At 34.3% G+C, this 115,343-nt stretch carries 121 protein-coding genes and 1 pseudogene (2 of these 122 running past the window's edge); 37 read left to right on the top strand and 85 right to left on the bottom strand.

All coding sequences use genetic code 11. The features are described 5' to 3' along the window. The 11 genes from CLU97_RS00495 to CLU97_RS00545 form a co-directional block, all read right to left on the bottom strand. Nucleotides 1–166, bottom strand: partial view of a type IV secretory system conjugative DNA transfer family protein gene (locus CLU97_RS00495; RefSeq protein ID WP_183084487.1) — the 5' end (the start) only. 1,487 nt of this gene lie to the left of the window's left edge; 166 of the gene's 1,653 nt are visible here — the first part of the coding sequence; its start codon is at nucleotides 164–166; the stop codon falls past the left edge of the window. 369 nt (nucleotides 167–535) lie between these two features. Then, nucleotides 536–1,219 (bottom strand): hypothetical protein, encoded by a 684-nt coding sequence (locus tag CLU97_RS00500; protein WP_121486237.1) that lies wholly within the window; start codon nucleotides 1,217–1,219, stop codon nucleotides 536–538. Nucleotides 1,220–1,706: 487 nt separating this feature from the next. Beyond that, on the bottom strand, nucleotides 1,707–1,994 hold the full coding sequence (locus CLU97_RS00505) for a hypothetical protein (protein WP_147436393.1): 288 nt from the start codon (nucleotides 1,992–1,994) through the stop codon (nucleotides 1,707–1,709). A 259-nt stretch (nucleotides 1,995–2,253) separates the two neighbouring features. Beyond that, nucleotides 2,254–3,825 (bottom strand): hypothetical protein, encoded by a 1,572-nt coding sequence (locus CLU97_RS00510; protein WP_121486239.1) that lies wholly within the window; start codon nucleotides 3,823–3,825, stop codon nucleotides 2,254–2,256. A 457-nt stretch (nucleotides 3,826–4,282) separates the two neighbouring features. Continuing rightward, a complete protein-coding gene (locus CLU97_RS00515) occupies nucleotides 4,283–5,050 on the bottom strand; it encodes an IS5 family transposase (RefSeq protein ID WP_121486240.1) in 768 nt (255 codons plus the stop codon). A 219-nt stretch (nucleotides 5,051–5,269) separates the two neighbouring features. Beyond that, on the bottom strand, nucleotides 5,270–5,437 hold the full coding sequence (locus CLU97_RS24315) for a hypothetical protein (protein WP_121486241.1): 168 nt from the start codon (nucleotides 5,435–5,437) through the stop codon (nucleotides 5,270–5,272). A gap of 594 nt (nucleotides 5,438–6,031) precedes the next feature. Then, on the bottom strand, nucleotides 6,032–6,178 hold the full coding sequence (locus CLU97_RS00525) for a hypothetical protein (RefSeq protein WP_147436395.1): 147 nt from the start codon (nucleotides 6,176–6,178) through the stop codon (nucleotides 6,032–6,034). A gap of 590 nt (nucleotides 6,179–6,768) precedes the next feature. Next, nucleotides 6,769–7,536 carry an IS5 family transposase gene (locus tag CLU97_RS00530; RefSeq protein WP_121486240.1) on the bottom strand — a complete coding sequence of 256 codons (768 nt, stop codon included), beginning with the start codon at nucleotides 7,534–7,536 and terminating at the stop codon, nucleotides 6,769–6,771. A gap of 98 nt (nucleotides 7,537–7,634) precedes the next feature. Further along, nucleotides 7,635–7,988 carry a helix-turn-helix domain-containing protein gene (locus tag CLU97_RS00535; protein ID WP_121486243.1) on the bottom strand — a complete coding sequence of 118 codons (354 nt, stop codon included), beginning with the start codon at nucleotides 7,986–7,988 and terminating at the stop codon, nucleotides 7,635–7,637. A 4-nt stretch (nucleotides 7,989–7,992) separates the two neighbouring features. Further along, entirely contained in the window at nucleotides 7,993–8,421 is a 429-nt protein-coding gene (locus tag CLU97_RS00540) for a transposase (protein WP_121486244.1), read from the bottom strand. Nucleotides 8,422–8,510: 89 nt separating this feature from the next. Beyond that, the gene (locus tag CLU97_RS00545) at nucleotides 8,511–8,741 is read right to left on the bottom strand and encodes a helix-turn-helix domain-containing protein (RefSeq protein ID WP_228437426.1); all 231 of its coding nucleotides are present in this window, start codon (nucleotides 8,739–8,741) and stop codon (nucleotides 8,511–8,513) included. A 104-nt stretch (nucleotides 8,742–8,845) separates the two neighbouring features. Here CLU97_RS00545 and CLU97_RS00550 point away from each other — a divergent pair, with 104 nt between their 5' ends. Beyond that, entirely contained in the window at nucleotides 8,846–10,192 is a 1,347-nt protein-coding gene (locus CLU97_RS00550; RefSeq protein WP_121486246.1) for an IS5 family transposase, read from the top strand. Between the two features lie 7 nt (nucleotides 10,193–10,199). Here CLU97_RS00550 and CLU97_RS00555 read toward each other — a convergent pair whose 3' ends face one another. From CLU97_RS00555 to CLU97_RS00595, 5 genes are all read right to left on the bottom strand, one after another. Further along, entirely contained in the window at nucleotides 10,200–10,760 is a 561-nt protein-coding gene (locus CLU97_RS00555; protein WP_147436397.1) for a hypothetical protein, read from the bottom strand. A 147-nt stretch (nucleotides 10,761–10,907) separates the two neighbouring features. After that, entirely contained in the window at nucleotides 10,908–11,633 is a 726-nt protein-coding gene (locus CLU97_RS00560; RefSeq protein WP_121486248.1) for a LytR/AlgR family response regulator transcription factor, read from the bottom strand. Between the two features lie 2,236 nt (nucleotides 11,634–13,869). Continuing rightward, nucleotides 13,870–14,073 carry a hypothetical protein gene (locus CLU97_RS00575; RefSeq protein ID WP_121486250.1) on the bottom strand — a complete coding sequence of 68 codons (204 nt, stop codon included), beginning with the start codon at nucleotides 14,071–14,073 and terminating at the stop codon, nucleotides 13,870–13,872. A 3,033-nt stretch (nucleotides 14,074–17,106) separates the two neighbouring features. Beyond that, complete coding sequence (locus CLU97_RS00590; RefSeq protein ID WP_228437833.1) at nucleotides 17,107–17,478, bottom strand: GNAT family N-acetyltransferase; 372 nt, start codon at nucleotides 17,476–17,478, stop codon at nucleotides 17,107–17,109. A gap of 195 nt (nucleotides 17,479–17,673) precedes the next feature. After that, nucleotides 17,674–18,681 carry an acyltransferase family protein gene (locus CLU97_RS00595; protein ID WP_121486251.1) on the bottom strand — a complete coding sequence of 336 codons (1,008 nt, stop codon included), beginning with the start codon at nucleotides 18,679–18,681 and terminating at the stop codon, nucleotides 17,674–17,676. 2,552 nt (nucleotides 18,682–21,233) lie between these two features. Here CLU97_RS00595 and CLU97_RS00605 point away from each other — a divergent pair. The 6 genes from CLU97_RS00605 to CLU97_RS00630 all read left to right on the top strand — a co-directional run bounded on the left by CLU97_RS00605 (nucleotide 21,234) and on the right by CLU97_RS00630 (nucleotide 25,629). Next, entirely contained in the window at nucleotides 21,234–21,650 is a 417-nt protein-coding gene (locus CLU97_RS00605; protein ID WP_121486253.1) for a hypothetical protein, read from the top strand. Nucleotides 21,651–21,833: 183 nt separating this feature from the next. Next, nucleotides 21,834–22,310, top strand: a complete 477-nt coding sequence (locus CLU97_RS00610; protein ID WP_228437428.1) for a hypothetical protein — start codon at nucleotides 21,834–21,836, stop codon at nucleotides 22,308–22,310. A gap of 431 nt (nucleotides 22,311–22,741) precedes the next feature. After that, nucleotides 22,742–22,927, top strand: a complete 186-nt coding sequence (locus CLU97_RS00615; RefSeq protein WP_121486254.1) for a transposase — start codon at nucleotides 22,742–22,744, stop codon at nucleotides 22,925–22,927. Nucleotides 22,928–23,523: 596 nt separating this feature from the next. Further along, nucleotides 23,524–23,664: an integrase core domain-containing protein gene (locus CLU97_RS24320; protein WP_121486255.1), complete on the top strand. Its 141-nt coding sequence runs from the start codon at nucleotides 23,524–23,526 to the stop codon at nucleotides 23,662–23,664. Nucleotides 23,665–24,706: 1,042 nt separating this feature from the next. Then, nucleotides 24,707–25,075, top strand: coding sequence for a GNAT family N-acetyltransferase (locus CLU97_RS00625; protein WP_121486256.1), 369 nt, complete (start codon nucleotides 24,707–24,709; stop codon nucleotides 25,073–25,075). 140 nt (nucleotides 25,076–25,215) lie between these two features. Next, complete coding sequence (locus tag CLU97_RS00630) at nucleotides 25,216–25,629, top strand: hypothetical protein (RefSeq protein ID WP_121486257.1); 414 nt, start codon at nucleotides 25,216–25,218, stop codon at nucleotides 25,627–25,629. 508 nt (nucleotides 25,630–26,137) lie between these two features. Here the strand turns inward: CLU97_RS00630 and CLU97_RS00635 are convergent. Further along, a complete protein-coding gene (locus tag CLU97_RS00635; protein ID WP_228437430.1) occupies nucleotides 26,138–27,367 on the bottom strand; it encodes a site-specific integrase in 1,230 nt (409 codons plus the stop codon). A gap of 313 nt (nucleotides 27,368–27,680) precedes the next feature. Here CLU97_RS00635 and CLU97_RS00640 point away from each other — a divergent pair, with 313 nt between their 5' ends. Then, nucleotides 27,681–29,303, top strand: coding sequence for an ABC-F family ATP-binding cassette domain-containing protein (locus CLU97_RS00640; RefSeq protein ID WP_121486259.1), 1,623 nt, complete (start codon nucleotides 27,681–27,683; stop codon nucleotides 29,301–29,303). Between the two features lie 79 nt (nucleotides 29,304–29,382). Here the strand turns inward: CLU97_RS00640 and CLU97_RS00645 are convergent, their stop codons facing one another. After that, nucleotides 29,383–30,195: a M48 family metalloprotease gene (locus CLU97_RS00645; protein ID WP_121489613.1), complete on the bottom strand. Its 813-nt coding sequence runs from the start codon at nucleotides 30,193–30,195 to the stop codon at nucleotides 29,383–29,385. A 331-nt stretch (nucleotides 30,196–30,526) separates the two neighbouring features. On the opposite strand from CLU97_RS00645, the gene recJ reads away from it, so the two are divergent. The 10 genes from recJ (at nucleotide 30,527) to CLU97_RS00690 (ending at nucleotide 41,802) form a co-directional block, all read left to right on the top strand. Further along, nucleotides 30,527–32,239: a single-stranded-DNA-specific exonuclease RecJ gene (recJ, locus tag CLU97_RS00650; RefSeq protein WP_121486260.1), complete on the top strand. Its 1,713-nt coding sequence runs from the start codon at nucleotides 30,527–30,529 to the stop codon at nucleotides 32,237–32,239. Between the two features lie 36 nt (nucleotides 32,240–32,275). Then, a complete protein-coding gene (locus tag CLU97_RS00655; protein ID WP_121486261.1) occupies nucleotides 32,276–32,632 on the top strand; it encodes a four helix bundle protein in 357 nt (118 codons plus the stop codon). A 33-nt stretch (nucleotides 32,633–32,665) separates the two neighbouring features. Beyond that, the gene (gene nadD, locus CLU97_RS00660) at nucleotides 32,666–33,250 is read left to right on the top strand and encodes a nicotinate (nicotinamide) nucleotide adenylyltransferase (RefSeq protein WP_121486262.1); all 585 of its coding nucleotides are present in this window, start codon (nucleotides 32,666–32,668) and stop codon (nucleotides 33,248–33,250) included. Nucleotides 33,251–33,253: 3 nt separating this feature from the next. Then, entirely contained in the window at nucleotides 33,254–34,057 is an 804-nt protein-coding gene (locus CLU97_RS00665) for a hypothetical protein (RefSeq protein ID WP_121486263.1), read from the top strand. A 6-nt stretch (nucleotides 34,058–34,063) separates the two neighbouring features. Continuing rightward, on the top strand, nucleotides 34,064–34,402 hold the full coding sequence (locus CLU97_RS00670) for a DUF3817 domain-containing protein (protein WP_121486264.1): 339 nt from the start codon (nucleotides 34,064–34,066) through the stop codon (nucleotides 34,400–34,402). 876 nt (nucleotides 34,403–35,278) lie between these two features. Further along, on the top strand, nucleotides 35,279–35,986 hold the full coding sequence (locus tag CLU97_RS00675) for a hypothetical protein (RefSeq protein ID WP_121486265.1): 708 nt from the start codon (nucleotides 35,279–35,281) through the stop codon (nucleotides 35,984–35,986). A gap of 320 nt (nucleotides 35,987–36,306) precedes the next feature. After that, the gene (locus tag CLU97_RS24325) at nucleotides 36,307–38,307 is read left to right on the top strand and encodes an outer membrane beta-barrel family protein (protein ID WP_228437432.1); all 2,001 of its coding nucleotides are present in this window, start codon (nucleotides 36,307–36,309) and stop codon (nucleotides 38,305–38,307) included. Next, nucleotides 38,292–38,567 (top strand): outer membrane beta-barrel family protein, encoded by a 276-nt coding sequence (locus tag CLU97_RS24330; RefSeq protein ID WP_228437434.1) that lies wholly within the window; start codon nucleotides 38,292–38,294, stop codon nucleotides 38,565–38,567. Before CLU97_RS24325 ends, CLU97_RS24330 begins: the two co-directional genes overlap by 16 nt. A gap of 43 nt (nucleotides 38,568–38,610) precedes the next feature. Next, the gene (locus CLU97_RS00685) at nucleotides 38,611–40,863 is read left to right on the top strand and encodes a TonB-dependent receptor domain-containing protein (RefSeq protein ID WP_121486266.1); all 2,253 of its coding nucleotides are present in this window, start codon (nucleotides 38,611–38,613) and stop codon (nucleotides 40,861–40,863) included. Between the two features lie 78 nt (nucleotides 40,864–40,941). After that, a complete protein-coding gene (locus CLU97_RS00690) occupies nucleotides 40,942–41,802 on the top strand; it encodes an alpha/beta hydrolase (RefSeq protein WP_121486267.1) in 861 nt (286 codons plus the stop codon). A gap of 48 nt (nucleotides 41,803–41,850) precedes the next feature. Here CLU97_RS00690 and CLU97_RS23910 read toward each other — a convergent pair whose 3' ends face one another. The 13 genes from CLU97_RS23910 to CLU97_RS00745 form a co-directional block, all read right to left on the bottom strand. Further along, nucleotides 41,851–42,495, bottom strand: a complete 645-nt coding sequence (locus CLU97_RS23910) for a discoidin domain-containing protein (protein ID WP_262689380.1) — start codon at nucleotides 42,493–42,495, stop codon at nucleotides 41,851–41,853. After that, a complete protein-coding gene (locus tag CLU97_RS00695; protein ID WP_228437436.1) occupies nucleotides 42,423–43,604 on the bottom strand; it encodes a family 43 glycosylhydrolase in 1,182 nt (393 codons plus the stop codon). Before CLU97_RS00695 ends, CLU97_RS23910 begins: the two co-directional genes overlap by 73 nt. A 27-nt stretch (nucleotides 43,605–43,631) precedes the next feature. Continuing rightward, complete coding sequence (locus CLU97_RS00700) at nucleotides 43,632–44,657, bottom strand: hypothetical protein (protein ID WP_121486268.1); 1,026 nt, start codon at nucleotides 44,655–44,657, stop codon at nucleotides 43,632–43,634. 9 nt (nucleotides 44,658–44,666) lie between these two features. Next, nucleotides 44,667–45,197 (bottom strand): hypothetical protein, encoded by a 531-nt coding sequence (locus CLU97_RS23915; protein WP_228437438.1) that lies wholly within the window; start codon nucleotides 45,195–45,197, stop codon nucleotides 44,667–44,669. Continuing rightward, the gene (locus tag CLU97_RS23920; RefSeq protein WP_228437440.1) at nucleotides 45,194–46,192 is read right to left on the bottom strand and encodes an NAD(P)-binding protein; all 999 of its coding nucleotides are present in this window, start codon (nucleotides 46,190–46,192) and stop codon (nucleotides 45,194–45,196) included. The genes CLU97_RS23915 and CLU97_RS23920 overlap by 4 nt, the downstream gene beginning before the upstream one ends. Nucleotides 46,193–46,229: 37 nt before the next feature. Further along, nucleotides 46,230–47,744 (bottom strand): polyamine aminopropyltransferase, encoded by a 1,515-nt coding sequence (locus tag CLU97_RS00710; RefSeq protein ID WP_121486269.1) that lies wholly within the window; start codon nucleotides 47,742–47,744, stop codon nucleotides 46,230–46,232. Continuing rightward, nucleotides 47,737–47,952 carry a DUF350 domain-containing protein gene (locus CLU97_RS00715; protein ID WP_045491052.1) on the bottom strand — a complete coding sequence of 72 codons (216 nt, stop codon included), beginning with the start codon at nucleotides 47,950–47,952 and terminating at the stop codon, nucleotides 47,737–47,739. The genes CLU97_RS00710 and CLU97_RS00715 overlap by 8 nt, the downstream gene beginning before the upstream one ends. A gap of 13 nt (nucleotides 47,953–47,965) precedes the next feature. After that, a complete protein-coding gene (locus CLU97_RS00720) occupies nucleotides 47,966–48,160 on the bottom strand; it encodes a hypothetical protein (protein ID WP_183084488.1) in 195 nt (64 codons plus the stop codon). Next, the gene (locus tag CLU97_RS00725; RefSeq protein WP_121486270.1) at nucleotides 48,157–49,614 is read right to left on the bottom strand and encodes a DUF4178 domain-containing protein; all 1,458 of its coding nucleotides are present in this window, start codon (nucleotides 49,612–49,614) and stop codon (nucleotides 48,157–48,159) included. Before CLU97_RS00725 ends, CLU97_RS00720 begins: the two co-directional genes overlap by 4 nt. 3 nt (nucleotides 49,615–49,617) lie before the next feature. Next, entirely contained in the window at nucleotides 49,618–49,977 is a 360-nt protein-coding gene (locus CLU97_RS00730) for an S-adenosylmethionine decarboxylase family protein (RefSeq protein ID WP_121486271.1), read from the bottom strand. A 21-nt stretch (nucleotides 49,978–49,998) separates the two neighbouring features. Next, nucleotides 49,999–50,922 (bottom strand): citrulline utilization hydrolase CtlX, encoded by a 924-nt coding sequence (ctlX, locus tag CLU97_RS00735; protein ID WP_121486272.1) that lies wholly within the window; start codon nucleotides 50,920–50,922, stop codon nucleotides 49,999–50,001. Nucleotides 50,923–50,977: 55 nt separating this feature from the next. Beyond that, entirely contained in the window at nucleotides 50,978–51,385 is a 408-nt protein-coding gene (locus CLU97_RS00740; protein ID WP_183084489.1) for a four helix bundle protein, read from the bottom strand. 105 nt (nucleotides 51,386–51,490) lie between these two features. Further along, entirely contained in the window at nucleotides 51,491–52,405 is a 915-nt protein-coding gene (locus CLU97_RS00745; protein WP_121486273.1) for a dimethylarginine dimethylaminohydrolase family protein, read from the bottom strand. 292 nt (nucleotides 52,406–52,697) lie between these two features. Between CLU97_RS00745 and CLU97_RS23510 the strand changes: the two genes are divergently transcribed. After that, a complete protein-coding gene (locus tag CLU97_RS23510; protein WP_183084644.1) occupies nucleotides 52,698–52,859 on the top strand; it encodes a hypothetical protein in 162 nt (53 codons plus the stop codon). Nucleotides 52,860–53,091: 232 nt separating this feature from the next. On the opposite strand, the gene CLU97_RS00755 is transcribed toward CLU97_RS23510, so the two are convergent. After that, nucleotides 53,092–53,457 carry a winged helix-turn-helix transcriptional regulator gene (locus CLU97_RS00755; RefSeq protein ID WP_121486274.1) on the bottom strand — a complete coding sequence of 122 codons (366 nt, stop codon included), beginning with the start codon at nucleotides 53,455–53,457 and terminating at the stop codon, nucleotides 53,092–53,094. A gap of 121 nt (nucleotides 53,458–53,578) precedes the next feature. On the opposite strand from CLU97_RS00755, the gene CLU97_RS00760 reads away from it, so the two are divergent. Together CLU97_RS00760 and CLU97_RS00765 are read left to right on the top strand one after the other, a co-directional pair. Next, entirely contained in the window at nucleotides 53,579–54,373 is a 795-nt protein-coding gene (locus CLU97_RS00760; RefSeq protein WP_121486275.1) for an SDR family oxidoreductase, read from the top strand. 18 nt (nucleotides 54,374–54,391) lie between these two features. Next, entirely contained in the window at nucleotides 54,392–54,715 is a 324-nt protein-coding gene (locus CLU97_RS00765; protein ID WP_121486276.1) for a nuclear transport factor 2 family protein, read from the top strand. Nucleotides 54,716–54,777: 62 nt separating this feature from the next. Here CLU97_RS00765 and CLU97_RS00770 read toward each other — a convergent pair whose 3' ends face one another. The 6 genes from CLU97_RS00770 to CLU97_RS00795 all read right to left on the bottom strand — a co-directional run bounded on the left by CLU97_RS00770 (nucleotide 54,778) and on the right by CLU97_RS00795 (nucleotide 60,614). Beyond that, nucleotides 54,778–56,064 (bottom strand): citrate synthase, encoded by a 1,287-nt coding sequence (locus CLU97_RS00770; protein WP_121486277.1) that lies wholly within the window; start codon nucleotides 56,062–56,064, stop codon nucleotides 54,778–54,780. An 83-nt stretch (nucleotides 56,065–56,147) separates the two neighbouring features. Then, nucleotides 56,148–57,440, bottom strand: a complete 1,293-nt coding sequence (eno, locus tag CLU97_RS00775) for a phosphopyruvate hydratase (protein WP_121486278.1) — start codon at nucleotides 57,438–57,440, stop codon at nucleotides 56,148–56,150. Between the two features lie 248 nt (nucleotides 57,441–57,688). Further along, on the bottom strand, nucleotides 57,689–58,474 hold the full coding sequence (locus CLU97_RS00780) for a sensor histidine kinase (RefSeq protein WP_121486279.1): 786 nt from the start codon (nucleotides 58,472–58,474) through the stop codon (nucleotides 57,689–57,691). Continuing rightward, the gene (locus CLU97_RS00785) at nucleotides 58,455–59,069 is read right to left on the bottom strand and encodes a hypothetical protein (protein WP_147436399.1); all 615 of its coding nucleotides are present in this window, start codon (nucleotides 59,067–59,069) and stop codon (nucleotides 58,455–58,457) included. The genes CLU97_RS00780 and CLU97_RS00785 overlap by 20 nt, the downstream gene beginning before the upstream one ends. 1 nt (nucleotide 59,070) lies before the next feature. Further along, nucleotides 59,071–59,976, bottom strand: a complete 906-nt coding sequence (locus tag CLU97_RS00790) for a hypothetical protein (RefSeq protein ID WP_121486281.1) — start codon at nucleotides 59,974–59,976, stop codon at nucleotides 59,071–59,073. Nucleotides 59,977–59,981: 5 nt separating this feature from the next. Further along, on the bottom strand, nucleotides 59,982–60,614 hold the full coding sequence (locus tag CLU97_RS00795) for a response regulator transcription factor (RefSeq protein ID WP_121486282.1): 633 nt from the start codon (nucleotides 60,612–60,614) through the stop codon (nucleotides 59,982–59,984). Nucleotides 60,615–61,058: 444 nt separating this feature from the next. Between CLU97_RS00795 and CLU97_RS00800 the strand changes: the two genes are divergently transcribed. Further along, a complete protein-coding gene (locus CLU97_RS00800) occupies nucleotides 61,059–61,493 on the top strand; it encodes a hypothetical protein (protein ID WP_121486283.1) in 435 nt (144 codons plus the stop codon). A gap of 37 nt (nucleotides 61,494–61,530) precedes the next feature. Here the strand turns inward: CLU97_RS00800 and CLU97_RS00805 are convergent, their stop codons facing one another. The 30 genes from CLU97_RS00805 to CLU97_RS00950 all read right to left on the bottom strand — a co-directional run bounded on the left by CLU97_RS00805 (nucleotide 61,531) and on the right by CLU97_RS00950 (nucleotide 77,292). Beyond that, entirely contained in the window at nucleotides 61,531–62,355 is an 825-nt protein-coding gene (locus tag CLU97_RS00805) for an N-acetylmuramoyl-L-alanine amidase (protein ID WP_121486284.1), read from the bottom strand. A 116-nt stretch (nucleotides 62,356–62,471) separates the two neighbouring features. Further along, the gene (rplQ, locus tag CLU97_RS00810) at nucleotides 62,472–62,993 is read right to left on the bottom strand and encodes a 50S ribosomal protein L17 (protein WP_121486285.1); all 522 of its coding nucleotides are present in this window, start codon (nucleotides 62,991–62,993) and stop codon (nucleotides 62,472–62,474) included. A gap of 6 nt (nucleotides 62,994–62,999) precedes the next feature. Continuing rightward, nucleotides 63,000–63,995: a DNA-directed RNA polymerase subunit alpha gene (locus tag CLU97_RS00815; RefSeq protein WP_047376582.1), complete on the bottom strand. Its 996-nt coding sequence runs from the start codon at nucleotides 63,993–63,995 to the stop codon at nucleotides 63,000–63,002. Between the two features lie 33 nt (nucleotides 63,996–64,028). Then, a complete protein-coding gene (rpsD, locus tag CLU97_RS00820) occupies nucleotides 64,029–64,637 on the bottom strand; it encodes a 30S ribosomal protein S4 (protein ID WP_121486286.1) in 609 nt (202 codons plus the stop codon). A 19-nt stretch (nucleotides 64,638–64,656) separates the two neighbouring features. Beyond that, nucleotides 64,657–65,046 carry a 30S ribosomal protein S11 gene (gene rpsK, locus CLU97_RS00825; protein ID WP_002983263.1) on the bottom strand — a complete coding sequence of 130 codons (390 nt, stop codon included), beginning with the start codon at nucleotides 65,044–65,046 and terminating at the stop codon, nucleotides 64,657–64,659. A 12-nt stretch (nucleotides 65,047–65,058) separates the two neighbouring features. Further along, on the bottom strand, nucleotides 65,059–65,436 hold the full coding sequence (gene rpsM, locus CLU97_RS00830) for a 30S ribosomal protein S13 (RefSeq protein ID WP_034694696.1): 378 nt from the start codon (nucleotides 65,434–65,436) through the stop codon (nucleotides 65,059–65,061). Between the two features lie 7 nt (nucleotides 65,437–65,443). Further along, nucleotides 65,444–65,560 carry a 50S ribosomal protein L36 gene (gene rpmJ, locus CLU97_RS00835; protein WP_007839480.1) on the bottom strand — a complete coding sequence of 39 codons (117 nt, stop codon included), beginning with the start codon at nucleotides 65,558–65,560 and terminating at the stop codon, nucleotides 65,444–65,446. Nucleotides 65,561–65,624: 64 nt separating this feature from the next. Next, complete coding sequence (gene infA / locus CLU97_RS00840) at nucleotides 65,625–65,840, bottom strand: translation initiation factor IF-1 (RefSeq protein WP_027381317.1); 216 nt, start codon at nucleotides 65,838–65,840, stop codon at nucleotides 65,625–65,627. Nucleotides 65,841–65,843: 3 nt separating this feature from the next. After that, nucleotides 65,844–67,223 carry a preprotein translocase subunit SecY gene (secY, locus tag CLU97_RS00845; protein ID WP_089692682.1) on the bottom strand — a complete coding sequence of 460 codons (1,380 nt, stop codon included), beginning with the start codon at nucleotides 67,221–67,223 and terminating at the stop codon, nucleotides 65,844–65,846. 9 nt (nucleotides 67,224–67,232) lie between these two features. Further along, complete coding sequence (rplO, locus tag CLU97_RS00850; protein ID WP_047096813.1) at nucleotides 67,233–67,682, bottom strand: 50S ribosomal protein L15; 450 nt, start codon at nucleotides 67,680–67,682, stop codon at nucleotides 67,233–67,235. Between the two features lie 21 nt (nucleotides 67,683–67,703). Beyond that, nucleotides 67,704–67,880, bottom strand: coding sequence for a 50S ribosomal protein L30 (gene rpmD / locus CLU97_RS00855; protein ID WP_027371710.1), 177 nt, complete (start codon nucleotides 67,878–67,880; stop codon nucleotides 67,704–67,706). An 11-nt stretch (nucleotides 67,881–67,891) separates the two neighbouring features. Then, nucleotides 67,892–68,413, bottom strand: a complete 522-nt coding sequence (gene rpsE, locus CLU97_RS00860; protein ID WP_042721505.1) for a 30S ribosomal protein S5 — start codon at nucleotides 68,411–68,413, stop codon at nucleotides 67,892–67,894. A 19-nt stretch (nucleotides 68,414–68,432) separates the two neighbouring features. After that, nucleotides 68,433–68,786 (bottom strand): 50S ribosomal protein L18, encoded by a 354-nt coding sequence (gene rplR / locus CLU97_RS00865; RefSeq protein ID WP_034694689.1) that lies wholly within the window; start codon nucleotides 68,784–68,786, stop codon nucleotides 68,433–68,435. 15 nt (nucleotides 68,787–68,801) lie between these two features. Further along, a complete protein-coding gene (gene rplF / locus CLU97_RS00870) occupies nucleotides 68,802–69,347 on the bottom strand; it encodes a 50S ribosomal protein L6 (RefSeq protein WP_121486287.1) in 546 nt (181 codons plus the stop codon). Nucleotides 69,348–69,364: 17 nt separating this feature from the next. Further along, the gene (gene rpsH / locus CLU97_RS00875; RefSeq protein WP_047376575.1) at nucleotides 69,365–69,763 is read right to left on the bottom strand and encodes a 30S ribosomal protein S8; all 399 of its coding nucleotides are present in this window, start codon (nucleotides 69,761–69,763) and stop codon (nucleotides 69,365–69,367) included. A gap of 147 nt (nucleotides 69,764–69,910) precedes the next feature. Then, complete coding sequence (rpsN, locus tag CLU97_RS00880; protein WP_002983233.1) at nucleotides 69,911–70,180, bottom strand: 30S ribosomal protein S14; 270 nt, start codon at nucleotides 70,178–70,180, stop codon at nucleotides 69,911–69,913. Nucleotides 70,181–70,183: 3 nt separating this feature from the next. Then, entirely contained in the window at nucleotides 70,184–70,735 is a 552-nt protein-coding gene (gene rplE / locus CLU97_RS00885) for a 50S ribosomal protein L5 (protein ID WP_105702144.1), read from the bottom strand. An 11-nt stretch (nucleotides 70,736–70,746) separates the two neighbouring features. Then, complete coding sequence (gene rplX, locus CLU97_RS00890; RefSeq protein ID WP_047427597.1) at nucleotides 70,747–71,073, bottom strand: 50S ribosomal protein L24; 327 nt, start codon at nucleotides 71,071–71,073, stop codon at nucleotides 70,747–70,749. 21 nt (nucleotides 71,074–71,094) lie between these two features. Further along, a complete protein-coding gene (gene rplN / locus CLU97_RS00895; RefSeq protein WP_002983226.1) occupies nucleotides 71,095–71,463 on the bottom strand; it encodes a 50S ribosomal protein L14 in 369 nt (122 codons plus the stop codon). Between the two features lie 2 nt (nucleotides 71,464–71,465). Beyond that, nucleotides 71,466–71,720, bottom strand: a complete 255-nt coding sequence (rpsQ, locus tag CLU97_RS00900) for a 30S ribosomal protein S17 (protein WP_027371715.1) — start codon at nucleotides 71,718–71,720, stop codon at nucleotides 71,466–71,468. 12 nt (nucleotides 71,721–71,732) lie between these two features. Further along, a complete protein-coding gene (gene rpmC, locus CLU97_RS00905; RefSeq protein WP_034694678.1) occupies nucleotides 71,733–71,918 on the bottom strand; it encodes a 50S ribosomal protein L29 in 186 nt (61 codons plus the stop codon). A gap of 12 nt (nucleotides 71,919–71,930) precedes the next feature. Beyond that, nucleotides 71,931–72,356, bottom strand: a complete 426-nt coding sequence (rplP, locus tag CLU97_RS00910; RefSeq protein ID WP_029297776.1) for a 50S ribosomal protein L16 — start codon at nucleotides 72,354–72,356, stop codon at nucleotides 71,931–71,933. Nucleotides 72,357–72,454: 98 nt separating this feature from the next. Next, nucleotides 72,455–73,204, bottom strand: a complete 750-nt coding sequence (gene rpsC / locus CLU97_RS00915; protein ID WP_076353263.1) for a 30S ribosomal protein S3 — start codon at nucleotides 73,202–73,204, stop codon at nucleotides 72,455–72,457. A 7-nt stretch (nucleotides 73,205–73,211) separates the two neighbouring features. Then, a complete protein-coding gene (gene rplV / locus CLU97_RS00920; RefSeq protein WP_034694674.1) occupies nucleotides 73,212–73,610 on the bottom strand; it encodes a 50S ribosomal protein L22 in 399 nt (132 codons plus the stop codon). Nucleotides 73,611–73,612: 2 nt separating this feature from the next. Further along, nucleotides 73,613–73,891 carry a 30S ribosomal protein S19 gene (rpsS, locus tag CLU97_RS00925; protein WP_002983209.1) on the bottom strand — a complete coding sequence of 93 codons (279 nt, stop codon included), beginning with the start codon at nucleotides 73,889–73,891 and terminating at the stop codon, nucleotides 73,613–73,615. Between the two features lie 2 nt (nucleotides 73,892–73,893). Continuing rightward, a complete protein-coding gene (rplB, locus tag CLU97_RS00930) occupies nucleotides 73,894–74,715 on the bottom strand; it encodes a 50S ribosomal protein L2 (protein WP_034678013.1) in 822 nt (273 codons plus the stop codon). Nucleotides 74,716–74,737: 22 nt separating this feature from the next. Further along, nucleotides 74,738–75,028: a 50S ribosomal protein L23 gene (gene rplW, locus CLU97_RS00935; RefSeq protein ID WP_047376571.1), complete on the bottom strand. Its 291-nt coding sequence runs from the start codon at nucleotides 75,026–75,028 to the stop codon at nucleotides 74,738–74,740. Between the two features lie 3 nt (nucleotides 75,029–75,031). Then, entirely contained in the window at nucleotides 75,032–75,661 is a 630-nt protein-coding gene (rplD, locus tag CLU97_RS00940) for a 50S ribosomal protein L4 (RefSeq protein WP_121486288.1), read from the bottom strand. Further along, nucleotides 75,652–76,278, bottom strand: coding sequence for a 50S ribosomal protein L3 (gene rplC / locus CLU97_RS00945; RefSeq protein WP_027371722.1), 627 nt, complete (start codon nucleotides 76,276–76,278; stop codon nucleotides 75,652–75,654). Before rplC ends, rplD begins: the two co-directional genes overlap by 10 nt. Before the next feature lie 249 nt (nucleotides 76,279–76,527). After that, entirely contained in the window at nucleotides 76,528–77,292 is a 765-nt protein-coding gene (locus tag CLU97_RS00950; RefSeq protein ID WP_121486289.1) for a DeoR/GlpR family DNA-binding transcription regulator, read from the bottom strand. Between the two features lie 116 nt (nucleotides 77,293–77,408). Here CLU97_RS00950 and CLU97_RS00955 point away from each other — a divergent pair, with 116 nt between their 5' ends. From CLU97_RS00955 to CLU97_RS00985, 7 genes are all read left to right on the top strand, one after another. Beyond that, on the top strand, nucleotides 77,409–79,007 hold the full coding sequence (locus CLU97_RS00955) for a glycerol-3-phosphate dehydrogenase/oxidase (RefSeq protein ID WP_121486290.1): 1,599 nt from the start codon (nucleotides 77,409–77,411) through the stop codon (nucleotides 79,005–79,007). Nucleotides 79,008–79,017: 10 nt separating this feature from the next. Further along, complete coding sequence (gene glpK, locus CLU97_RS00960) at nucleotides 79,018–80,514, top strand: glycerol kinase GlpK (RefSeq protein WP_121486291.1); 1,497 nt, start codon at nucleotides 79,018–79,020, stop codon at nucleotides 80,512–80,514. A 23-nt stretch (nucleotides 80,515–80,537) separates the two neighbouring features. Beyond that, nucleotides 80,538–81,269 (top strand): MIP/aquaporin family protein, encoded by a 732-nt coding sequence (locus CLU97_RS00965; protein WP_121486292.1) that lies wholly within the window; start codon nucleotides 80,538–80,540, stop codon nucleotides 81,267–81,269. A 9-nt stretch (nucleotides 81,270–81,278) separates the two neighbouring features. Beyond that, on the top strand, nucleotides 81,279–82,088 hold the full coding sequence (locus CLU97_RS00970) for a hypothetical protein (RefSeq protein ID WP_121486293.1): 810 nt from the start codon (nucleotides 81,279–81,281) through the stop codon (nucleotides 82,086–82,088). A gap of 164 nt (nucleotides 82,089–82,252) precedes the next feature. Further along, nucleotides 82,253–82,675, top strand: a complete 423-nt coding sequence (locus CLU97_RS00975) for a hypothetical protein (RefSeq protein WP_121486294.1) — start codon at nucleotides 82,253–82,255, stop codon at nucleotides 82,673–82,675. A 126-nt stretch (nucleotides 82,676–82,801) separates the two neighbouring features. Beyond that, complete coding sequence (locus CLU97_RS00980) at nucleotides 82,802–83,788, top strand: hypothetical protein (RefSeq protein ID WP_121486295.1); 987 nt, start codon at nucleotides 82,802–82,804, stop codon at nucleotides 83,786–83,788. A 71-nt stretch (nucleotides 83,789–83,859) separates the two neighbouring features. After that, nucleotides 83,860–86,580 (top strand): hypothetical protein, encoded by a 2,721-nt coding sequence (locus tag CLU97_RS00985; protein ID WP_121486296.1) that lies wholly within the window; start codon nucleotides 83,860–83,862, stop codon nucleotides 86,578–86,580. Between the two features lie 27 nt (nucleotides 86,581–86,607). Here CLU97_RS00985 and CLU97_RS00990 read toward each other — a convergent pair whose 3' ends face one another. From CLU97_RS00990 to CLU97_RS01030, 9 genes are all read right to left on the bottom strand, one after another. Beyond that, nucleotides 86,608–87,108: a low affinity iron permease family protein gene (locus CLU97_RS00990; RefSeq protein WP_121486297.1), complete on the bottom strand. Its 501-nt coding sequence runs from the start codon at nucleotides 87,106–87,108 to the stop codon at nucleotides 86,608–86,610. 138 nt (nucleotides 87,109–87,246) lie between these two features. Beyond that, on the bottom strand, nucleotides 87,247–87,534 hold the full coding sequence (locus CLU97_RS00995) for a hypothetical protein (protein ID WP_121486298.1): 288 nt from the start codon (nucleotides 87,532–87,534) through the stop codon (nucleotides 87,247–87,249). A gap of 15 nt (nucleotides 87,535–87,549) precedes the next feature. Further along, the gene (locus CLU97_RS01000) at nucleotides 87,550–89,805 is read right to left on the bottom strand and encodes a TonB-dependent siderophore receptor (RefSeq protein ID WP_121486299.1); all 2,256 of its coding nucleotides are present in this window, start codon (nucleotides 89,803–89,805) and stop codon (nucleotides 87,550–87,552) included. Nucleotides 89,806–90,114: 309 nt separating this feature from the next. Next, nucleotides 90,115–90,963 carry a carbonic anhydrase family protein gene (locus CLU97_RS01005; RefSeq protein WP_121486300.1) on the bottom strand — a complete coding sequence of 283 codons (849 nt, stop codon included), beginning with the start codon at nucleotides 90,961–90,963 and terminating at the stop codon, nucleotides 90,115–90,117. Between the two features lie 209 nt (nucleotides 90,964–91,172). Beyond that, complete coding sequence (gene rpsJ, locus CLU97_RS01010; RefSeq protein ID WP_002661363.1) at nucleotides 91,173–91,478, bottom strand: 30S ribosomal protein S10; 306 nt, start codon at nucleotides 91,476–91,478, stop codon at nucleotides 91,173–91,175. A 16-nt stretch (nucleotides 91,479–91,494) separates the two neighbouring features. After that, nucleotides 91,495–93,612: an elongation factor G gene (fusA, locus tag CLU97_RS01015; protein WP_121486301.1), complete on the bottom strand. Its 2,118-nt coding sequence runs from the start codon at nucleotides 93,610–93,612 to the stop codon at nucleotides 91,495–91,497. Between the two features lie 6 nt (nucleotides 93,613–93,618). Then, nucleotides 93,619–94,095, bottom strand: a complete 477-nt coding sequence (gene rpsG, locus CLU97_RS01020; protein ID WP_034677991.1) for a 30S ribosomal protein S7 — start codon at nucleotides 94,093–94,095, stop codon at nucleotides 93,619–93,621. A 23-nt stretch (nucleotides 94,096–94,118) separates the two neighbouring features. After that, a complete protein-coding gene (rpsL, locus tag CLU97_RS01025; protein ID WP_002983146.1) occupies nucleotides 94,119–94,532 on the bottom strand; it encodes a 30S ribosomal protein S12 in 414 nt (137 codons plus the stop codon). 209 nt (nucleotides 94,533–94,741) lie between these two features. Next, nucleotides 94,742–96,328, bottom strand: coding sequence for a hypothetical protein (locus CLU97_RS01030; RefSeq protein WP_121486302.1), 1,587 nt, complete (start codon nucleotides 96,326–96,328; stop codon nucleotides 94,742–94,744). Nucleotides 96,329–96,528: 200 nt separating this feature from the next. Between CLU97_RS01030 and CLU97_RS01035 the strand changes: the two genes are divergently transcribed. Beyond that, complete coding sequence (locus CLU97_RS01035; protein ID WP_079240229.1) at nucleotides 96,529–97,005, top strand: Dps family protein; 477 nt, start codon at nucleotides 96,529–96,531, stop codon at nucleotides 97,003–97,005. On the opposite strand, the gene CLU97_RS01040 is transcribed toward CLU97_RS01035, so the two are convergent. After that, nucleotides 96,953–98,527: a hypothetical protein gene (locus tag CLU97_RS01040; RefSeq protein ID WP_121486303.1), complete on the bottom strand. Its 1,575-nt coding sequence runs from the start codon at nucleotides 98,525–98,527 to the stop codon at nucleotides 96,953–96,955. The genes CLU97_RS01035 and CLU97_RS01040 overlap by 53 nt on opposite strands. Nucleotides 98,528–98,842: 315 nt before the next feature. On the opposite strand from CLU97_RS01040, the gene pncB reads away from it, so the two are divergent. The 4 genes from pncB to CLU97_RS01060 all read left to right on the top strand — a co-directional run bounded on the left by pncB (nucleotide 98,843) and on the right by CLU97_RS01060 (nucleotide 102,740). Next, entirely contained in the window at nucleotides 98,843–100,021 is a 1,179-nt protein-coding gene (pncB, locus tag CLU97_RS01045) for a nicotinate phosphoribosyltransferase (RefSeq protein WP_121486304.1), read from the top strand. Between the two features lie 4 nt (nucleotides 100,022–100,025). Then, nucleotides 100,026–100,493 carry a YciI family protein gene (locus CLU97_RS01050; RefSeq protein WP_121486305.1) on the top strand — a complete coding sequence of 156 codons (468 nt, stop codon included), beginning with the start codon at nucleotides 100,026–100,028 and terminating at the stop codon, nucleotides 100,491–100,493. Nucleotides 100,494–100,675: 182 nt separating this feature from the next. After that, nucleotides 100,676–102,271 carry a GEVED domain-containing protein gene (locus CLU97_RS01055; protein WP_147436402.1) on the top strand — a complete coding sequence of 532 codons (1,596 nt, stop codon included), beginning with the start codon at nucleotides 100,676–100,678 and terminating at the stop codon, nucleotides 102,269–102,271. A gap of 232 nt (nucleotides 102,272–102,503) precedes the next feature. Continuing rightward, nucleotides 102,504–102,740: a hypothetical protein gene (locus CLU97_RS01060; RefSeq protein ID WP_121486307.1), complete on the top strand. Its 237-nt coding sequence runs from the start codon at nucleotides 102,504–102,506 to the stop codon at nucleotides 102,738–102,740. A 146-nt stretch (nucleotides 102,741–102,886) separates the two neighbouring features. Here the strand turns inward: CLU97_RS01060 and CLU97_RS01065 are convergent, their stop codons facing one another. The 6 genes and pseudogenes from CLU97_RS01065 to CLU97_RS01090 form a co-directional block, all read right to left on the bottom strand. Then, nucleotides 102,887–103,252, bottom strand: a complete 366-nt coding sequence (locus CLU97_RS01065; RefSeq protein ID WP_121486308.1) for a hypothetical protein — start codon at nucleotides 103,250–103,252, stop codon at nucleotides 102,887–102,889. A gap of 247 nt (nucleotides 103,253–103,499) precedes the next feature. Beyond that, nucleotides 103,500–106,597: pseudogene (locus CLU97_RS01070) on the bottom strand (efflux RND transporter permease subunit). Next, complete coding sequence (locus CLU97_RS01075; protein ID WP_121486309.1) at nucleotides 106,597–107,712, bottom strand: efflux RND transporter periplasmic adaptor subunit; 1,116 nt, start codon at nucleotides 107,710–107,712, stop codon at nucleotides 106,597–106,599. The pseudogene CLU97_RS01070 and the gene CLU97_RS01075 overlap by 1 nt, the downstream one beginning before the upstream one ends. Before the next feature lie 3 nt (nucleotides 107,713–107,715). Beyond that, nucleotides 107,716–108,990 carry a TolC family protein gene (locus CLU97_RS01080; RefSeq protein WP_121486310.1) on the bottom strand — a complete coding sequence of 425 codons (1,275 nt, stop codon included), beginning with the start codon at nucleotides 108,988–108,990 and terminating at the stop codon, nucleotides 107,716–107,718. A 136-nt stretch (nucleotides 108,991–109,126) separates the two neighbouring features. Further along, nucleotides 109,127–110,488 carry a sensor histidine kinase gene (locus CLU97_RS01085; RefSeq protein ID WP_121486311.1) on the bottom strand — a complete coding sequence of 454 codons (1,362 nt, stop codon included), beginning with the start codon at nucleotides 110,486–110,488 and terminating at the stop codon, nucleotides 109,127–109,129. Nucleotides 110,489–110,490: 2 nt separating this feature from the next. Then, the gene (locus tag CLU97_RS01090; protein WP_121486312.1) at nucleotides 110,491–111,165 is read right to left on the bottom strand and encodes a response regulator transcription factor; all 675 of its coding nucleotides are present in this window, start codon (nucleotides 111,163–111,165) and stop codon (nucleotides 110,491–110,493) included. 103 nt (nucleotides 111,166–111,268) lie between these two features. On the opposite strand from CLU97_RS01090, the gene rmuC reads away from it, so the two are divergent. Then, the gene (gene rmuC / locus CLU97_RS01095; RefSeq protein WP_121486313.1) at nucleotides 111,269–112,774 is read left to right on the top strand and encodes a DNA recombination protein RmuC; all 1,506 of its coding nucleotides are present in this window, start codon (nucleotides 111,269–111,271) and stop codon (nucleotides 112,772–112,774) included. 147 nt (nucleotides 112,775–112,921) lie between these two features. Next, nucleotides 112,922–113,689: a TrmH family RNA methyltransferase gene (locus CLU97_RS01100; RefSeq protein ID WP_121486314.1), complete on the top strand. Its 768-nt coding sequence runs from the start codon at nucleotides 112,922–112,924 to the stop codon at nucleotides 113,687–113,689. 132 nt (nucleotides 113,690–113,821) lie between these two features. On the opposite strand, the gene CLU97_RS01105 is transcribed toward CLU97_RS01100, so the two are convergent. After that, nucleotides 113,822–114,163: a hypothetical protein gene (locus CLU97_RS01105; protein ID WP_121486315.1), complete on the bottom strand. Its 342-nt coding sequence runs from the start codon at nucleotides 114,161–114,163 to the stop codon at nucleotides 113,822–113,824. A 183-nt stretch (nucleotides 114,164–114,346) separates the two neighbouring features. On the opposite strand from CLU97_RS01105, the gene CLU97_RS01110 reads away from it, so the two are divergent. Then, nucleotides 114,347–115,343, top strand: partial view of a hypothetical protein gene (locus CLU97_RS01110; protein WP_121486316.1) — the 5' portion only. It continues 185 nt past the right edge of the window; the window shows 997 of its 1,182 coding nt (coding positions 1–997); it begins with the start codon at nucleotides 114,347–114,349; the stop codon falls past the right edge of the window.

Genomic DNA, 115,343 nt, shown 5'->3' on the forward strand with positions numbered 1-115,343 from the left:
CCTTCTTATCATAAAAATTGAAGAATTTTCTGAGTTTTAGAAATCCAACGATATAAATAATATAAAAAGCAAAGGAGATAATAGTATAAGAGATAATCTCAATCTTCAACACCGATACGCTTAAGAAAATTATAAGTGATATCCCTGCTACTATAATATTCTTCATAAAAGAAGAACTTTCTCCTACTTCTCTCTTAACTTCAAAACCAAAGCAACAGAAGGTAACAATAGTAAGGCTTAAAGCCCTTAATAATAAAGAATTCTTAATGAGTGGAAAAGCTATAAATAACTTTATGATGAATATATTGATATATTCGTCACTCAAGTTTCTCTTAGCTATATAACTATACTTTGAATAATAAATATCTACTAAAACAAACAGTATACTTACTAAAAAAGAAAATATAATTAAAATATCTAAAGAATATTTATCATTTTTCATTATATACAAATTACTATAGAATCCTGTTACTGGAATTCCAAATTATCTACCAATACTTAACAATCAAAAAGGATTTCAAAATACTATACTGTATTAGTTTTCCTCTGAATTAGGAGGGGTTACCTCTTGTATACTATTGCCGGCATCATTAGCTGAAGCATCTTCAAATCCTTTACTTTTGAACAAATAGTTTTCAATAAGTAACCCATGAGGACTATTTTCAGTTCTTGACACATTATATAAATCAAATGAAGCGTAGAATAGGTTTTTTGTACTCACATTCTGGTCAACTCTGGAGACCCTGAGCTTGCCATAAACAGATGCGTGATAAGGATATTCTTTATCGTTAACTTTTATAGAATCTATGTCTAATTTTTGAACTAAATTTTGAGATTGTATCCTCGCAAAATGCCCATTTGCTTTAAGAGATAAATACAATTGTTTTCCAGAGTTTCCGATCAGATAAAGCGCCTCATTGATATTCTTATCATAACTAAATTGATCATAGCCAAAAAATAATCTGTGAAACACTTTAATATGATTTTTAATCTCAGGTAATCTATAATTTTCATAGTCCTCATTATTCATAGAATTTGCAATTGCAGCCTGCCCTTTTTCAGTTAGAACATATATTTTTTTAGTAAAAACTTTACTTATATAAACAGCCCAGATTCCACTAGAAACAATAGCTATTACTGTGATAAAAAAGCTTAGAAATAATGCTTTTTTAACTAAAGAATAAGTAGAAGGAATTTCACGAAGTTTTTTTAAATCCATTGTTTTTTAATATTATAAATTATGGTGTAGATAAAAATCCTCTATCTAAATGCTTTAACTTTAAAAGAAGCTTATCTATATTTTCACATAAGAAATATTGATTTTCATCTCTATTTTCTGATAATGAAGCAATATTAGCCGGTCTAAGAGTTTGGGTACCTCTACACCTAATATCATTGCTGTGTATACTTTATTTTCAGCTTTCATTGAAGGGAACTTCACATTTTCTTCTTCAATATTTGAAGAGGTAAGAAAGACTAAAATTTCATAGTTAAATTATATGTGTTCTAAATGGGTTAGTACCAGAATACATGTTACAAGCAAAATTTTAAGAAAAAGTAATTCAAAAGATAACCTTGAATAATTTTACATTGTAAAATATTTCATAAATCTTTCAGCGACACATAGCATTGTTAGATTTAATATATATATGCTAAATACTGTATATAGCTTAAATCTAACAATACTATGTAAGGAGCTCTATATTTTAAATAAATACATGAGTAATGACATCAACCAGGCCAAAAATAGCTAATCCTATAACGAAACGGATAAAATTCTTTTGAGCCTGTTCGTTACCTTGCATATATTGAACAAAAATCAGAAAAGCCCCGACAACTGCAAAAGCGGTAACTCCAGCATTCAATGAAGTTTTAAGAGTCGTTGTCCACCCGCTGATTTTTGTATCAATTGTTGATGATTGAGCATGTAATAAATTACCCATTGGCAATAATAATACAATCAAATTTAGCTTAATAAATTTCAAGTATTTCATTTCTTTTAACATTTTATAAGTTATACTTATTCTATCAATAAGTTTTTGACAAAAATTCACAATTTTAGTCCAGCTACAAATAGCTTATTTTAAGCAGTTATCATTATCTAAATCTTATTGAAAAAAGATCTAAATAAGATTCTTTTCTTTACTCGAATAAAGATTTTATTAGATATAAAGAAATTAATTTATTACATTATATAACTCAATTATAATCCAAATTTACTTTCGAATCTTATTAATTAAATTTAAAGGATTCTTACAATCTTGTTTTAATTATATTAAAATCTTTTTCGATTACATTTTTGCCATCTTTTGGCGCTAATGATTTAGGACTATCTTTTTTTTCTGTTTTTATATGTGTTTCCTGATTCGTTGGTATTGTGAATTTTTGAAATCTGTTTTTTTGTAAATTGTTATCATTAAGAGTAGACTTCTTAACTCCTTTATCTTCAGGGATTCTACTGGCTAACGTTGCAAACTTTCTATAATGAGACATTTGAAAGTCTTTCAGGTATTCATTATCAGCAATACCTTTGTTCAAACTCCTTATTTCAACAAGGTGGTTTTCTTTTGGTAAACTAACAAAGGTATCTGGCCGGATCATGAAAGGGGATCCGTTCTTATAATCAGTTAAGACCGACGGACCTTTACCTTCATCGCTAAAAATAGGAAAATCAATTTTAGAAGAACTTCTAATAACGTCCTTCTTTGCCATATCAAATAATCCCTCTATAATACTCCCAATTGAATTTCTATACAGTGTTGATATGTCTCTCTGGGCGTATGTTTCCAAACCTACTCTATAAGTATTCCAGAGTTCTGTCTCATTTTCCATAAAACCCTTTAAACCATTCTTGTTAATTCCAAGAATCATTTGCTTGATAATAGGATCTTCTTTAACAAAATCATTTAAGCCCGATTTAAGCCAAAAGCCCATATAATCTTTTACTTGCGATAGAGCAATAAGTAATTTTTCATTAGATGGCGCCGAGTTCTTGAATTCATCTCTATTCTGTTCCCTTGTCTGATGGGATGCAAGCTTCTTTTCATCTCTCAAAACATTCATAATATTTTGTAGTGACATCAAGGGTATCTGAGATATAAAAAAAGAAACTATAGCCAACCTATCTTTGAATTCGTGCTCTTTTCCCGGGATTTTAAATTTTTCTGCTAAAACCTCTTCCAATCTAGATGTGATTTCCCGTTTAAACTGCATATGCAAAGATGATCCCTTGTTGCTTTCCCGGAGGGACTTCGAAACCTCCTCTGTGCTCATCCTCATATTTATTTGTGCGTTCGATATATCTTTCTTATCTAGACCTTTTATCTCCATACCCTTCGTAAACTCGGAAAGCTTTACATCTTTTATAGCTGCATATTCTTTAGAATATTCCAATCTCACACCGAAAATATTGCTAACTTCACTCATCAATTGCCCTAAGGTCTTATTTTCTCTAGCAAACTTTTCCGCAGTTGACTTCAGTTTTTTTTCGAAAACGTCAGTAATTATCATACTTCTCAACTTTACCGACTCCCAATCATTCATATCGGTAGCTACAACAAATGGGGGGCAAGCAATTTCAATAACATTGCCAGCATCTGTTTCAATAACCATTGGCAAATTATTTATGCTCGTTTCGGATTTTGCTAATTCAAGGTGAATTGGGATTTTCTTTCCTACTTGCGCAAACTCAAATTCCGGTCCCATTGTTCTATAATCCGGGGACAATTCAATTTCCTTTTGTAATGCAATAAAGTCTTTCACATCAAAAGTTCTATTTTTTTCAATAGCTTCAAGAAAATTGTCAATTTCAAATTTAGTTTTCATCTTTAATCTGGCTTTTAATTAATAAATATAAATAATTGATTAGGCTCAAAATTGTAATTTGTGAAATTATAGCGTTAACGGCTAATGTTTTTAGAGTTATCTTGTTTCTTCCAATTAAATAACCTGTTATAATTTAGTTAATTTATTCAAAGACGATCTTCAATAGCTTTACAGTAATAATTATATATTGAAACCATAACTCCAATTATTTTTATCAAAGATAATTATACTATAGATTAACAAATCAATAAAGTGATGAAGCTGAAAATAATCGGGACAAGACAAGTATATCATTTTTTAGAATCATAAAACGGCAATAATGAAAACAATATGCTGTCCTCTGATAAAAGACAAAAGAAATTTTCTAAAGCCTTATGCATTCATTTAAGTTACTTTAATAAGTGGATTAAATTTTAGTCATTCTATTTACAAAAAATCAGTACTAATTAGAGCCTGTTTAAATTTTATTGAGTAATAATTTTATAGCGGATAATTTGGTCATATTTTCGGAAGACTCATGCAGTAGTTCATAGTTCCTACAAAGCCTTCTGTCATTATCAAACCAAGCAAAAGTTCTTTCTATTACCCATCGTTTACTTACGGGTTTAAACTCTTTTTTAGCTTGTTTTTCTTTATCCCGACTTACCACTTTTACCAGGTATGAATAAAGGCTATGAGCTTTATCTAGAAAATCTCCTCTATAGCCTGCATCAGCAAGAATACACTTGAAATTCATCAGCTCTTCCCTGAGTAATCTAAGCAAAAGCAATCCAGCCTTACTATCATGAATATTGGCTACACAAACCATCACTGCGATTAAAAATCCATTCTTATCTACTAGCACATGGCGTTTTATTCCTTTTATTTTCTTATTTCCATCTACGCCATGAAGACCTCTATTATTGCCCCAGCGTACACTTTGGCTATCCATTATTCCTAAGGAGGCTTCTGCTCGCTGACCCTTTTTTATACGAACTTTCATTCGTAGCTTTTCTAGAATTAAGTCAAAATATCCCAACTCCGTCCAACGGATATAATAGTAATAAACCAATTGCCATTTGGGGAAATCTTTAGGAAGCATACGCCACTGGCAACCTGTTTTTATCAAATACATTAAGGAGTTCCAAATCAAAAGAAGAGGATATTTTCTCTTTCTCTCTTTTAGGTTCATCGTTTTCTTTATATATTGCCACTGGTTTTCAGTTAAATCGGTTGGGTATTTCATTTTTTTTTTTCAAATATCCAACCTCTGAAAGCCTCTTAACAAAATTTTCTACGAAAATTTAAACAGGCTCTTAATACACTATATAATCCTTATATGTATTAAATATTAAATATTTATTTGGTTACAAGTTTTCTAATTCAAATAAATAGTTTGTATTTTCGGACTTTTAATCAAGCTTTCGGCTAATTTGTAGACTTCACTTTTTTAGTACGATTTAAATTACATATTGTATGAAAATTTATTTTCATTTAGTTTAAAACAGCAATTTTCTGTTTTTCTATTTCTCTGTATATCACAGGCGACAATCCTGCTAATGATTGAAATATATGAATTAAACACACTCTCCCGATAAGTCCTGTTAAATCTTTCTATATATCCATTTTGCATTGGTTTTTCCAGACTTTATATATTGAAAGGTAATACTATTGGCCTTACTCCAATGGGGCATCAATCCTACAATAAGCTCTAGACCATTATATTTACAAATACTTTGAGGCTTTCCATATCTGCTTATCAGATGATTAAGCACCCAAACAACTCGGCTGTTTTATAGGCTGTAATCAACTTCAATAAAGAGTACTTCTCTGTTATAGTCATCAATTATATTGAAACTTCTGAATTTACGACCATTCTCCAAGACATTACTAGTAAAGTTATATTCCAAGATTGAGTAAATTTTGATTGCATTACTAGTGGCTTCTTTTCTCTCTTTTAATATTTTCTTCTCATTGCGAGTCCTATACTTTTATAGATCCTATAAAGTTTTTATGATTTATATTTCTAAGTCTAGCATAGCTTCCAAAACCTCTCACGTGGGTGTTTTTCGGCTAAGCCCTCAAAGCTGTAATGAGAAAATTGTCGTCTTTTATAGATTTATAATGAAGTATACGACGGCTCATTTTAATAATACGACATGCCTTGTTCACAGATTGAGGATATTCTATACGAAGCTCTCAACCATATTCCTCTTGTGGCAAGGCTTTAGAGCTTTTTTTCTATAATATACTTGACTACAGCCAATTCCATGACTAAATTAGCATACATCCGCTTTAAGGATGTGTTTTCTGCTTCCAGTTCCTTTGCTTTCTTCATTTCACTAGCTTCCATTCCTCCGTACTTTTTACGCAAGTTATACAGTATTGCTCTGCAATACCATAGTTACGCACAATCTCTTCTAAGCTTCTACCATTATCGAATTCCTTCACAATGCTTGAAATCTGATTCGCGCTGAATTGTTTCTTTTTCATAGTATATACTCCTAAATTTAAACTTTTTGTCTAAATTCTAGTCGTACGTACTATTTACGGGGAGTTTACAACAGATTCACTTCCCAGCAAATTCTTATTCTTATATTATTATTTTTTTATAATTATTGAAAAATTGAAGACAAAAGTCATATATCTATTAAACCTACTTATAATAAAAAAAGCTGGAAGAATCCAGCTTTAAACAAGTATAATTTACTTGAAAACAATGATAATTAGAAAAATGAAAAAAATTACTTTTTCATGGTAAGCAATCGTAAATATTAAAAAAAACTTAATAGTTTTCGGCTATTTAAAGTTATTTTTTCGTAATTGTAAAATCTATATGAAGCTAATTTAAAATAAAAAAGTTAACCAACATACCTGTCAAAAAATATTTAAAAAGATATATCCCAATTAAATTTTGCTAACATCATTTACTTACTTAATAAAAATTATTTATTAAGAGCCTGTTTAAATTTTATTGAGTAATAATTTTATAGCGGATAATTTGGTCATATTTTCGGAAGACTCATGCAGTAGTTCATAGTTCCTACAAAGCCTTCTGTCATTATCAAACCAAGCAAAAGTTCTTTCTATTACCCATCGTTTACTTACGGGTTTAAACTCTTTTTTAGCTTGTTTTTCTTTATCCCGACTTACCACTTTTACCAGGTATGAATAAAGGCTATGAGCTTTATCTAGAAAATCTCCTCTATAGCCTGCATCAGCAAGAATACACTTGAAATTCATCAGCTCTTCCCTGAGTAATCTAAGCAAAAGCAATCCAGCCTTACTATCATGAATATTGGCTACACAAACCATCACTGCGATTAAAAATCCATTCTTATCTACTAGCACATGGCGTTTTATTCCTTTTATTTTCTTATTTCCATCTACGCCATGAAGACCTCTATTATTGCCCCAGCGTACACTTTGGCTATCCATTATTCCTAAGGAGGCTTCTGCTCGCTGACCCTTTTTTATACGAACTTTCATTCGTAGCTTTTCTAGAATTAAGTCAAAATATCCCAACTCCGTCCAACGGATATAATAGTAATAAACCAATTGCCATTTGGGGAAATCTTTAGGAAGCATACGCCACTGGCAACCTGTTTTTATCAAATACATTAAGGAGTTCCAAATCAAAAGAAGAGGATATTTTCTCTTTCTCTCTTTTAGGTTCATCGTTTTCTTTATATATTGCCACTGGTTTTCAGTTAAATCGGTTGGGTATTTCATTTTTTTTTTTCAAATATCCAACCTCTGAAAGCCTCTTAACAAAATTTTCTACGAAAATTTAAACAGGCTCTAAGTAAGTAAATAATCATACAATTTCATTAATCACTTGAAGTTTTACTAGCATAAGTTACTTTCGAAAAAAAAACTTTCTTCCAGTTCGTAATGGTGTTTCTGCTTGTACGGAAATGTAAAGCTAATTGAGAATTGGTTAGTTTATTTTGCTTTTGATAATCTAATATTTTTAAGATAGTTTTCCGGTCATAAGAACGAAGTTTTGGATCATCCATAATCTTACTAATATCATTTCTTCCCGTTAAAATATCATTAATGCGCATAATGTCAAGAGAACCTAAATGATTTTTTTTTAGAATAGAATTGCAAAGAATTTCTTTATCCGGATATTTCATTCGTATCATGTCTTGATAAATCTTTTTATAATCTGGTATATTCATCCTATTATAAACCATTTATATTACTTTTAGTTACCCATTTATATAGTGTTGTTTTCGGGATACGGTATTCTTCAATTATCTCATTTCTTGTCTTCGCACCCGTACTTAAAAGTTCAAGAATGAAATCAATAATTTCGCGAGTATAAATATTCTTTCGGAACCTAGGTAGAATAGATTTACCATGGGAAATTTCTTTATTTCCAGATGGTGGTGCATAAAGAATGAGATGCTGAGTATATATTCTGAAAAAATCATATTCTAACAATTTACTAAACCTTAAAAGTAATTCCGTGCAAATTTCTTCAGAAAGATAAATTGCATTAATCTCATTTTCAGAACATTTTATAAAAGAGCAGATACGGGATGATGAGATCCCACATTCTTCAATTCTTTTCTTTATGAGATTTCCAATGTGAATATTCTTGAAGTCCATAGGTATGTATAAATTTGTGTTAATTATGAGGATAAGTATTTTCTTTTTTATTGATAAATGCCAGAAATTTAAAGTAGACTACATTTTAGTTATTGAATTGTCGTCCTAAAATACTTAGGAGACAAACCTACACTCTTTTTAAAATATCTACTAAAATAAAATTCATCTTGAAAATTTAGTTCTGATGCAATCTCTTTAACTGACATATCAGAAAGAACCAATAATCTTTTTGCTTCTAATATTATTCTTTCCTGAATAATTTTTGAAGGAGAAACACCTAATACTCTTTTTACCATTCTGTTAAAACTATAGATAGTCACTCCTTAAAATACATTTAAAACATTGGATATTAGTATTCTAAATATTGATTCATTTGTTTTTTCTTGCAGGTTTTTGTATTTTAGAGCTTTAAAACCTTGCAAATATGTTGGGAAAAAATCCAGAAAAACTGCCAGAATTATTTCGCCCGATGTTGGTGGATTTTATTGATGAGAAGCACGAACTTGTATTGCTTTCAGAAAAAATTGATTGGAATTATTTCGAGAAAGAATTTTCTCCATTGTATTCTAAAGTAGGCAATCCAAGTCATCCGATTCGGTTTATGGTGGGCTGCCTTCTTTTGAAGCACCTGTACAATTTGGGCGATGAAACCCTTGCCTCAGCGTGGATTATGAATCCTTACATGCAGTATTTTTGCGGAAGAGTTTTCTTTGAACATGAATTCCCGTGTGACCCAAGTAATTTTGTGCATTTCCGAAAAAGAATTGGCGAAAACGGTATTGAAAAAATCTTTGCCTACAGTGTAAGGATGCATGATGCAAAGGTCAATACTTCACATTTTGTTTTGTCAGATACCACGGTTCAAGAGAATAACACTACTTTTCCTACGGATGCGAAATTGTGTAAAAAAGTAATTGATTATTGCAACAAAATAGCCGAAAAAGAAGGCCTAAAGCAGAGACAGCGCTACACGAAAGTCAGCAAACGACTGGTTCGCAACACCTACAACGGCAAACATCCTAAGCGAGCTAAAATGGCAAGAAAGTCACAAAGACAATTAAAAACCATCGCCATGAGGCTGATACGAGAACTGGAACGCAATTTTACGGCAGAACAGAAAGAGTTTTACAAAAATACACTGACACTTTACGCCAAAGCGGTTACTCAAAAAAGAAACGATACCGATAAAATTTACAGCATTCACAAACCATTTACCCGATGTATTGCGAAAGGAAAAGCTCATAAACAGTATGAATTTGGAAATAAGGTGGGCTTGATAACGACCTCGGGCAAAGGCAAAAAAATCATTCTTGGGATTAAGGCATTTTTACAAACACCATACGATGGTCACACCATTGAGCCGCTTCTGGAGCAAATGGAAAACAGTGGTCAGCAACTTCCAAAAGAACTCGTTTACGATCGAGGTGGCAGAGGAAAATCGGAGATCAAAGGCGTAAAAATCTCTATTCCAAGCACTCCAAGAAAAACAGACACCGCTTATCAAAAACAAATAAAACGCAAGAAATTCAGAACTAGAGCAGCGATCGAACCTATCATCGGACACTTAAAGACGGATTTTAGGCTGGCTCAAAATTATTTCATGGGAGAAATGGGGCCACAAATCAATGCATTATTATCAGCAACCGCCTGGAATATGAAGAAAATGATGGAAATACTGAAAAAAGAATTGAGTTTATTTTTTTATCAAATACAAATTATCCTATTTTCTAATTCTATGTTTAAAAATAAATTAGAAAATAGCATTTCTTAAGGAATGACTAGATAGGCATACCAAATTTAGCGGCATAAAAAGAAACTTGTTTATTCTCAGAAAAAAAACTTTCTACCAAATTTTGAAAGCAAATAACACTTTTTCTATCTGAATATTTACAATTTATTACCTCTGCAGTTCCATCATTGAAAATAAAGGATATTATTAGCCGTAAATATAATTGACCTATATCATAAGTCTCACTTTTACCAATATGAAAAGACTTCATTCTATCGATTATGTGGATAACCTCTTCCATAATACACTGATTATTTATCATATAAAATTTATCGTCTGATAATATTCCTTGTAAAAGAGTACATCTTTCATTAAAATAACTATTATATATCTCACCATCAAACTTTACAATATCTATAACCTGAGAAACTGAACTAATCCAACTGAAAATTTGGTTTGGACCAATAAGAAGCATTGTCTTGCCACTAGAAATGTAAGTTTTAAAGTTTAAAGAAAATACTGCATCTTCAATGATTAAAATATTATAACAAAAAGATGCTGTAATAAAATCTTCTAATGAATTGGAAGAAATACTTTCTATTTCAAACATATATAAAAATTTCATTTAAAAATACCATAAGTATTTATTTCACCTTACAAAACAACACTTTTAATAATCAAATAGAAAAAAAAATGACACACGCTTGCTTAAAAGTGTCAAATTGAATTCATCAACAAGCTTCTTATCTACAAATATTTAATTTATACCTCCTTCTCTTTTCATGAAATAGGAAATTAGATCTCGTTTGAATGTTCTGCCAATAGGTATCTCGTTACTGTTTATATATAGACGTCCTCCTGATATCTTTTCAACTTTACTTAACGAAACTATATAAGATTTATGCACTCTCAAAAATTGACTATCAATTACCTTCTTTTCGATTTCATTCGTTGTAATTTGGCACAAAAGCATTTTACCATTATTGATAAATAATTTAACGTAATTACCATAACTTTGAATGTAATCTATTTCATCCAAATTTATTCTGACTAAACTACCTTGCATTTTTATAATTAAAGATTGTGACGGTGCCAATCTGTCATTATTGTTGCATTCATTCTGTAAATTTTCTTTGACCGTTCTATTAATTGCACTCAAAAAAGTTTTAAAACTATAAAATTTAGAAAAAATATTAAGTTCTTCATAAATGTAATCACTTAATGAATTCTCATTATTAGCGGAAACTAATATGATATTTGTAATATTATTGAATAAGTCAAGTATACCTATTTCAAAAGCAGTATAGATTTCAGCATCTAAAAAAATTAGATCAACATTATTGTGGTATATAAATTGTAAAGCATCTCCTAAACTATAAAAACAACCTACTAATGAAAAAATTCTGACTTTTTCAATATATCGAGTTGTTAGAAGATGAGCATCATTATTATCATGTATTATTATGCATTTTAATTCTTCCATTCTTTTAATATATTAGTATGTTATCCATATTTCAATTCATACTCCATAAAAAGTTAATTTATATTTAAATATTTCATCTATGAAAATTTTAAACAATAACAAAGTGACTGCCGTCCTATAATAAAATATGAGCTGATTATAATCTATAAAATAGGACTCAGGCTAAAGCATAGAAATATTTAACTAAATATAGAAAAGATGTACTTAAAGCTCAAAAAAACACATACTTGAAAAATACTCAGTTGAATAACATTCTGAAAATCAATTATAAAACATCTTCAGTTTGAAGAAAATGAACAGAAAGCAATAATAAGATTGCAATTATTTTAAAATACTATGAGGCATCACAGGTAACATTTGCAAAAATATCAAGGCAAGCTCACATTATTAAAAACAAGTGTAGATAATATTTGAAATTTGAAACCGACTTTATTAAACCGTTGATCGACAGTTCTTCATATTATCAAACAGAAGTAGTAGATAATGCATAATATTAAATCTTCGCGATAATATTGCGGACATTTGAACCAATATGAATACTTTATTAAGAATTTTAGATTCTACTTTAGAGAAAAAAAATGCAAGCGAATAACTAAGATATAATATTTAAAAACAAAATAACACTGACACTTTGTGTGAATTTCTCATTAGCTGTGTATGTTGGAAGGTTACTTTTACCATTAGAAAAATAACAATATATAAGCGAGATTCCAAACATACTCTGCTACTTAATTTATACTCATTTACATAATGAAAATCACCACAAATCCACGAAAGGAAATTCGACGAGATTTGATTTAGGAAAATCTTTAACCTCATTATAAAACGTTTGAAAACAGGCTGTCAGTTGCAAGAATTAAGCCTTAAAGAATATTTTTCAAAAGAAACAATAAGCTGGCAACTTTTCTATTATTATCTTAGGTAAATGGAGTAGGGATGGTTCTTTCATGCGAATTTGTATTTCTCTTCTCCAAAATAATAAAAAGAAATTAGATCTTTCCTGCGTCCAATTGGATTCCTGATCAACATCTTTTCGTTATTCATAGTTGTCAAGATACTATATTGATTTAAATATTGATTTAAAAATTGATTTAATTATACAATAAACTTCAAAGATGTTATAATATAAGCTAGATTTAATTATATGAGGTCTATGAGGATCGTAATGGTGAAGAGGTTTAAGAATAAGTACAAGAACTATATACTATTTTTTATGCTAGTAAACACCAAAAGAAATAAGGTGTCGATTTTGATTCCCTAAAATAATTTTCCAGAAGTGCTAATGATTTATTTAATACATTCAATCTATATTTTTGAAAAAATTCAAGTAAATATAAATTAAATGCAAAATGCACATAGTTTTAGGATTTATTTTCAGAATTATTAATACTTTTTGCTAATAAGTTTGATTTATAGGAAACTTAAGTTTCTAAAATATCATTCCCGTAATATTTTTGATATGCTCTAGATGCTTATCTATTGTTGAATTTCTTTTTTGACAAAATAAGCCATAATATAAGAAAAATAATAATTAACTTTTAATTTTCCATAAACAAATATCTTATCTTATTACATGTGTAACTATTTAATTTTCAGAACGAAATAATAAATAATCAGGTGTAAAAGATGTATGCAAAGCAAAATTTTGGTTAATCCGTTATAAAGAAGTTTCTATCTTTGACTCGTCTGAATTGCATTCTGAAGTTTTTTATTTTGGCATTGAAAGATTCAACGGCAGCATTAGTACTTTTATCAAAATATTTAGGATGTCTCTATAATGGTATGATTATCTTTAAGGTTGAAAATGATTTAAACTCTGCTTCTTCAACATTCTTGAAACAATGTACCAGTTTAGTCATTGCTAAAGAATTTTATAATGTTTTGATTATAAATCTTTCTAAGCCCATCGACCAGATGATAAGCTTTTTCCAGGTCAGGATATAGACAGAAAAGGAATAGAAGCTCTTTGCCTCTGGGATTCACTCCACTTCTTTTGACCTTTATAAAGTAAATACCTGCTTCTTACCAAAAGCTGTTTCCTGGTATCTGCATTGGTGAAAGATTATTCTTTAATGAGTTATTTTCCATTTCAAGGGCTTCCCAGCGGTGTTTTATACAAGGGCTTCTATGGCGAATTTTGAACATGAAAATGGTCACTTTTTAGCAATAAGTTTCATTGAGCCATACATATCCAAAATAAATTCTTTTACCATTATGCGAAACTTTCTGCTTATTTTTAATGATGTTCTATAACAACTTCACGCCGGATTCCTTTAATTATTGCTACAATGCTGCCTTTTTTACCTGTTGCCTTCTTGGAAGTGAGAACAGTATAAATTTCTCCATCAGAGAGAGCTTCTTCATCCAAAGATAATGAATCTGAGAGGTTCTCAGGATAAAGAACCCAGTGGTGAGCATGAGATCTGTGCTCCCAATTCACATACTCACTTAGCTTATTTTTATATTGCCTTTGAAAAGCCTTCCATTTAAACCAAAGAACTATCCAGTGACCTTAAGAGGAAGCGCTTTAATATCGGCTATTTTTTTAAGAAACTTGCAAAGTCCTGAATTATACGTGTTCCTTTCACTACAAGATGCCAATCTCTCCGAAGAATTTCCCCCGATGACTTATCAGTCCATCTTCTTCTTTTTACATGAAGCTTTACTATTTTACCCCTTAATGGGTAATCATCTACGATGATTTTAGGTAAAAACCTTTCGATTCAATAGTTTTTCTTTGAACTCTTGGGGAGTACTATTTTTTTCTGCAAAATAAATATGAAGTTCAGTATTCTATTCTTCTGCTTTGATGATATCAAAGTATTTAACTAAAAATTCCGGAAGTAATAATTTAAGAAGCTGGTGATCGCTTAACATGGACAAAGATACACCAACTTTTGCGCCTGACCCGTAATATATAACAAATCTTTATATTATCTTAACTTCTCTATAAATTAATATGATAAATAAAACCGAGCCGTACAGAAAATAATGTAAAGCCCGGAAAAAAATATAATAAAAAAATTAAAAAACTTATATTGGATTACGTCAAACAAAATAACTCTGAGAAAATATATAATGGTTGTATTCAATGTATACTTTTTAATGATAAACATATAAGTCAAAGATACCATTGGGAAAATCATTGCTAGTTAAAAACAGTATGCCCGTCCTTATAAATCTCAAAAATAAGTAAATAGCTTTTACAATATTTACCTCAGTCTTGACGTTTCATCAATCCTTATAATCTCCATCATAATTAAATCAATAACTCGACTAATTTAATATTAGGAAACTAAAAATCTATTTAAAATTATAACATCTTAATCCTTAAACATAAAAAGAAAAGAAAAGAAAAGTTAAGTTAATTAACTAAAGAACTTAACCACTAACAATAAATAAAGCTTATTTAAGATAAAACGATAATGCTCTTATACCTTTTTAGTTCCTGTTCCTTTTTGTTATATGCTCTAATCTGATTCCTTTTACATACTACACAATTGAAAAATTCTTTATATATCTTAGTAAGATAAATTATTTGCTGCGTAATCAGCACTTAAAATATTATTTTATATCATCTTCATCATCTCTAGATTATAGCTCGTTCAATAAAAATTTATCACAACCTCTAAACTTATAACAAAAATACAAATGATAAATCCTTCCTCAAATCTACTTTAGCAAATTTACTCAACAGGACAATAAAAAAAAATAGACAAAAAAAACAATACATATGTTTTTAAAGCTAATGGTTAAAATTCAATAAATTTGCAAATCAATTTTAATACTAATATAAGGGCAAACATATAGTAAAATTAAATATAATTAATTATACTACAATTTTAGAGAATATAATGTTGAAGTACTTCATCTTAATAAATCTAAAATAATTACAAAACTTTAAAAGTTCTTGATTAAATCCAATACAGTACATCAATTTCCTAAAAGTCCAAATATTTTACATCAATATCCATGTTTTGTTTATTATATCTATTCTTTGAAACACAAAACATAACTATTTTTGCAAATGTCTAATACGATTCTGAAAAGAAGAGAATAGAAATTTATTATGCTATTGTTCCCTCAATAGGTGATTTATATCAGATTAATTATTCAATCAAGTATCCAGATGACTTCTGGATACTTTTTTCATAATTATACTTATTCAACTCTTAATCAATGAACAGTAACAACCTTAATTAATTTAAAGAAAATTTTTAAAATTACAGAATACTATTAAGACTAACTTACCTAATTTCTTTATAGTCTACTCAAATTCTCAATTATAGGACAATTTATAAAATAATTCAAAAAAAGGATTTGAGCTATTTAACTTATAATCTTTTAATCAGAGTATTCGAAATGCTTAGAGGATTCACATTACTAATTTTTTCTTACATATCTGCATTTGGTTGTATATCAGCTTAGTGTGAAAATTTATTATAGACACTACAAATATATTTCAACATTAACATAATTGTATTGACCATCATCATACTCTTCAATTCTTAATTACACTTAACAGTCTATGAATTCTAACGTACTTTTTATATATTGACTAACTTTACGTTGCATATTTACTTAATAAATAACCTCTATGTTGTAATCAACTATATAAATAGCTGATTAATTAACAAATTCTATTTTCTTTTGATGCCAAACAGCATTTTAGTTTTGGAAATATATATAGCGTTGTTAATAAAGTATTGTAATATTTAATGGGAGATGGTATACTCTGCTTTTTTTCTTAGCATTGCATTTGACCGAAAAAATATTTTTATGGTATAGAGAACAATATATAATAAATAAAAGAGGCTTGTAGAATATCAAAAATTATGGCAATTTTTAATTTTAAATCCGAAGCAAAAATGCCATGAATTGATTTTGGATAATTAAAAATTAAAATTTGAATACTTCACTCCAATTTCTACCAAACTTATATTCTAATATTGACTTATAAAAGCCTTTAGGTATAAGATTGAATAAGAATATTTGGAACACTATAAAAATAACTTATTTTGAAATGTTGTAGACTTCACTTTTTTAGTACAATTTAAATTACATATTGTATAATTTTAAATCACGTTAAAAAAGGGAAGTCTACAATAAGATGTCAAATTAAAGTTATGCCTTAATAAAACGGGTTGGGATGGTTTATTTACTTAAAAATATCTAACCTAATTCAGTTTATAAAACAGCACAATATTTTTTTCTAATATATTCAATAGTCTACCCAATAATAACCACTTCTACATCATCGAAAGCCGTAAACTCCAATGTTCTGAAAATCTGATTTTTTGGAGGGAAAACTTTTATTGTTGCATTCATTTTTTACTTTCTTCCAAAGGCTTGTTAAGTATTCTGACTCTTTATGGGGGGCTAAAAACTTCTGTTCAGGTCATACGGCAAAATAGTAATATTAAAATAAGCAAAGGTGATTTTTAACAACAGAAAATCAGAAAAAGCTTTTTTATCATTTTCCGGAAAATCTTTTCAGGCTAAAAATAATATTATCCGGGAAACCTTCATCCTTTTCTCTATCCAACAAAATAAAATCATGCTTCAAGAGAACTCTTTTTAAATTTTCATTGAATGTATTGGTGATGGCAACAATCTCATCTAAATTCAGTTCATTAAAGCCGAAATTCAAAACCGCTTTCAAAGCTTTGCACATGATTCCCTGTCTGTGGTATTCCGGTAATAATTCATAACCCACTTCTGTAGTTTTACGGTCTTCAGAAAAATTCCAGAGACAAATTGTTCCGATAAGATTGATCTGGTCTTTTAAAGAAATTCCCAGATAAACGGTTTGATTATTTTTAGTTTTTTCTTTAATGGTTAAAATAAGCTGGAGTGCATCGTAATTATTTTTCGGTGAATTCCTTTGATAAACTGATTGATTACTTCATTACTTCGAATGTGCAAAATATCATCAACTTATCCTTTATAGATATTCTTTAAAATCAATCTATTAGTTTTCAAAATCATAGTTATTAGTTAGTTTTAAACTTTTGAATCTTTTTAACATAGAATGGTTCAATTATGTTTTAAATATTTTAACTTTTCTTTCAATGAGAATATAAGAAAAGTACGATATCAATATTGAAACACTTATCATAAGAAAGTCATTAAAATGACGGGAGTTCAAAAGGATTATGTTTTGTTTTTTTACAATATAGTGAATAATATAGAGTGAATACGAAATGTTTCCTAAAAAGTAAACAATTTTTGTTTCTAAAAATAATTTTATAAGACTTGCTTTTTCTGAGTTTAAATGCTTTATAATTATTGCAGATAGTAAAGGAATAAAGAGTATTCCTTTTTCTGTATAAAACAGCAAAAAAAATAAAACAACAATACCATATATAAAAAAAATATTTTTCTTTATTTTCCATTCTGGTAAAAAAGCAATTCCAATACCTAAAAAATAAGATGATAATGTTCTGATTAATGAATTAATTCCGGAAATGGTATCAAGATATTCATAAGATCTATATAAAGGACTATTACCAATATTGATATCTGGAATATAAGGAAGCATACTCCTTATAACTAAACTAATAATGATAAGGAACCAACCTTTTATTTTATAACGTAATATAGTCCAGAGAATAAATGGAAATATAAGGTATGAAATCCACTCAGTACTTAATGACCAATATACAATGTTCAATAAATAATCTGAACTAAAAAAACATTGTATCAATAATATATTAATCAAAAATTCGGACCAAGAAGTATTTTTTGCGAGTAAAATAATTGTAAACACTACAATCAAAATAACAGACACAAAATATACAGGATAAATTCTATTAATTCTTCTTTTATAAAAAATCTTTACATCATCAAAAAACAAAGATTGAAATTTTTTGGAATAAGATATGGATAGCAAAAAGGCACTCAATACAAAAAAAATATCAACAGCCACATAACCTTTCACCATTACTGGCTCAATCCAAAGATCATTAAAATTACAAAAATGAGCAAATGTGACCCATAGCGCCACAATACCTCTTAATCCTGTTAAGGATTTAATCTCATGTCTCATATAAAAATTTGTTGAAAATCTTATTACCCGAATCTCAAATAATGTAGGATAGGTGATTATATTAGTAATATATTTACTTTGCGGCAGGTATAATAATACCCCAAGAAGTAGGATTGCTAATATGTCGTTTATCAATCCAATTACAGTAAAATAAAACAGTCTAAAAATAAATTATGAGAAATAAAAAAATTAATTAAAGTAAAATGCAAGTCTTATAATTAAAATTGTATTATTATCAGAGACTAAAAAAGGAAGAAAAAAACAAAATGATACATTACACCCTTTTTTCTCAAGAATAATTTTAATTTCAAATTATAGATTTTAGTATTTCTAATAAAAACTAATTGAATTTCAGCCAATCTTATTTTCAAATTGTTAATCAAGAGATTCACATTTTCTCACTAAAAAGAAATCTCTCTCCATTCTATTTTTCACTTACTCTTAACCTGAGCTTGTTTTGATAAAATATTTTTACGACTTAGGATAGAATAAGATGTTGAAGTGCTAGACATTTCATCTTCTCTTGAACATGGAAATAAAGCAATAAGTGCAAATGCACATAACAACAGTTGTTTCATAACAAAATTTTTGTGCAAAAAAAAAAATAATTTATACTAATAAAAAATTAAAATGACAAACTCGACAATAAAGATGTCAAGTTAAAATTATGGGTTAATAAAAACTGGGTGGTGTGTTTAGTTACTTAAAAAGATCTAATCTATCCAGTTTATAAACCAATCAATATTTTATTTTCTATTATTTTCAATAGTTTACCTATTTTCACAGATGCCAATTAGCTCAAGAAACAATCTATGTATAAATATTTTTTTACAGCCTCTTCTTAACATCTTTTATTGCTGTATAAAATTTTGCTCTTTATTAATGAAATGGAAAGAACCCTCCATGCAATTTCACGATCAGTTATATTACATTTTCACAAAAACATCTTTAAAATTAACAACAAAAGTTTTCTCTTGATCGATTTTTGCACCTATTCCCTTTTGTAGGATGCTTTTTAACATAGTTGATTTCTTAAAGTACTTGAAATTTGTTCTTTGCTAACACAAATCTTGCCCTTTGGGAATAGCAGAAAAAATCACTCATAATAATGCAGTAAGACTCGACAAATTCTTATAATATCTAATTGTCGCTCATGAAACATCAAAATTTATTATATTATTTCATTTAGAATGTCAATATCTGCCAATCCCTATCTTGATTTCTGTGTAGTGACTATAGGATTAACTAGAGTTTCTATATTAATAGCTACTCCTTCAATTATCAACACTTATTGAATGTTACTTATATTATATATGAGGAATTAATAATATTTGTGTTATCATTTTGACAAATTAAAGTTATTAAGCAATTAATAATTCATTAATTGAACCAAGTAATCAAAACATGTATTAATTTGATTATCAAGTTTTTGTATATATAAACAATCTAATTCAAAACTACAAAATTATTTTAGATGAATTGATAAATACTTGCAGCCATATCAAGATCACCTATTAAATCAGAGCTCCAAAACTTTCTGATTTAGAACTTATAGCTTTAAATATTAAAACAGAATACAGATCAATAAACTCTGAATTATAATTATTTAGATACATTTTAAAAACAGAACTCAAAGAAAAAATAGAAAGAAGCGTTTATAATAGAAGAAAACGAAAAATTTTTTCTTATTTAGAAGAAATACGTAGAGTTTTGAGTGCAAAGTTTTCCGATTTTACAGATGTTTTTATTATTGACTCAACACGGTTGGAAATATGTAAAATACGTAAAGCGAATCGTAGCGGAATTTGTTCTACAGCAAATATCCGTCCTGAATTTGGATATTGTGCAGCACAAAAAAACGATAAATTACATACTGTCTTTGACAAAAACGGTGTTTTTCACTCTTTCCATTTTTCATAAATTATTTGAAGGATGTGAAAGAAATTATCAAAAATTGTTTACTAATAGGTGATAGAGGGTACATCAGCGAAAAATTAAGGGTTGAATTATTCAAACATTAAACCCTCTGTTTCGGTGAGAAAAAAATCAACATGAATTTGTGCCGTTTTCAAAAATAAAATCTAGAGTTAGAAAAAGCATCGAAACAACTATATCTTAACTGAGCGGACAATTTTTACTGCATATCAATCTAGCAAAAACTTTTGAAGGATTGGTAACCAAAATTACCTCCAAAATCACTTCTTTTACCATGGTACAATATCTTAATTTCTTACTATTCAAAAAGAAGTTTAACAAAATAAAAATTAATATATGCTAAATGCAGGTATTATAAAGATATTACTACTTTATATCGTTCTAAGTATCTTTACATTGCTAATTAATCTACGAGAAATTGATCAATAGAGGAATTATGATAAATGTATCTTATAAAAAAGTAGCTAAACACTCCAGAAAATGTTTATTTAATATTGCAAAGGGACTTTAACTACAGATGAGCGTAACTTAACATTTTTTATTTCACTTTTGACAGTAAAATTGCACATCATAATAGGTTATAGTATTTCTTTGTAAAAATTTAAAAAAGTAGATTTATGAAACAGTATTTATTATACGTTTTGGGACTATTTGTCTTATATTCATGTTCCACGGATGACGAAAAATATGTCGAGAAATTAAGCTATGCCTCTATCTCAAAACAAAGAAATACATTAGCAAAAATGTCTTCTATAACAGGTGAGTGGAAATTCTATTTTACGTCTATGGGTAACCCTATTAATGAAAATTCTTTTTTAAAAATTAATTCTGATAATTTATATTTAAAGACTGATAAATATGATTTTTCTTCGAGTGATTTTCAGAGTATTGATGATGGGGCTATAATTGTGAAAAATAATAATGAGGAATTTAAAATTTTTATTGCAGAACCTACACTACATACTCCTTATTATTTAGTTTATATAACTAGGGGAAATTCACTACCTGATACTTTTTTTGCTGAAAAGAAATAGGTTTAGATCGAAAAACTATGTTTTAGTAATAAAGCTTTCTCCTACGTTTTAAAACAATAGAAAAAATAGCATAGACATGTATCCTACTCCTATAAAAGAAATGGTGGTAACTTATAATGTCTCGTCAAATAAACTATAAATACAAGTAAATAAAAAATTAATTTATATAATACATAAAATAAAATGAGAAATTATCTATTATTATTCGCTACAGCAGGCACAATGATGCTTTCGAGTTGTACCTACTCAGAAAATGAAACTCCGGTAGTTTCAGCAGTTGAAGATTCTTTTGAAAATATCAAACTTGAATTTTCTGGGTCAGAAAACTTTACAATTAAAAATCCAAAATTGAAAGTGAAATTATATGGAGTAGACGGAACACTTCAACATATTCCGGCAACCTTAATTACAGAAAAAGAATATGAGCAGAAGTCTGTACCGTTTACCATTGATCTTCCAGTGCCTAAAGATGCTGCTAGCAAGATCAATCCAAAACCTACAGGACCTGTAAGATATTACATAACAACAAGTTGGGATTCTGACGGAAATGGAGAAGCCAATGATACAGGAGATATATTGATTGATTACGACAAAAAGTTTCCCAATGTAACGCTAGGAAGCGAACCTCAAAAAGTATATTTAAAAGTATCGAATGAATAGTCCTAGATAGAATAGTAGTTACAGATTGAAAAATATACTAATATTTATAATATAGTTGTAGGGTTACCTCTACAACTATATTTGTTTTTATAGGTTCTTTTTTTTACACTATTCTGTTGGTGCCTTGGTTCAGGTGTTTTCATATAACATGATCAACATGGTTTTTTGGTATTATAAATTGCAATGCAACCTTCTACCATTAACTTCATTGTTAGTATATTAACTTAATAGTCTTCTAGTATAGACTCTTATTTAATTATACCATTTATCCCCTCTGCAATTTTGTTGATATACGGATCGTAACTCTCGGTCATTGAAGTTCTAATGTTTTTATTTTCCAATATTTTCTGATAATTCAAACTGCAATACTACGCCCCTGTCAGAATGATGAGATTAGCTTGCCTTATATATTATTTGCTTCATAGCCATATGTGCGTAACTATGGTATTTGCAGAGCAATACTGTATAACTTGCGTAAAAAGTACGGAGGAATGGAAGCTAGTGAAATGAAGAAAGCAAAGGAACTGGAAGCAGAAAACACATCCTTAAAGCGGATGTATGCTAATTTAGTCATGGAATTGGCTGTAGTCAAGTATATTATAGAAAAAAAGCTCTAAAGCCTTGCCACAAGAGGAATATGGTTGAGCAGCTTCGTATAGAATATCCTCAATCTGTGAACAAGGCATGTCGTATTATTAAAATGAGCCGTTGTATACTTCATTATAAATCTATAAAAGACGACAATTTTCTCATTACAGCTTTGAGGACATTCGCCGAAAAACACCCACGTGAGAGGTTTTGGAAGCTATGCTAGACTTAGAAATATAAATCATAAAAACTTTATAGGATCTATAAAAGTATAGGACTCGCAATGAGAAGAAAATATTAAAAGAGAGAAAAGAAGCCACTAGTAATGCAATCAAAATTTACTCAATCTTGGAATATAACTTTACTAGTAATGTCTTGGAGAATGGTCGTAAATTCAGAAGTTTCAATATAATTGATGACTATAACAGAGAAGTACTCTTTATTGAAGTTGATTACAGCCTATAAAACAGCCGAGTTGTTTGGGTGCTTAATGATCTGATAAGCAGATATGGAAAGCCTCAAAGTATTTGTAAATATAATGGTCTAGAGCTTATTGTAGGATTGATGCCCCATTGGAGTAAGACCAATAGTATTACCTTTCAATATATAAAGCCTGGAAAAACCAATGCAAAATGGATATATAGAAAGATTTAACAGGACTTATCGGGAGAGTGTGCTTAATTCATATATATTTCAATCATTAGCAGGATTGTCGCCTGTGAAATACAGAGAAATAGAAAAACAGAAAATTGCTGTTTTAAACTAAATGAAAATAAAATTTTCGTACAATATGTAAAATTGTATAATTTTAAATCACATTAAAAAGAGAAGCCTACACAACAGTATTACATAAAATTATCTCCGAAATTTTCTCAAATAATTACTATAAAATAATAAATATAAAGAATTTATTTTAGAATTTCTTGACAAATGAAATTTGTCATTTTATTCGACATCATGGTCATTTTAATTGCGATATATGTAATTATATCATCTTCTTTGCATGGTAAATATTTACGCGAAATGACTTCGGTTTTTATAGAATATATTTTAAGTAAATATGATGAACATATTTGGGATATAATAAAACTCATTAATTTAGAAAATATTATACTGATGTATTATAAAAAAATTATAACAATATTAATAATCTTTAAAAAAGTTATCTATATTCAATAAAGGTAATAGATTCGAATTAATGTTGTATATCATTAGCAAAAAATGGATAGTTAATAACACAAATTTGGATTCATTTTAAGCGAAAATTAATTTCTTTAAATGGAAAAATCAGTATACAATCTGATGTCGTATCTAAAATTTACACATGAGTTTCCAGGGTTCCATGCAAAATAATCTTTTCATATTAAATTTGGTATCCCTACAAGTTTTGTCATGGCTACCCTGGTTACTTTAATTTGTAAAATTGACTTATGAATTTGTATTATTAAAAACATAATAATCTTATAATTGTGAGTAAATTAAGATAAGTAATCTTAATTTATTGACATTTTGATAAAGTAATTTATAATCTACACTATATTTTTGTAATTTGATATAAAGTTAATCATTTTCGTTATATGTGGAACTTATGATAGTTTTTAATACGATCTTATGTTTTGGAGTTTATTTTAACTTATAAATTGTTTCTTTTTCATAATATATACTGTTAAATTCAAACTTTTTGTCTAAATTCTAGTCGTATTATTTACGGGAGTTTACACAAGTAATCTGATTATATCCTAAAACTTAAAAGTATTTTATCAATACAAGCTCCGATTCAGGGTAAGTGGAAAATGGAATGAACATCTATGGGAGAAGTAGTTGAGGGAGATTTCTTTTTAAACAGTATTGGAAATACTTTACATTTGAAGACTGACAAATATAATTTTACTTCAAATAATTTTGAACGCGGAGAGAATGATGGAGACATTATAGTAAAAACTAATAATCAAACCGTTTATCTAGGAATTTCTTTAAAAGACCAACTCAATCTTATCGGAACAATTTGTCTCTGGAATTTTTCTCAAGACTGTAAAACTACAGAAGTGGGTTATGAATTATTACCGGAATACCACAGACAGGGAATTATGTGCGAAGCTTTGAAAGTTTTGAATTTCGGCTTTAATGAATTGAATATATTAGAAAAAAATATTGTGCTGGTTTATAAACTGTATTAGGTTAGATATTTTTAAGTAAATAAACTATCCCAAGCCGTTTTATTAACCCATAACTTCAACTTGACATCTTTATTGTTAGGTTTATCATTTTAAATTTTTATTAATATCAAGTATTCTTTTCTTTACATAAATTTTTTTTTATGAAACAACACTTGTTATGTGCAGTTGCACTTATTGCTTTATCTTCATGTTCAAGAGAAGATGAAATGTCTAACACTTTAACATCTGATTCTACCCTAAGTCGTAAAAATGTTTTATCAAAACAAGCTCCGATTCAGGGTAAGTGGAAAATGGAATGGACATCTATGGGAGAACCAGTTGAGGGAGATTTCTTTTTAGACATTATTGGAAATACTTTACATTTAAAGACTGATAAATATAATTTTACTTCAAATAATTTTGAACGCGGAGAGAATGATGGAGATATTATAGTAAAAAGTGATACATCAGATTTTACTATAACTATTGTAGAGCCAACAATCAATACTCCTTACCATGTAATTTACATAAGTAATGGCTTTGGTTACGATACTTTTATTGCTTCAAAAGAATAGGAGTATAAGGAATAGAACAATCTTTTGATCTGCTAAAGTTCTTTTATAAGTTTTGAAAATTCAAATAAAAAATTTGAATTAAGTAAAAAATAATATAGTTAAATCTATCTTAATTTTTTACTACCTTTTTATCACATAACTGCTAAAATATCTAGTTTTTTTATAAATTGATTTTAGGTTGGCTTCTTCAAAATAACTAATCTTCACATGGTTGCAGAGTAGGTTTTTTAAAGATCTGAAAGAGATTACTAATTCAACGCACCATAATCCTTTTCCTTTTTTTAAGTATGAGGTAGAGAAGATTTTTCCATCTAAATAATATAGCTTCCATCGTTTTTGAGAGGTAAATTAGCTTTCGTTTGTTTATAAGAGCAAAATTATTTTTTATAAGCTTACAAATTAAAAGATTGATAATTAAATATGTACTTTATTAAGTCTTCATAGAATAGACTTTCAATAAAAGAGGAAATAGGTTTTAAAACCGTTTCCTCTTTTATTAAAATATTCACTAAAAATTCACTAAAAATTTACTTTCAGTTTCCTTTATATGTTCAGCGAAAATTTCCATATCTCTACTGATTTTTTCTGTTGTTATTTTCGCATAAATCTGAGTAGTCCGTATCTCTTTATGTCCCAGCATCTTACTTACACTTTCCAATGAAACACCTTTCGATAAAGCTAAGGTTGCAAAAGTATGACGAGATATGTGAAATGTCAAATGCTTTTCTAAGCAACAAATTCCTGAAATTTCTTTTAAATGACGATTGATTGTCAGGTTAGTCTTCACAGGAAGCACTCTTCCATTTTTAAATAATTGATGTTGATATTTTTCTAGTATTTTCTTTGGTATTTCCATCATTGGTATAAAATAATCTACATCAGTTTTCTCACGTTTTCCATTAATCCACTCTTGTCCGACAGTAGATAAATTAATTTTCTCTTTAGATAATTGAAAGACATCGATGTAAGATAAACCCGTAAAACAGCAAAAAATGAAAACATCTCTTGTCTCTTCTAGTTTTTTACTTAATTTCCAATTCATTAGAACTTCGATTTCATTTTGAGTAAGGTAGCCGCGTTTAGATTGCTCATCTTCAATTGCATAACTAGCAAATGGGTTTCTAGAAATTCTTTCGTTTTTACATGCTATCTCCAGTATTCCTTTTAGGAGAATTAAATACTGTGCTATGGTACTTTGCTTATTTTTACGAACTGTCAATAGATAAATTTCGAAGGCCCGGATAAACCGATAATTAATTTCACGAAGAGATATATCAGAAATATGCAGTTTTTCGGACAGAAATTCCGACAATCTTTTCCTAAGATAGCAATATCGGCGATAAGTTGCTTTAACTATTTTTTTACCAACAAGCTCCAATTGTTCTTCTATGTGGTCATCAAAGGCTTTTAAAAGAGTGTATTGGTTACTGTCGATCCCAAGAAAAATATTCTTAACCTTTTCTGCAGAAACTGAATTATCCTTTCCCTGAATCTCCCTATAAATTTCGTATATTCTTGCCTTAGTTGTCTCAAGAAGACTATTGACTTCTGATGAGTCGACACTTTTTCCTATTGCTTTTCCATCTTCAACGTTCCAAAGCTTTGGGTCAATGTGCTTTTTCATTCCAAAACGGGATTCTTTGCCATCAATTGTTATCCGGCAATAAATTGGGACTGATCCATCTTTTTTTTGCTTGTCTCTTTTTAAGTAGAAAAGGACTTTAAATGTACTCCTCATAAGCTTCATTTTTATTGTTCTAAAATTATATTTAACCTATAAAAGTGAGCGGTCTGTATGTTGGACAATAGCAACCTATCTTAAGCCAAATAAAGCCATTTTTAAGGGCTTTTGTGTCTCCCTTTTGTCTGCATAAAAAAGGGGTACGATTTAGAGCGCAATCTTTGACGTCAAATGGTGATTTTATGTCATATTTTGTCTAAGACTAATCTCTAAAAATTCATCTATATGTTGATGATTTCCTTATTTTGTCGCAAAATGTCTGCATAATGAGGTATTATTTCGTATTTTTGCGCCAAATTTACAAAACTATATGTTAACAGTATCTAACTTATCTTTACAATTCGGGAAAAGGGTTCTTTTTGACGAGGTAAATATTATGTTTACCAAAGGAAACTGCTACGGGATCATCGGAGCAAACGGTGCGGGAAAGTCTACATTCCTGAAAATATTAACAGGAAAGCAGGATCCTACAACAGGGCATGTATCTCTGGAACCAGGGAAAAGAATGTCAGTTTTGGAGCAGGATCACTTTGCTTATGATCAATATACTGTTCTTGAAGCAGTTTTAAGAGGTAACAAGAAATTATTTGAGATAAAAGAGGAAATGGATGCGTTATACGCAAAAGAAGATTTCTCTGATGAAGACGGAATTAAGGCCGGTGAATTAGGTGTAATTTATGATGAAATGGGAGGATGGACTGCTGAATCTGATGCACAGACGATGCTTTCAAATGTTGGAATAAAAGATGATATGCACTGGCAAATGATGAGCGAACTTGAGAACAAGGACAAAGTAAAGGTTCTTTTGGCTCAGGCGCTTTTCGGAAATCCTGATGTATTGATTCTGGATGAGCCTACCAACGACCTTGACATTGATACCATCTCATGGTTGGAAGATTTCCTTGCTGATTACGAAAACACCGTAATCGTTGTATCTCACGACCGTCACTTCCTTGATACGGTTTGTACTCACATCGGTGATTTGGATTACGCTAAGCTAAACCTTTACACAGGTAACTACTCTTTCTGGTACCAGGCTTCTCAATTGGCAACAAGACAAAGAGCTCAGGCCAACAAGAAAGCAGAAGAGAAGAAAAAAGAACTTCAGGACTTCATTGCAAGATTCAGCTCTAACGTTGCTAAGGCAAAACAAGCTACTGCAAGAAAGAAAATGATCGACAAATTAAATATTGACGATATCAAGCCTTCTTCAAGAAGATATCCTGCTATTATTTTCGAAATGGAAAGAGAGGCAGGAGATCAGATTTTAGATGTAAAAGGTCTTGGGAAAACAAAAGATGGAGAATTATTGTTCTCTAGTATTGATCTGAACCTTAAGAAAGGAGATAAAGTAGCTATTCTTTCCAAAAACTCTTTAGCCATTACAGAATTCTTTGAAATTCTGGCTGGAAATGTAGAAGCAGATAAAGGAACCGTTGCTTGGGGAGTTACAACCAATCAGTCTCACATGCCATTGGACAACACGAACTTCTTCCAGGAAGATCTAAGTTTGGTCGACTGGTTGAGACAGTTTACCAAGAATGACGAAGAGCGTCATGAAGAGTTCGTAAGAGGATTCCTAGGAAGAATGCTATTCTCAGGTGATGAAGCTTTAAAATCTTGTAAAGTACTTTCCGGAGGTGAAAAAATGAGATGTATGTTCAGCAGAATGATGCTTCAGAAAGCTAATGTTCTTTTATTAGACGAACCTACCAACCACTTAGACCTTGAAAGTATCACAACTTTGAACAACTCTTTGTCTAACTTTAAAGGGAATCTTTTACTGGCATCTCATGACCACGAAATGCTTTCAACAGTCTGTAACAGGATCGTTGAACTGACTCCTACCGGAATCATTGACAGAGAAATGACTTATGACGAATACCTTGCTGATAAAAAGGTAAAAGAATTAAGAGAAAAAATGTATTCTTAATCCGAACAACATTAAAATTCATATAAAAAACCTCAAAGCAATGCTTTGAGGTTTTTCGTTTAAACAATAAATAAAATAATTATTTTGTCAGTTTTGCTGTAGGTAAAGAAACCGTTCCCGGATCTTTCCATAAGCCGTCTTTCTCTGCTTTCTTTTTAATAGCTTCTGCCCTTTTATTACTATCCGGGTGAGAATTGAACATTTTCTCAAAGTTCGTCTGCGTACTTCCTTCCGAAAGCAACCCTAATTTTTTGAATGCTGTGTAAGCTCCTACTACATCATATTTATTAACTTTCATAAAGTCGTAGGAATAGGTATCTGCTTCAGACTCCTGTTTTTTACTGTGTGAAGCATCTAAAAACGCATTAGCCATTTTCCCTATCTGGCTCTCATTAAGGGTAGCCACAGCAGCAGAAGCTGATGATGCCGCATCTAGTGCAGCTGCTTTCAGATAAGCAGATTTCATTGCATCTTTCGTATCCTGATTTTTAACGTGCCCAATCTCATGTCCGATTACGGCAAGTAATTCGTTGTCCGTCATGATATCCATCAGCGAAGAGAAAACACGTACACTTCCGTCTGCACAGGCAAAAGCGTTGATATCTTTTACTTTATAAACTTTATAATTTAAATTCAGACCATCCTGAGATTTGTGCTTGCCGAACAGCTTATTCAGTCTCACAGTATACGGATCTTTTGGACCAGCAACAGCGTTATTCTTATCCATCCAGTCTACTGATTCTTTGGATAGTTTAATCGCATCTTCGTTGGTAAATGTTAAGGCTTTTGCACCGTTTGAAACCATTCCGGCAGCTTTGCCAAGGTTAATTTTTTGTGCATTGATCGAATACATTGCCCCCAATAACATAAGGCTTAGCGTAATTTTTTTCATAGTCATTTAAATTTGGAGCACGAAGATAAACTTTTTTAACAATTATCACGTCAAAAATTCCTTTATATCTACCTTGAATATTATTTTTTTATTCTTGAAAAGAAAAATAATATTTCATCATTCTTATTTTAAACAAAATACCTGAAAAATAGGGTTTGAAAGCATTCAACATCTCTGTAAAGATCCTTTTTGAAAGGAATGAAAAAATAGTTACTGCTATCATTTTTATGAACAAGTATAAATTTTACCAAGCCTTATAGTGCTCATTTTTAAAATCTAATTTGCTGATTTTTAAAGCAGCTTTTAGAACTTTTTTCCTTATTTTTGTGAAATGAGTCAAAAATGGATTTACAAGCCTGAACCCGATGAGGAAGTTGTGGACAGACTAAGTTCGTCACTTGGTTTTGGTACTTTTGAATCTAAACTTCTCGTTTTGAGAGGCATTGACAACTACCAAAAGGCCAGGGAATTTTTCAAACCCAACCTTACCGATATCCACAATCCGTTTTTAATGGCAGATATGCAAAAAGCTGTAGAGCGCATTGCCACTGCAATTGAGAATGGCGAAAAAATATTGGTATATGGTGACTATGATGTGGACGGAACCACAGCTGTTGCTTTAATGTATCTTTATCTCAGCAAAATTGTTGAGAAGAAATATCTTGATTATTATATTCCGGACAGAAATTCTGAAGGATATGGTATTTCTACAGAAGGAATTGATTTTGCCAAAGAGAATGGGTTTTCATTAATCATTGCTCTGGACTGTGGAATCAAGGCTTTAGACATGATCAGCTATGCCAGCAGCCTGAATATCGATTTTATTATCTGTGATCATCACCTTCCAGGTGAAGAAATTCCTAATGCGGCTGCAGTTCTTGATCCTAAAAGAAATGACTGCCGATATCCGTTCAAAGAGCTTTCAGGATGTGGTGTTGGTTTTAAACTTTGCCAGGGACTTAATACCATCTATAAGTTACCGGAAGCTGAATTATTTGAACTGACAGACCTTCTGGCGATCTCCATTGCGGCAGATATCGTTTCTATGACCGGAGAAAACAGGGTATTGGCTAAAATGGGATTAAAAACACTCAGAAAGACCAGAAATCTTGGATTAAGACTTTTGATTCCTGAGGATAAGCTTTCTCATTTTGAAATTTCCAATATTGTTTTTGAAATAGCGCCTAAAATTAATGCTGCCGGAAGAATATCTCATGGTAAAGCAGCTGTAGAACTTATGGTTTCCGACAATCTGAAACATGCGAACCAGATTGTAAATGACATCATGAACCTCAACGATGAAAGACGTGAGCTGGATATGAATTCTACCCTTTCTGCCCTGAATCAAATTATAGAATCTCAGCAGGAAACGAAACATACCACTATTGTTTACCATCCTGAATGGAACAAAGGAGTAATCGGAATTGTTGCATCAAGACTTATTGAAACATATTATAAGCCAACGCTTGTATTTACCGATGGTAATAATGGCGAAATGGTAGCCTCGGCAAGATCTGTTTCTGATTTTGATGTGCATGAAGCCCTTGATCTGTGTTCTGAATATTTCCTTAAATTCGGGGGACATCACGCAGCAGCGGGACTTTCTATGGAGAAAGAGAAATTTGCTGCCTTCAAAGAAAAATTTGAGAGAATTGTTTCTGAGAAAATCAAAGAGCATCAGAAGGAACCTTCTATTACTATCGATACGGAAATTACGGTGGATGAAATCAACAGAGAGTTTATCAATTTTCACAGAAAGCTTGCACCATTCGGGCCTCACAATATGAAACCTATTTTTACCTTGACAGATCAGAAACTTTCAGGATATGTAAAAACTATGGGAAAAGATAATAATCATCTGAAATTTTATATAAAGCAGGAATCTACAGGACGAAATATTGAATGTGTCGGATTCAAGCTGGGACAGTTTGTGGAAGATTTTAAAAATAAGAATTTTGATCTTGCTTTTACCCTGGAAGAAAATCATTGGAAAGGCAATGTAACGCATTATCTGAATATTAAGGATGTGAAATTCAGAGATTGAGAATAGGGATTAGGATTTAGCAATTAGGGAACACATATGGGAAATTATAAGGAATTAGTCGTTTGGCAAAAAGCTGTAGATCTCGTTACAGAAATCTATAAAGCAACAACAGCTTTTCCAAAAGGAGAAATGTATGGGCTTATAAGCCAGATCCGCAGATCTTCAATTTCAATTCCATCTAATATTTCCGAAGGTCATTCCAGAAGATCTACTAATGACTATCTTCAGTTTTTGAAAATTGCAAGAGGTAGCAGCGCTGAACTTGAAACCCAATTGATTATTTCAAAAAACTTACATTATTTGAATCCTGAAAATTTTCAAATTTTAATCGAAAAAACATCCGAAATATCAAAAATGCTGAACGCAGTAATTACAAAACTCCAGACTCCCTAAGACCTAATTCCTGCAACCTAACTCCTTGTAACAATGAAAAAAATCGGTTTATTTTTCGGGTCATTCAATCCTATTCATATTGGGCATCTTATTCTGGCTAATTATATTCTGGAAAATTCTGATATGGAGGAACTTTGGTTTGTGGTGAGCCCACAAAATCCTTTCAAAGACAAAAAATCTTTGCTGAAAGATCATAACCGACTGGATATGGTACAGCTTGCCGTAAAGAATTATCCAAATATGAGAGCTTCCAATGTAGAGTTCTCTCTTCCGATGCCGAGCTACACCATTGATACTCTTACCTATCTTCATGAAAAATATCCTGAATATTCTTTCAGCCTGATCATGGGAGAAGATAATTTGAAGAGCCTCAACAAATGGAAAAATTCTGATATTCTGATCAAAAATCATCATATTATTGTCTACCCAAGAATATTCGAAGGAGAAAAGAAAGATTCTGACTATTTACAGCACGAAAATATCTCCCTGATAAAAGCTCCGGTTATAGAACTTTCTGCCACTGAAATCCGAAATATGATTAAAGATGGCAAAAACGTAAGACCTATGTTGCCTCCTGAAGTTTTTGAATATCTGGATGGTAGCAGTTTTTATAAGTAAATAATGAAACAGTACTTATTCTTATTTTCTATTTTTCTGCAAAGCTTTTTATATGCTCAGGAATCGGAAGCTACAACAAGCGATTCTCTTACGAAATTAAGGAAAATTGCTTTTGCTGAAAGCAGAAACTATAATAAAAAGCTCTGCCGTGAAGATTCTATGAGGGCTGTCAGAGATTCGGAAATTCAAAACAAATATTTTATAAATATTGCAGCTCCAGATGGTGATAAGTTTTTGCCAGGCGAAGAACTTAAAACGATTTTAAAAAAGCATAATATCATTTGGGGCGGAGAATGGATGGGTAGTGATATCGGCGGATATTCCGGTGGATGTTACTATAGGGCAATGACTGAACTGACTAAAAAAAAATTTGGTGAAGATTTTATTAATGGGCTCGTTAAAGAATCAGTAGCCCTGTATGTAAAAAAACACCCGGGTAAAATCTTTGATTACGATGAACATACTGAATGGAAATATAAAGGAAACTACCTCAGCTATACAGATGATAATGATCAGTTAAATAAAGATTTTTTCTCTCATTTTACTTATCCGGAAGATTATGAAAATTACAATTCTTCTATTCAAAAATACCCTTCAAATACTGTGGTTACACTTACTTTAGATTCAAAAGGAAAGGTTTTAAAGCATCAATTCAGCCATCGTATTCATAATGATCACAACTTAAGATATATTCCTTATTTTGAAAAAGAGATCAAAAAGTTTATAAAATACACTAAATTTGAGTCTGTAAAATACAGTGGATATCCTGTAAAAAGCGAAGTATCTTTTTTTATCTACTATAAATAATTATTCATGGACTTTATCGAAAAAATATTCTCAAAATATTCTCAGGAAAAAATCATCAAATGGTTTAAACAGATTTGTCTTGCTGAAGCCATTTCATGTCTTTTACTGTATTGTGTTGCGATGATCTGGATTCGATATGATGAAAACTTATATTCTATTATCTTCATCAGCGTTATTGGGAGTTTACACGGTTTATTTTTTACACTTTACCTCCTGCTTTGCCTTCCTGCAAGAAAAATTTACAATTGGGATGATGAAGATTTTGTCTTTGCCTTGTTATCTGCATTTTTCCCATTTGCAACGGTTTGGGTAGATAAAAAGCTAGCCAAATTTGATAGAAAATAGATATTCTCATAAAATTCTTTATGAATTATGAAATTATTTTAAATAAACTTCATCAAAGTTTCACCTATTATGATCGTACTGTCTGGCAATGAATCTTATAAGCCCCGGTACAGGACTCTATTGTTATTACCCGCCAGGTTATCATTTGTATTCATCCCAATTGCTTTCCAATGAACTACACATTGGACTTATAGCTATTTAGTTACCAGAACGATACAATAAGAAATTAAACCTAATATACTTTCAAAGCTGGCATGATAACCTGACCTTACCTCTGGTGAAACAATTTTAAATAACAGAATTTTAATTTATTGTAACTAAGCAGAAAAGTTTCCGGCTTTTTACATATTTCAAGCGATATTTTTTATTATAAGAACTATCGTTATTGTTTCTTCAGATAAAACCAAAATTTTAAGTTCTAAAATACCTCATACATGAAACAGGTTATTTTCACTTCATTTGTCAGACTCTTATAACAAATACAAAATTATCTTATTATTGATAATTATAAGTCATACCACTTATTAAAAACTATAATATAAACAGAAAATTCTCAACACTTAATACATTTACGCTAAAAACAACCTTTTGCCTGCTGTTTTGAAGAAAATTCAAAATTATAACCGATAATCCGCGCAAAACAAGTCCAATAAAATGATATTTACCAAAAAATAAAACCAAAGCCAACGATTTATAGTAAACCCCATTACACAACATATACAACATATATACAACATATATATTATACAAATACAACATATACACTACTTAATTGTCAAAATAGGGCTTTTTAGAGCTTTTTATCATTCTTACCCTCACCCTCCCTATTTAAATATTACTATAAATGCTACTTTTACACCTGAAAAATTTAAGAAAATGAATGCAAAAAATTTATTATCCGCAACATTGCTATTGATTTCAGCATTGTATAGCAGCCAGACCGGAGGAGTTGGAATAAACACTACAAGCCCACAGGGAGCATTAGACGTAGTAAGTAAGACAGGAACTTTTATTCCTCCAAGAATGACCACTACAGAGAGAGATGCTCTTGTAGCTCCCCCCACAGGAGCTGTTGTTTACAATACAACAACACCAGGCTTAGAATTTAATTTTGGAACTCCTGCAGCTCCAAATTGGAAAACTGCTGTAACAACAGTTGGAACCTCCTCAAATATTGTTTTAGCAGGCGGCTCTTCTGATGCCACGCCTCCAACAGTAGGTAGTAATACGGTTGGAGATGGCTATTATCAGTTTAGTATCAATTTACCCAGTAGTGCAAAGTGCAAGCTTGACCTATACCCTACAGTATGGTCTGATGTAAATAAAGGTGTAGGAACGGATTTGTATATAGATGGAACAAAAAAAGCAAGTGTGGTTACTGCTGTTACGTCACCAGTAAATCTGCATGTTGTTGTTCCATATAGTTATGTAACTCCTACTGCACTGACCGCCGGGAGTCATACCATCAAAATTCAGGCTTATGCTAACCCATATCCTGCAAGTGCTACTGCAGGTCCTACAGATGTCCGTGGCAAAATTGATAACTTTGATAGAATAACCTATTCTTATCTTTGTTGGAATTAATTTTTAAAATAAATATTTTTATATTTTCTGCCGGAGGATTCTTTCTTCCGGCTTTTTTATCATAACATTTGAAATTTCGAATTATTTGAAATATAAAATTTTACTATTTCATGTAACAAATTTATAGATATTGTTGTCTTATTATTCAGAAAGATAAAGCAATCCAAATTTTAAACTGATTTTTAATAACTGATAATCAATGCTTTATAATTTGGCTAAAATATTTTTAAGTACTTTGTATTGCATAATACTAAATTAATTACATATCTTTGCAATATAAAATAACAAACCATACAAGCTATTAATTAAAAAATAATATCATGAAAACTCAAATTCTTATTGCAGCACTATTTTTCGGCGGACTTGTAACGGCCCAACAGAAAAAAGACAGTATGAAAGTAAATGCTATTGATGCAGTGAATATCAAGAAACAAGTTTTCAAAAAACAAGGTGACCGTTTAGTGTATGATGTAGCATCTTCATCTATCGCTAAAGGAACCAACACTTTCAATCTTTTGAAGCAAACGCCAATGATTTCAAGTATCGACGGAAAAACGTTAAAGATTCTGGGAAAAAATGATGCGGTAATCTACATAAATAATAAAAAAACCAATATGGACTCTGAGGCGTTGATTGAAATGCTGAAGTCTACTCCATCTGAGGACATCCAGAAAATTGAAGTGATTACAGTTCCGGGAAGTGAATTTCAGGTGGAATCCAAAGAAGGGGTCATCAATATTGTAATGAAAAAAAGCAAGAATAACGGTTACAACGGAACGTTGAAAATGCAGAATGAGCAGGCATATTACAATAACCCTAATGCAGGAGCTTCTTTTAACTTCAGACAAGGTAAATGGTCTGGTAATTCCAATTTCAGAATGGGAAGCTGGACAGACAGACAAAGATATACACTTTCCAATGGAGATTCTACTTTCAAAAATGAATCATTTGGATTTAATGATGATCCTAATAAAAATTTTGGAGGAGGTTTCAATATTGATTACGAGATCAATAAAAAACACAGTCTTGGCTTCTCCTACAACATGAGATACAATAAAAGTTTCAATTCTGTACTGGATATTACCAACTGGCAAAATGGAGTATTAAATAACAGAACAGTCAATAACGAGGATGCACAGACCAGAAATTATTCTTTTAATTTGAATTATGAGATGAAAACGGATTCACTTGGAAGTAAGCTTACGTCAAACGTTTCTTACCTGTGGTTCAACAGGGATAAAGTAAGTTTCAATGAAAGTTTTCCTCTAACAAATGATACGATTAACAAATATTCTGCATTACATCAGGCTGTACCACAAATTATTAACAACTACGCGGCAAATATCGATTATCTGAAAAAGACGGCTAAAGGCGCAACGTGGTTAATGGGAATCAGTTATAATCACACCAATACAGATAACGATACCAAACAGGATAAATTGACAAAAGGAGAATTTATCATTGATCCAAACCAAACCAATCACTTCATTTATAAAGAAAATATACTTGGAATTTATCTTAACTATGAAAGAAAACTGACCGAGAAGATATCCGGAAAAATTGGAGCCCGCTACGAAATGACAAGAAGTACAGGTGATATTGTGGATAAAACAGGATTCGAAAGAAATTACAACAACCTTCTGCCTTACCTGAATTTAAATTACGCCATCAGTTCAGAACATAATTTGAGCTATACTTTTTCCAGCAGAATCAGAAGACCTAGATTCTGGGAGCTGAATCCTTCGAGAACCTACTTCACTCCTACCAATTATACGCAGAACAATCCATTTATACTGGCTTCCAAATATTATAATCAGGAGTTAAATTATATGTACAAGAATGCATTCTATGCCAATCTTAGTTTTAATATGGTGGAAGATGCAGCAGCTTCAGACCTGATTCCATTACAGGGAACGGTAACAGCTCCAAAAAAGGATGCTAAGGGGAAAATCATCAAGGATATCAAAGGAAATCCAATTATGGAAACTACAAGATTCTTAAGATATATCAGAACTAATTATGGTAAAAACAGAGAAATTGCTCTTACTCTTGGTATGAACAAATCCTGGTTCAAAGATATATGGACAACCAACTATTCTGTCAATTTAGGATATGTTACCTACAAAGGCGGAGTATTTGAAGATCCTACTTCCATGCCGGTTCCGGGAGAAACTGAAGTTGTAGATCCTTATATCATTGATGTTAAAAACTATAATATGTCTGCAACCTTCAATAATGTCATCAGACTGTCTTCTAAAAAGACTGGTTCCTGGGAGTTAACTACTTCTTCGCAAGCCAGACTGCCATGGAAGGAGGTATGATCGCTGCCAGACAAAGCTTTGATTTTAATCTGAAAAAAATCATCGGCGACTGGACAATTGTAGCCGAGGTGAGCGACTTATTCAATCAAAGCTTCTACAGAGTTGAAGGGGTACAACCTAACGGAAAGTATAATAACATCACCAACTTTAATTATCCAAGATTGATGAGCATTGGAGTTACTTACAATTTCGGAAATCAGAAACTGAAAAAAGCAAGGGAAATGAAATCAGCCAACGATGCCGTAAAATCAAGAACCTAATCTATACAACTTATATTACTCAACCACTCTTAAATAACACAACATGAAACGTATAATTTTGTCAATGGCCATCGTATTTGGTACTTGTGCATTCGCTCAGGAAAAGAAAGCTGACACGGCAAAAACAAAAAATATAGAAGGGGTTACCATTACCAAACAGGTTTTCAAAAAACAAAGTGACCGTTTTGTATATGACGTGGCCGCCTCTCCTGTAGCAAAAGGAAACACAACTTTTGATCTTCTGAAGCAGACTCCGCTATTATCTTCCACAGATGATAAAACATTGAAAATAGCTGGAAAAAATAATGCTATAGTCTATATCAACGGAAGAAAAACGAATATGGATTCTGAGTCTCTGGCTCAGTTCCTAAAAAATACTCCAGCTGAAAATATTCAGAAAATTGAAGTGATCACTGTTCCAGGGAGTGAGTATCAGGTAGAATCATCTGATGGAATCATCAATATCGTTTTAAAGAAAAAAATGAGTGATGGTCTCAACGGAAATATGAGAATGTCTAATACCACCAATAAATACAATGGAAGCCAGGCCAGTTTCTCTGCCAACTACAGAAAAGGAAAACTGGGAGTAAGTGCAAGCTTAAGCGGTGGTGAGAATATTGAGGCTCAAACTTATACTTTAAGAAACGGTACTGCCAAAACTTCTAACGAATCCACAGGAGATATTGATGATCCTAATAAAAACATCGGCGGATATCTGAATATTGATTATCAGTTGAATGATAAAAGCAACTTAGCTTTATCCTGGAACACATGGGCGAATAAAAGCTATAATTCAACCGTCAATCTTTTCAACACCATCAAAACAGAAGATGACACAAAATATACCTGGTCCAAAAACAAAGAAGATGCAAGATCTTACAATAACTCAATCAACCTAAATTATGAATTAAAGACCGATTCTCTAGGCAGTAAACTTAACGTAAATGCCGCATATCTTAATTATAAAAGGTTTCAGTTTACAGACAACAGAACGTATATGTCTGATGCGAATATGGGAACCGGAGATATGACGACACAGGTATTCCAGGATCTTCCTCAGATTATCAATAACTTCTCCGGAATGGTAGATTATATTCAGAAATTTAAAAATGATCTGACCATTTCAATAGGAGGAAATTACAATAAAACCAAAACAGACAACGATTCTAAAAACATTACTTATTTTTTTGATCCCGCAAAAGATCCGGATCCAAGACCCAACCACTTTATCTATGATGAAAATATCTATGGTGCTTACCTTACCGTAGAGAAGAAATTCTCAGATAAAATCTCAGGAAAAATCGGGGCGAGATATGAAATTACAAACAGCTTGGGAACTTCAGACAATGCGCCTACCGATGCTCTTAAAAGGATTGAGAGAAATTACAATAACTTACTTCCTTATCTGAGTTTCAATTACGCCATCAATGATAAAAACAATATTTCGTACTCTTTTTCAAGCAGAATGAGAAGACCCAGCTTCTGGGAAATTAATCCTGTAAAAAATATTTTAACGGATGATAACTATACGCAGAACAACCCTTTTGTAAAAGCTTCGTCTACTTACAATCAGGAACTTACCTATATGTTTAAAAATTCATATTTCCTGATTTTAAACCATTCTTATATTCAAGATGCCATCACTCAGGTTCCGCTGCAAGGATACCCTGTTTCACCGGATGGTACGGTGGGCGCCAACCCTGTATTGAGATACATCAGAACCAACTTTGGAAATAAGCAGGAAATGTCTGCCATGGTAGGAATTCAGAAGTCATTCTTTAAACAGTACTGGACAACGAACTTTAATATCGGAGTTCAGCATAATATCAACAATGGAAGTCTTGATGTGGATCCTACCACAGGAGACCGGTTCAGAAATCAGGACGGTAAGGATATTGTTTACACCAACAAAACCAATTCTACCAGTCTTTTGATTCAGACCAACAACACCATCCGTCTTGACAAAAAGAAAACATGGTTCTTCGGCGTTAATTATTTCTTCGTAGACAAACAGCAGATTGAGCTTGGATTGCTGAAAGGTTTAATGAGCTTAGACCTCAGCCTTAAGAAAATGTGGAATGACTGGACCTTTGCGGTGAATGTAAATGACATACTGAATACCAACATTGTAAAAATTGAAGACTTCCAGAAAAACGGAAATTACAACTACATCCATCAAAACCGTTACAACAGAAGCTTTACGGTAAGTCTTACTTATAATTTCGGAAACCAGAAAGTGAAAAAGGTAAGAGACATCGAAGGGGCATCAGACGCTATTAAAAGCAGAACAAGATAAAGATTATCTTTCTTCATATTCAATTATTCTTACAGTATCCGCTGATTCTTTTCAGCGGATTTTTTATATTTAATCACGATGAAAAAAGATATAAAGATTATTTTGTTTTTCCTCTGCCTATTTCTTTCAGGAATAAGCTGCACAGAAAAAAAAATAAAACTGGGCAAAGATATCAGCTTTGATAAAGAGGAAAATATTCATTACGGAAACAGTACTGAACAGGTTATGGATCTTTATATTCCTGGCAAAAAAACAACGCGTAAAAAAGATATTTTCATCATTATTCATGGTGGCGGCTGGCGTGCCGGGAATAAATCTCAGCTCAGTTTTTTCACACTTTCCATGATGCAGAGGTTTCCTGATCATATTTTTGCCAACATAAATTACAGACTGGCATCAGAAAACCATTACGGACTGCCCGATCAGATGAATGATATTAAAAAGGTCTCCGGTTTTTTAGAAAAGAAATTTACCTACAGCCCTACATTCATTTTAATAGGAAACAGTGCCGGCGGCCATTTATCTATGCTATATGCTTATAAATTCGATATAGATAAAAAAGTAAAGGCTGTTATTAATATTGTTGGCCCTGCCGACCTTTCAGATCCGGGGTTCAAAAACTATCAGGAATATTCTTTTGTGGAAAGAAGACTTGTAGATCCTCGTATACCGGAACCGGGAACCTCCAGGATAGCTTTTGCCAGCCCTGTCAGATGGATTGGCCAAAGCTCCCCTCCTACTTTATCTTACTACGGAAATTCGGATCGTGTTATCCCTTCAACACAAGGAAAAATCTTGGATTCTGTATTAAATAAGAACCATGTACTTCATGAGTCTTATCAGTTCAATGGCGGCCATTTGGATTGGGATAAAAATCCACACGATCAATTTCTTATCGATAAAATAGAAGCATTTCTAAAAAAAACAGACAAAAAATAACACGTTCTGATGTTTCAAAACGTGTTATTCTTTATATTTCAGTTTAATTTATTCTGATTTTGAAACAGCTGTTCTTTCTGAAACACCATTCGAGTTGAAAGCTTCAATCTGGAAGTAATAAGAATCTGTTCTGTCTGCACCTGTAAAGAAATATTCGTTCTTTCCATAGACCATAATACTTCCGTACATTTTATCCGGAGATTTCCCCCAATAGATTACATATCCGTCTGCGTCAGGATTCTGCTGCCATTTCATCCAAATACTTCTTCTTTCGCCGTATTTTTTCGGATCCGCTCTTAGAGGTACAAAACCTTCCACTTTTGCAGGTTGCTTCCCCGCTCCTTTTCCAAAGACTCTGAAACCGCTTAATGCGAATTTCCCTGTTGGCATTTTCAGGTTTTCCATTTTCAGGAAACGGGCTTTTGCAGGTTGTTCAAGTTCAACATAATCATGAGGAACGTCTTTTGTATTTTTACTTTTATCTACAATCACATTCCATTTTTTACCGTCATTGGAGCCATAGATTTTATACTGATGCATTTTCCCCAAGGTTTTCCCCATGAATTCAGCATCCTGATCCGCATAATTAATCTGAATAGCATTAATGGTAGAAACTTCCCCTAAATCCGTCTGGAACCACTCTCCGGAATTTCCGGTTTTGGCACTCCAATATGTTTTGATATCTTCATCCACAGCATAGTTGGGCTGATACCCCCTAAAGTGGATGAAACCTGTACCGGTTTATTATAGTTCAACAGCATCCATCCGGCAAAAAGACCTTTTGAAAAATCTTTTCCCTGTGCATACTGTGGAAGGTAAGTTGGATAATCTCCATAAGCTGTATTACAGTACATTACATCATCTTTATCAAAACCGGCAGGCCAGATTCCGAGTCTTCTTTCAAAGTTATTTTTGGTAGAAATAAAGATGGTGGAAATGTGCCACCAGTTTTTATAATTGTCTTCAAATGTGGCTCCGTGCCCCGCTCCTCTGGCAAAACCTCCGGGTTTATAAGAAAATGGATTATGCTGCTGGTATTCGAAGCCTTCCAAAGGACTTTTACTCACGTAAACCCCATCGGAATATCCGCTGAATTCTGTTGCCGGAGCTCCATACTGCATATAGTATTTCCCGTTGTGTTTCGTCATCCAAGCTCCTTCTACAAATGGCTGAAGAAAAACATTGTCATTATATTCCCCGAAACGCTCCCAACCGTGATCTTCAGGTTTTAGCTTAATGATAGGTTTAACGAAACCTTCGGACTGAAGATTTTTTACTTTCACCTCTGTTCCCAGTAATGGCCATTCGTTACTTGATCCCCAGTACAGATACAGTTTATTTTTATCTTCATCATAATGGAATGCCGGATCCCACGCTCCTACTTTCAAAGTATCCACAGCAATTTTCCAGTCGTCTTTGGTAGGATTTGTACTTTTCCAGATCGGGAAATCCTGTTCCCAGGTAGAACCATAAACGTACAAAGTGTCTTTCATAGCCCATACCGCCGGAGCATTAAGATCATGGGTATACTTATTATCTCTTAAAAATTTCCTTTTGACAAACTTCCAGTCCAGCATATCATCACTGTACCAGTATCCTTCCTGATTGGTAGAGAAAAGAAACAGTTTATTCTTAAAATTAACAATCACCGGATCTGCTGTAGCGCGGTGTTTTCCTTGTTTCGAAAAAACTTCGAAAGGGGTATAACCATAATCAATATTAATGGGATTACAGAACGTTTTCTGCTGAGCCCCTACAATCATTCCAAGAAAAATTGCTAATGACAGAAAGTATTGTCTCATTATTAGATTTTAAAGATTACCGCAAAGTTAACTAACTTTTTTTGGTTTTCTCCAAATAAAGCCATCAAGCAGATAATGAGTAAGCTGCGGAACCACCAATAAAGGAATAAGGAATTGAAATAATTTTTCTGAAATAGCTACATTCAAGGAAAAATGTTCATTCCACACCAGTGTTTCCCATAAAAATTCTTCAAAAAAGGCGAAAATCAAGATCACTCCTATAAATAAAAATATTCCTGAAAAAGATTTAAAAATCTGCATCCCATTCAGCTTATTATTTTCTTTTTGCTGTATTTCCCGGATATAAATCAATGCGATATAGGGAATTCCGTGAGAAACCACATTCAGAAAAGTAAACAAGAGATCATTGTTAAAGTACACGATTCCAAAATACCAGGAAAGAAAAGTTCCGGTGATCAATGCGGTTTTCGGGATATTAATATTTTTTGTTTTAAAAACTTCGAAAACAGTTTTAATGATCCAAATGATCAGAATTGCAAAATAGATTACAGTAATCAGAGGAATATAGTTGGGAAGATTTTGAAGCCAGTCAAATTCATTGTTCACAAACCAGGTAAAGGCACGAGGAGTCTTAAACCAGTACAACATGGGATAAATCGTAGCGGAATACACAGCCACCTCATCTATTTTTTTGCTCCAGTTATTAGGTTCAAAACGGGCATAGATCCTCATAAAGCCATATTGCTGGCGTATAAAATGAAAAACGGCTATCAATGCCAGCACCGACCAAAATGTCAGACTTCCGAACTGAAACAGAATAATTCCCAACATCCAGCTCACAGCAGGAATTCCGAGATAAAGCCATCTATTTTTCTGTATTTCTCCCTTCACAAAATAGGTTTTGAACAGTGTAGAATATACATGAGCCACATCCACAAAAACAATCAGGAAAAGCCATGTGTAAAAGGAATAATGATTTTCCAGCCCTTGAATCTGTTTCTGAAAAAGAAAAATAATTAACAATACAACAAAAGGTGGTGATAAAATAAACCACCAGTCTGCTTTTGCGTTATGTATCCACGGCTGTTTCATTATATTATTTTAGATCATTTGTTCTGCAGTCCGGATTCCCTGATAAAAGGCTTCTTCAAAAATAGATATTCCTGAGAGATCAGAATGGGCAAAGAAAATTTTCCCCTCTACAGGTTCTTTCGCTATTCTGGTTTTTTCGCCAAAAATCTGGTTGGGAACGGGAGCAATCATGGCATGTCCTATTTTATGAAACTGCATCTCGAGAATAAAATCTTCTATCAGAGGATGTGCTTTCTTCAAATCATTTAAAACTAAGTCTTTCAGTTCAGCATCTTTCATGGCGTAGAGCTTTTTCCTTGCTTTCTTACAATCTGCTGTTGAAAAGCTTTTATAGTGGGTAATTACTTTTTCGCCTATAATTTGATTCAAATTTTGGTGCTGGTCAAAGATATAACCTAATCCGGAAGAGCCGTAGATTACATTATCCCAAGCGAGTTCTTCATCTCCTCCAAATTCATTCTTCAGAGTAATGGTTGTTAAAAGCCACGGAACATAATGGAATGATGATGCTCTTTTATGATTAAAAATCCTTTCATTCACAAACTGTGGTGATGCAAACAGGACTTTATCAGCAATGATCTTTTTTGTCTTTTTTGAGCATTATCAAAACTCAATACCTCAACTTTATCATTGATTTTTACATCAAAGACAAGATTTTCGGGCATATGTTTTTCCTCTGTGTATTTTGAAAAGTGTTTGGCAAGCCTTGCATTTCCTTCCGGCCATGTGAAAACCTGGTCTTTGTATTTCGTGCTCCAGTTATTTTTTCTTCCTGCAAAATAATGAATTCCCGCCCATGCTGAAACATAGTCTATTCCCAATCCGAAATCATCTCTACAGGAGTAATCCAACAGCCAGAGAAGTTCTTCGGAATGATAGTTATTTTCTCTGAGCCAGTCTTTGAAAATAATTTTTTCAAGCTTTGTAACCTCATCTTCCCTGCTCGAATCATGTACCGGAATAGCAAACCAATATTTTCCCTGTGAATCTTTCTTTATGCGAAGCTCATCCATCAACTTAAAAAAGCGGTTAAGTTCTTGCTGTGTTGTTGCTGAAATACCTCTTTGAGGCACAATGTCATTCTGCCATGAGTTTTTATAAAATAATCTTTCCTGCTGTGGAAAAGTCATTTGGTATTCGTCAAGAACAGGCTCCCCGTTTTTTTCTGTTCCGAGACAGATTTTGCATTCTTTCAGGAAGTCGATGATTTCTACATTTTCTTTGTTGGGTAAGGGTAAATAATGCGCCCCTAAAGGAAATTTTGAAATTGAATTTTGCCCGTTGGAAGAATTTCCTCCCAGATGGTTCTCCATTTCAATGAGAAGATAATCCTTCTCATTGTTCTGGCTGAAAAACCGGCACGCAGAAAGTCCGGATATTCCTCCACCAACAATAAGATATTTCGTGTGGATAACTTCTGAAAATTGTGGAAAATCTTTTGCCCACAACTTATGACCGAGAACATGATTTGTTCCGGTAATTTTCAATAACAAAGCTTTTACTTTCTTTTCACAATACTGCAAAAAGGGAAGCATAAGACTACCTAAAAATATAGTTTTAAGAAAATCCTTTCTACTGTACTTTCCCCCACTCTTCATCGAAATAACGGACTAATATCTGGTTGTCCAGACGGTTAACTTCTACGTCTTTCACTTTCATATCTTTATTAAAATAAGCCATCTGTGAAAAGTTGTAATCATAGTATTTTAAGCCGGGAAGCTTTCTGTAGACTCTGTTGTTGACAGGTTCAAACGAAGCCATAGAAAATCCCCATTCTCCAAAAGACGGAACATAGGTGTGATATGCTGCTGTGAAAGGAAAAATCTGGTTGATTGTTTTTTCAATGCACCAGAATGATTTCGGAGCAAAATACGGAGAGGTAGTCTGCACTACAATTTTGGTATCAAGCGTTGTCAGCTTCTCCAGTTCTTTATAAAACTGCAGAGAATATAATTTTCCTAAGCTGTAATTGGATGGATCCGGAAAGTCAATGATGATGACATCAAATTTCTTTTTGCTGTCTTTTACCCAAATGTAAGCGTCTTTATTGATGATTTCTACTTTAGGATTGGAAAAAGAATTTTGGTTCAGTCTGCGCATGGTTTCATTGGTCTTGAAAAACTGGGTCATTTCACCATCCAAATCTACAAGCGTTACTTTTTTAACGTCTTTGTATTTTAATACTTCTCTGGCTGCAAACCCATCACCACCTCCCAAAATCAGGACATTATCAACGTTTTTTGCCATCGACATTGCGGGATGAACTAAGGCTTCATGATAGCGGTATTCATCGGTGGATGAAAACTGTAAGTTGTTATTTAAATACAGACGGAACTCATGGGTATTTCTCGTTAAAACAATTCTTTGATAGGGTGAGCTTTTGGTATAGACTACATTTTCACCATATAGTTTTTCTTCAGAATAAGACAGAATGGTATCTGAGAAAAAGAAAAGTCCCAGCAAGAATGTAAATGCTGCAATAGATTTTACTTTGAGTGATAAAGGCTTTGATAATTCCTTTGTAAGATAATAACATAGGAATATTGCAATAGAGATATTAATCAACCCAAAAAATAAAGGTGTTTTTACAATTCCTAATTTCGGAATTAAAACCAAAGGAAAAAGAATTGATGCCAGTAAGGCTCCAATATAATCGAATGCAAAGACGTTTGAAACTAAATCTTTAAACTGTACTCTGTCTTTCAGAATGTTCATCAAAAGGGGTATTTCCACTCCAACGAGACAGCCTGTGAAAAAGACAAAAAGGTATAGAACACTTTCAAAGTGTGCCAGGGTATTAAACAAAATAAACAGCACAACAGAGCTGATTCCTCCTACAATTCCTACAAGGATTTCGATCTCAATGAATTTATCAATAAGATTTCCTTTGATGAATTTTGCAAGATAGGAACCCACTCCCATTGAAAAGAGGTATACCCCGATAATGAAAGAAAACTGCTTTACAGAGTCTCCTAAAAGATAGCTCGCCAGGGCTCCGGCCACCAGCTCATAAATCAATCCACATGTAGCAATGACGAATACTGAAAACAATAAAAGCAGCTCAAGAGGAATCCTCTTCTTATCCATGAATTGCCGCGCTTATAATCATTGAAATTCCGATGATAAATGCTCCGAAAACAATAGCCAGTGCTATGTTTTTGTTCTGAGCGATCTCATGCCATGTTTTTTCCGGGGTAAGCTTTTCAATAATGAAATAACATACAAGCAGAATTGCGATTCCTAAAAATGAGTAAAGAACCGAGTTTAATATGGGTAAGAAATTGATGTTGTCCATAGTTTTTATATTTTTATTTGTGATAGTATCTGTAGAATCCTACTCTGGAATGGCTTCTTGTAGTTCCGTCACGGTACGTTTCCGTTTTGGCACAATCGCAGACCTGACTTCCCTGATAGGTAAGATATACAAACCAGGTTATAAAAAATCCTCCGATCAGGCAGAGCATCCAGTGTTGTCTTATGTAATGTAAAATATTGTTCATCATGATGTGGCATAAGGGGTATTTGAACTATTCTTCCATTTATTCACATTAAAGAAGTGTCTTCCTATAAGCAAACCAATAAACAGAGCAATCATCAGGAATAAAATGAATCCGAAGTTCCAGAATGAAACGGGAAGCCAGGTTGCCTTGAGCTGTACATAAGTATTGCTTGAAATGGGGTCTGTAGTGAGTTTAGGTGCTTCAGCATTAATCAGCGAGTCCAGCTTTTGAGTTCCGAAAGATGCCTTGGCAAGCCTGGCTACCTCCGATGTGTCTTTTTCCAGTGCCTTTCCGTCTGCAAAGGTTGCGCTTTGACCTTTAAATAGATCTGTAATTTCTATAGTTCCTGATTTATCTCGTGATATCATCACCTTTGAATCCGGAGACTGAAGGTTGGAAAATGTTGGTAAAGCCCCTTCTTTTTCTGCAGAAATAAGAAAGTGATACTGTCCGGAGCTTACTCCGCAAAGATTGAATTCTTCAGACTGGCTTCCTTCTGACCAGCTTTCCCCATCTTCATAGCCGTGATACTGTTCAATATCTTTAGAGGTATAGATAATTTCATTGGTTTTTTCATTCACCAGACTCAGCTGGATATTTGCCCAGGAATTATCAACACCCGAAAATGCATTCACTTTTAATGGTGCTGAGCCGCCAGAAAGCGTAAAACTCTTGCTTACCATTTCTTTGCCCTGCACATCTGCGAAATTAATGGTCTCTGCAAAAACGGTTTCGTTGGTTCTTGAAGTATAAACATACAACTGAAGCAGGCATATCATTAATGCAGCCACACAAAAGATGTTGACCACCTGTTTGATATCAAAATAATAAGGCTGAACGATTCCTACTCCTGTGTAATAAGGCATGTGAGCTATTTTAAAAGCTCTTTTAACATCATTCTTTGAAATGTGAACTCCATAAAAATACTGGCTTTTCTTACCGGTTTTCTCCTGAGAGATCATACGGGTTCCATTGACATATTCTTTGTAGGTAGCAATACTGAAATCCAGCCGCTCATCAAAAAAACCGGCTGCTGCATCGATAGTGCATGGAGTGTTTTCGTACCAGCGATACGTTCGTCCGGCATAGGTAGGTAATTTCGAATCCTTACCTTTAAAATCATCAGGATGCATGGTGATCAGAAAAACCCAATGCCCATCGCTCTCACTCAGGAAAGCGTCATTTCCTTTGCTGTCTTTTAAAGAATATTCTCGCCAGAAAATACTGTTTCCGTATTTTTTGACAACAATTGCGACAACGGTATATTCTACACCATCAATTTTTCCTTTCTGCCCGACGTCCAACACAACGTTTTCTGCCGGTACCTTCAAATGTTTGGTCTTCTTATTTCCAGCTACATCAATGAGATGAGAGCAGGTTTTACAAACATATTCCTCGATAGGAAAAGTGAGATCTATTATATTTTCTGATTCGCATGCTGGGCAGACGTAATGCATTTTTTATCTGTAAATTTTGTGTTTCTGAATGGTATTAGCTTTAAAATACTGAACCACCTCATCTGCAATCTGCTCAACTTTTGTGGTATTATCCTGTGTATAATTGCAAAGAAAAACATCAAAAGTGAGCTGTTTAAATTCCGGCCACGTATGGATGCAAAGGTGAGATTCTTTCAGGATCACGGCGGAAGTAAAGCTGTCATTTTCAAAAATATGATTGGTAACTCCTACAATTTCTACCTCTTTGGTTTTCAGAATTTCTTCTGTAAACGTCAGAAAACCTTTGCTGTCTAATAACAAATCTTCTGACTCTGTTTCCAAAGTCAGAAGAATATGTAAACCTTTACTTGATAATGGGTTCAATTAATTTTTTTGGTAAATATATTATTTTTTTGGAAGAAAAACCTCAGCAAGCATACATCTTGCACTTCCTCCTCCATTTACTTCAATGGTATTCAGGTCAGAATAGATAATTTCGCAGTATTTTTCAATAGCAGCTACCTGTTCTGAAGATAAAGACTGATACGCTGTCTGGCTCATCACCAGGAATTTCTCACCGTTTATGTTTTGAACCTGAAGCATATTTCCTGCAAACTGCTGCATCTGCTCTTCAGAAATTTCGATGATTTCTTTTCCTGAACCTTTAATGGTTTCTATAACTTTTTCTCTTTCCAGCTCATCATCAATACAATCTAAGCAGATTACGACAAATTTATCAGCCACACACATCATGACATTGGTGTGATAAATAGGAAGCCTTTCTGTACCTACCGTTTGGAATGAATGGAAAACAACGGGAGTAAATCCGTATTTTGAGCAGAATTCTCTGAACAGCTTTTCATCCAGTCTCAACGAAACAGAACCGTAAGCAATTTTATTATCGTGATCGAAAATCATGCTTCCCGTTCCTTCCAGGAAGTGTCCCTGCGTTTCAGGGAAAGACCAATCGTCTACCTCAACCACTTCAAATCCTTGAGCTTCGATAGTTTCAATAATGTCGTCTCTTCTTTCCACTCTTCTGTTGGATGCGAACATCGGATATAAAACTACTTTTCCATCGTTGTGAAAGCTTACCCAGTTGTTTGGGAAGATAGAATCCGGAGTATGTGGATCCAAAGTATCTTTTATGGTAATTACATTGATTCCTTTTCCTCTCAGTTTCCCGACAAAAGTACTGAATTCAGCCAAAGCTTTTGACTGAATATCAGAACCTGTCTGTTCTACCTGAAAATAATTATTTTTCGCTGTCTCAGCGTTGTAACCGAATGCAATCGGTTCTATCATTAATACTGTATCTGTTGTTTGCATTTTTTATATGTTTGAGGGTGTTAGTGTATTAGAGTTTGAGTGCCTGAACAGCATTTTACAAATTATTATCTTCTTTATTCACCGAAGAAAATGAACACCACTTTTCTGACTGACTCATCATATTAACTAACATTCCTATTATTTGGTTATACGTATTGTGCAAATTAATATATTGCTCTTCATTCATATAATTGCAGGCAAAAGTAAATTGAAGCCATGTTTGGGTTTCTCTTGCTTCTCCCTCCGAATCTGTAAGTTTAGCTATGAAGGATTTTTCATATTTTCTTTTTTCCCAGGCCTCACTAATATTAGCTGCTACAGATCTTGATGATCTTCTTATCTGATCAGTAAGTGAATAGAGTCCTTCTTTTGGAAAAGATTTTGAGAGTTCATAAATCAACTGTGCTGTTTCAAATGATTGTTGATAAACTTTTAAGTCCTGATGAAATCTGATTGTTGACATACACAAATATTTTCTTAAAATTAAAAAAATATTCAATCCCACCAACACCCTAACTCTCAGATTCTAAAGCTCCCCACTCTCAAACCCTAAAACTCTCCCACTTAATTATTCTCTCACAAGCGGCATTGTAGAGCATCTTAACAACCCCCCCATTTTGGATATTTCTCTGTAAGGAATTTCTTCAACCGTCATTCCCCATTCATTTCTCAAATGGTTATTCATTCTGGTGAATGCTTTATCTGAAACCACTACATCAGGAGAAATAGAGAAAATATTCGGGAACATTTCAAACATTTCCTCGTCATTGATATGGAAACAGTTTTCTTCTCCGAAAATATCAATGATTAAACGGTAATCACTCTCATCTACAAATCCGTTTTTATAAATGATACATTTGTCTTCTCCTATCGGATTAAATGTACAATCCAGATGCAGGATTCCTTCAAAGGGAACTTTATCGTTTTTCTTCAGTTCCAGATCTATGATTCTTTTCTTTGGAAAATATTCTTTTAAGATTTCAATAGCATACTCGTTGGTTCTTGCCGTCTTATAGTTTCGGTAATCTTCGCTGAAGCAGGTTCCGATGAAAATAAAATCATTCCACACAATTACGTCGCCACCTTCAATGTGTGCCGTTTCCGGAAGGTTAATAATCTTTCTCCATGCTACTTTTTCAAAAACACTTTTGTATGCTTCCTGCTCATCTGCTCTATCTGCAATTACGTTAGAAATGATCATCTTATCATCTATCACAAAGGCTACATCTCTTGAAAAAACCTGGTTGTAGTCTTTAATGATACTTGGACGCAGTACTTCAACGTTATACTTTTTTAAAACCGCTTCAAAAGCGTTCATCTCATTGATGATATCCTCTTCTTTAGGATAAATGTTGTGTTCGATTGAGTAATATGACTTTGCGTCATAACTTTCCTCTAATGTGGGAACCGGTCCCAATGAATTAGGCTGGCCTAGAACTACTGACTTCAGCCTACCCGTTTCGTTTTTAATGTTTAGTCTCATAAAGATTTATGCAATACTACAAATATAAGTAAAGGGCGCTACCTATAAAACTTTTGCATTATTTTATGCATTAAATTTGATTTCTAAAATCAGCACTCTTTAACAAAATTTCCTTGTCTGTTAAGGCATCTGTAGTAAATAGCCCCAAAAACATCTACAACTTACTATTTTCCATCTATATAAGAGCAAAAAAACAGATAATTATATTATTTAATTTCCTATATTAGTGATATAATTTTCGCGAAATTATACATTTTAAAAACTTTACTATTAACATCAAAACAACAAAATCATGAACAAAAACATTAAAGTGCTGAAACATGCACAAAAATTAGGAAGAGATCAACAAAAATCAGTAATAGGCGGAATCGCAATAAGACCGAGATACTGCTGTGAATGGGATGCTGAAGGCAATTGCACCATCTGGACATGTGGTAATTGTGTATGCCCTTAATAAAAAACGAAAACCTGCTTTCTCAAGCAGGTTTTCTTATCTCGTTCTGTTTTCTGGGTTTCTTTTACCTGATATTTTGAACTTCCTCCCGTATAACTGAATGAAAATATCAACCTGCTACTATCCCACCAATGGGTAAACGGTTATCCATAATCTGTTTATGCCGGAATTCCAATCTCTGTTCATAAGAATCCGGCAGATTTTTAAAATATCAAAAATGTTTTACGTTGTTTTAAGAACCGCTTTCCAGCCTTTTCAGAATTAATGTTTTCAGGCGTTCTTCATGATCATCCCCCCATTTCCCTAAAACTGCAATGACCGGAACCAACGTTAGTCCGAATTCCGTAAGCCTGTATTCTACTTTTGGAGGTACAACAGGATAAATTTTCTTAGTAACAAGATCATGTTCTTCCAGTTCTTTTAGCTGAACATTCAATACTCTGCGGGAGGCATCGGGAATTTTCCGCTGCAATTCACTTGGCCTCTGAAATCCTTCATTAATAAACCATAGCAAACGAATCTTCCATTTGCCATAGAGCACCTCAGCAATCAGGTCAAGCCCACAATTCAGATTGGGTGGGATTTTTCTTTCGTACATAAAACAAATGTAACACAATGAGATGAGATCACAATAAGGGATTAATTTATCCCTATGTGATTCGTAAGACCGTACTTGTAAGAGCCTGTCATACTCCTGAAATTTGTACAAAAAAGAAATCATGACAGAATCATTTAATTTCAACAACGAATTATCGGGTAAGATTGCTTTGGTAACGGGAGGGACAAAAGGAACCGGAAAAGCTATTGCCGAAAGATTACTCACTGCTGGTGCCACTGTAATTGTCACTGCGAGAAATCAACCTGAAGAGATGAATAATCAACTTCATTTTATTTCAGGAGATCTGAGCCGGGCAAAAGATACTGAAAAGCTGATAAGAGAAGTGTTATCTGCTTTTGGAAAGCTTGATATTTTAATTAATACATTGGGAGGTTCAGAAACGCCTGGTGGCGGCTTCTCTGTTTTGAGTGATGAAGACTGGGAAAATACAATTCAGACCAATTTGTTGGCACCCGTTCGTTTAGACAGAGGATTTCTGCCGCAAATGCTGGAACGAAAAACGGGAGTTATCATTCATATTGCATCCATTCAGGGAAGGCTGCCTTTATTTGACTCTACATTACCCTATGCTGCCGCGAAGGCCGGACTGATCAATTACAGCAAAGGTCTATCAAAAGAAGTTTCTCCGAAAGGAGTTCGTGTCCTTACCGTTTCTCCAGGCTGGATCATGACTGCATCTGCCGTCCGAATGATGGAACGTATTGCTAAAAGTTCAGAAATGTCAATAGAAGAGGCGACTCAAAGTGTCATGGACGCATTGGGTGGAATTCCCATCGGTAAACCCGCCCAACCCGAAGATATTGCAGAGTTTGTTGGTTTTTTAGTTTCTCCACGGGCACAATATTTAACCGGAACCGAATATGTAATAGACGGCGGCACTATTCCTACTGTTTAATCATTTAAAAATAACAATATGAACTTACCTAACATTTTAAAGGAATTCTTAAAGGCACAGAAACTTTTTGACAGTATTTCTTTCGCTAATTGTTTTTCTGAACAGGCATCCGTATTTGATGAAGGAAAAATATACACTGGAAAAGAAGAAATAAGACAATGGAATGAAAAATCTAATAATGAATACAAAACCCTGTTTGAGGTAAAAGATTTTTCGGTGAAGGATAATACAACGGTTTTAAGAATCAATATTTCCGGTTCTTTTGATGGAAGCCCTGTAATACTGAATTTTCATTTCCGGACGAAGGATAATCTTATTACGGCTTTAGCTATTACTGAATAAGTTATAAAAAATAAAGAATCCCAAAGCTTGCTTTGGGACTCTTTTTATGGTATAAGCAAATATTATCTGCTTGCGATGTCTATGTAGTTTCTTTCCTGAGCACCTTGGTAAACCTGTCTTGGTCTTCCGATTGGGTCTCCTTTCAGTCTCATTTCTTTCCACTGAGAAATCCATCCCGGAAGTCTTCCTAATGCAAACATTACTGTAAACATTTCTGTAGGAATTCCTAACGCTCTGTAGATAATTCCTGAATAGAAGTCTACGTTCGGATATAGTTTTCTTTCGATGAAGTACTCATCTTCAAGAGCTACTCTTTCTAACTGCATTGCAATATCAAGAGCTTTATCCTGAATACCAAGTGCAGTAAGGATATCGTCAGCAGCTTTCTTGATAATTTTCGCTCTTGGATCGAAATTTTTGTACACTCTGTGTCCGAATCCCATTAGACGGAAGCTATCATTCTTATCTTTAGCTTTAGCAACATATTTAGATACGTCACCTCCGTCTTTCTCGATCAGTTCAAGCATTTCGATTACCGCCTGGTTAGCACCACCGTGAAGTGGTCCCCAAAGTGCAGATACTCCAGCAGAGATAGAAGCGAAAAGACCTGTGTGAGCAGAACCTACCATTCTTACTGTAGAAGTAGAACAGTTTTGTTCGTGGTCTGCGTGAAGGATTAATAATTTATCTAAAGCATTTACCACTACCGGATCAATTTCGAAATCAGCGTTTGGTAATCTGAATGCCATTTTGTAGAAGTTCTCTACGTAGTTTAGGTTGTTATCCCCATGGTTTAATGGTAAACCTTGAGTTTTTCTGTAAGTCCAAGCACAAAGGTGAGAGAACTTAGCGATCATAAGCTCAGCAGCATGATCCATTTCTTCTTTAGAGTTTACGTTAACTGCCTTCGGATTGAAAGCTGTCAAAGCAGAAGTTAAAGAAGATAAAACTCCCATAGGATGAGCAGAACGAGGAAAAACATCAATGATTTTTTTCATTTCGTCTGCGATGAAGTTATATTTTTTAATATTATTGTCGAATGAAGTAAACTGATCCTGAGTAGGTAATTCTCCATGTAATAAAAGATACATTACTTCAGTGAAGTTAGATTTTTCAGCAATCTGTTCAATTGGATAACCTCTGTAGAATAATTCTCCTTTATCTCCGTCTAAGTAAGTGATGTCGCTAATAGTAGCTCCCGTATTTTTGTAACCTAAATCCAGAGTGATCAAACCTGTCTGGTCTCTTAATTTTGAAATATCAATCCCTCTGTCTCCGATAGTACTATCCACGATTGGATATTCATATGAATTACCTGCGTAATTCAATATTACTTTGTTGTCTGACATTATTTATTTTTTTTTTTAAATATACCACTTTCCATAAAATACGGCAAACAAAAATTATCGCTTGCCGTTATTTATAAATTCAATTATCTTTTTATCTTAAAAGCTTCCAGTCCTGGGAAAATTGCAGTTTCACCAAGAGCTTCTTCAATTCTTAATAGCTGGTTGTATTTTGCCATTCTGTCTGATCTTGAAGCTGAACCTGTTTTGATCTGTCCGCAGTTCATTGCTACCGCTAAATCAGCAATTGTAGAATCTTCAGTTTCTCCTGATCTGTGAGACATTACTGAAGTGAATTTGTTATTCTGAGCCATCTGTACAGCAGCCATTGTTTCAGAAAGAGAACCAATCTGGTTTACTTTTACAAGGATAGAGTTGGCAATATTTTCTTTTACTCCTCTGGATAGTCTTTCTACGTTGGTTACAAATAAGTCATCACCTACCAGCTGTACTCTGTCACCAATTTTATCTGTTAACATTTTCCAACCTTCCCAGTCATTTTCCTGCATCCCGTCTTCAATAGAAATGATTGGGTATTTTGCAGCCAGTTCAGCTAAGTAAGAAACCTGCTCGCTGCTTGAAAACTGAGCTGCATCCGGAGTCTGGAATTTTCTGTAATCATAGATTCCGTCTTTGTAGAATTCTGAAGCCGCACAGTCTAATGCTAACATAATGTCATCACCAGGTTTATATCCTGCTTTTTCAATAGCCTGAAGTAAGGTATCCAAAGCATCTTCAGTTCCTTTGAAAGTTGGAGCAAAACCACCTTCGTCACCTACTGCAGTAGATAACCCTCTTGAATGAAGAATAGATTTAAGATTGTGGAAAATTTCAGTTCCTTTTCTCAGCGCGTGAGAGAAAGAATCTGCTTTTACCGGCATAATCATGAATTCCTGGAATGCAATAGGAGCATCTGAGTGAGATCCGCCATTAATTACATTCATCATCGGAACAGGAAGTGTGTTTGCATTAACACCCCCTACATATTTGTATAAAGGCATTCCCAATTCTGCAGCCGCAGCTCTGGCTACTGCCAAAGAAACACCAAGAATAGCATTAGCACCAAGATTTCCTTTGTTAGGCGTTCCGTCAAGATCAATCATAATCTGATCAATATAATTTTGTTCGAAAACCGGCTGTCCTACTAAATGCTCTGCAATTACTTCTTTTACATTTTCAACAGCTTTCAGAACTCCTTTTCCCTGGTATTCTGAACCACCGTCACGTAATTCTACTGCTTCGTGTTCTCCTGTAGATGCTCCTGAAGGTACAGCAGCACGGCCCATAGCTCCGCTTTCTGTAAATACATCTACTTCGATGGTAGGGTTTCCTCTGGAATCTAAAATCTGTCTTGCTTCTATGTAAGAAATTGCACTCATTTTTTATTTTTTTAGTTTAGACAAATTTAATCAAAATTTAACTTTTAATGGTATTTCGAGGGATTTTTTTGAGATAAATCCAAGTTAAATTTTAGTTAATTTATATTATGATAATTCCACAATTTCTTAGCAAAAGATGAGGGATCTATATTGAGAAAATAATGGTTCAAAAGTTCTTCTAAAAAAATGAGTTTTTGAATAATTTTTGACAGATAAATTTCTAATTTCTATGATTTTTTTTATAACCTTTATAAAGTGATTTTGAATAGAAGGCTGGTTCCGGGGCTTTCGGATACGATCGTACATTCACCGGACAATTCGCTCATTCTTCTTTTCATATTCCGCAGACCATTTCCTTTTGACTGTTCATCCTGAATTCCGGTTCCGTTATCAGAGATTTTCATGCAGAAGTTATTTTTTTCCTGTGAAAAAGAAAGTTTCAGGGTATTAGCATGGCTATGTTTGTAAACATTATTAACTGCTTCTTTTAAACAGAGAAAGAGATTACGTCTCATTTCTGTAGAAACAGGGCTTTCTGCAATGATGTCTCCACATTCTGACTGCAGTACGATTTTTGTTTTCTTTAAAAAGTTCCCGGTGTACAATATGGCATAATCAATGAAGCTCCCTAAGGTATCATTCCCTGAGTTCAGGCTCCACAGCATTTCACGCATAGAGATATTCATTTCTTCTGAGGTTTTCAGAAGTTCATTGATGTCGTTTTGCAGATCATCGTCTGATGCTTTTTGTTTTATAAATTCTGCCTGAAGTTTTAATGCGGAAATTCCTGCGCCCAGATCATCATGCATATCGTGAGAGATACGTTCCCGCTCCTGTTCCAGAACTTTTTGTTGCTCGAGTTCTTTCTGAAGGAGTTTATTTTGATTTTCCGTATTCATTTGTTTTTCTCTTAAATAAAGAATTTGTTTTTTGTTGTGCATTAATACAACAAAAATGATAAAAGCTGCAAAAACTAATATCAATGCAATAGCCGCAACAAATATAAATTTTAGTTCAAATGGTAATTCTTTCATTTTTGCATAGCAGTCCTTTTAAAAATATCATATAGGAAATAATTGTGATTATTTGGAATGTCACTTTCAATAGATTTGAAAATGCTAAATCAGATTTTGTAAAAAAATACATGGGAAACATTCTGAAAATATAGAAAATTGCCCAAAGTAGTAATGAGCTGCTTATCCAAAAAAAACGAAGATGTATTATATTTTCTTCTCTATTTTTTTCTGAAATTTTTTGATAAAACCAAAACAAAGAAATAAAGATTAAAAAAACTGAATATATAAAACCTGTAATTATTGAATAATTAGTCTTCGAAGTACAAATAAATACAACTCCAGCTAAAATAAAAAATAAAGAAAATATTCTAATTAATATATTTTTTTTTAATTCATCAAAATATATCCATCCAAAGTAAGCAATACAAAATATATCTAAATAATTATATATTCTCGTTGTAATAAAATCTGTCTTGTAACTAATTAAAGCCTCAACAAGAATAGTAATGTTAAAATATAACCAAAAACATTGTTTCCAAAGCCTTCTAAAAGCAATGGAAACAATTAAATTAATAATTATAACAATATAATATGTAATATCTAAAATGCTCATTTTAACAATTTGACCCATCTGGTGGTGGGCAAAGACCATTTCTATCATAAACAGATTCTTTCTCAAATGGTGTTCGTCCTTCCTCAGTATGATGTTCTGAGGTCATCAAAAATGTCAATCTATGCATATGCTTAACTTTAATACATATATCATCATCATCTGGATATTGTAAATAGTCGTTATTAAGATAGATAACCGGATAAAAAGCAATAACAGAATTTGCAGTCCCTCCACAGACTCTAATAAAGTTTTCATACATTCTTCTTCCCAAGATAAATCTTTTCGTATTCTTGGAGTTAGGATCCTGAGTTTCATGAACAATATATCTATCAAGTATTGATTTTAGACCTTGGTCATATCTCGTCCTATAGTCTTCAAACTCAGTTTTTGATAAAGTTTTTTTTCGTGGAGTGTTACTAATAATGTGATAAGTATTTTCATTCTCATTCATGGTCAAAAATTCCAGTCCTAAAGCATTATCCTTACTCTCGCCTAAATAAATCTTTATCTTAGTGGTAGCAATATCACGAAAGAGCTCCTGAGCAACTTCTTTCGATATTTCAATTGATGGTAAATATTTTCGCTGCATACCATCTAACTCAGTATATCTATCCCTCCAATTTAATATAACTCCAGAATCAACCTCCCCAGAGTCAGACATGCTGTTATCCGGACAAGTTTTATTTTTGAGGGCCCTCACGGTATAATCGGCATTCACATCCTCTTGTCTGCTAATTTTAAAATCTTTAAAATTAAATACTTCCGCTCTGTCAATAAATCCAAGTTCTGCAATCATTTTATCACAAAACGTTTTTATTACATTTAGCTCATTCTCATTTAATTCATGATAATGAACAAGTTGAGAGATTCTCCCTAAAATTGAATCTAATTCAATGTTTGTTCCCATAATTCTTAGTTTTTAAAATTGTTAAACTTATTGATAGCCTCCACTTTATTGTTTACGTGAAGTTTTCTGTAGATATTGCCAACATGTTTTTTAACGGTATCAATGCTGATACATTTTTTATCCGCTATTTCTTTATAAAGAAGTCCCTCAGAGAGAAGCTCAAGAACTTCTTTTTCACGTTCCGTAAGTTCATCGAAACCTTTGATTTCGGCAAGGCTTCTTTCAAAATGCTTAAGAACTCTTCGGGCAATGGAAAAACTCATAGGAGCGCCACCGTTGTAAACGTCGCGGATGGAAGAAAGAATTTTATCCATGCTTTCTCCTTTAACAAGATACCCCATTGCTCCGGCTTTTAAAGAATTAAAGATCTTCTCATCATCATCAAAGCTGGTGCACATAATAAATTGTGTATTGGGCATTTCTTTCCGTAGCCTTTCTATGATTTCTATTCCCAGCATATCCTGCAACTGGATATCCATCATTACTACGTCCGGAGAAATATCAGGTAGGTTTTGCATGGCATCATTTCCATCAAAGAACTGAGCAATTACCTTCATATCCTGTTGGTAATTGATGACCTTCTTCAACGCATTGTTGTAGTTTTTTTCATCTTCTACTATGGCGATGGAAATGCTCATGACTTTGTTTGTTTGCAGCAAATTTCAACAGAAAACACATTGAAATCAATTACACGTTTGTGTAATATTGAGAGGTGAGTTTTTCATTATGGTTGAGTTCTTTAGTTTTCTTAAATTTAATCAATTTTTCATTTATAAATTCATATTAATTTAAATTAATATCAACATAACTGAACAAAATGTAAATAAATAATAATTTTTCCTTTTAAAAATCAAATTTATATGCAGGAAATCTCCTTTTCGAAGATGGATCTGAAAAGGATTTTGAATTAAAAGAAAATAATCGGGATCCAACTGAAAATTATATTCCTTGGAATTGCCTTATTCAAGCAGAAAAAGAAGAGATTTCTATTTCAATATCGGCAGAAATTTCTCATATTGTCAGGCATGATTTTTGCAAAAATTAAAGCGTAAAAATTATAGTAAATATCAAATAATATAATCATGAAAAAAAGCCTTTTAGCACTTGGTGCTGTGCTTACATTAACGGCTGTAAGCTGCAAAAAAAGTGAAAGCGGAAACAAAAGCGTTATCAAAACAGACAGCTCAACAACTGTAGTTACTGATAATAATGGAAAAATAGATTCTGTGACACAAAGCTCTTCAACGGTAGACATCAATGGGAAGAAAACCGAAAAGACAGATTTTGTTTATAAAGCTACAGACGGAACGTTAGTAAAAGTGATATTCAAAAACGATCCTAAAGAAAGTACAGTAGCCATTACGAGCAATAAGAAAACATTTACATTGCCTAAGACCGAAACGAAAGGTGATGAAACAATCTATAAGAAAGATGATATGACGGCAAGGGTAAAAGGAGACAGCCTTCACCTGGAACAGGGTAATAATATTATTGAGCTTAAAAGAACAAAGATTTAAAATAAAAAATGTCCCAAAACCTAGTGGGACATTTTTATTATATTTTTGTCAGCAAATCACTGTTGATCCATCCATATATAGGTTCTCCGTCTTTCCCCGGTTTAAACAAAACATATACATAGAACCATCCCAGCTTGCTTTTAATAAATTCAACCTGAGTATCTTTTTTGAGCTCTGCTATGGCTTCAAATTCAATTCCTGCCCCATTTCTTACATTGGCATATTCAGTATTCACTTTATACATATCTGCGGTATCATCTTCTCTTCCTAGCAGCTTTGCTCTGAAATTCTCCATAGGAAATGCAGGACCCGGATCATTTTTCCTGAAAGGAGCAATATCATCATGGCCCAGAATATTTTTGATGTTATAAGTTTCCATTAAGAGTTTACAAACCTGAAAACAAGTATCCAATTGTTTCTCTGTGAAGCTATGCCAATAGGAGGTCTCGTTTTCATGCTTATGTTTCGCTGTTACTACTACATCTTTTGAATATTCTTTTTCAAACCAGGCATAAAATCTTTCATTTACTTTGGTAAGTCTCCCCGGATTTTCCAGTTCAATTCCAATGGAAAAATCATTGAATCCTGAGCGGTCTGCCCATCGGCTTCTTCCCGCATGCCAAGCTTTCTTATTGAATTCAACCATTTGGGTAATCCTGCCATCACTATCTATAATAATATGTGCTGAAGCTTTTGCCGTAGGATCCTTAAACCAGTTAATTGAATTCTCCGCTCCCCTTCCCGCAGTAAAATGAATGATAATGTATTCCGGAACAATAATTCCCTCTTTATTGGGAGTTTCTATAAAGCTAATGCTCTCCCCGGAAATTGTTTTTCCTAACTTATCTTTTAAGATGATCATGACCAAGATTTTTTAAACCCTCAAAGTTATTCTAAATATATTAATTAAACGTTAAGCAAATAAAAAAAACCACCCGAAAAACGGATGGTTTTTAATCAATATCTGAATGAATGTTATTATTCTTCAGTTTTTTCTTCAGTAGTATCAGCTTTAGCTTCTTCTACTTTTTCTTCTACTACAGGAGCTTCAGCAACCACTGCTTCAGCTTTTTTAGTAGTAGCAGTTGATCTTCTGCTTCTTCTTGTAGCTTTTTTCTCTTCAGCATTAGGATTGTAAAGCTCGTTGAAATCTACTAACTCGATAAGAGCAGTATCAGCAGCATCACCTGGTCTGAATCCTGTCTTGATGATTCTTGTATAACCACCGTTTCTTTCAGCGATTTTAGGAGCTACAGTTCTGAATAATTCAGCAACCGCAAATTTATTTTGAAGGTAAGAGAATACTACTCTTCTGTTATGTGTAGTATCTTCTTTTGCTTTTGTTAATAGAGGCTCAACATATACTCTTAAAGCTTTAGCTTTAGCTACAGTAGTGTTGATTCTTTTATGCTCAATTAGAGAACAAGCCATATTAGAAAGTAAAGCACTTCTGTGAGAAGCTGTTCTTCCTAAGTGATTGAATTTTTTACCGTGTCTCATTATTAATTATTTATCAGCGTCTAACTTATATTTTGCAACGTCGAAACCGAAGTTAAGACCTTTTGAATGCACTAATTCTTCTAGTTCTGTCAAAGATTTTTTACCAAAATTTCTGAATTTCATCAAATCAGACTTACTGTAAGAAACCAGTTCTCCAAGAGTTTCGACTTCAGCTGCTTTAAGACAGTTAAGGGCTCTTACAGAAAGATCCATATCTGCTAATTTAGACTTAAGAAGTTGTCTTGTGTGAAGCGTTTCTTCATCGTACTGAATAGATGCTTTTACAGCTTCAGTTTCAAGCGTGATTCTCTCATCAGAGAATAGCATGAAGTGATAAATTAATATCTTAGAAGCTTCTGTTAAAGCATTCTGAGGGCTAATAGACCCGTCAGTTTCTATATCTAATACAAGTTTTTCGTAGTCTGTTTTTTGCTCTACACGATAATTTTCAATGCTGTATTGTACTTTCTTGATCGGCGTGAAAATAGAGTCGATAGCAATAGTTCCTACAGGAGCATTGTTTGACTTATTTTGTTCAGAAGGAACATACCCTCTTCCTTTTTCAATATTGAAAGTAATTTCGAAAGTTACATCACTGTTTAGGTTGCAAATCACTAAATCTGGGTTTAAAACCTCAAATCCATTGATAGATTTTCCTAAATCACCAGCAGTAATAACCGTTTGACCTGAAACTTTAGCAACAACCTGCTCGTTAGCCTGGCCTTCTGCTGCAGCTTTTAATCTTACCTGCTTAAGGTTAAGAATAATTTCGGTAACGTCTTCGATTACTCCTGGAATAGTTGAAAATTCGTGCTCTACACCTTCTATTTTGATAGATGAAATAGCGTATCCTTCCAGAGAAGAAAGCAACACTCTTCTCAAAGCATTACCGATTGTAAGCCCGAAACCTGGTTCTAAAGGTCTGAATTCAAATTGACCTTTAAATTCATCAGAGTTAAGTAAAATTACTTTATCGGGTTTTATGAATTGTAAAATTGCCATATTATTGGGTTGAGCAAAAATTTGATTAAAAAATTATTTAGAGTAAAGTTCGACGATAAGGTTCTCCTTAATGTCCTCCGGAATCTGGATTCTTTCAGGAGCAGAAATGAAGGTACCTTCTTTCTTCTCATCGTTGAATTGTAACCACTCATAGTTTGACTTAGAAGCCAATGCATTGGTAACAACATCAAGAGACTTAGACTTTTCTCTTACGGTGATTACATCACCTGCTTTTACCAAGTAAGAAGGGATATTAAGAATCTCTCCGTTCACAGTAATGTGTCTGTGAGAAACTAATTGTCTAGCACCAGATCTAGTTTTAGCAAAACCTAATCTGTATACTACGTTATCCAATCTTGATTCACAAAGTTGTAAAAGAACTTCCCCTGTTACTCCTTTGCTTCTGTGTGCTTTTTCAAATAAGTTAGCAAACTGTCTTTCTAAAATACCGTAAGTATATTTAGCTTTTTGTTTTTCAGCTAACTGAACTGCATATTCTGATTTTTTAGCACCTCTTCTTTTGTTAGGACCGTGTTGTCCTGGCGGTTGGTTCTTTCTTTTTTCGAAGTTTTTGTCATCTCCGTAGATTGCAGCACCAAACTTTCTAGCAATCTTAGTTTTAGGTCCAATATATCTTGCCATAATGGGTAAATTCTAAAAATTAAACTCTTCTTCTTTTTGGTGGTCTACATCCATTGTGTGGCATAGGAGTCACATCAATGATTTCGCTAACTTCAATTCCTGAATTGTGAATAGATCTGATAGCAGATTCTCTACCTGCACCTGGACCTTTCACAAACACCTTTACTCTTCTTAAACCAGCTTCGTGAGCTACAGCAGAGCAATTTTCAGCTGCCATCTGAGCAGCAAATGGAGTATTCTTTTTAGAACCTCTGAAACCCATTTTACCGGCAGAAGCCCAAGAGATAACCTCTCCGTTTTTATTTGTTAAAGAAATGATGATGTTATTGAAAGAAGCCTGAATATGAGCTTCACCAATAGCTTCAACTTTTACTTTTCTTTTCTTAACTACTTTAGTTTGTTTTGCCATAATTCCTAACGATTATTTACTAGCTTTTTTCTTGTTAGCAACAGTTTTTCTCTTTCCTTTTCTGGTTCTAGAGTTGTTTTTCGTTCTCTGGCCTCTTAAAGGTAATCCAAGTCTGTGACGTATTCCTCGTTGGCATCCTATGTCCATCAATCTCTTGATGTTCAATTGCACTTCAGATCTTAATTCTCCTTCTACTTTTACGTTTTCTAAGATATAAGTTCTGATTGCAGCCAATTCATCGTCATTCCATTCGTTGACTTTTTTGTCTTCGCTGATACCGGCAGCTTTAAGGATTTCAGAAGAAGTACTTCTTCCAACACCATAAATGTAAGTTAAACCGATAACTCCTCTTTTGTTTTTTGGTAAATCAATACCTGCAATTCTCGCCATAATTTAATTAACCTTGTCTTTGTTTAAATTTTGGGTTCTTCTTGTTGATTACGAACAGTACACCTTTTCTGCGTACGATTTTGCAATCAGCGCTTCTTTTTTTAATTGATGCTCTTACTTTCATTTTGATAGTATTTATTTTTTAACAAGAGCCAAATGGAGATCCGGGGATTCCATTTGGCGTTTGTTTAATATCTAAATGTGATTCTCCCTTTTGATAAGTCATAAGGAGACATTTCTAATTTTACCTTATCACCAGGTAAAAGTTTAATATAATGCATTCTCATTTTACCAGAAATATGAGCGATAAGAATATGCCCATTTTCTAGTTCTACACGGAACTGAGCGTTCGAAAGTGCTTCCGTTATAACGCCGTCTTGTTCAATATGTTTTTGTTTTGCCATAAATTAATATCCAGTCGTTCTTGATAATTTAGACTGCATTAAGCCATCATAATGATGGTTCAGCAGATATGTATTAATCTGTTGAACTGTATCTAAAATTACGCCCACCATGATTAATAGTGACGTTCCCCCGAAAAATAAGGCGAACGCATCTGTCTGAACAAAGGTTCCATGCACAATTGCCGGAAGGATTGCAAAGATAGACAAAAATATTGCACCTGGCAAGGTAATTTTTGATAAAATATCATCTAAATAATCAGCTGTCTCTTTTCCTGGTCTTACTTTCGGTACTAAACCTCCATTTCTCTTCAAATCATCAGCCATTTGGTTTACCGGAATTGTAATTGCAGTATAGAAAAACGAGAAGATAATAATTAATAGTGCAAACAATACGTTGTACTGCCAGCTAAAAACATTCTTGAAACCTGCAAGAAAAGTATTAGACTCATCGAATTTTGTTAATAATCCTGGTACGAACATCAATGCCTGAGCAAAGATAATTGGCATTACACCAGCAGCATTTACTTTCAATGGGATCCATTGTCTTGCTCCCTGCATAAGATTTCTGTTTACACCTCCTCTTGCTTGAGCTCTGCTTACATACTGAATTGGGATTTTTCTAACAGCTACTGATAAGATCACCGCTAATAGAACTACCACCATCCAGAATAATACTTCAATAAGGATCATGATAGATCCCATCCCTCCTTTTCCGTTCTGCACGGCCATTTCCTGCACGAATGCTTCCGGTAATCTTGAAAGGATCCCCACCATAATAAGGATAGAGATACCGTTTCCGATACCTTTGTCGGTGATTTTTTCACCTAACCACATTGCGAATACTGAACCAGCAACCAAGATTACAATACTTGGCAACCAGAACATGATAGAATTTGGCTCTACAAAGTATGCAGACTGGAACTGAGCATACGGTAAGAATAATTGAGTAATAGAAGTTAAGTAAGAAGGTGCCTGTACCAGGCAAACTCCAATCGTTAACCATCTTGTAATTTGGTTCAATGTATTTCTACCTGACTCTCCATCTTTCTGAAGCTTCTGAAGATAAGGAATAGCCATCCCCATCAACTGAACAATAATAGAAGCAGAAATATAAGGCATGATACCTAACGCCATTACGGAAGCGTGGCTGAAAGCTCCCCCCGTAAACGACGAAAGCAAGCCAAGGAGACCTGCTCCTTGCTTGTTACCGCCTTGATTTTTATAATGCTCTAAGAGATCTCCCACCTCTGCAAGGTTAATTGCAGGAAGCGAGATATAAGATGCGAATCTATACACAAGGATAATACCTAAAGTGAAGAGAATTTTATCTCTAAGCTCTTTAAGACTCCAAATATTTTTAAGTGTTTGTATAAATTCTTTCATTAGTAAGTATTATAAGGTAATTGCTTTTCCACCTGCTTTAGCAATAAGCTCTTCAGCAGATTTAGTGAACTTGTCAGCAGAGATTGAAACCGCAGATTTCAATTCTCCTCTACCCATAATTTTCACTAATTCGTTTTTAGAAACTATCCCGTTTGCTACTAAAACTTCTTTCGTGATTTCTCCAGTGATGGATTTGTTCTCGATTAAAGTCTGGATAGTATCAAGGTTAACTCCTCTAAACTCTTTTCTGTTTACGTTTTTGAATCCGAATTTAGGTAATCTTCTTTGTAAAGGCATCTGTCCACCTTCGAAACCGATTTTTTGAGAATAACCAGCTCTAGCTTTCTGACCTTTGTGTCCTTTTGTTGAAGTACCTCCTTTTCCGCTACCTTGACCTCTACCAATTCTCTTTGAGTTGAAAGTAGATCCTGCAGCAGGTTGTATGTTATTTAAATTCATTTTAATTTCTCTTTTATAAAATTATTTTTGAACTTCAAGTAAGTGTCCCACTGCAGCAATCATTCCTAAGATGGAAGGAGTAGCTTCATGTTCTACAACTTGGTGAAGTTTTTTTAATCCTAATGCTTCAAGCGTTCTCTTTTGGGTTTTTGTTCTACCAATAGCGCTTCTTACTTGCTTTACTTTAATTGTTGCCATTGTTTTATATATTAACCGTTAAACACTTTACTTAGAGAAACTCCTCTCATTCTAGCGATTTCTTCAGGTCTTCTGATATCTAATAACGCTTTGAAAGTAGCTTTCACTACGTTGTGAGGGTTAGAAGATCCTTTAGATTTTGAAAGGATATCGTGAATACCAGCAGATTCCAATACCGCTCTTACCGCACCACCGGCGATAAGTCCTGTACCGTGAGAAGCAGGTCTTAAGAAGATATCTGCACCACCGTATCTAGCAGTAGTTTGGTGAGGGATAGTGTGGTTCATTACAGGAACTTTAACAAGGTTTTTCTTAGCGTCTTCAACTGCTTTAGCAATTGCAGAAGCAACCTCTTTAGATTTTCCTAAACCGAAACCAATAACACCTTCTTCGTTACCTACTACAACAATAGCAGAAAATCCGAAAGCTCTACCTCCTTTTGTTACTTTTGTTACTCTGTTAACAGCTACGAGACGATCTTTTAATTCTAATCCTCCCGGTTTTACTCTTTCTATATTATCTAGTCCTAACATATTTTCCGAAATTTAATGATTAGAATTTAAGTCCTCCTTCTCTCGCACCATCAGCTAGAGCTTTTACTCTACCGTGGTATACGAAACCGTTTCTGTCAAATACAATACTTTCGATTCCCGCAGCGATAGCTTTAGCAGCGATAGCTTTACCAACAGCAGCAGAAACTTCAGTCTTAGTACCTTTAGCGTCTACACCTTTTTCTCTAGAAGAAGCTGATGCTAAAGTTTTACCATTTTTATCGTCGATTAACTGAGCGTAAATTTCCTTATTACTTTTGTATACAGATAATCTTGGCAATTCAGAAGATCCAGAGATTTTCCCTCTTACTCTTCTTTTGATTCTTATTCTTTTTTCTAATTTACTTAATGCCATAATACTTATAATTTATTAAGCAGATTTACCAGCTTTACGTCTAACAATTTCTCCTACGAATTTCACACCTTTTCCTTTGTATGGCTCAGGCTTTCTGAAAGAACGGATCTTTGCAGTAACCATTCCTAGAAGTTGCTTGTCGTGAGACGTTAAAGTAATAATTGGGTTTTTACCTTTTTCAGTCAATGTATCAACTTTTACTTCACTTGGAAGTTCTAATACGATACCGTGAGAGAATCCTAAAGCTAACTCAAGTTTTTGACCTGCGTGAGAAGCTCTGTATCCTACCCCTACTAGTTCTAGTTTCTTTTCGAAACCTTCATTTACACCTACGATCATGTTCGCGATTAACGCTCTGTACAAACCGTGAAGTGCTTTGTGTTGTTTAGAATCAGATGGTCTGTTTACGTTAAGTTCACCATCTTTTTGTTCTAAAGTAATTCCTGCTGTAAGCTCCTGAGAAAGTTCTCCTTTTGCTCCTTTTACAGTTACTACACCGTTGTTTTCAGTGATTGTAACTCCAGCTGGAATTGTTATAATTGCTTTACCAATTCTTGACATTTTCCTCTGATTAAAAATTAATAAACATAGCAGATTACTTCACCGCCTACTTTCTCTTCTCTAGCTTTCTTGTCAGTCATTACTCCTTTAGAAGTAGAGATGATAGAAATACCCAAACCGTTTAGTACTCTTGGAAGTTCAGTAGAACCTTTGTACTGTCTCAAACCTGGTCTAGAAGCTCTTTGGATAGACTTGATAGCTGGTTTGTTGGTTTGCTTATCGTACTTTAAAGCGATTTTGATCACTCCTTGAACAGCGTTATCTTCAAACTTGAAGTTTAAGATATACCCTTGATCAAATAGGATCTTAGTAATCTCCTTTTTGATTTTCGATGCAGGAATTTCCACCACTTTGTGGCCTGCGCTTTGTGCGTTCCTTACTCTTGTTAGGAAATCTGAAATTGGATCTGTTACCATTTTTCTTTTATAAATTATTGGTTAAAGAACAATCAGTATTGAAAAGACTTGAAGATTAAAATATCAGACGTCAGAAATCTTCGGTCTGATATTTTTATTCTTTAGTATCCTGACAACTTAATTGTCCCGATTTTTAATTAGTAATTATTACCAACTAGCTTTTCTTACACCTGGGATAAGACCGTTGTTTGCCATTTCTCTGAAAGTTACTCTGGAAATACCGAACGTTCTCATGTATCCTCTTGGTCTACCTGTTAGTTTACATCTGTTGTGTAATCTTACAGGAGAAGCATTTTTAGGCAATTTTTGAAGTCCTTCGTAATCACCTGCTTCTTTAAGAGCTTGTCTTTTAGCAGCGTATTTAGCAACTAGTGCTTCTCTTTTGCGCTCACGCGCTTTCATTGATTCTTTAGCCATTTCTTAGTTCTTTTTAAATGGTAAACCGAAGTGAGTTAATAATGCTTTAGCTTCTTTATCTGTTTTCGCAGTAGTAACGAAAGTGATGTCCATCCCCTGGATTTTTTTCACTTTGTCAATTACGATTTCAGGGAAGATAATTTGCTCAGTAATACCTAAGTTGTAGTTACCTCTACCATCGAAACCATCTGCTTTGATACCAGAGAAATCTCTGATACGTGGTAAAGCAGAAGAAGTAAGTCTGTCTAAGAACTCATACATTCTCTGAGCTCTCAAAGTTACTTTTGCACCTACAGGCATTCCTTTTCTAAGTTTGAATGCAGCTTCGTCTTTCTTAGAGATCGTACCTACTGCTTTCTGACCTGTGATGTTTGTAAGCTCTTCTACAGCATAATCAATAATTTTCTTATCTGCAGTAGCGTCTCCTAAACCTTGTGATACAACAATTTTCTCTAATCTAGGTACTTGCATAATTGACTTGTACCCGAATTCTTCCATCATTGCTGGAACAATTGTCTCTTTGTATATTTTTTTGGGTCTTGCTATAAATTCCATGTTAATTCAAATTATAAAGTTTCACCCGTTTTTTTGTTGATTCTTACTTTCTTATCTCCTTCGATTTTGTAACCGATTTTGATCGCTTTTCCGTCTTTACCAACTAAAGCTACGTTTGAGATATGAATAGAAGCTTCCTTTTCAGTAATTCCTCCTTGAGGATTAGAAGCTGAAGGCTTAACGTGTTTTTTAACGATGTTAAGTCCTGCAACGATTACTCTTGGGTCTCTCCCTTCTTTCTTGATCACTTCAATAACTTCACCAGTCTTACCTTTGATATCTTTCTTACCAGTAGTAATGATTACGTTATCTCCTCTTTTTATTTTTAACTTTGACATTTCTTTTAAAAATTTTAAAAATTAAAGTACTTCAGGAGCTAATGAAATGATTTTCATATATTCTTTGTCTCTCAACTCACGAGCAACCGGTCCGAAAACACGCGTTCCTCTCATTTCTCCTGCTGCGTTTAGTAATACACAAGCATTGTCGTCGAACTTGATGTATGAACCATCTTTTCTTCTTACTGCTTTTTTAGTTCTTACTACTACAGCTTTAGATACCTGACCTTTTTTAGCATTTCCTGATGGTGTAGAATCCTTGATAGTAACAACGATTTTATCACCAACTGAAGCATATCTTCTTCTGGTTCCTCCCAGAACTCTAATAACTAGTACTTCTTTAGCACCTGTGTTATCAGCAACTTTTAATCTTGATTCTGTTTGTAACATTATTACTTAGCTTTTTCAATGATTCTTACTAATCTCCATCTCTTGCTCTTGCTCAAAGGTCTAGTTTCTTGGATCAAAACTGTATCACCTTCTGTGCATTCGTTGTTCTCGTCGTGTGCAGTATATTTTTTCGTTTTCAAAACGAATTTACCGTACATCGGGTGCTTTACTCTTGTAGTTTCACTAACAACAATAGTTTTTTCCATTTTATTGCTGGAAACCACTCCGATTCTTTCTTTTCTTAAATTTCTATCCATTGTAAAATGAAATTATTGTTTGTTAGTTAACTCAGTGTTTAGTCTTGCGATTGTCTTTCTCAAATCTCTGATTTGAATCGGGTTTTCAATTGGGCTGATTGCATGAGCCAATTTCAATTTAGAATATTGAGCTTTTGCTTCAGTTAATTGAGCTTGAATATCACCCGCGCTTAAATTTTTAATATCAGCATTTTTCATTGTATTCAAAGATTATAGAGGTTTAACAAAATCGTTAGCAACGATGAATTTAGTAACTACTGGTAATTTTTGTGCAGCAAGTCTTAAAGCTTCCTTAGCGATATCGTAAGGTACTCCACCGATTTCGAACATAATTTTACCTGGTTTTACTACAGCTACCCAGTATTCAACAGCACCTTTACCTTTACCCATACGTACTTCCGCTGGTTTTTTAGTAATTGGCTTATCTGGGAAGATTTTGATCCATAGTTGACCTTCTCTCTTCATATATCTTGTAGCAGCAATACGAGCTGCTTCAATCTGTCTTGCAGTGATCCAAGCTCCTTCCGTTGCTTTGATCCCAAAAGTTCCGTAAGCAAGTTGACTACCTCTTTGGGCATTCCCCTTCATCTTCATCTTGTGAACTCTACGGAATTTGGTTCTTTTTGGTTGTAACATAATTTCTAAATTTTAGATTTTAGATTTTAGATTTTAGATTTTTTTTAATTTTAAAAAAGTAACGGTAATTTAAAATTCAAAATTTCTAATCTAAAATTTTAATTATTATTGTTATTGTTGTTGTTTTTTCTAGGTCTTCTGTTGTCTCTGTCACCTCCTCTGTTTCCTCTGTCTGACTGACCTCCTTTTTTCTGTTGTCCTACTAGTGGGGAAAGTTCTCTTTTACCGTAAACTTCACCTTTCATGATCCAAACTTTTACTCCTAGTCTACCGTAAGTAGTGTGAGCTTCTGCCCAGTGGTAATCAATATCAGCTCTGAAAGTTGACAATGGAATTCTTCCGTCTTTGAAAGATTCTGATCTTGCCATTTCAGCTCCGTTCAATCTACCAGAGATTTGAACTTTGATACCTTCAGCACCCATTCTCATAGTACTTGCCATTGCCATTTTAACAGCTCTTCTGTAAGAAATTCTGTTTTCAATTTGCTTAGAAATACTATCAGCAACTAGTACAGCATCTAATTCAGGTCTTTTGATTTCGAAAATGTTGATTTGAATATCCTTACCTGTAAGTTTCTTCAACTCTTCTTTCAATTTATCAACTTCCTGACCTCCTTTACCGATGATAAGTCCCGGTCTAGCAGTAGTAATTGTAACGGTTACTAATTTTAATGTTCTTTCAATATAAATTTTTGAAATACCACCTTTAGATAATCTAGCCTCAAGGTATCTTCTGATTTTGTAGTCTTCAGCGATTCTGTCTCCATAATCGTTTCCACCAAACCAGTTAGAATCCCAACCTCTGATGATACCTAATCTATTACCAATTGGATTTGTCTTCTGTCCCATACCTTGATTAATTTTCTTTTTTACCTAAGATTAATGTAATGTGGTTTGATCTTTTTCTGATTCTATACCCTCTACCTTGTGGAGCTGGTCTTAGTCTCTTCAATTGTCTTGCACTGTCTACAAAAATTTCTTTAACGATAAGATTAGCTTCTTCAATATCAGCACCTTCGTTTTTAGTTTGCCAGTTAGCCATTGCAGAAAGCAATACTTTCTCTAACTTGTTAGATGCGTCTTTTTTAGAATATTTTAGAATGTATAAAGCTTTATCTACTTGCTCTCCTCTAATGATATCAGCTACTAATCTCATTTTTCTTGGAGAAGATGGGCAATCATTGTGGATTGCTTTTACTACATCTTGGTTTGTCAATTTACGTGCTAGTGCACTTTCTCTTTTTCTTGATCCCATGATTATCTGCTTCCTTTGTTTTTGTTACCACCATGACCTCTGAAAGATCTTGTTGGAGAAAATTCGCCTAACTTGTGACCAACCATGTTTTCTGTAACATAAACAGGGATAAAAGATTTCCCGTTGTGTACTGCAATAGTTTGTCCTACGAAGTCCGGAGAGATCATTGACGCTCTAGACCAAGTTTTGATAACTGTCTTCTTACCAGACTCTATATTTGCCTGAACCTTCTTATCTAAAGTATGATGAATGAACGGTCCTTTCTTAAGTGATCTTGCCATAATTATTTTCTTTTAGATACGATGTAACGGTTAGACACTTTGTTTTTCTTTCTAGTTTTGTAACCTTTAGACGGCATACCGTTTCTAGATCTTGGGTGACCTCCTGAAGAACGTCCTTCACCACCTCCCATTGGGTGATCTACTGGGTTCATTACAACCGCTCTTGTTCTTGGTCTTCTACCTAACCATCTGCTTCTACCAGCCTTACCTGATACAGTTAATTGGTGATCTGAGTTGGAAACAGAGCCAATCATTGCCATACATTCAGTAAGGATCATTCTTGATTCTCCTGAAGGTAACTTGATGATTGCATATTTACCATCTCTAGAAGTTAATTGAGCTGAAGAACCAGCACTTCTTGCTAAAATAGCACCTTGTCCAGGCTTCATTTCAACACAAGAAATCACAGTACCCAATGGAATATTTTTCAATTTCATTGCGTTACCTACGTTTGGTTCAACGCTTTCTCCTGATACTACTTTCTGGTCAACTTTGATACCGTTTGGAGCGATGATATATCTCTTCTCTCCGTCTGCGTACTCTAATAAAGCGATAAATGCAGTTCTGTTTGGATCGTATTCTACAGATTTTACAGTGGCTTCAACGTTTGCTTTGTTTCTTTTGAAGTCAATAATTCTGTATTTCTTTTTGTGTCCACCTCCGGTGTAACGCATGGTCATTTTACCTGTTTGGTTACGTCCACCTGACTTTTTAATACCAACTGTTAGAGATTTCTCTGGTTTGTTGGTAGTAATTTCCTCAAAATTGTTTACAATTCTGAATCTCTGTCCCGGGGTGATAGGTTTTAATTTTCTAACAGACATTACTATTATTTATAATTAATAATTAATTTACAGCAAAAATATCGATAACCTCACCTTCAGCAAGTTTGATTACCGCTTTTTTCAATTTATTTGTCTTTCCTACTTGAAGACCTTTTTTAGTGTATTTTGAAGAAACCTTCGGAGCATAAATCATTGTGTTAACGTCTGCTACTTTTACACCGTAAGCTGCTTCAACAGCTTTTTTAATCTGGATTTTATTCGCCTTAGGATCTACTAAGAAAGAATAAGAACCTCTTAAATCTGTAAGGTAATTAGCCTTTTCTGAAATAACTGGTTTAATAATAATAGACATGACTTATTTCTTTAAATTTTCCTGGAATTTTTCAACTGCACCTTCGAAGAAAATAATCTCACCTGCGTTTACTAAATCGTAAGAACTGATCTCGTTGAAGTTCATTACTTTAGCTTTAGGTAAGTTTCTTGAAGATAAATACACATTCTTGTTAGCTTCAGGAAGAACGAATAAAGATTTTTTACCGTTAAGTTCCAATGCATTTAATACATTGATGAAATCTTTAGTCTTAGGAGCACCAAAGCTCAAATCTTCTAAAACTTTAATGCTGTTGTCTCTCATTTTCTGAGATAAAACAGATTTCTTAGCTAATCTCTTAAGAGCTTTGTTCAATTTGAATCTGTAGTCTCTTGGTTTTGGTCCGAATACTCTACCTCCACCTCTGAAAGTTGGAGATTTGATATCACCATATCTAGCAGATCCTGATCCTTTTTGCTTCTTAAGCTTTTTAGTAGAAGCAGTAATTTCGCTTCTTTCTTTTGCTTTATGAGTCCCTTGTCTTTGTGCAGCAAGGTACTGTTTAACTTCTAAGTAAACCGCGTGCTGATTTGGCTCAATTCCGAATACTGTTTCGTCTAGAGTTACTTTTCTTCCGGTCTCTTTTCCTGATGTATTTAATACTACTAGTTCCATTTTCTGATAATTACATAAGAATTTTTAGCTCCCGGAACAGCACCTTTTACTACTAAAAGATTTTGTTCTTGATCAACTTTTAACACTTGAAGGTTTTGAACAGTTACCTGCTCACCTCCCATTCTTCCAGCCATTCTCATCCCTTTGAATACTCTTGAAGGGTCTGAACCAGCACCGATAGAACCTGGAGCTCTAAGTCTGTTGTGCTGACCATGAGTTGCCTGCATTACACCTCCAAATCCGTGTCTTTTAACAACACCCTGGAAGCCTTTACCTTTTGAAGTTCCTGTTACGTCAACATACTCACCTTCTGTGAATAGATCAACTTTTACTTCTTCTCCTACTTTTACTTCATCAACGAATTCTCTGTAGAATTCTACTAATTTAGCTTTAGGAGCAGAACCAGCCTTTTTAAAATGGCCAGCTAACGCTTTACCAACGTTCTTCTCACTCTTGTCATCGAAACCTAACTGAACAGCTTTATAACCGTCTTTTTCTAAGGTTCTGACCTGTAAAACCGAGCATGGACCAGCCTGAATAACTGTACAAGGAATGTTTTTTCCTTCTTCGTTAAACAAAGACGTCATACCGATTTTTTTACCAATAATACCTGACATTGTTTATATTATAATAAAATTTATCCTTTATTTATCACCATTTTTCGGAAGTCTGAAGTAATTTCTACTTTTGATATAGGCATACTACGCCCCTAAAATGAGTGTGCAAATGTATGAATAATTTTGTAACTGACAAATATTTAGCGTAAAATATTTTGATTTTTAATCAATTAGATGATTTTGAAAAAATTCAGAACTAATTTTCCCAAGATTTATTTTGATTTTTAAAAAGAATTTAAGATAACAGCATTATTGCGCTAAAACACTCACGCCCATTTCCTCCAATTCCGCCCTGCCCTCATCGGAAATACCATTATCGGTAATCAGATAATCCACCTGATCCAAAGCCGCAATCTTCCCGAAGCCTTTCTTATTCAATTTTGAGGAATCCGCTAAAATCACAGTTTGATCCGCACATTCCATCATAATCTGGTTGAGATGAGCTTCCGCCGCATTGGAAGTACTGATTCCGAATTCAGGATCAATACCGTCTACACCTAGAAAAAGTTTATTGCAGGAAAACTGCTTAAGGATCCCTTCGGAAATGGAGCCCACTATAGAAGTAGAGCTTTTTCTAACTTCCCCCCCAAGCTGTATAATATTTATATTAGGATTATTACAAAGTTCAATAGCAACTCTCAAAGAAGATGTAAGTACAGTAAGCGGACCAAAGTTCACCAGCATTCTTGCCAGATAATGCATTGTGGTTCCGGAAGCCAGTATAATACTGTCGTTTTCCTGGATCAATGACAAAGCTGCTTTTGCAATAGCCTGTTTCGCCTCCACATTGATACTCTCTTTCTCTCCTACATTTTTTTCATAAGCATATCTTACCTGCTTACTTGCTCCTCCATGATTTCTGAAAAGAAGCCCCAGACTTTCGAGATAGTTCAGATCCTTTCGGATCGTAACCGAAGAAACATTGAGCTTTTCACACAGATCCTGAACAAGTACATGCCCTTTATCATCAAGCTCTTTCAGTATTTCATCCTGCCTTGGTAGTAGCTTTTCCATTTTATTCGTTTCCTCAAAAATACCATTTTATTTTTACATCTTAAAATTTCATTTATTTTCTTTTTGCTTTCATTTTTAATTTATATATTTGAAAACGAAACATAAACGAAACATTTATGAAACGAAACGAAGAACTCAGTAAGTTAACCAATGTAAAAGAATGGGACTTTATAGTCATAGGAGGAGGAGCCAGTGGTTTAGGTTCAGCATTAGACGCGGTAAGCAGAGGATTCAAAACATTATTGCTAGAATCTCATGACTTTGCGAAAGCAACATCCAGCAGAAGTACCAAATTGGTACACGGCGGAGTTAGATATCTTGCCCAGGGAGATGTCGGATTGGTAAAAGAAGCATTAAAGGAAAGAGGACTTTTAGCAAAAAACGCAGCACATATTGTAAAAAATCAGTCTTTCATTATTCCAAACTATACATGGTGGGGAGGAATCTATTATAAAATAGGGCTGTCCGTTTATGACTTCCTTGCCGGAAAACTAAGTTTGGGTAAAACAAGATACATCAGCAAATCAAAAACCGTTGAAAAACTTCCTACTATTGAACAAAACCACTTAATGAGCGGTGTTGTTTACCAGGACGGGCAATTTGACGATGCCAGACTTGCGGTTAACCTTACTCAAACAATCATTGAAAAAGGCGGAAGTGCTGTAAATTATGTAAAAGTAGTCAACCTTTTAAAAGATGACTCTGATAAAGTAATGGGAGTGGTTGCAGAAGATCAGTTTTCTAAGGAGCAATATCAGATTCACGGGAAAGTAGTCATTAATGCAACCGGTGTATTTACGAATGACATCCTTAATATGAACAATCCTAGGCACGGTAAACTGGTTGTACCGAGTCAGGGAATTCACCTTGTACTGGATAAATCCTTCCTTAAAAGTGATGATGCCATCATGATTCCGAAAACTTCAGACGGCAGGGTTTTATTTGTGGTTCCATGGCATGACAGAGCTTTAGTAGGAACTACGGATACTCTTTTAAAGGATGAAAATTTCGAACCTCGTGCTTTAGAAGAAGAAATTAGTTTTGTTTTAAATACCGCCAGACAATATCTATCTAAGAAACCAACTCGTGAAGATGTAAAATCAGTTTTCGCAGGCCTTCGTCCACTTGCCGCTCCTAAAGACGGAAGCAAAAGTACAAAAGAGGTTTCCCGAAGCCATAAAGTGATTACTTCAGATACCGGACTAGTTTCTATCATCGGAGGAAAATGGACTACTTACCGTAAAATGGCCGAAGATACAGTAGACGAAGCTATGAAAGTCCACAGACTTGGAAACAGCCCATCTAAAACAGAGCATCTTTCCATTCATGGAAATGTAAAACCAGAACAGGTAGACAGAACCAATCACCTGTACGTTTACGGATCTGATATTCCAGCTATAAAAAAATTGCAGCAAAGCAATCCCCGTTATGCGCAAAAAATCCATCCGGATCACCCTTTCACTGTAGCGGAAGTTGTATGGGCGGTAAGAACAGAAATGGCAGAAACCATTGAGGATATTCTGGCCAGAAGAGTCCGCTTACTATTCCTGGATGCGAGAGCTGCTATAGACAGTGCTCATAATGTAGCAGGAATCATTGCTGAAGAAAAAGGATATTCTGAAGAGTGGGCTCAGCAGCAGGAAAACGAATTTATAGAATTAGCAAGAGGATATTTATTGACCCCTTATTCCCCTAAAGTTATCAACCTAAATTAGCATTATATACATGAATGAAAAACTAATTCTCGCTCTAGACCAGGGAACAACTTCCTCCAGAGCGATTCTCTTCAATCACAGCGGAGAAATCAAATATGTATCGCAAAAAGATTTCGAACAGATATTCCCTACGCCGGGATGGGTAGAGCACGATCCAAACGAGATCTGGTCATCACAAATCTCCGTAGCAGCAGAAATTATAGCGAAAGCAGGAATCTCCGGACTGGAAGTAGCTGCTATTGGGATTACGAATCAGCGTGAAACCACAATTGTTTGGGACAAAGAAACCGGTGAACCCATCTACAACGCCATTGTATGGCAGGACCGCAGAACTTCCAAATATTGTGACGAACTGAAAGAACAGGGACACGCAGAGAAGATCAAAGAGAAAACAGGACTTGTTCTGGATGCTTATTTTTCAGCTACCAAATTAAAATGGATTCTTGACAATGTAGAAGGAGCAAGACAAAAAGCTGAAGAAGGAAAACTATGCTTCGGAACTGTTGACACATGGCTTGTATGGAAACTTACCCGTGGAAAAATGTTCATCACAGATGTTTCCAACGCCAGCAGAACAATGCTTCTGAATATTCATACCTTAGAATGGGATAATGATTTATTGGAATTATTCAACATTCCTAAAAATATTCTTCCGGAAGTAAAGCAAAGCAGTGAGGTATATGGCGAAACTGCCACTACTCTATTCTCTACCAAAATCCCGATTGCCGGAATTGCAGGTGACCAACAAGCAGCTTTATTCGGGCAGATGTGTACTACTCCGGGAATGGTAAAAAACACCTACGGAACAGGATGTTTCTTATTAATGAATACAGGAACCGAAGCTGTTTCTTCTAAAAACAACCTATTAACCACCGTAGCCTGGAAAATCAATGGAGAAGTAAATTATGCACTGGAAGGAAGTGTATTTGTAGGAGGTGCAGCTATTCAATGGCTGAGAGACGGTCTTAAAATCATTAATTCTTCTGATCAGGTGAATAAATTGGCTGCTTCTGTACCAGATAATGGCGGAGTATATTTTGTACCGGCATTAACCGGCCTTGGAGCCCCTTACTGGGATCAATATGCCCGTGGTACTATTGTAGGAATTACCCGTGGTACTACTGACGGACATATTGCAAGAGCAACACTGGAAGGAATCGCATTTCAGGTGTATGACATTGTAAAAGCAATGGAAGCAGATTCCGGAAGAGCCAGCCTTGAATTAAGAGTAGATGGCGGTGCTTCTGCAAGCGATCTTCTGATGCAGATACAGTCTGACCTATTCGGTTTTAAAACCACAAGACCCAAAACACTTGAAACAACAGCACTAGGAGCAGCTTATCTTGCCGGACTTGCTGTAGGATACTGGAAAAATATTGATGAAATTCAGGAACAATGGATCATAGATAAAGACTTCCACCCTCAATTGAGCAGGGAGCAGGTAGATAAAATGACCCATTTCTGGAAGAAAGCCGTAAAAAGCGCTCAAAGCTGGATAGAAGATTAATTCACTTATTAAAAAAAACTTATATGACCCCATTTATTGCAGAAGTTATCGGGACGATGCTTCTTATATTGTTAGGCAACGGTGTTGTAGCCAATGTTGTCTTAAAAGATACGAAAGGAAATAATTCCGGATGGATCGTTATTACTACCGCATGGGCACTCGCCGTATTTGTAGGAGTAACCGTTGCCGGCCCAATAAGTGGGGCTCACCTGAACCCGGCTGTAACCATTGGTCTTGCCGCTGCAGGAAAATTTTCCTGGGATCTGGTTCCTTCTTATATTGCAGCTCAAATGATTGGAGGAATGCTGGGTGCTTTTCTGGTATGGCTTTTCAATAAAGATCATTTTGCGATTACGGAAGATGAAGGCGCTAAACTGGCTTGTTTCAGTACAAGCCCTGCCATCAGAAAAACATCTTCTAATCTGATCAGTGAGATCATTGGAACCTTCGTTCTGGTATTTGTTATTTTTCATTTTTCTGATCCGAGTATTTCTCTACAGGCAGATCCAACAGCCAAAGTGGGATTGGGTACTGTAGGTGCTATCCCCGTTACCTTTCTTGTTTGGGTAATAGGTTTATCGCTTGGAGGTACTACAGGATATGCCATTAACCCTGCGAGAGACCTTGCCCCAAGAATCATGCACGCTATCTTACCTGTAAAAGGAAACAGCGATTGGTCATATGCCTGGATTCCCGTGGTAGGTCCTATTACAGGAGCTGTTATTGCAGCAGTTTTATATGGATTTTTAAAATAAAAACAGATGATGAAAAAAGTCTTAAAAGGAATCTTCCTTCTTGCGATAGGAACAGGAAGATTATTTTCACAGGAAAGCAGCGAAACCAAGGAAACCAAAGAAGGAAGACTTGATTTTACAGCCAACATTCAGAACAACCACTTATGGAGAGGGCTTATTATTACAGACAAACCTGTTGTAATGGGAAATCTTTCTTATGCCTTGGATGCGGAAAAGAAATGGAAGGTAGGAATTTGGGGTGCGTCTGCATTAGCGGATGATAAGGACAATACTCATTATAAGGAAATCAACTATTATGTTCAGTATTCTGACGGACGTTTTTATATTGGATTATGGGATCTTTATAATTCCCGAAACATCAATACTGCAGTAGCTGCCGACGATATTTTCAGCTATTCACAGAGAAGAACAGCTCATATTATTGATTTAAGAACGAACTATACTTTCGGACCTTCATTCCCTATCAATATTGAAGCTGACATTATGTTGTACGGTGGAGCCAATGCGGGAGAAGTTATTCTGGAAACTGACGGAAGCTACAAAAAGAAAAGATACTCCACCTATGTACAGGCAAGCTATCCTGTCATTAAAGGAGAGAAAGTAAATTTGGATGCATTTGTAGGAGCCGGATTTGCCCTCAACGATAAAACATTTTTATATGGCAATGGCAAAAACAGCTTTGATATCGTAAATGTAGGAGTAAAAGCAGGAAAAGTAGTGAAGATTACTGATCATTACAATCTTCCTGTATCTATGATGGCTATGTGGAATCCATCTAATAAATATGCAAGAATTCAGCTTGCGGCAACTGTTTTTTAATTTGACTTTAACTTAATTATAGAAAAGCCACTTCTCTCAGGAGTGGTTTTGTTTTTTCAAACAACAACCTGCCAACGGAAAAGATCATCTGTTATAATCTATAATAACCGGGTTTTTACGGAGAGTGCTTTGCTTAAATATATTTACTTTTGAAAAAAATATGTATGAAAAAGATTTTCAGTATAATGATTCTGTGTATCAGTATTTTCACTTTAGCTCAGCAGGTAAAAGTTCCTTTTACCGGACACAGAAGCTTTGATATCATGAAAGGATACAGCGGCACCGGTACACCTCATTATTATGTGGATATCAAAAAGAGCGGTGATGTTCATTTTGGATACGTTCAGGTAAATCAGGCTAATGGAGAAGAAACAACAGAAGAAATAAATGCTGGAAAATATGCTCCCAATAAAGTAATGAAAGTAGTTTTCAAAAAATATGAGGAGAATTTTCTTGTGAAATTTGACAAAGATAAAATTTACCTTACGGACGAAAGAGGAAATATTCTACATCTTGAGGACTGCTGCTCAGCCCGCGAAAGCGCAGATAAAGAAACCTGTAAGTGTGAAAGTGAACTTTACAAGTAGTTAAAATTGTATATATAGAGAGAGCCACTCCATCTGGGGTGGTTTTCTTGTTGTATGCCAATCACCGTGATTTTACGGTTTATATTCTGCTTAAATATCTTTATTTTTGATGAGTGATTTACACCAATGAAAAATTTTAAAATCCTGTTTATATGCCTCCTTTTTCTTATTGTGTCATGCAAGAAGAATGAGAATCACCCTTATACTTTCTATTACTGGAAAACTAAACTGAAGGTTGATAATGAAGAAAAGAAAGCCCTGGACAAAGCAACAACCCCTTATTTATATACCCGATTTTTTGATGTAGATAAAGTGAACGGAAAATTTCAGCCGGTGGCAGTCATTACCAAAGACCAGAGTTTTCAAACTAACAAACAGATTGTCCCTACGGTTTTCATTACCAATCAGACCCTGCTGGGTATTTCTGCAGATGAGATCAAATTTTTGGCGGAAAGCATCCACCATTTAATTCAAAAGAAAGCGAAAGAATACCATCTGAAAACCAATAATGAAATTCAAATCGACTGCGACTGGACTGCCGGCACAAGAAATGATTATTTCAAATTTCTGAAAGAACTCAAAAGAGTTTCCGGAAAAGAAATTACCTGCACGCTTCGTCTTCATCAGGTAAAAGATAAAAAGCAGACCGGAATTCCTCCTGTGGAAAAAGTATACCTCATGTGCTACTCTACTTCATCACCTCTGGAAAAATCTGACAAGAATTCTATTCTGGATGTGAATATTCTGAAAAGCTATCTTTCAAAAATGGAAGATTACCCTATCAAAAAAATTGAAGTAGCACTTCCTATTTATTCTTGGGGAATTGTTACCAACCATCTGGATAAACACAAACTGATTAATGCTCTATCCAAAAGAGATCTTGAAAATCCAAATTTTAAAAAGATTTCCGATCATGAAATTGAAGTTTTGAAAGACGGATTCTACTTTGGAAGTTATTTAAACAAAGGCTTTACAGTAAAGGTAGAGGAAATTTCTGAAGAACAGCTTGAAGATGTTATTCAGTTTTTACAGAAAAAAATCCCGCATTTTACTATTATTTATTATCAATTAGATAGTAAATTTGTGATAGATCGGAATTTTAAATCTCTCTGAGATTGAGACACACCAATAGTCAAGACCAAACCATAAATTATTAAGAAACTAAAAAACACACTACACACCCTATGAAAAAGTACATTCTTTCACTTGCGGTTGTATCACTTTTCTATACAAAATCTGATGCGTGCGCGTGGTCAGATCCTGATTATGATTACTTCAACCTTTTTACACAAACTATCATTAAGGACAAGGCTTATCTTCCTTTTCTGCACAATTATTCAAGCAGATTTTATGGAGGATACAACCCATCATTGATTCCTGATGACAATATTGAAACCTGGAAAAAGTTCTTCAACAATCAGCTTAGCTATTCTGAAACCCAGAATCTGGTGTATAAGATCAGTATGAACGATCTGAATGCTTTAAAGAACGGAAATCCCACCAATCCTCTTTTACAAAAATTAGGTACCGGATTTTACCAAAAGTATAAGGAAGGCATTGATTATTTGATTGAAGCCAAATATCTTGAACCCTTTATGAGCATCAATTATGTAGAAAGTGAAAACTCATTTTATTATGACAGAGATGCCAACAGAAAAAACGCCACAGCTATTGATTATAATAAAACCATTGCAGCTTTAACTTCTTTATACAACGCTGCAAGAAATCCTGAAATCAAACAACGTTACGGCTACCAGTTGGTACGTCTGAATCATTATACAAGAAACTATGATTCTGCTGTGCAGGCCTTCAAAACTCATGTGGCTCCTATAAAACTAAAAGGATCGGTTTACTTTATGTCCCTGGATCAGCTGGCAGGAGCACAGAGAGGATTAGAAATGAACAGTGATGCCAACTGGAATTTTTTCCAGGTATTCATGAACAGTAAAGACCGTAAGGAATCGGCATTTGTTTCTATGAAGCTCTCTGATACGGCTTCTTTCAGTAATATCCTGAAAAGAGCCAATACGAATGATGAAAAAAACATGGCTTATTTCCTTTTAGGATACGAAGACTTCAACAATCCTATTCCGATGATGGAAAAGATGTATGAAATTAATCCTGATTCCGAGATTTTGAAAGTAATGGCTGCCAGAAGTATTAATGAACTGGAAAGAAGCTATCTTCCTACTTATTATTATACTTCCGATGCTCAAAAGACATCAGCAAAGGAAAATTCAACGGATAATACTTCAAAGGATAAATCAGCAGATCAGACAAAACCGGAAGTAAGAGAAGAAAAGCTTTCTTTCTGGCAGAAAATTGTAAGGTTCTTCAAAAATCTTTTTGGAGGTTCCAAGTCTGATAAAACTAGTGATAATGCCAAAGCTGACCAAAGTGATGACGAGTTGTTCAGCAATCCGGACAGAATCCCATTCTATAATAGAACGGCATATTATTACGATGAAAAAACTCAGGATTTCCTTGACAGCCTTGAGAAATTTACCGATAAAACCAAAGAAAAATCTAAAGATGAATACTGGCAGATTGCTGATGCGTATCTTAAGTTTTTAAAGAAAGACTATAAAACAAGCTCAGAAATTCTGAACGATATCAAAACGACCAATCCTGAATATCTGGAAGAGATCAAAAGAATGAAAGTTCTTAATGATATTGTTTCTCAGCCTAAAATTGATGCGGAATATGAAGATCACCTGATGAAAGATTATGCAGAGTATTTTGTTGAGAAAAAAGTAGTGAAAGATACGGCAACAACAGATAATTTCGATTATTATGGGGAAGTTCCGTCTACCGCGGATTTCCTTAAAGATGTGATTGCTAACCGTTATTTCCTTCAGGGAGAGGACGGAAAATCTTTCCTTATGAATAACAAACTTTCGGATCTCCAATATAACCCGAATTCAAGTTTGGTAAAAAGTGTGGAAGAGTTTTACAGAAAACCTAACAAAACGCAGTTTGAACAGCAAATCATTGCAAAAAACATGGATAGTGTAGGAAATGTAGATGCATTCTTCAGCACCATTTACGGAGACAGAGCGATGAGACTTGCCGACTTTGAAAAAGCAAAAGCGTATTACGAAAAAGCAAAAAGCTTTGCCGGTATTCCAAGACAAAATTATGACTGGAATGAAAAAAGCGGTCAAACCATCACCCCAAAACAATATACTCCTGCCGAATACAACGGATTTAAAAATATTTCAAATCTTGTATTCGGGCATAATGTGTGGGAAAGCTTCGGAAGTGCTGATACCGAAAGTATGAAAGCAGAAAACTATACTGATTTCCCTTTCATCAAAACAAGCATGGATAAACTTGAACTGGCAGATGCACTGATTCAACTGAAAAAGATTGGAAACGGAACAGGTGAAAAAGCTGCAAAAGCCAATCAGCTTGTAGGAAACTTACTGTACAATACTTCTATTTTAGGATATTACCGTGAATTGTTTGTCATGGATATTGACAACAGCAACGGAGGAAAATACGACTTCTGGAATACAGACAGAAAGAATCCTTACAAGTATTATTATAAAAACTTCCTGGACACGTCTTATATTGAGCCTGATAATTTTGATCTGAGCATCAATTACTATCAAAAGGCACTTAAACTTTCCAACAACAAGGAAGAAAAAGCAAGAATCTTATTCCAGATGGCTAGTGCCGAACAGGGTAAATATTACCAGTATGAAGCTAAAGCTCCAAAAGATTTTGATTATTCTGATCCAAAATGGTCAGAGAAAGAAGATGCCCGTCAAAAAGAAATGGATAATCTTAAAAATCAAAAATACAGAACCTATTTTGCTCAGTTGAAAGCTCAGTATTCTGATACTGAAACAACGAAGAACCTGATGGGAAGCTGTAGTTATTTCAGCTATTTTATGAGATAACAGTTTTAAACTCAATAAAAAAAGGAATCATTTAGATTCCTTTTTTTGCTCCTGCTTCTGCATCCATTCTTCATGTTTTCTTTTAAAGAACTCATATTTATAATCCTGATTTCTCTGGGCAGCGTCAATGGAATGGGAAGTATGAATATCCGCATCTTTTTTAGCAAGTTCACCCAGTTTCTCATAATAGATGTGAAGCTGATCCAATTCTGCTTCTGTAAGATCTTCAATATCTACAATTCGGTTGCTTGCTTTTTCATGGGCAGCAATAAGTTCATTCAATTTGATTTGTATTGCTTTTGAGTCTTTATTCTGGGCTTTTTGAATCAAAAATACCATCAAAAAGGTAATGATTGTCGTTCCGGTATTAATTACCAACTGCCAGGTTTCAGAGTAGTCAAAGAAAGGACCGGAAACTGCCCATACCAAAACGATAAGAAAAGCCCCAACAAAAGCATAGGCACTTCCTGTAAATTTTACAGCCCAGTTTGAAAATTTCTCAAAAAAACTATTCCCTTTATGGCTCATGATCTTTATTTTTAGAATAATAAATGTATAAAATTAACAGGAATCAGACATAATAAATACTGATTAAAAAAAACATTAAAACAGAAATTCTGTCTTAATGTTTTTTAATTAAAATTGATATGAATGTTTGAAATTATCTTATTTGATTTTTTCTGAGAACCGATATTCCAGGTTTTGTCTTTCTTCTGCTAAGATACTCTTTCCGATTTGAGCAGGTGAAAAGGTTTTTGTATAAAAAGGATTATTCCAATGATCCTTCCATGGAGAAATGTTACCCCAAGAGTATATGCTTTTAGGATCAGTGTAATGTCTTTCAATATTTTCTCTGGCTGTTTTCAGTTCTTCTTCGGACAAATGTTCTTCGGAGCATGAAGCTAAACCAGCTATGCCAATCAATGATAAAAATACTGTTTTGGTAATTTTCATAATATTTTTTTCAAGTTAGAATTTATAGTTTACCTGCACAGCAAAGTTTCTTGGCTGAATCTGATCGATATATCCTCCTCTGAAATAAGAGCTGTACCCTACGCTGTCAAAAATATTATTAAAGAATACTCTTATTCCCATTCCGTTTTTCATAGCATACCCTACCTGAGCATCTACCGTAGTGTACTCCGGCATATCGAAAGGTTTATCTCCCGGTTTCACACTGTTCAGGTGGCCTGCTGTAAATGTTTTCTGAGTCCATTCATCAACCGGTCTTTTTCCTACATAGTAAATTCCTGCACCTACATCAAGTCCTGATAAAGTTCCTTTGTTGAATTTATAATTCAACCATCCGTTTGCAGTGTGCTTAGGAGCATTCATTGGTGCAGATCCATTGATGTAAGCCGGGCTGTCCTGATATTGTGCATCCAGATAAGCCCATCCAGACATCACCTGAAGGTTGGGAAGAATTCTTCCGATTAATTCTACTTCTACTCCTTTTCTTCTAAGATTTCCTGCAAGACCATACATGGTTTGTTTGTCAATTACTACAGGGTTGTAATTTTCATCAAGGATGGTGAAAGAAAGGTGACCCGTTTTAATGTCAAATACTGTTACATTAAATCTAAGACGCTCATTGAACCAGTCTGATTTAACACCTGCTTCCCACTGCTTAGTCATTGATGGGCCTACTCTTCCTCCATCTAAAAGGAAGTTATTGGAAGATCTTAAAGAGGTTGTTGTGGTGTATGATCCGAATACGTTCACATTTGGAAGCGGAGAAACAATTAATCCGAAATTAGGATTCCATGTATCTACAGACTCGTTAGCAGAACCATTCAATCTGCTGTAACGGACTCCTAAATGTGCTTTCACATATTTCCCGATCGTCATTACATCCTGAGCCATAGCCCCGATACTTGGTGTCAGTACTGGGTTTGACCTTCCAAGGCTTTTGTAAATAACATTTACAGGAAGCTGATTCGGAATACTTCCGTTTACTACATCAAAAATATCCAGTGGATTGGCAGCATAAGTTGTACTTCCGATTTTTGTAGCACGAGCGGTAATTAAATTCCCAGGTGCAATTGAGTTTTTATAAGCTTCATAAGTTGTTGATGAAGTTTCTGTCTCTCTCCAGTCAAAACCAACCTGGAATGTATGATTAATAAATCCTGTTTTTATCTGTTCTCCGATGAAGTCTAACTGTAATACTTTATTGATATCTTCACCCTGCGATTTTCCTATGGTACGCTGTCTGATATTATAGTTCGTTTCACCTTCCGGTAATGATACAGATGAAGCTTCTGAATCAGTGTTGCTTACAGAATTAACGAAAGCTGCTCTTACTTTTAATTTATCGGTAAGGTTACGAACGATTGTCGTAGCGAAATTGAAAGTTTCTGTTTTTGAATAATCAGATGCATATCCTAAAAACTTCCCTTTTGGCATATGATATAATGCTTCAACGGTTCCCGGAGCAAGGTTAATAGTTCCTCTGTCCGGTGTTCTTTTATCATGTAGATAATCCATTTCCACATTGATTAATGTTTTATCATCCGGACGGAAAGCAATTGATGGATTTACATAAATTCTTTCTCCTTTAACATGGCTTCTGAATGAATTATTATTCTGATACGCCCCATTGAATCTAACCGCTACTTTACCCTGAGAATCCAATACTCTCTGGAAGTCTACTGTAGGTCTGTAAAAATCCCAGCTTCCATAACGGAATCCTACATTAGTCTGATCAATAAACTGTGGCCTTTTCGTCACCACATTGATCACTCCTCCTGCAGATCCAAGACCATTTCCTATTCCCTGGCCAATGGCAGCAGATCCTTTGATCACCTGAATACTTTCTACTCCCTGCATATCTGTGATCATCCCTGCAGTACGGAAATCTGAATCCAGCTGAACGCCGTTTTTCAATACGGGGACTCCACGGTATCCTCTGATGGACATACTTTCGTTTCCTCCACCATAACTTGAAAATAAAGTTACTCCCGGAACATTTTTGGCAACATCAGTGACTGTAAGCGCTCCTAATTCTTCAATTGCTTTATGGGAGATTACTGAAATACTCTGAATCTGGTCTCTGGTTTTCAAAGGCAATCTTGTAATGGCATCAAGACCTTGCGGCTGCTTCTTTCTCTCACCAAACAGTTCTACTTCTTCAATTTTCTTGTGTTTTACTGAATCATTTACTTTCTGCGCATTGGCAAAAACCCCACCTAATAATAGCAGAGAAAAGGATACTACTTTATTCATCTGATAATTTTTTGCAAAATTATTATTTTTATTAATTCTAAATAAATGAAAACAAGTGACATATGTCACCCTAAAAAGAAGTATTAATATCAGATCATCAATCCTTCCCAAAGACTCTTTAAGATCTCCAAACAGATCATATTAATCATTAGAGGTTATCCTATCAGGAATTTTTATGGTTATGGAAAGTATAATCAAAAAAAAGCAAGTTCACCGGATTGCGAACTTGCTTTTAGCTATAATTTAATGAATAAGTTATCAGTTTTTGATGTCTTATCTCTTATCTGAACTCTCGTCCAGACTATCTAATCAAGAGCCGGCATTAACATATACAGCTCTGCCATTTAAAGGTTGAACAAGGCGGAAATTCGGTTCCGTATAAATTAATTTATATGAATTAAATTGATCCGTGGATATTTGTTGTTTGTTTTTAAATACAAACCAGGTTACCGGACCTTCATTGGTTAGCGCAGAGCTGGCACCAAAATTAGGAGTAGTTAATGATCCGCTATAGGTGTAATATTGACGCTGATCTGCCGGCAGTAAACTGGTGATATAAAATACGGCTTTTGAAGAGGTAATCCCATTGCTTACTGCCGGGGATTGAGCAAATAAATTTTGCAGCGATGCGTTACCGTTTCCAACATCCACTAAAACACTTATAACAGCATAGGAATTGTCTGCTGCTACATTCACAAAATGAATTTCCATGGTACTGTACTTACCATCAATTGTATGTTCACTGTTGTAATGAAAATGGAAGTTGACAAGATTATATCTTTTCCCATTTACTGTAACATAGTTGTTGGCATTATCCGTATTATTAACATTTACTTTCAGATTTTCTCCTTCATTATTAACGACTGAATCCAGCGTAACTGCTCCATAATGGATAATAGGATCTGTACTGTGAAAAGCAATTGCTTTTGAAGTTTCAATATTAATAGGTGATTGCGATTCTGCAACAACATCAGTAAAACTGGAGGTCAATATAGGTGTACTGATCACATTTGAAGGGAAAGCAGTAAGCTCATTATTATATTCATCTTTATCACTATGGCATGAAACCAATAGAAACATAGGAACAATTCCCAAAAAGGCTACCGCCTGTTTTGCATTGAACATTTTCTTCAATACAAAATTTTTTTTCTTAATCATTTGTATAAACTGTTTGTTATTTTTAGCAGTCTAAATATAAATACAATCGTAATTGATATCAGATCCGCAATCCATTTTTAACTGAAAATTAATCGGAATTAAAATCCCATAAAATGATTAAAAAAATTGGTCTTATGAATATATTAAATAAAAAAAATCCGTCCCTAAAAAGGAACGGATCTGTATAATCATTGCAAAGTATGCATTTATCACACTTTAATTTCAACGTCTACACCTGAAGGAAGTTCTAATTTCATTAGAGCATCTACAGTTTTAGAAGAAGAAGAGTAGATATCCATTAGTCTCTTGTGAGCTGAAAGTTGGAACTGCTCTCTTGCTTTTTTGTTTACGTGCGGAGATCTCAACACTGTGAAGATTCTCTTGTTCGTTGGCAATGGAATTGGACCGTTTACAACAGCACCAGTAGCCTTTACCGTTTTTACGATTTTCTCAGCAGACTTGTCTACCAAGTTGTAATCGTAAGATTTTAGTTTTATTCTGATTCTTTGTGACATTTCTTTAATTTAAAAATTAACCTTTTGCTTTAGCTATGATTTCTTCAGCAACGTTTTGTGGAGTAGCTTGGTACTTCTCTAATTCCATAGAAGAAGTAGCTCTTCCTGATGAAAGTGTTCTTAGAGTAGTTACATATCCAAACATTTCAGAAAGTGGAACAGAACCTTTGATTACAACAGCACCGTTTTTCTCTTCCTGACCACTGATAGTACCTCTTCTTTTGTTAAGGTCACCAATGATGTTACCCATATATTCTTCCGGAGTTACAACTTCCAGTTTCATAATTGGCTCCATAATTACTGGCTTAGCAGCACGTCCCGCTTCTTTAAATCCTAATTTAGCAGCCATTTCAAATGAAAGAGCATCAGAATCCACTGCGTGGAAAGATCCATCTTTAAGAGTAACTTTAATACCTTCAACTTCGAAACCAGCCAATGGACCGTTCTTCATTGCAGCTTTAAATCCTTTTTCAATTGCAGGAACAAATTCTCTAGGAACGTTACCACCTTTGATCTCATTGATGAATTCTAAACCAACTTTACCTTCGTCTGCAGGTCCTAGTTCAAATACAATATCAGCAAATTTACCTTTACCACCAGATTGTTTTTTGTAAACTTCTCTGTGTTGAGCAACTTTTGTTAAGTTTTCTTTGTACTCTACCTGAGGCTGTCCCTGGTTAACTTCAACCTTGAACTCTCTCTTCATACGGTCTACAATGATATCTAAGTGAAGCTCACCCATACCAGAGATAATCGTTTGTCCAGAAGCTTCGTCAGTTCTAACAGTAAACGTAGGATCTTCTTCAGCCAGTTTAGCTAGAGCGTTACCCATTTTATCCTGGTCAGCTTTAGTTTTAGGCTCAACAGCGATACCAATTACCGGATCAGGGAAAACCATAGATTCAAGAATGATCGGGTTTTTCTCATCACACATTGTATCACCAGTTTTGATAGACTTGAATCCTACTGCTGCACCAATATCACCAGCTTCAATATATTCTACTGGGTTTTGCTTGTTAGCGTGCATCTGATAGATTCTAGAGATTCTTTCTTTATCTCCTGAACGAGTGTTCAAGATATAAGAACCAGCATCAAGTCTTCCAGAGTATGCTCTGAAGAATGCTAATCTTCCCACGAACGGGTCAGTCGCAATCTTAAATGCTAAAGCTGCAAAAGGCTCATCTACAGATGGCTTTCTTGTAATTTCAGCGTCTGTTCTTGGATCAGTACCTTTGATATCATCTTTATCCAATGGAGAAGGCAAGTATTTACATACTGCATCCAGCATAAACTGTACTCCTTTGTTCTTGAATGAAGAACCACAAGTCATTGGGATAATAGATAAATCGATAGTAGCAGCTCTCAATGCAGCATTGATTTCTTCTTCTGTAATTGAATCTGGATCTTCGAAGAATTTCTCCATCAAAGTTTCGTCATATTCAGAAACAGCTTCTACTAATTTCTCTCTATATTCTAAAACTTCATCTTTCATATCTTCAGGAATTGGCACTACTTCGAAAGTAGCTCCTTGTCCTGCTTCATCCCAGATGATAGCTCTGTTTTTAATTAAGTCAACAACCCCTTTGAAATCTTCTTCAGCACCGATTGGTAAAACGATTGGAACTGCGTTAGATCCTAACATGTCTTTAACCTGGTTTACCACGTTAAGGAAGTCAGCACCTTGTCTGTCCATTTTGTTTACGAATCCCATTCTTGCAACTTTGTAGTTGTCAGCAAGTCTCCAGTTTGTTTCAGACTGAGGCTCTACTCCATCTACTGCAGAGAACAAGAATACCAATCCATCTAATACTCTTAAAGATCTGTTTACTTCTACAGTGAAGTCAACGTGTCCCGGTGTATCGATAATGTTGAAGTGATAAGGTTTAGTGTCTGCAACAGGTTTTCCTTGATCTGTTGGAAAGTTCCAAGAACAAGTAGTTGCAGCAGAAGTAATAGTAATACCTCTTTCTGCTTCCTGCTCCATCCAGTCCATTGTAGAAGCACCATCGTGAACTTCTCCAATTTTGTGGTTTACCCCTGTATAGAATAAGATTCTTTCTGTAGTAGTAGTTTTACCAGCATCAATGTGAGCGGCAATACCAATATTTCTTGTAAATTTAAGATCTCTACTCATTTCTAATTAGAATTTAAAGTGTGAGAAAGCTTTGTTAGCTTCCGCCATTTTGTGAGTATCAGATTTCTTTTTGAAAGCAGCACCTTCTTCTCTTGAAGCAGCTACTACTTCATTAGCTAATTTCAAAGCCATAGACTTATCATTTCTCTTTTTAGAGTAGCTAATTAACCATTTCATTGCCATAGAAATCTTTCTGTCAGCTCTGATTGGCATTGGAATCTGAAAGTTAGCTCCACCTACTCTTCTAGAACGTACTTCTACGTGAGGCATTACATTTGTAAGTGCATCTTTCCAAATTTCAAGTGCAGTTTTTTCAGTTTCTCCTTTTTTAGTTTCTACGATATCTAATGCATCATAGAAAATTTTGAATGCGATTGACTTCTTACCGTCAAGCATTAAGTTGTTTACGAATCTCGTTACCAATTGATCATTAAATTTCGGATCTGGTAACAACGGTCTTTTTTTCGCTTTTGTCTTTCTCATTGCTTTTGTACCTTATTTAATGATTATTTTTTCTTTCCTTTTGCAGGTGCAGCAGCTGCTTGTCCTGGTTTAGGTCTCTTAGCTCCGTACTTAGATCTTCTCTGAGTTCTTCCATTTACACCAGCGGTGTCTAATGCACCTCTTACGATGTGGTAACGTACTCCCGGTAGGTCTTTCACCCTTCCGCCTCTAACCAATACTATCGAGTGCTCTTGAAGATTATGTCCTTCGCCCGGGATATAGGCGTTAACTTCTTTACCGTTAGAAAGTCTTACCCTTGCTACTTTTCTAAGTGCAGAGTTAGGTTTCTTAGGTGTAGTTGTATATACTCTCGTACATACACCACGTCTTTGTGGACAAGAATCAAGGGCAGCCGATTTGCTCTTCTTGGCAAGCGTGGCTCTTCCTTTTCTTACTAATTGTTGAATAGTAGGCATTTAATTGCTTTTTATTTTAGGGTGCAAAAATAGTAATATTTTTTTAATCTGCAAACACTTATATAAAAATTAAAATCAAATACTTACAGCAAAATACAACAGGTTTCAGAATGTTTATCTAAGAAACATAATATATAAAAGGAAAAGAGATCAGCTATAACAGATTTTGCAGTTTAAAAAATGAGTATTAAATAATTATGAAATTTCATTTATTCAAACACAGTAACCGTTACATTTTTGTTCCAATTAAAATTTTTCACATTTTTTTTCAATATATCAGAGTTCAGAGGATCTATTGAATAGATGACTACATGTCTATCTCCTAACACTATACTCCTCCCGCTAACTTCCAGGTCAGCAATTTTTTTCCAGCTTTCAGGGATATGACCATCAAACCATTTCTCATAAATGATAGCCAGCTGATAGTGATTTTCTTGGGTATACCTCGTAAGAAACTCTTCCACCTCATCATCAAATACATTTTTTCTGACTTTAATATCTACCATTTCCTTAGATCCTAGTCCAATAACATCTAACAAATGAATATCGGTATAATAACAGATGGCTCCTATATCATTAGCCACTATATCTGAAGTATTGTAATACTTTTTCAGAAATCTTGCAGACTGTATCTGCTGTTCATAAATATTTGCGCTCCCACAGGTAATAATAAAGTGGGCAAACCCAAATTTGTACAATAATAATACTGTATTAGCAAGAATAAAAATACCTGTTACTTTATCTTTTCTAAATGAAAGTAAAGGTTCCCTGATAAAATCGGTAAGCCCTGGAACCAAAATCATGACAAAAGCGGTCAACAAATAAGCTTCATATCTGAAGATAATTTTCACATCACCCAGCAGACAATGTAAGATCAACGTAAAAGCCCAAACGATAAGAAGAAAGTTCTTTTTTAGTATTTGCTGAAAATCCAATTTACTCTTATAATCCTTATATAACAAGACAATAATGATTAAGAGCGGAAAGACTCCTATCTTATAGAAAGTAATGTTTAAAAATAATTTCCAAAAAATAATCTCAGCAATCTGGCTTATTACATTTCCAGAAAAATCAATCAAAGCTCCTTTTACAACAACGGAATTAGGAAAAAAATATCCGCTTTGCTGTTCATTAAAATATCCAAACAAAAGAATCGGAAGGAAACCTATAAAAAGGACAAGGGCAGCATCTTTAAATTTTCTGATCAGTAAAAACACGAACGCAAGTGACAGGAAGTAAAACATACTTTCAAATCTTATAAGCCCCAATAAAAGAATAGTACAATAGAACCCGAAAGAAAAAACACTGTTCTTAAAATTGCCTGCAAACCATTTTTGAAAACAATATATATTAACCGCAATAATCAGTACCTGCAGCACATGCTCCATCCCTGCTACTACCTGTACATGCATTACTGCCAGAAAAAGAGTAAATAAACAGGTTGCTACAATATGCTTTGTTTTGTTCAAATAATTTGAATAATATTTAGTGAGCACTGCTACAAGCAAACAAGCTGCAGATAAATTAAAAACCAGAGGTATAAGAATATGATTTCCAAAAACAGAAATCAGAGCACTTAGAATCAATGTAAAAATTGGAGAGGATGAGGATGAAGAAAAGGCATATTTTGTCATTCCCCAAACTCCGTGTAAAGCAAAATTCTTCGCAACAGCCATATGAATATAGGCATCATCCACAATATAGGTAAAATTCTTCTCTGTGGTAGACAGCATGATAAGGATATAAACCAAACAAATCCCGAAAAATACCGCCGCCGTAATCAAAAAGCTTTTCATAATCTGCAATATTAATACTTCCAAACTATATTTAAAAACTTTCTTATAGTTATGATCTATTAACAATGGGAGGACTTCGGCACGATATTTCGTAAATTTGTGATATACAAATGATATACTGTCAATCACAACAATAAAGCTTCATGCAATACTTAATGAAAGCAGTGATTGCACCTCATCTTAAAAATAAATATATACATATGAAAAATGCTAGTATCATTGGCCTTAAAGAAGCCGATTGTAAAAAAATTTCAGAAAAACTAAACGTACTGTTGGCTAACTATTCTGTATTCTATCAGAACACAAGAGGTTCTCACTGGAATATTAAAGGAGAGCAGTTCTTTACCCTTCACCCGAAGTTTGAGGAATTGTACAACAGCCTTGTATTAAAGATTGATGAAATTGCAGAAAGAATCCTTACGTTAGGAGCAACCCCTGCACACAATTATTCAGATTATTTAAAAGTAGCTACTATTAAAGAAAGTAAAGAAGTTACTGACGGCACCAAAAGTGTTGAACAGATTCTAAGTTCATTCAAAGTAGTGATTGATCTGCAGAGAGAACTTTTAGACATTACGGATGAAGCTGGAGATGAAGGTACAAATTCGCAAATGAGCGACTATATTACCGAACAGGAGAAAGAAGTTTGGATGTATAACTCTTATCTTGGGAAGTAATTATATTAAACTCTTTTAAACTTTTTCTTAAATAAGGTATGTCATTTTTTGTAACAGCATAAAAATTGACATACCTTATATTAGGATTCCTGAAATCATTCATCTTCCATTTTCCCACCAGAATCCAATTTTTGGGAATTTGTCCCACAAACCATTCCGGATATATTGCAGCAATTCTCGCATTTTTACGGTTACTCAATTCTCCCATAAAATATGAAAAATCATTCTCACCAGAGTTGTTATATTTATATTTTGCAACATCCGTACTTCCCAATCCATACATATCTAAAACTTCAATATTTGCAAAATAGGTAATTGCGCCAATATCATTGGCTACAATTGTCTCAGAATGGTAATATTTTTTTAAAAACTGCGCAAGCTTATATTGATTGTAGTAAAGATTTTTAGAATCCGTATATAAAACCGGATGATACCAATACATTTTAAATAGTCCAAAAACTACCGAATAGCCTATAAATAAAACAGTAAAAAGCTTAGGAATAGAGAAATCTGAAGTTTTAAAATAAAAATCGCAAATTTTAATTACAATAAAAAGATAGGCAATCATCAAATAATTTTCATATCTAAATGTCATTATTCCAAAAATGAGCTGTCCATAGGAAGTAAGCAAAATGATGATTGGCAATGCTTCCATTTCAAAAACTCTTTGAAGTTTTACATTTCTATACCTGGAAAAAGCATACATCAAATAAAATATGCTGAAAGGAAGCAAATATTTGATATAATCCATACTCAAAAACTTGCTTTTCAACATTGTTATCAAACTTTCCAGATCTGAAACATGAAAATTACTTTTTACAAGCACCGAATTGGGGAAAAACAAACCTCCCATAAGAAGAGAATATATTCCATATACAATCATTGGAGAAAATCCGACAAGACCAATCAATAAGCCCTGTTTAAATTTCTTCTGACCTATTAAAACAAAAATAACTGCAGAAATAAAAAACACACTTTCAAATCTTACTGCTCCGAGAAAAAAAACAACTATTAATATATATGAGAAAGCCTTCAAATCTCCTGAAGCCAATTTATTATAAAAAATAAAAAACAGGACTATTAGGAATATGTGAAGGGTATGCTCCATCCCTAATATAGAGGAAAGATAAATCATTGCTAATGGCTGCAGCAGAAGAGCAAAAAACAGTGCAAACTTCTTTCCATATTGATAGACAACAAAATTGGCTGCGTAAAAACTTGCTAAAATCCCAAACGTAAGATTAATAAACAAAGGGTAATAAGATGAATTCCCAAAGACTTTTATCAAAAGGCTCAAAAGGAAACTATACAATATAGATGAAGATGCCGGATCAAATGAATTTGAGTTGATGGAAAATAAAAAATTATCCGCTATATTTTTTGCTACTTCCAAATGAATATAAACATCGTCAACAGGATAAAAATAGCCTGCACCTTTTGGCAAAGAAAGAATCTCCGAAACTAGATAGAAAAAATAGCCTAATAGAAAAACAAAAACGCTTATAAACCTGTACTTTTTCATTTTACTGCCTAAATAAATATGGAGAACAAAATTAAATTATTAAATTTTATTACAAAAAAATGTCCACATTACCCTTAAAATCAATACTTGACAATGATTTTATAGCATTACCATACAAAATGCCAGTGTAAAATTACACATAGATCAAACTCTCAAATGAGATACTATATTACCGGCAGGGAAAGAAATTTGGTCGTATAATTCTTAACCTGGAAAATAACTCCATCAAAAGCATGGAAATATTTCAAAAAAAACGCCTTACATTTAGGGGATTTTATTTTTTATATTTATATTTGCGTTAAAATTACACATATTATGAACGACGTAAGACTAAACTCTATCCTGGATAATGATTTTTATAAAATAACCATGCAGAATGCTGTGGTGAAGCTATTCCCAAGTTCTATTGTAAAATATGAATTTATCAACAGGGGAAAACACCACTTTCCGGAAGGATTTGACGTTGCTTTAAGAGAAGCTGTGAATAAAATGGCAGAACTTAAACTTACGAAAGACGAAAAAAAGTTCATGGCAAGAACATGTCCTTATATAGATCTTCCTTATCTTGATTTTTTAGAAGGTTATCACTTCGATCCGTCTGAAGTAAAAATACATCAGGAAGGAGGTGATCTTTCCGTGATTGTAGAAGGGCTTTGGTACAGAACAATTCTTTGGGAAGTTCCTTTGCTGGCACTCATCAGTGAACTTCATTATGAAATGAATCATATGGAAAGAGATTCCAACCAGGTGGTCATGAGCAAGACTCTTGAAAAAGCAGATTCATTAGGCAGACTTGGGGTAACATTCGCAGAGTTTGGAACAAGAAGAAGACATTCTTACAAGGTACAGAATCTGGTGATGGAAGCTTTAACCCAGAAAAAAGATTCTACTTTCATCGGAAGTTCAAACGTTCATTTTGCGATGAAATATGGTGTAAAGCCAATCGGAACACACGCTCATGAATGGTTCATGTTCCATGCTGCCGAATACGGATTCAAAATGGCTAATGAAATGGCATTGGAGCATTGGGTAGATGTGTATAGAGGAGATCTTGGAGTAGCATTGTCTGACACCTATACTACAGATGTTTTCTTCCAGCAGTTTGACAAAAAATTTGCTAAACTTTTTGATGGTGTTCGTCATGACAGCGGTGATGCTTTAGAATTTGCAGACAAAACAATTGCTCACTATCAAAGAAACGGCATCAATCCGATGTTTAAATATATTATTTTCTCTGACGCTTTAAACCTTGAAAAAGTAGAAGAAATTACCAATTACTGCAGAGGAAAAATTGGGATCTCATTCGGAATTGGAACCAACCTTACCAATGATGTGGGACTGAAGCCAATGAATATCGTGATGAAACTCATCGGTGTACAGGCTCCCAATAAAGAATGGATTCCTACGGTGAAACTTTCTGATGAGCATGGCAAATACACAGGAGATCCAAAAATGATTGAACTGGCGAAAGAATTTTTAAGAATTAAAAACTAAAAATATGAATCTAAAAACTTCCCTCACCCTTACCATTCTGGCTGCAGGATTGTCTTTTGCCCAGCAGAAAACAGAAAAACCGAAATTCAATCAGGAACTGGCCACCTCTTTAGGAGCCGATAAATATGGGATGAAACCTTATACAATCGTTATGCTGACCTCAGGTTCCGTTAAGATTGAAGACAAAGCCAAAATGGGCGAACTTATGAAAGGTCACATGGCTAATATCGGTAAACTGGCAGATGAAGGTAAAATTGTTGTGGCCGGGCCTTTCCTTGAAAAGAATAAGGAAAACTACCGCGGTATGTTTATTTTCAATACCAAATCTAAAGAAGAAGCTGAGCAATGGGTAAAAACAGATCCTGCAGTTCAGGCTGGCGTTTTCAGTTATGAAATTTTCCCTTGGTATGGTTCTGCTGCCCTGCCTTTATACCTCAAGCATCATGATGAAATTTCGAAAGAAAATCCTTAGATAATTAATCCCCACCTATTCAAATACAAAATTGGCAATTTCAACCAAAAAGAGCAAAACACTCAAAACTATTTAAATTAAGATCAAAAACATAATTAAATTACTTATCAAATGTAAATTATATTAAATATTTGGTTTTATAACAAAATAGTATTATATTGGTAAATAAAACTTTTACCAATATGAAAAAATTACTATTCTTGAGCTTTACGGCGCTCTCTATAATGGGCAGCGCTCAGATTTTAGTCACAGAAAGTTTTGAAAACGGAACTTATCCTGGATTTACAATTACAGGTGGATACACCGGAACTCCTACAACATATATTGTAGGGAATTGTGACGGCGCCATATCCATAGGTGCTGAATCATATGGTTCCAGTACTGCCAACAGAACTATAAACCTGTTATACACCAAACCAGCGAGTGTAACGGCCAATGGAAAAAAAATTGATATTTCTTTTTCATATTCAACGGTTGCTTATGATACTTCCAGTTTAATTGGAGGTAATATTAATGTGGAATACTCTACAAATGGTGGTACTTCGTATACGGCAGTAAGTGCTCCTATTACATTAACTGCGGCAGCTCAAACCTGCGCCTCCTATACAGCTACAATTCCTGAAAGTGCTAATGTAAACGGAAATTTTATACTCCGAATTCAGACTGTAGGTACTACGGGAACCACTTATGATTTCTACAGCTTTATAGATAATGTAAAAATTAAACAGGAGGTTACAGCAGCACCTGCATGTACTACTATAAGTGCTCCTGTCAGTGGTGCAACCGGAGCGTCCGTTCGTCAGCAGATTTCCTGGGCAGCAACGGCCGGAGCAGAATCTTACAAAATTAAAGTTGGTACTACCTCTGGTGGTTCTAATATCTATAACGGAACTACATTTAATGCATTCTATACTCCTACAGCATCCAGTGCATTTCCTGCAAACACGACATTATATACAACCGTGACTCCAACCAATGCTTTAGGTGATGCCACAGGATGTCCGGAAATTTCATTCACCACCGCTGCTAATCCTTTTGCTCCTTATTGTGGACCTCTTCTTGCTAAATTGGGTGTATATCCAATATCCAATGTTATTTTCAGTGATATGACAAATGCCTCCAGTGCTACTGCCAATACAGGTGACGGCCAGGAAAACTTCACGAATAAAATAGCCAGTGTTATAAGAGGAACCTCTTATCCAATAACCATGACAGGAACCTCAGTAGGAACTACTAACCGATTTGGATTTACTGTATTCATAGACTGGAATCAAAATGGAAGTTTTGCCGATGCTGGTGAATCTTACTTTGTCACTTCTGACTTTGCAGGAGGTACCGGTACTCCTTTAACCGTTAATAAAACCATTGCCGTTCCTGCTACTGCTGCTCTAGGAAATACAAGAATGAGAATTAAATATCATTTTAACAGCTCATCAACTTCTGTAAGAACAGAATTATCTGATCCATGCGCGGATCTTAACCAAGGTCAGGCAGAAGATTATACCTTAAGTGTTCAGGATGTACTTGCTACTTCAGATATCAACCTAAGTAAGAAAGCTGATGTTTCTGTTTATCCTAATCCATTTAAAGATGTATTGAAAATTTCTGATATAAAAGGAGTAAAATCTATCATCGTAAGTGATATTTCAGGCAGACAGGTAAAAACTTTTAGCCCAAGCAACGAACTTAATCTTTCTGAACTGAATTCAGGGCTATACCTGATCAATCTTCACATGGAAGATGGAACTGTAAAAGCCATTAAAGCGATTAAAAAATAACGTTCTTAGAAAATTTTATCATCATAAAAAGGGCTATCTCATGTCTTGAGATAGCCCCTTTTAATACTGTCTTACGTATAACAATCATTTTATCTAAAATCCTGATAATTAAAAAAATATATCTTGTTCCAATGAATTAATTTAATTATTTTAGCTTCTTAACAACTCAACTTATTCACCTAAGCATAAGTGAGTTACCAACAAACCAATACCATAATTAAAAATTAATCTCATGAAAAAATTAAACATTACAAAACTTTCGAGAACAGAGCTCAAAGATGTATTCGGAGGAACCCTGTACCCGGCAGAATGCCCCGGAGGATGCCATGGTGAAGGCATGATCAGATGTCCTGACGGGACTACCACAATGACTAATTTTATATGTATGGGAGGAACATGCCAACCGGCTGCCATATGCAAGCCACTGGTTCTTGAACCCTTCCCTGATCCGATTATAATTACTCCATAGTCTGAATGAACAATACACAAAGTGAGCAGGAGAGCTCACTTTTTTAGTATCTTTAAGTAAACAACAAACCACCGAATTGGTGGTTTGTTGTTTACATTTTATTTATACTCCTGTTAAGACTTCTATTCCTAGCCTGTTGCTTATCTTTATTTATTTTCTATAAATAGGCTTATTTCAAATTGTTCTTTTACCGGAATACCAAACATTTTTGCTGATTTCCATGTATTAAGTTCTTTTACTTTAAAAACTTCTTCAATAGCTTTTTTTGTTTTCCTATCAGTATATTTTAGAATCTCTATATTTTCTAAATTATCATTAATACCTAGAATTATACGAATCCTATTTTCTCCTTCTCTTACATTTTTGGGAAGCTTAAATTTCTCAAATAAAACAGTTCTAAAGTGGCTCATGCCTTTTGGAAATTCTGCATTCAAAATCATTATACCTAAATCATCTATACATACTACATTTTCTTGCTTTTTACACTTTTCTAAAGATTTTTTTGCATTCATTTGAGTTTTAATTGTTAAATATAATATTTTTTACAATTCACTTCGATGCAAACTATCATGAAAATTAAATTTCAACCTGCTCAATATATTTTGAATGTAACTTCCCCTATTAAAAGAACTTAAAATTGTGAAAGCGGTGATGTGGTAAAAAATATTGAGATTCTAGAATCTACAAAAAATTCATAATAAAAAAAGGCCGGGATCTTCCTCACGGATCTCGGCCTCATAATGAACAAAATAAAAGAAACTATATTGCTTCCTTATGCTTTTTACGGTAAGCATAATGGAAAATAATGGGTAGTATTGTAAATGACAGCAGCATACAGACGATCAGCCCGCCTACAATCATAATGGCCAAAGGTTTCTGAATTTCAGAGCCCATTCCGTTTGACATCGCTGCCGGAAGAAGTCCCATAGATCCCATCAGCGCGATCATTACCACCGGACGAATTCTACTTTTCACTCCTAAAGAAATAGATTCTTTTAGCGGCATTCTGTTTTGCAGATTTTCTTTCATGACTCCGATCAGAACGATACCGTCTATAGTTGCTACTCCAAAAAGAATGATGAAACCGATTCCTGCTGAAATTCCGAAGATGGTTCCCGTAAACCAAAGAGATAAAAACCCTCCGATGAACGCAAATGCCAATGTAATGGAAGAAATCAGCGTATCTTTTATATTCCCGAAGTTGAAATACAATAGCATCAGAATTAAAACTAAAGAAATTGGCACTACCATAGCAAGCTGTTTTGCGGCTCTTTCTTTACTTTCAAATTCTCCGGCCCATGTCATTTTATGGTTTTTCGGAAGCTTTACTTCTTTATCCACTTTTGCTTTTGCTTCCTGAATGGTACTTCCTAAGTCACGACCTTCAATATTAAACCCAACTCCGATGTACCTGCTGTTTCCTTCACGGTAAATAAATGATGGTCCGGTATGATAATCAATAGTTGCGATTTCTTTCAGCGGGACTTTTTTATTATCCTGAGTTGGGATGAGAATATTTCCCATCTTTTCGGGAGTATCTCTGTATTCTTTTTCAAACCTAAGCATTACGTCGAACATTCTTTCCTCTTCGTAAAACTTGGTGGCAGCCTGTCCTCCAATAGTCATTTCAATAACGGCCTGCGCATCTGCTGTAGAAACACCATATTTTGCCATTTTGGAATCATGAAGTTGTATTCTCAATTCCGGAAGCCCGATATTTTTAAAAACATTCACATCTGAAATACCCGGAACGGTTCTGATGGAATTGGCTACTTTATTGGCGTAATTCTCAAGTTCGAAAAGATCATTTCCAAAAATCTTAATCACTAACGGAGCTTTTACTCCTGCTACATATTCTTCCACATTATCCTGTATCGGCTGGCTGAATCCAAAATTGATTCCCGGATATTTTTCAAGAGAAACTCTCATTTCTTCAAGAAGTTCTTCTTTGGATATTTTTTTCTTCCATTCATTTTCCGGTTTCAGCTGAATATTAAATTCGATATTAAAAAATCCGGTGGGATCTGTTCCGTCATTCGGCCGGCCGGTCTGGGTCATGACAAATTTCACTTCATCATATTTCATAAGGATCTCCTTCATCTCTTTGGTTAATCGTACAGATTCATCCAGATTGACACTGTTTGGGAGTGTTGCTCTTACGTAAATTGCGCCTTCGTTAAGTTTAGGTAAAAATTCAGATCCGTAATTGGAGAATCTCCATCCACAAATGGCAAGCAAGGCAACGAAGCCAATGATAAATCCTTTTTTGTAACGGTCACTGAATTCATAAATTCTATAAATATTAACTCTGAAGAATCTGGAAATAAAGTTTTCTTTCTCTTCAATATTTTTCGTCAATAGTAACTTACACATTGCCGGAACGTAGGTCAAACTTAAGATCAATGATCCTAATAATGCATACCCCAGTGTAAATGCTAATGGAGAGAACATTTTACCTTCTACTTTCTGGAAAGAGAAAATTGGCATCAGCGCAACAATCAGAATCAACAGGGCAAAGAAAATATAGCTTGCCACACTTCCTGCGCTTTTCTTGATGATTCCCAGTTTTGAAATTTTATTGAATCTCCGCAGTCCAATCTTTTTCGCTTTAAGCTCGAGGGCGACAAAGACGTGTTCCACAATCACCAGTGTTCCTTCCAGAAGCAGCCCGAAATCCAGAGCTCCCATGGAAATCAGGTTAGCTGGCAATCCCTGAATTTTCAACATTATAATAGCAAACAGGAAAGCCAACGGAATTACTGATGCTACAATGAAAGTCGTTCTCCAGTTATAAAGGAAAATAAATACAATGATGGAAACCAGAATAACTCCTTCAATAAGGTTTTTGGAAACGGTATGAACGGTAGTATTTACAAGCTCTGTACGGTCGATGATCGGAACAATCTGCACATCACCGGGAAGTTCTCCTCCGTTCAGCTGTTCTATTCTGTCTTTCAGTTTTGCAATGACTTCGCTTGGGTTTTCACCACGAAGCATGATTACGATTCCTTCTACAACATCATTGTCTTTATTGTATCCTACCTGACCTAATCTTGGTTTTGCCGAAACTTTTACTTCAGCTACATGTTTCACCAAAATTGGGGTGGATCCTTTTACCTCGATCTGAATATTCTCAATATCTTCTTTTTTCTCTAAAAGACCGATCCCCCGCACTACATAAGCCTGATCACCCTTTGCCACTACATCTCCTCCTACATTGATATTACTCTTCGAAACCGCTTCATACACATCCAGGGGGAAAGGTCGTAATTGTGTAATTCCGTAGGATTAATTTTTATTTCATAAGTCTTTTCTTCTCCACCAAAGCTTACGACATCAGCTACACCGGGAACGGCAAGCAATTCTCTTTCCACCACCCAATCCTGAATGGCTGTTACTTCTTTGATGGGAAGTTTACTTTTAATGATATACCGGTAAATTTCACCTGTAGCTCCGGATGGAGGCTCAATACTATATTCTGCTCCGGAAGGGAGATTTACATTTCCGAGTTTATTGGAAGCATATTGCTGCGCATAAAAATCATTCACATGGTCATCAAAAATCACCGTCACCACAGACAATCCAAATAAGGAAATAGAACGCACCGAAGTTTTATTCGGAATGGCATTCATTTCTTTGGAAATAGGTAAGGTGACAAATTTTTCTATTTCCTCAGCACTTCTTCCCGGCCATTGGGTAATAACTCTTACTCTGGTATTGGTAACATCCGGAAATGCTTCAATGGGAGTATGCATATAGGAATAGATTCCTCCGGCCAGCAAAAGAAAAGTTCCCAACAGAACAATCAATGAGTTTTTTAAAGAGAAGGAAACTATATTCTGTACAAATTTTCGCATTACTTCTTGGAGTTATTTAATTGGTTTTTCAGGTTTTCATAAATCAGCAGTCCGTTGGAAGCAATGACATTTTCACCTGGTTTTAAATTACCTTCTACATAAATATACTGGCTGTTGGAAGCGATTTCCGTTACAAGTCTGATCCCAAGTTCACAGTCTTTTTTGTAAACCACTACATAGCTTTGGTTGTTATCAAAGATTAATGCCTTTGCAGGAATAGCCAGTGCACTTTTGTTTTGTGAATTGATGGGTAATACAACATCTGCTGACATTCCCGGTCTTAGCTTCATTCCGTTATTATCCATAATGATTTTAGCCTTCAATACTCTTTCATTTTCATTAAAAACCTGAGAAATATTGTTGATTTTCCCTGAAAAACTGTCATCAGGATAAGCAAGTGTTTTTACTACTACCGGCTGATCTACATAAACATGTCTCATATTGGTAGCATATACATTGGCCATTACCCATACTTTATCCAGATTGGAAATGGTAAACAGCTGATCTCCTCCTGCTGTAACCGGCATTCCTTTGGAAATATTTTTTGAAATAACATATCCGTCTGCCGGAGCTTTTATCTGAATGGTATTTCCACCTGCTGAATACAACTGCATATTTTTATGCGTCTTGGAAATATTAGATTGTAATATGGCTACTTCGGAACGCGCTTCCTGCAAATCTTTCTGTGAGGCAATATCATCTTTATACATGGCTTCTACAGAAGACAGTTTTCGTTTCGCAACGGCCAGCTGAGCCTGCAAGGTCTGCGTATCATCCTGCATTTCATTCACAGCTGTACTCTTTACACTTGCTAAAGTTTGACCTTTTTTCACATAATCACCAAGAGAGAAATAAGTGTCAATCACCACTCCGTCCACAAGGCTTACAAAGGGAACCGTTTTATCAGAATTACTTTCCACTTCTCCGGTAAGGGTAATGCTTTCTTCTATAGGAAGCATTTCTGCTTTGGCCAGTTTAATATCTTTTTTAAGTTCTTTGCTGATGCAATAGCCCTTTTCAGCTTCTTTATTTTCCTGTTTTCCGGCACAGCCTGTAAAAATAATGAGGGCAGACAGGTAAGCTGCGGCAATGTATTGGGTAATATTTTTGTTCATATCTTATAAATCTTGTCCTACAACATACTGCAGGTTTTCGTAGTATTGATTCAATTCTTTTTTAGTGTCCAGGATGATCATTTTATTTCCGATGTAGGTGTCCAGAAAATCCATATACTCCAGCATGCTGATGTTTCTTAGTCTGAAATTTTTTTCATGGCTGACCAGCAGACCGTCCAGTGTAGATTCGTAACTGTCATCAATCTCTTCTGAGATCTGCTGTGTTCTGATATAATTTCTGAAAACAGAAACAATTTCGTTTTCAGATTTCAGCATGTTTTTACGGGTCTCCAGTTGGCTTTTCTCAATCTCAAGCTTAGCTTCCTGGATATTTCCTTTGTTACGGTCGAAAATGGGAAGGTCCATAGAAACACCCAGTCCTATAAAGTCTTTCATGATATTTCCTCCGCGGTCATATCCAATAGAAACAGCAACATCAGGAGTTTTCATTGCATTTTGAATTTCCAAGTTTTTCGCAGCGTGTTTCTCTTTATTTTTTGATATCATAATATCTGGCCGGTTTTCTTTTGCCTTTTCTATCCATTGTGCCACCTCAAGTTCTGAAAGTTGTTTTTCAGGCATAACAAATGAGTCCGAAATAACCAGATAAGATTGGGAAGGCAGCATCAATAAGGCTTTGAGCTCTACCTGCTGATCTTCGATTTCCTGTTTTAATGAAATCAGTTTCTTTTTGAATTCAATTTCCTGTGCTTTCAGACGGACGTATTCAGCTTTACTGATGTTTCCAAGGTTTAATTGATTATTATAGGATTTTGTTAATTTTTCAATGGAAGCAATCTGTCCCTGATAGATTTTCTGCTGTTCCTGGTTGTAAAGAATATCGGTAATGGTATTTCTGAGCGTCTTTTTAAGTTCGCGCAAAACTTCCTGCATTTCATACTTCTCACCTTCTACTTCTATTTTCTGCAGTTCAATATTTTTCCGCCTTTTACCAGCAGTCTGAATGACCTGTTCTATCTCAGCAGAAATCTGGGTATTTTTTCCCCAATTTCCGATAAGAGCAGGCTGCTCTTCTATGTCATAGGTTCTCCATAGATTTACTTCACTGATACTTAATTTGGGATTAGGCCAGTATTTAGCCTGAACAGCTCTTGCCTCGGCTTGTGAAATTTCAAGTTTTTGGGCAATGAGGTCCAGGTTTTTAGCCAAAAAGATAGTCTCAGCTTCCTTTCTGCCAATTTTCAGGGTATCTGAAATCTGTGCTGAAAAGAAACTGAAACAATGAATATAAAATAGGGTAAAAAATAGTTTCTTCAAGGTCTCTTATTTTAAGACCACAAAGCTATTTGTCTAATATTAGAGGGAATTTCAAACAAAATTAAAATTCGGTTAGTTCAACATTAGAGTTTGATTAGAACTTTTAAAAACACGAATATTTTCACGAATAACACAATCAGGAATGAGCCGGAAATTCAAGGAGAACATTGGTTCCAACATTTACAACAGAATCAATTTTCATTACAATATGATGATGATCGAAGATACTTTTCGAAAGAGACAGACCAATTCCACTGCCTTTCACGCTATCTACGTTTTTTCCTCTATAAAAAGTTTCGGATATTTTTGCAAGATCATCTGACGGAATTCCCCGTCCTTCATCCTTTACCTCAATACACAACTGATTATTCTTTTCTAATAATATAATCAATACAGGTTTATCATAAGAATACTTGATGGCATTTTCAACGATATTATATACTGCTAAGTATAGCAGTGTTTCGTTTCCGGGAAATTCCAGTAAAGCGGGTTTTGTTACCTGAAGCTGTATTTTAATAGATGAATGGTTTTCTTTTGCTTTGGGTTCTAATTTTTCATAGATTTTCCAGATCAACTCATCCACTCTCATAAGTTTGTGAGAAGATTCCAATTTTGTCATTCCGGACATCAACAGGAGATTGTTAAGAATATTTTCAATCTCATACACGTTTTCCAATGACTCTTTGGCCACTTCCTTATATTCTTCCGGCGTGCGGTCTTTTTGGGCGAAGACTTCCAAATTTCCGGAAATAGCGGCTAAAGGTGTTTTAAATTCATGAGAAACATAGTTGATAAAGTTCTGCTGTAAGAGTACATTTTCAGAAATTCTTCCCAGCAATTTATTATAGGATTTTATAAGATCTTCAATCTCATCATTGGTATTAGTGGAAGTAATGGCTGTGGAAATATTATTATAATCCACTTTATTAATACGTTCCACAACATTAGAGATAGGCTTATAAACCACTTTGGAAAGGTATCTACTCAAAAAATAAATTGCCAAAAGCCCGATCAGCAATACAGAAAGCATGATAATAGCCAATCTCAGGATCTGCGACTGAAATGAATCATTTGATGATTTTACAAAAACCACAAAATCTCCCTGATTATCCGGATAAAAAATCCCATAGTAGAATTGATTATCAGACATAAATTGTATTCCTTTATTATTCCGGACAGACTGTAAATGAGAAAGTTTTATATTCTTATCATTTAGGTTATGCCCAAAAGTCACTTCGTTATTCTGATTGTAAACCGCTACCTTGTTATTTTGAATCAGATGATTGTATTCATTTTTGATCTGGGCATGCCGGTCTTTCGGAAGCTCATCCTTTTCGAGATAATAAATAGCAGAAATAAGAGCCGCATTCCGAAGTTTTTCAAAATAAAAAATCTTGGTGCTGTCATAATAGGCAAAGAATATCACCGCTGATGTGATGATAGAAACGATGCCAAATGAGAGGCTTGAAATAAGGGTAAATCTGTTTCTGAGCGTCATTTTCAGTCTTTGATCAAATAGCCGGTTCCTTTTACCGTATGAATAATTTTCTGTTCCGTTTCATCAATCTTATTACGGACGTAGGAAATATAAACATCCACTACATTCGTTGTATTATCAAAATCAATTCCCCAAACCTTATGTAAAATCTGAGTTCTGCTCAGCACTTTATTTTTATTCTCCATCAGGAAAGTAAAAAGTTTGTATTCCGTAGGAGAAAATTCTATTTCTTTATCGTTCTGAGTTACTTTATGAAGATCGGTATCAATTGTAATATTTCCACATGATAAATATTGGTCTTCTTTCTGGTAGCTCATTTTATTTCTTCTGGTTAAGGCTTTAATCCTAGAAATCAGTTCTTCAAAGTGAAAAGGTTTTGATAAATAATCATCAGCTCCCATATCCAGCATTTTGATCTTATCATCAGGGCTGTTCAATGCACTTAAAACCAAAATCGGAGTATAATTCCCTTTAAATCTGATAATTTGAGTAAGCTGCATCCCATCCAATCCGGGAAGCATAATATCCATCAAAATAATATCAAAATCATAGGTATGAATAAGGTCACGCGCTTTTTCTCCGGAATCTGCAAGGGTCATATTGTGGCCAGCCTCGGAAAGGCCTTTTATCAGGAAATTGCTGATTCTTTGATCATCTTCTACCAACAAAATATTCATAAGTCTCTGAAATTTCCTATAAATATAAGTAATCTTGTTCAGAAAGGAATCTGGAAGAAGGAAGAGAGAGGTAACTTCCAGCCTTTTTTCATAATTTTGGAAGATGGAGATGATATATTTAATTATTGGGCTGTTTGCAGGTATTATCCTTGGTGCGGTAATCCTATATTTTGCGTTGAAATCATCAATGGTTTCAAGGAATTCTTATGATACGCTGAACACCTTATCTATAAAAACCCAGTCTGATCTTGACAATTCAAACCTGAAGATTCAGGAACTTAATCAGACTATCAGTAAAGAGAAAGAAGCCAACATGCTGCAACAGGATCTTCTGGATGATCTGAAAAATGAATTCTCTAAAATCTCCGCCGAATATTCATCGTTAAATACTCAGTTTCAAGAGTTAAAACAAACCAATCAGAGACAGACCTCTCAGATAGCCACCCATATTCTTGAAAAACAGACTCTTTTTGCTAAAAACTCTGAGCTTTCTGCCAAAAATGAAGGTCTCCAAAACTCTCTTGATACCCAGAAAGAAGAAATTGTTAAGATTCAGGAAGATTCTAAACTTCAGTTTGAAAACCTTGCCAATAAAATTTTAGAAGAAAAAACAGAAAAGTTTACCACTTTAAATCAAAATAACTTAAAAAATATTCTTGAGCCATTTCAGGAGAAAATCGCTGACTTAAAAAACAAGGTCAACGAGGCTTACGAAAAAGAAAATAAAGAACGTTTTTCCCTTGCAGAAAAAGTGAAAGAACTGGCAGAGCTGAACCAGCAGATTTCTGATGATGCCAAAAAGCTGACCCGCGCACTGAAAGGAGAAAGCAAAACCCAGGGAAACTGGGGTGAAATGATTCTGGAAAGTATTCTTGAAAAATCAGGACTCGTAAAAGGGAGAGAATATTTTCTTGAACATGAACTGCGCGATGAAGATAATAACGCTTTATTCTCAGAATTTTCAGGAAAGAAAATGCGCCCCGATGCCGTTATAAAATATCCGGACGAAAGAAATGTGATCATTGATTCTAAAGTTTCTCTGACTGCTTTTACAGAATTAGTAGATGAAACCGATGCCGATGTTTATGCGATAAAATTAAGCCAGCACCTTGGTTCTATCAAGAATCACATTTCACAACTCAGTCAAAAAGCCTACGATGACTATGATAAATCTATGGATTTCGTGATGATGTTTATTCCGAGTGAGCCAGCTTATATTGCCGCAATGCAGGCAGACCAGAATCTTTGGAACTATGCCTATGAAAGAAGAATCCTTTTGCTGAACCCAAGCAACCTGATCACTTCCCTTAAGCTTATTGCTGATCTTTGGAAACGCGAATATCAAAACAGAAATTCTATGGAGATTGCTGAACGAGGAGCGAAACTTTATGATAAATTTGTAGGTTTTGTAGACAACTTGGAAAAAGTGGGAAGAAACCTGGATCAGGCGAAAAATGTATTCAATGATGCCTACAAACAGCTCCACACCGGAAATGATAACCTTATCATACAGACTCAAAAACTGAAGTCATTAGGCATTAAAAATAAAAAAGACCTGCCTCAAAGTCTGATTGACAACAGTACTCTCGTTGATCCATCAGACAGTTAACCTTTCCAAATAAACAGATTGTCAATCGTAAGGAACACTTATCATCTATTTTAAAAGGAAAAATAAAATTCCGTTTGAGATAACGCAGAAAAGCCTTTTTATCAAAACCAGAGAAGTTCAATCATAAATTTTGCATAATTTTGCAGCATGTTGATAGAAAGTTTTCAAAACGATAAAATAAAAAACGTCACTAAGCTCCTTACTGACAATAGATTCCGTAAAAAATCAAAAGTTTTTGTAGTAGAAGGCCAGCAGGAAAATGAAAGAGCCATCCAGTATGACTTTGAACCGCTGGAGTTCTTTATCTGTGAAAATATCTTTAAAGGAACTCTTCCTGATGGAAAAATATACCATGTAAGTGAAAAAGTATATGAAAAAATAGCTTACAGGGGAAGTTCTGAGGGGATTATCGGAATCTATACTGCAAAAGAAACTCCACTTTCTTCATTTGTTCCTAAAGAAGATTCTACAGTAATTATTGTTGAAGGGATAGAAAAACCGGGAAATCTTGGAGCTATCTTAAGAAGCTGTGAAGCTTTTGGAATAGATGCATTAATTGTTGCAGACGGAAAAACCGATTTCTACAATCCAAATGTAATCAGATCCAGTGTAGGGTGTCTTTTTGGGATGGAAGTCTATCAGGCTGAAAATGAAGAAACATTGGAATTTCTTCAAAAGAATGCTTTCAATATCTATACAACTCTTATGGATGAAAGCGCTGAAGATCTTTATAAAAGAGATTTCAGACAGCGCTCTGCTGTATTATTCGGTACGGAACATTCCGGATTAAGTGATTTCTGGATTGGAAAAGGAAAAAACACCTTAATTCCAATGACCGGAAGTATTGATTCTTTAAACTTAAGCAATGCCGTAGCCATTACCTGTTATGAATCTTTAAAGCAGAAGAAAGGGTAAATACTATTTCTAGAACTACAAGAGTTCATATTATATAAAGAGATTGCTTCGCCTTCGGCTCGCAATGACAAAGCATAAAAAAACCGTTTCACTGGGTGAAACGGTTCCTTTATTGTTAAGCGTATGCTAGAATTATTTCTTAGCAGCGTCTTTTGCAGCATCTTTAGCAGCAGTTGCAGCTCCTTTAGCAGCATCAGCAGCTCCTTTAGCAGCGTCAGCAGCTCCTTTAGCAGCATCTTTAGCAACTTCAGCACCAGCAGCAGTAGTAGCAGCAGCAGCATCTTTAGTAGCTTCTACAGCAGTAGTTGCAGCAGAATCAACAACTTTAGCAGCAGAATCAGTAACTACAGCAGCAGAATCAGCAACAGTAGCAGCAGCAGAATCAGCTGTTCCTTCAGTAGCAGTAGCTTCAGTTTTTTTACAAGCAACTAGAGAGATTGCAGCGATAGCAGCTACGAATAATGACTTTTTCATAATAAATTAAATTTAATTTTGTTAATATTGTTTTATAAAATTTTCTTCTGTTCTGTTATTTGAACAAGACAAAGGTAGAGCAGTTAGAAAATTTGTTTATGAAAAATAATTGTAATACCTTTGTAAAATAGTTTTACAAAAAAACATAGCTGAAAATCAACAATTTAATTATTTTTTGAAAAATTGACAGATTTAGATCTATTACACTTTGAGCAGTTAAAAAAGGATGTTCAGGGTCAATACTTAAAAGAATATACCCCTTCGCAGGATGACATATCCAAGTGGAAGGGTATAGATATTATATATTTTCAGGAAGACCTTCGAAAAAAAGCGAAAGGTAACATCAGTGAAAAGTCATTTTATACCTATTTCAAAAATTCACCAGTCACTAAACTACCAAGAATAGACATGCTCAATTTATTGAGTATTTATGCAGGTTACGACTCTTGGTATGAGTTTAAGAAACAGCATCTTTTTGCCGGAGAACTGCTACAGGAAAATGAAAATTTTGACAACGAAGATATCGATGAACTGGAAAAAACAGTTTCTGAAGTTCCTGAACTCCCAAAAACTGAAATTCAGCCTAAAAAAATCGAAACCAGCACCCCTGAAAACATTGATTTACAAAAATCAAACACTGACAATCAATCGATTACAAAAAACAAAGCAACTACGAATGAAATTGAAATTTCATCTGTTCCACCCGAGAAAAATTTCTTCAAAAAGAACGCATGGGCATTGGTTACTTCCGTTTTGATTACGATTACAGGACTTTTAGGATTTAAAGACGTACTTTTTTCAAAAACTTACAAATATTGCTTCATTGATAAAGACAGAGGGGTTTCTGTAATCAACACTTTAGAGATAATGGTGGTAAAGGAAAATGAGTCTCCATTGATGTATAAAATAAAGCCAGGTGAGTGTTTTTATTATTCTACCAAGGATAAAAATTTAAAAATGCGCATCAGTGCTCCTTTTTACGAGCCTCTGGAAGTTAACAGAAACCTGGAAAATGCTCCTGAAGAAGAAAAAATTGAGCTAAAGCCGGATGATTATAAGATGGCAGCTTATTATTTCTCTATAAAAGATATCAAGGGAGGAAACCCAGATGAACAGGTTGCCCTAATTAAGCAGAAAAGAGGCCAACTTGAAAACCTTATCAGTAACAATGCTATTATAT

Source organism: Chryseobacterium sp. 7 (assembly GCF_003663845.1).
In the GTDB taxonomy this organism is placed as follows: Bacteria; Bacteroidota; Bacteroidia; order Flavobacteriales; family Weeksellaceae; genus Chryseobacterium.

What these genes read in the sequence shown, in the direction of transcription:
- rplB (WP_034678013.1), bottom strand. Translation starts at nt 74,715, where the DNA reads ATGTCTGTTAGAAAATTAAAACCTATCACCCCGGGACAGAGATTCAGA.
- CLU97_RS01085 (WP_121486311.1), bottom strand. Translation starts at nt 110,488, where the DNA reads ATGACGCTCAGAAACAGATTTACCCTTATTTCAAGCCTCTCATTTGGC.
- CLU97_RS00965 (WP_121486292.1), top strand. Translation starts at nt 80,538, where the DNA reads ATGACCCCATTTATTGCAGAAGTTATCGGGACGATGCTTCTTATATTG.
- CLU97_RS00790 (WP_121486281.1), bottom strand. Translation starts at nt 59,976, where the DNA reads ATGGGAACAAACATTGAATTAGATTCAATTTTAGGGAGAATCTCTCAA.
- rpsC (WP_076353263.1), bottom strand. Translation starts at nt 73,204, where the DNA reads ATGGGACAGAAGACAAATCCAATTGGTAATAGATTAGGTATCATCAGA.
- rplW (WP_047376571.1), bottom strand. Translation starts at nt 75,028, where the DNA reads ATGTCTATTATTATTAAACCAGTTATTTCAGAAAAGGCTAATTACCTT.
- CLU97_RS00555 (WP_147436397.1), bottom strand. Translation starts at nt 10,760, where the DNA reads ATGTTTGAAATAGAAAGTATTTCTTCCAATTCATTAGAAGATTTTATT.
- CLU97_RS00745 (WP_121486273.1), bottom strand. Translation starts at nt 52,405, where the DNA reads ATGAGACTAAACATTAAAAACGAAACGGGTAGGCTGAAGTCAGTAGTT.
- CLU97_RS00725 (WP_121486270.1), bottom strand. Translation starts at nt 49,614, where the DNA reads ATGCATTACGTCTGCCCAGCATGCGAATCAGAAAATATAATAGATCTC.
- CLU97_RS23920 (WP_228437440.1), bottom strand. Translation starts at nt 46,192, where the DNA reads ATGCTTCCCTTTTTGCAGTATTGTGAAAAGAAAGTAAAAGCTTTGTTA.
- CLU97_RS01055 (WP_147436402.1), top strand. Translation starts at nt 100,676, where the DNA reads ATGAAAAAATTACTATTCTTGAGCTTTACGGCGCTCTCTATAATGGGC.
- CLU97_RS00770 (WP_121486277.1), bottom strand. Translation starts at nt 56,064, where the DNA reads ATGTCAGACAACAAAGTAATATTGAATTACGCAGGTAATTCATATGAA.
- CLU97_RS01065 (WP_121486308.1), bottom strand. Translation starts at nt 103,252, where the DNA reads ATGAATGCAAAAAAATCTTTAGAAAAGTGTAAAAAGCAAGAAAATGTA.
- rpsM (WP_034694696.1), bottom strand. Translation starts at nt 65,436, where the DNA reads ATGGCGAGAATTGCAGGTATTGATTTACCAAAAAACAAAAGAGGAGTT.
- CLU97_RS00715 (WP_045491052.1), bottom strand. Translation starts at nt 47,952, where the DNA reads ATGGACAACATCAATTTCTTACCCATATTAAACTCGGTTCTTTACTCA.
- CLU97_RS00710 (WP_121486269.1), bottom strand. Translation starts at nt 47,744, where the DNA reads ATGGATAAGAAGAGGATTCCTCTTGAGCTGCTTTTATTGTTTTCAGTA.
- rpsK (WP_002983263.1), bottom strand. Translation starts at nt 65,046, where the DNA reads ATGGCAAAACAAACTAAAGTAGTTAAGAAAAGAAAAGTAAAAGTTGAA.
- CLU97_RS01060 (WP_121486307.1), top strand. Translation starts at nt 102,504, where the DNA reads ATGAAAAAATTAAACATTACAAAACTTTCGAGAACAGAGCTCAAAGAT.
- CLU97_RS24315 (WP_121486241.1), bottom strand. Translation starts at nt 5,437, where the DNA reads ATGCAAAATGGATATATAGAAAGATTTAACAGGACTTATCGGGAGAGT.
- CLU97_RS00675 (WP_121486265.1), top strand. Translation starts at nt 35,279, where the DNA reads ATGAATGCAAAAAATTTATTATCCGCAACATTGCTATTGATTTCAGCA.
- rpsG (WP_034677991.1), bottom strand. Translation starts at nt 94,095, where the DNA reads ATGAGAAAGACAAAAGCGAAAAAAAGACCGTTGTTACCAGATCCGAAA.
- fusA (WP_121486301.1), bottom strand. Translation starts at nt 93,612, where the DNA reads ATGAGTAGAGATCTTAAATTTACAAGAAATATTGGTATTGCCGCTCAC.
- CLU97_RS00510 (WP_121486239.1), bottom strand. Translation starts at nt 3,825, where the DNA reads ATGAAAACTAAATTTGAAATTGACAATTTTCTTGAAGCTATTGAAAAA.
- CLU97_RS01100 (WP_121486314.1), top strand. Translation starts at nt 112,922, where the DNA reads ATGTTGATAGAAAGTTTTCAAAACGATAAAATAAAAAACGTCACTAAG.
- CLU97_RS00990 (WP_121486297.1), bottom strand. Translation starts at nt 87,108, where the DNA reads ATGAGCCATAAAGGGAATAGTTTTTTTGAGAAATTTTCAAACTGGGCT.
- CLU97_RS00595 (WP_121486251.1), bottom strand. Translation starts at nt 18,681, where the DNA reads ATGAGACATGAGATTAAATCCTTAACAGGATTAAGAGGTATTGTGGCG.
- rplO (WP_047096813.1), bottom strand. Translation starts at nt 67,682, where the DNA reads ATGAATTTAAATAACATACAACCTGCTGCAGGATCTACTTTCAACTCA.
- CLU97_RS00690 (WP_121486267.1), top strand. Translation starts at nt 40,942, where the DNA reads ATGAAAAAAGATATAAAGATTATTTTGTTTTTCCTCTGCCTATTTCTT.
- glpK (WP_121486291.1), top strand. Translation starts at nt 79,018, where the DNA reads ATGAATGAAAAACTAATTCTCGCTCTAGACCAGGGAACAACTTCCTCC.
- rpsS (WP_002983209.1), bottom strand. Translation starts at nt 73,891, where the DNA reads ATGGCAAGATCACTTAAGAAAGGACCGTTCATTCATCATACTTTAGAT.
- CLU97_RS00670 (WP_121486264.1), top strand. Translation starts at nt 34,064, where the DNA reads ATGGACTTTATCGAAAAAATATTCTCAAAATATTCTCAGGAAAAAATC.
- CLU97_RS01030 (WP_121486302.1), bottom strand. Translation starts at nt 96,328, where the DNA reads ATGAAAAGCTTTTTGATTACGGCGGCGGTATTTTTCGGGATTTGTTTG.
- CLU97_RS00535 (WP_121486243.1), bottom strand. Translation starts at nt 7,988, where the DNA reads ATGAATATACCAGATTATAAAAAGATTTATCAAGACATGATACGAATG.
- CLU97_RS00700 (WP_121486268.1), bottom strand. Translation starts at nt 44,657, where the DNA reads ATGAAACAGCCGTGGATACATAACGCAAAAGCAGACTGGTGGTTTATT.
- CLU97_RS00740 (WP_183084489.1), bottom strand. Translation starts at nt 51,385, where the DNA reads ATGTCAACAATCAGATTTCATCAGGACTTAAAAGTTTATCAACAATCA.
- CLU97_RS00605 (WP_121486253.1), top strand. Translation starts at nt 21,234, where the DNA reads ATGAAACAGTATTTATTATACGTTTTGGGACTATTTGTCTTATATTCA.
- CLU97_RS00530 (WP_121486240.1), bottom strand. Translation starts at nt 7,536, where the DNA reads ATGAAATACCCAACCGATTTAACTGAAAACCAGTGGCAATATATAAAG.
- eno (WP_121486278.1), bottom strand. Translation starts at nt 57,440, where the DNA reads ATGAGTGCAATTTCTTACATAGAAGCAAGACAGATTTTAGATTCCAGA.
- rplX (WP_047427597.1), bottom strand. Translation starts at nt 71,073, where the DNA reads ATGTCAAAGTTAAAAATAAAAAGAGGAGATAACGTAATCATTACTACT.
- CLU97_RS00720 (WP_183084488.1), bottom strand. Translation starts at nt 48,160, where the DNA reads ATGATGAACAATATTTTACATTACATAAGACAACACTGGATGCTCTGC.
- CLU97_RS00505 (WP_147436393.1), bottom strand. Translation starts at nt 1,994, where the DNA reads ATGAAATACTTGAAATTTATTAAGCTAAATTTGATTGTATTATTATTG.
- rpmJ (WP_007839480.1), bottom strand. Translation starts at nt 65,560, where the DNA reads ATGAAAGTAAGAGCATCAATTAAAAAAAGAAGCGCTGATTGCAAAATC.
- rpsL (WP_002983146.1), bottom strand. Translation starts at nt 94,532, where the DNA reads ATGCCTACTATTCAACAATTAGTAAGAAAAGGAAGAGCCACGCTTGCC.
- CLU97_RS00985 (WP_121486296.1), top strand. Translation starts at nt 83,860, where the DNA reads ATGAAAAAGTACATTCTTTCACTTGCGGTTGTATCACTTTTCTATACA.
- rpsN (WP_002983233.1), bottom strand. Translation starts at nt 70,180, where the DNA reads ATGGCTAAAGAATCAATGAAAGCGCGTGAGCGCAAAAGAGAAGCACTA.
- pncB (WP_121486304.1), top strand. Translation starts at nt 98,843, where the DNA reads ATGAACGACGTAAGACTAAACTCTATCCTGGATAATGATTTTTATAAA.
- CLU97_RS00975 (WP_121486294.1), top strand. Translation starts at nt 82,253, where the DNA reads ATGAAAAAGATTTTCAGTATAATGATTCTGTGTATCAGTATTTTCACT.
- CLU97_RS00995 (WP_121486298.1), bottom strand. Translation starts at nt 87,534, where the DNA reads ATGAAAATTACCAAAACAGTATTTTTATCATTGATTGGCATAGCTGGT.
- rplN (WP_002983226.1), bottom strand. Translation starts at nt 71,463, where the DNA reads ATGTTACAAACAGAATCAAGATTAAAAGTTGCTGATAACACAGGTGCT.
- rpsJ (WP_002661363.1), bottom strand. Translation starts at nt 91,478, where the DNA reads ATGTCACAAAGAATCAGAATAAAACTAAAATCTTACGATTACAACTTG.
- CLU97_RS00635 (WP_228437430.1), bottom strand. Translation starts at nt 27,367, where the DNA reads ATGAGGAGTACATTTAAAGTCCTTTTCTACTTAAAAAGAGACAAGCAA.
- CLU97_RS00610 (WP_228437428.1), top strand. Translation starts at nt 21,834, where the DNA reads ATGAGAAATTATCTATTATTATTCGCTACAGCAGGCACAATGATGCTT.
- rpmD (WP_027371710.1), bottom strand. Translation starts at nt 67,880, where the DNA reads ATGGCAACAATTAAAGTAAAGCAAGTAAGAAGCGCTATTGGTAGAACA.
- CLU97_RS00550 (WP_121486246.1), top strand. Translation starts at nt 8,846, where the DNA reads ATGTTGGGAAAAAATCCAGAAAAACTGCCAGAATTATTTCGCCCGATG.
- CLU97_RS00625 (WP_121486256.1), top strand. Translation starts at nt 24,707, where the DNA reads ATGGGAGAAGTAGTTGAGGGAGATTTCTTTTTAAACAGTATTGGAAAT.
- CLU97_RS00950 (WP_121486289.1), bottom strand. Translation starts at nt 77,292, where the DNA reads ATGGAAAAGCTACTACCAAGGCAGGATGAAATACTGAAAGAGCTTGAT.
- CLU97_RS00695 (WP_228437436.1), bottom strand. Translation starts at nt 43,604, where the DNA reads ATGAGACAATACTTTCTGTCATTAGCAATTTTTCTTGGAATGATTGTA.
- rpsH (WP_047376575.1), bottom strand. Translation starts at nt 69,763, where the DNA reads ATGGTAACAGATCCAATTTCAGATTTCCTAACAAGAGTAAGGAACGCA.
- rplR (WP_034694689.1), bottom strand. Translation starts at nt 68,786, where the DNA reads ATGGCATTAAGTAAATTAGAAAAAAGAATAAGAATCAAAAGAAGAGTA.
- CLU97_RS01075 (WP_121486309.1), bottom strand. Translation starts at nt 107,712, where the DNA reads ATGAACAAAAATATTACCCAATACATTGCCGCAGCTTACCTGTCTGCC.
- CLU97_RS00640 (WP_121486259.1), top strand. Translation starts at nt 27,681, where the DNA reads ATGTTAACAGTATCTAACTTATCTTTACAATTCGGGAAAAGGGTTCTT.
- recJ (WP_121486260.1), top strand. Translation starts at nt 30,527, where the DNA reads ATGAGTCAAAAATGGATTTACAAGCCTGAACCCGATGAGGAAGTTGTG.
- CLU97_RS01040 (WP_121486303.1), bottom strand. Translation starts at nt 98,527, where the DNA reads ATGAAAAAGTACAGGTTTATAAGCGTTTTTGTTTTTCTATTAGGCTAT.
- rplQ (WP_121486285.1), bottom strand. Translation starts at nt 62,993, where the DNA reads ATGAGACACGGTAAAAAATTCAATCACTTAGGAAGAACAGCTTCTCAC.
- infA (WP_027381317.1), bottom strand. Translation starts at nt 65,840, where the DNA reads ATGGCAAAACAAAAACATATTGAACAAGACGGCGTTATAACGGAAGCA.
- CLU97_RS00970 (WP_121486293.1), top strand. Translation starts at nt 81,279, where the DNA reads ATGAAAAAAGTCTTAAAAGGAATCTTCCTTCTTGCGATAGGAACAGGA.
- rplF (WP_121486287.1), bottom strand. Translation starts at nt 69,347, where the DNA reads ATGTCAAGAATTGGTAAAGCAATTATAACAATTCCAGCTGGAGTTACA.
- CLU97_RS00655 (WP_121486261.1), top strand. Translation starts at nt 32,276, where the DNA reads ATGGGAAATTATAAGGAATTAGTCGTTTGGCAAAAAGCTGTAGATCTC.
- CLU97_RS00665 (WP_121486263.1), top strand. Translation starts at nt 33,254, where the DNA reads ATGAAACAGTACTTATTCTTATTTTCTATTTTTCTGCAAAGCTTTTTA.
- rplV (WP_034694674.1), bottom strand. Translation starts at nt 73,610, where the DNA reads ATGGGATCAAGAAAAAGAGAAAGTGCACTAGCACGTAAATTGACAAAC.
- CLU97_RS00500 (WP_121486237.1), bottom strand. Translation starts at nt 1,219, where the DNA reads ATGGATTTAAAAAAACTTCGTGAAATTCCTTCTACTTATTCTTTAGTT.
- CLU97_RS00540 (WP_121486244.1), bottom strand. Translation starts at nt 8,421, where the DNA reads ATGGACTTCAAGAATATTCACATTGGAAATCTCATAAAGAAAAGAATT.
- rplD (WP_121486288.1), bottom strand. Translation starts at nt 75,661, where the DNA reads ATGGAACTAGTAGTATTAAATACATCAGGAAAAGAGACCGGAAGAAAA.
- CLU97_RS24330 (WP_228437434.1), top strand. Translation starts at nt 38,292, where the DNA reads ATGGAAGGAGGTATGATCGCTGCCAGACAAAGCTTTGATTTTAATCTG.
- CLU97_RS01005 (WP_121486300.1), bottom strand. Translation starts at nt 90,963, where the DNA reads ATGATTAAGAAAAAAAATTTTGTATTGAAGAAAATGTTCAATGCAAAA.
- rpsD (WP_121486286.1), bottom strand. Translation starts at nt 64,637, where the DNA reads ATGGCAAGATATATTGGACCTAAAACTAAGATTGCTAGAAAGTTTGGT.
- CLU97_RS00645 (WP_121489613.1), bottom strand. Translation starts at nt 30,195, where the DNA reads ATGAAAAAAATTACGCTAAGCCTTATGTTATTGGGGGCAATGTATTCG.
- CLU97_RS01050 (WP_121486305.1), top strand. Translation starts at nt 100,026, where the DNA reads ATGAATCTAAAAACTTCCCTCACCCTTACCATTCTGGCTGCAGGATTG.
- CLU97_RS00755 (WP_121486274.1), bottom strand. Translation starts at nt 53,457, where the DNA reads ATGTACGAAAGAAAAATCCCACCCAATCTGAATTGTGGGCTTGACCTG.
- CLU97_RS00795 (WP_121486282.1), bottom strand. Translation starts at nt 60,614, where the DNA reads ATGAGCATTTCCATCGCCATAGTAGAAGATGAAAAAAACTACAACAAT.
- CLU97_RS01035 (WP_079240229.1), top strand. Translation starts at nt 96,529, where the DNA reads ATGAAAAATGCTAGTATCATTGGCCTTAAAGAAGCCGATTGTAAAAAA.
- CLU97_RS00760 (WP_121486275.1), top strand. Translation starts at nt 53,579, where the DNA reads ATGACAGAATCATTTAATTTCAACAACGAATTATCGGGTAAGATTGCT.
- CLU97_RS00815 (WP_047376582.1), bottom strand. Translation starts at nt 63,995, where the DNA reads ATGGCAATTTTACAATTCATAAAACCCGATAAAGTAATTTTACTTAAC.
- CLU97_RS00780 (WP_121486279.1), bottom strand. Translation starts at nt 58,474, where the DNA reads ATGAAAGAATTACCATTTGAACTAAAATTTATATTTGTTGCGGCTATT.
- CLU97_RS00515 (WP_121486240.1), bottom strand. Translation starts at nt 5,050, where the DNA reads ATGAAATACCCAACCGATTTAACTGAAAACCAGTGGCAATATATAAAG.
- rpmC (WP_034694678.1), bottom strand. Translation starts at nt 71,918, where the DNA reads ATGAAAAATGCTGATATTAAAAATTTAAGCGCGGGTGATATTCAAGCT.
- rplP (WP_029297776.1), bottom strand. Translation starts at nt 72,356, where the DNA reads ATGTTACAACCAAAAAGAACCAAATTCCGTAGAGTTCACAAGATGAAG.
- CLU97_RS00765 (WP_121486276.1), top strand. Translation starts at nt 54,392, where the DNA reads ATGAACTTACCTAACATTTTAAAGGAATTCTTAAAGGCACAGAAACTT.
- CLU97_RS23510 (WP_183084644.1), top strand. Translation starts at nt 52,698, where the DNA reads ATGAACAAAAACATTAAAGTGCTGAAACATGCACAAAAATTAGGAAGA.
- rplE (WP_105702144.1), bottom strand. Translation starts at nt 70,735, where the DNA reads ATGGAATTTATAGCAAGACCCAAAAAAATATACAAAGAGACAATTGTT.
- CLU97_RS24325 (WP_228437432.1), top strand. Translation starts at nt 36,307, where the DNA reads ATGAAAACTCAAATTCTTATTGCAGCACTATTTTTCGGCGGACTTGTA.
- ctlX (WP_121486272.1), bottom strand. Translation starts at nt 50,922, where the DNA reads ATGCAAACAACAGATACAGTATTAATGATAGAACCGATTGCATTCGGT.
- rpsQ (WP_027371715.1), bottom strand. Translation starts at nt 71,720, where the DNA reads ATGGATAGAAATTTAAGAAAAGAAAGAATCGGAGTGGTTTCCAGCAAT.
- rpsE (WP_042721505.1), bottom strand. Translation starts at nt 68,413, where the DNA reads ATGTTAGGACTAGATAATATAGAAAGAGTAAAACCGGGAGGATTAGAA.
- CLU97_RS01000 (WP_121486299.1), bottom strand. Translation starts at nt 89,805, where the DNA reads ATGAATAAAGTAGTATCCTTTTCTCTGCTATTATTAGGTGGGGTTTTT.
- CLU97_RS00560 (WP_121486248.1), bottom strand. Translation starts at nt 11,633, where the DNA reads ATGGAAGAATTAAAATGCATAATAATACATGATAATAATGATGCTCAT.
- CLU97_RS00980 (WP_121486295.1), top strand. Translation starts at nt 82,802, where the DNA reads ATGAAAAATTTTAAAATCCTGTTTATATGCCTCCTTTTTCTTATTGTG.
- CLU97_RS01105 (WP_121486315.1), bottom strand. Translation starts at nt 114,163, where the DNA reads ATGAAAAAGTCATTATTCGTAGCTGCTATCGCTGCAATCTCTCTAGTT.
- CLU97_RS01090 (WP_121486312.1), bottom strand. Translation starts at nt 111,165, where the DNA reads ATGAATATTTTGTTGGTAGAAGATGATCAAAGAATCAGCAATTTCCTG.
- CLU97_RS00630 (WP_121486257.1), top strand. Translation starts at nt 25,216, where the DNA reads ATGAAACAACACTTGTTATGTGCAGTTGCACTTATTGCTTTATCTTCA.
- CLU97_RS00800 (WP_121486283.1), top strand. Translation starts at nt 61,059, where the DNA reads ATGAAAAAAAGCCTTTTAGCACTTGGTGCTGTGCTTACATTAACGGCT.
- CLU97_RS00685 (WP_121486266.1), top strand. Translation starts at nt 38,611, where the DNA reads ATGAAACGTATAATTTTGTCAATGGCCATCGTATTTGGTACTTGTGCA.
- secY (WP_089692682.1), bottom strand. Translation starts at nt 67,223, where the DNA reads ATGAAAGAATTTATACAAACACTTAAAAATATTTGGAGTCTTAAAGAG.
- CLU97_RS24320 (WP_121486255.1), top strand. Translation starts at nt 23,524, where the DNA reads ATGCAAAATGGATATATAGAAAGATTTAACAGGACTTATCGGGAGAGT.
- rmuC (WP_121486313.1), top strand. Translation starts at nt 111,269, where the DNA reads ATGGAGATGATATATTTAATTATTGGGCTGTTTGCAGGTATTATCCTT.
- rplC (WP_027371722.1), bottom strand. Translation starts at nt 76,278, where the DNA reads ATGTCAGGTATTATTGGTAAAAAAATCGGTATGACGTCTTTGTTTAAC.
- CLU97_RS00955 (WP_121486290.1), top strand. Translation starts at nt 77,409, where the DNA reads ATGAAACGAAACGAAGAACTCAGTAAGTTAACCAATGTAAAAGAATGG.
- CLU97_RS00805 (WP_121486284.1), bottom strand. Translation starts at nt 62,355, where the DNA reads ATGATCATCTTAAAAGATAAGTTAGGAAAAACAATTTCCGGGGAGAGC.
- CLU97_RS00785 (WP_147436399.1), bottom strand. Translation starts at nt 59,069, where the DNA reads ATGAGCATTTTAGATATTACATATTATATTGTTATAATTATTAATTTA.
- nadD (WP_121486262.1), top strand. Translation starts at nt 32,666, where the DNA reads ATGAAAAAAATCGGTTTATTTTTCGGGTCATTCAATCCTATTCATATT.